101 protein-coding genes, 3 tRNA genes, 1 pseudogene and 1 riboswitch (2 of these 106 running past the window's edge) are annotated in these 115,343 nt (G+C 57.0%); of the genes and pseudogenes, 46 read left to right on the forward strand and 59 right to left on the reverse strand.

Annotated features, from left to right (window positions below; genetic code table 11):
* Both ACPOL_RS04355 and ACPOL_RS34520 read left to right on the forward strand, forming a co-directional pair.
* A pseudogene (locus ACPOL_RS04355) lies at positions 1 to 2 on the forward strand (ankyrin repeat domain-containing protein); its annotated part reaches 208 nt to the left of the window's first position; the annotation flags it as partial.
* A 5-nt stretch (positions 3 to 7) separates the two neighbouring features.
* Positions 8 to 151: an ankyrin repeat domain-containing protein gene (locus tag ACPOL_RS34520; protein WP_236657230.1), complete on the forward strand. Its 144-nt coding sequence runs from the start codon at positions 8 to 10 to the stop codon at positions 149 to 151.
* 1,148 nt (positions 152 to 1,299) lie between these two features.
* Here the strand turns inward: ACPOL_RS34520 and ACPOL_RS04360 are convergent.
* Positions 1,300 to 2,619 carry a glycosyltransferase gene (locus tag ACPOL_RS04360; protein WP_114205975.1) on the reverse strand — a complete coding sequence of 440 codons (1,320 nt, stop codon included), beginning with the start codon at positions 2,617 to 2,619 and terminating at the stop codon, positions 1,300 to 1,302.
* A 702-nt stretch (positions 2,620 to 3,321) separates the two neighbouring features.
* On the opposite strand from ACPOL_RS04360, the gene ACPOL_RS04370 reads away from it, so the two are divergent.
* The gene (locus ACPOL_RS04370; RefSeq protein ID WP_114205977.1) at positions 3,322 to 4,089 is read left to right on the forward strand and encodes an IS6 family transposase; all 768 of its coding nucleotides are present in this window, start codon (positions 3,322 to 3,324) and stop codon (positions 4,087 to 4,089) included.
* A 401-nt stretch (positions 4,090 to 4,490) separates the two neighbouring features.
* Here ACPOL_RS04370 and ACPOL_RS04375 read toward each other — a convergent pair whose 3' ends face one another.
* Together ACPOL_RS04375 and ACPOL_RS04380 are read right to left on the reverse strand one after the other, a co-directional pair.
* Entirely contained in the window at positions 4,491 to 4,973 is a 483-nt protein-coding gene (locus ACPOL_RS04375) for an Ig-like domain repeat protein (protein ID WP_236657505.1), read from the reverse strand.
* The gene (locus ACPOL_RS04380) at positions 4,865 to 7,627 is read right to left on the reverse strand and encodes a DUF7948 domain-containing protein (RefSeq protein WP_114205979.1); all 2,763 of its coding nucleotides are present in this window, start codon (positions 7,625 to 7,627) and stop codon (positions 4,865 to 4,867) included. Before ACPOL_RS04380 ends, ACPOL_RS04375 begins: the two co-directional genes overlap by 109 nt.
* A 1,062-nt stretch (positions 7,628 to 8,689) precedes the next feature.
* Here ACPOL_RS04380 and ACPOL_RS04385 point away from each other — a divergent pair.
* The 4 genes from ACPOL_RS04385 to ACPOL_RS04400 all read left to right on the forward strand — a co-directional run bounded on the left by ACPOL_RS04385 (position 8,690) and on the right by ACPOL_RS04400 (position 13,989).
* Complete coding sequence (locus ACPOL_RS04385; protein WP_150132906.1) at positions 8,690 to 11,839, forward strand: DUF7948 domain-containing protein; 3,150 nt, start codon at positions 8,690 to 8,692, stop codon at positions 11,837 to 11,839.
* 280 nt (positions 11,840 to 12,119) lie between these two features.
* Positions 12,120 to 12,488: a DUF7948 domain-containing protein gene (locus ACPOL_RS04390; RefSeq protein WP_114205981.1), complete on the forward strand. Its 369-nt coding sequence runs from the start codon at positions 12,120 to 12,122 to the stop codon at positions 12,486 to 12,488.
* Complete coding sequence (locus tag ACPOL_RS04395; protein ID WP_114205982.1) at positions 12,479 to 13,645, forward strand: DUF7948 domain-containing protein; 1,167 nt, start codon at positions 12,479 to 12,481, stop codon at positions 13,643 to 13,645. Before ACPOL_RS04390 ends, ACPOL_RS04395 begins: the two co-directional genes overlap by 10 nt.
* Positions 13,594 to 13,989: a hypothetical protein gene (locus ACPOL_RS04400; protein WP_414633357.1), complete on the forward strand. Its 396-nt coding sequence runs from the start codon at positions 13,594 to 13,596 to the stop codon at positions 13,987 to 13,989. The genes ACPOL_RS04395 and ACPOL_RS04400 overlap by 52 nt, the downstream gene beginning before the upstream one ends.
* A 390-nt stretch (positions 13,990 to 14,379) precedes the next feature.
* On the opposite strand, the gene ACPOL_RS04410 is transcribed toward ACPOL_RS04400, so the two are convergent.
* Positions 14,380 to 14,619 (reverse strand): Ig-like domain-containing protein, encoded by a 240-nt coding sequence (locus ACPOL_RS04410; RefSeq protein WP_201759094.1) that lies wholly within the window; start codon positions 14,617 to 14,619, stop codon positions 14,380 to 14,382.
* Between the two features lie 1,201 nt (positions 14,620 to 15,820).
* Between ACPOL_RS04410 and ACPOL_RS34525 the strand changes: the two genes are divergently transcribed.
* Together ACPOL_RS34525 and ACPOL_RS04430 are read left to right on the forward strand one after the other, a co-directional pair.
* Positions 15,821 to 16,105, forward strand: a complete 285-nt coding sequence (locus ACPOL_RS34525) for a hypothetical protein (protein WP_236657232.1) — start codon at positions 15,821 to 15,823, stop codon at positions 16,103 to 16,105.
* Between the two features lie 276 nt (positions 16,106 to 16,381).
* The gene (locus tag ACPOL_RS04430) at positions 16,382 to 16,957 is read left to right on the forward strand and encodes a tyrosine-type recombinase/integrase (protein WP_414633358.1); all 576 of its coding nucleotides are present in this window, start codon (positions 16,382 to 16,384) and stop codon (positions 16,955 to 16,957) included.
* 26 nt (positions 16,958 to 16,983) lie between these two features.
* On the opposite strand, the gene ACPOL_RS04435 is transcribed toward ACPOL_RS04430, so the two are convergent.
* The 5 genes from ACPOL_RS04435 to ACPOL_RS04455 all read right to left on the reverse strand — a co-directional run bounded on the left by ACPOL_RS04435 (position 16,984) and on the right by ACPOL_RS04455 (position 20,057).
* A tRNA-Cys gene (locus tag ACPOL_RS04435) sits at positions 16,984 to 17,058 on the reverse strand.
* A 113-nt stretch (positions 17,059 to 17,171) separates the two neighbouring features.
* Positions 17,172 to 17,246 (reverse strand) — tRNA-Gly (locus ACPOL_RS04440).
* 40 nt (positions 17,247 to 17,286) lie between these two features.
* Entirely contained in the window at positions 17,287 to 18,093 is an 807-nt protein-coding gene (locus tag ACPOL_RS04445) for an ABC transporter ATP-binding protein (protein ID WP_114205988.1), read from the reverse strand.
* A 26-nt stretch (positions 18,094 to 18,119) separates the two neighbouring features.
* Positions 18,120 to 18,581 carry a response regulator gene (locus ACPOL_RS04450; protein ID WP_114205989.1) on the reverse strand — a complete coding sequence of 154 codons (462 nt, stop codon included), beginning with the start codon at positions 18,579 to 18,581 and terminating at the stop codon, positions 18,120 to 18,122.
* 540 nt (positions 18,582 to 19,121) lie between these two features.
* Positions 19,122 to 20,057 (reverse strand): PhzF family phenazine biosynthesis protein, encoded by a 936-nt coding sequence (locus ACPOL_RS04455; RefSeq protein ID WP_114205990.1) that lies wholly within the window; start codon positions 20,055 to 20,057, stop codon positions 19,122 to 19,124.
* A 280-nt stretch (positions 20,058 to 20,337) separates the two neighbouring features.
* Here ACPOL_RS04455 and ACPOL_RS04460 point away from each other — a divergent pair, with 280 nt between their 5' ends.
* The 5 genes from ACPOL_RS04460 to ACPOL_RS04480 all read left to right on the forward strand — a co-directional run bounded on the left by ACPOL_RS04460 (position 20,338) and on the right by ACPOL_RS04480 (position 27,236).
* Complete coding sequence (locus ACPOL_RS04460; protein ID WP_114205991.1) at positions 20,338 to 21,036, forward strand: peroxiredoxin; 699 nt, start codon at positions 20,338 to 20,340, stop codon at positions 21,034 to 21,036.
* 72 nt (positions 21,037 to 21,108) lie between these two features.
* Positions 21,109 to 21,184: transfer RNA gene (locus ACPOL_RS04465), tRNA-Cys, on the forward strand.
* A 294-nt stretch (positions 21,185 to 21,478) separates the two neighbouring features.
* Positions 21,479 to 22,963 carry a sodium:solute symporter gene (locus ACPOL_RS04470; protein ID WP_236657233.1) on the forward strand — a complete coding sequence of 495 codons (1,485 nt, stop codon included), beginning with the start codon at positions 21,479 to 21,481 and terminating at the stop codon, positions 22,961 to 22,963.
* Between the two features lie 112 nt (positions 22,964 to 23,075).
* Positions 23,076 to 25,409: a serine hydrolase gene (locus tag ACPOL_RS04475; protein ID WP_236657234.1), complete on the forward strand. Its 2,334-nt coding sequence runs from the start codon at positions 23,076 to 23,078 to the stop codon at positions 25,407 to 25,409.
* A 36-nt stretch (positions 25,410 to 25,445) separates the two neighbouring features.
* Positions 25,446 to 27,236: a glycoside hydrolase family 3 protein gene (locus tag ACPOL_RS04480; protein WP_150132908.1), complete on the forward strand. Its 1,791-nt coding sequence runs from the start codon at positions 25,446 to 25,448 to the stop codon at positions 27,234 to 27,236.
* Between the two features lie 92 nt (positions 27,237 to 27,328).
* On the opposite strand, the gene ACPOL_RS36060 is transcribed toward ACPOL_RS04480, so the two are convergent.
* The 12 genes from ACPOL_RS36060 to ACPOL_RS04530 all read right to left on the reverse strand — a co-directional run bounded on the left by ACPOL_RS36060 (position 27,329) and on the right by ACPOL_RS04530 (position 37,412).
* Entirely contained in the window at positions 27,329 to 27,433 is a 105-nt protein-coding gene (locus ACPOL_RS36060; protein WP_414633335.1) for a DUF6893 family small protein, read from the reverse strand.
* Between the two features lie 18 nt (positions 27,434 to 27,451).
* Positions 27,452 to 27,964: a hydrogenase maturation protease gene (locus tag ACPOL_RS04485; RefSeq protein ID WP_114205994.1), complete on the reverse strand. Its 513-nt coding sequence runs from the start codon at positions 27,962 to 27,964 to the stop codon at positions 27,452 to 27,454.
* Complete coding sequence (locus ACPOL_RS04490; RefSeq protein WP_114205995.1) at positions 27,961 to 29,244, reverse strand: hypothetical protein; 1,284 nt, start codon at positions 29,242 to 29,244, stop codon at positions 27,961 to 27,963. The genes ACPOL_RS04485 and ACPOL_RS04490 overlap by 4 nt, the downstream gene beginning before the upstream one ends.
* Complete coding sequence (locus ACPOL_RS04495; protein WP_114205996.1) at positions 29,241 to 29,891, reverse strand: DUF6084 family protein; 651 nt, start codon at positions 29,889 to 29,891, stop codon at positions 29,241 to 29,243. The genes ACPOL_RS04490 and ACPOL_RS04495 overlap by 4 nt, the downstream gene beginning before the upstream one ends.
* Positions 29,884 to 30,543, reverse strand: a complete 660-nt coding sequence (locus ACPOL_RS04500) for a DUF5947 family protein (RefSeq protein WP_114205997.1) — start codon at positions 30,541 to 30,543, stop codon at positions 29,884 to 29,886. The genes ACPOL_RS04495 and ACPOL_RS04500 overlap by 8 nt, the downstream gene beginning before the upstream one ends.
* A gap of 21 nt (positions 30,544 to 30,564) precedes the next feature.
* A complete protein-coding gene (locus ACPOL_RS33425) occupies positions 30,565 to 30,705 on the reverse strand; it encodes a hypothetical protein (protein ID WP_161557209.1) in 141 nt (46 codons plus the stop codon).
* Positions 30,706 to 30,732: 27 nt separating this feature from the next.
* Complete coding sequence (locus tag ACPOL_RS04505) at positions 30,733 to 31,290, reverse strand: NifU family protein (RefSeq protein WP_161557210.1); 558 nt, start codon at positions 31,288 to 31,290, stop codon at positions 30,733 to 30,735.
* The gene (locus ACPOL_RS04510) at positions 31,287 to 33,089 is read right to left on the reverse strand and encodes a nickel-dependent hydrogenase large subunit (RefSeq protein ID WP_114205999.1); all 1,803 of its coding nucleotides are present in this window, start codon (positions 33,087 to 33,089) and stop codon (positions 31,287 to 31,289) included. The genes ACPOL_RS04505 and ACPOL_RS04510 overlap by 4 nt, the downstream gene beginning before the upstream one ends.
* A 90-nt stretch (positions 33,090 to 33,179) precedes the next feature.
* Positions 33,180 to 34,226: an NADH-quinone oxidoreductase subunit B family protein gene (locus ACPOL_RS04515; RefSeq protein ID WP_114206000.1), complete on the reverse strand. Its 1,047-nt coding sequence runs from the start codon at positions 34,224 to 34,226 to the stop codon at positions 33,180 to 33,182.
* Between the two features lie 453 nt (positions 34,227 to 34,679).
* Entirely contained in the window at positions 34,680 to 35,519 is an 840-nt protein-coding gene (sseA, locus tag ACPOL_RS04520; RefSeq protein WP_114206001.1) for a 3-mercaptopyruvate sulfurtransferase, read from the reverse strand.
* Positions 35,520 to 35,691: 172 nt separating this feature from the next.
* Positions 35,692 to 36,603, reverse strand: a complete 912-nt coding sequence (locus tag ACPOL_RS04525) for a hypothetical protein (protein WP_150132909.1) — start codon at positions 36,601 to 36,603, stop codon at positions 35,692 to 35,694.
* Positions 36,604 to 36,641: 38 nt separating this feature from the next.
* A complete protein-coding gene (locus ACPOL_RS04530) occupies positions 36,642 to 37,412 on the reverse strand; it encodes an SDR family NAD(P)-dependent oxidoreductase (RefSeq protein ID WP_114206003.1) in 771 nt (256 codons plus the stop codon).
* 312 nt (positions 37,413 to 37,724) lie between these two features.
* Between ACPOL_RS04530 and ACPOL_RS04535 the strand changes: the two genes are divergently transcribed.
* The 5 genes from ACPOL_RS04535 (at position 37,725) to ACPOL_RS04555 (ending at position 43,846) form a co-directional block, all read left to right on the forward strand.
* Positions 37,725 to 38,414, forward strand: a complete 690-nt coding sequence (locus ACPOL_RS04535) for a response regulator transcription factor (RefSeq protein ID WP_236657235.1) — start codon at positions 37,725 to 37,727, stop codon at positions 38,412 to 38,414.
* Positions 38,415 to 38,429: 15 nt separating this feature from the next.
* Positions 38,430 to 40,202: a HAMP domain-containing sensor histidine kinase gene (locus tag ACPOL_RS04540; protein WP_114206005.1), complete on the forward strand. Its 1,773-nt coding sequence runs from the start codon at positions 38,430 to 38,432 to the stop codon at positions 40,200 to 40,202.
* A 41-nt stretch (positions 40,203 to 40,243) separates the two neighbouring features.
* Positions 40,244 to 41,737 carry a hypothetical protein gene (locus tag ACPOL_RS04545; RefSeq protein ID WP_236657236.1) on the forward strand — a complete coding sequence of 498 codons (1,494 nt, stop codon included), beginning with the start codon at positions 40,244 to 40,246 and terminating at the stop codon, positions 41,735 to 41,737.
* Positions 41,738 to 41,740: 3 nt separating this feature from the next.
* Complete coding sequence (locus ACPOL_RS04550; RefSeq protein WP_114206007.1) at positions 41,741 to 42,466, forward strand: cupredoxin domain-containing protein; 726 nt, start codon at positions 41,741 to 41,743, stop codon at positions 42,464 to 42,466.
* 264 nt (positions 42,467 to 42,730) lie between these two features.
* Positions 42,731 to 43,846 (forward strand): ferritin-like domain-containing protein, encoded by a 1,116-nt coding sequence (locus ACPOL_RS04555; protein WP_114206008.1) that lies wholly within the window; start codon positions 42,731 to 42,733, stop codon positions 43,844 to 43,846.
* A gap of 179 nt (positions 43,847 to 44,025) precedes the next feature.
* Here the strand turns inward: ACPOL_RS04555 and ACPOL_RS04560 are convergent, their stop codons facing one another.
* Entirely contained in the window at positions 44,026 to 44,487 is a 462-nt protein-coding gene (locus tag ACPOL_RS04560; RefSeq protein ID WP_114206009.1) for a DUF4126 family protein, read from the reverse strand.
* Between the two features lie 719 nt (positions 44,488 to 45,206).
* Between ACPOL_RS04560 and ACPOL_RS04570 the strand changes: the two genes are divergently transcribed.
* From ACPOL_RS04570 to tyrS, 3 genes are all read left to right on the forward strand, one after another.
* Complete coding sequence (locus ACPOL_RS04570; protein WP_114206011.1) at positions 45,207 to 45,836, forward strand: response regulator transcription factor; 630 nt, start codon at positions 45,207 to 45,209, stop codon at positions 45,834 to 45,836.
* A 38-nt stretch (positions 45,837 to 45,874) separates the two neighbouring features.
* Positions 45,875 to 49,123, forward strand: coding sequence for a sensor histidine kinase (locus tag ACPOL_RS04575; RefSeq protein WP_114206012.1), 3,249 nt, complete (start codon positions 45,875 to 45,877; stop codon positions 49,121 to 49,123).
* A 95-nt stretch (positions 49,124 to 49,218) separates the two neighbouring features.
* Positions 49,219 to 50,484 carry a tyrosine--tRNA ligase gene (gene tyrS, locus ACPOL_RS04580; RefSeq protein ID WP_114206013.1) on the forward strand — a complete coding sequence of 422 codons (1,266 nt, stop codon included), beginning with the start codon at positions 49,219 to 49,221 and terminating at the stop codon, positions 50,482 to 50,484.
* Here tyrS and ACPOL_RS04585 read toward each other — a convergent pair whose 3' ends face one another.
* Positions 50,485 to 51,201, reverse strand: coding sequence for a hypothetical protein (locus tag ACPOL_RS04585; protein ID WP_236657237.1), 717 nt, complete (start codon positions 51,199 to 51,201; stop codon positions 50,485 to 50,487).
* Positions 51,202 to 51,369: 168 nt separating this feature from the next.
* On the opposite strand from ACPOL_RS04585, the gene ACPOL_RS04590 reads away from it, so the two are divergent.
* Positions 51,370 to 52,245, forward strand: a complete 876-nt coding sequence (locus tag ACPOL_RS04590; protein WP_114206014.1) for a glycosyltransferase family 2 protein — start codon at positions 51,370 to 51,372, stop codon at positions 52,243 to 52,245.
* On the opposite strand, the gene ACPOL_RS04595 is transcribed toward ACPOL_RS04590, so the two are convergent.
* Entirely contained in the window at positions 52,236 to 53,543 is a 1,308-nt protein-coding gene (locus tag ACPOL_RS04595; RefSeq protein WP_114206015.1) for a glycosyltransferase, read from the reverse strand. The genes ACPOL_RS04590 and ACPOL_RS04595 overlap by 10 nt on opposite strands.
* A gap of 242 nt (positions 53,544 to 53,785) precedes the next feature.
* The gene (locus ACPOL_RS04600) at positions 53,786 to 54,820 is read right to left on the reverse strand and encodes a LacI family DNA-binding transcriptional regulator (RefSeq protein WP_114206016.1); all 1,035 of its coding nucleotides are present in this window, start codon (positions 54,818 to 54,820) and stop codon (positions 53,786 to 53,788) included.
* 217 nt (positions 54,821 to 55,037) lie between these two features.
* Here ACPOL_RS04600 and ACPOL_RS04605 point away from each other — a divergent pair, with 217 nt between their 5' ends.
* The 3 genes from ACPOL_RS04605 to mnmA all read left to right on the forward strand — a co-directional run bounded on the left by ACPOL_RS04605 (position 55,038) and on the right by mnmA (position 58,832).
* Positions 55,038 to 56,216 (forward strand): glycoside hydrolase family 5 protein, encoded by a 1,179-nt coding sequence (locus ACPOL_RS04605; RefSeq protein ID WP_236657238.1) that lies wholly within the window; start codon positions 55,038 to 55,040, stop codon positions 56,214 to 56,216.
* 184 nt (positions 56,217 to 56,400) lie between these two features.
* Positions 56,401 to 57,561 carry a cysteine desulfurase family protein gene (locus tag ACPOL_RS04610; protein ID WP_114206017.1) on the forward strand — a complete coding sequence of 387 codons (1,161 nt, stop codon included), beginning with the start codon at positions 56,401 to 56,403 and terminating at the stop codon, positions 57,559 to 57,561.
* Positions 57,562 to 57,710: 149 nt separating this feature from the next.
* On the forward strand, positions 57,711 to 58,832 hold the full coding sequence (gene mnmA, locus ACPOL_RS04615) for a tRNA 2-thiouridine(34) synthase MnmA (protein ID WP_114206018.1): 1,122 nt from the start codon (positions 57,711 to 57,713) through the stop codon (positions 58,830 to 58,832).
* 130 nt (positions 58,833 to 58,962) lie between these two features.
* On the opposite strand, the gene ACPOL_RS04620 is transcribed toward mnmA, so the two are convergent.
* From ACPOL_RS04620 to ACPOL_RS04630, 3 genes are all read right to left on the reverse strand, one after another.
* Entirely contained in the window at positions 58,963 to 59,526 is a 564-nt protein-coding gene (locus ACPOL_RS04620) for a hypothetical protein (RefSeq protein ID WP_114206019.1), read from the reverse strand.
* Between the two features lie 112 nt (positions 59,527 to 59,638).
* Complete coding sequence (locus tag ACPOL_RS04625) at positions 59,639 to 60,043, reverse strand: YtxH domain-containing protein (protein ID WP_114210590.1); 405 nt, start codon at positions 60,041 to 60,043, stop codon at positions 59,639 to 59,641.
* 185 nt (positions 60,044 to 60,228) lie between these two features.
* Entirely contained in the window at positions 60,229 to 61,233 is a 1,005-nt protein-coding gene (locus ACPOL_RS04630) for a VWA domain-containing protein (RefSeq protein WP_114206020.1), read from the reverse strand.
* Between the two features lie 142 nt (positions 61,234 to 61,375).
* Between ACPOL_RS04630 and ACPOL_RS04640 the strand changes: the two genes are divergently transcribed.
* Positions 61,376 to 62,035: an FKBP-type peptidyl-prolyl cis-trans isomerase gene (locus tag ACPOL_RS04640; protein ID WP_201759095.1), complete on the forward strand. Its 660-nt coding sequence runs from the start codon at positions 61,376 to 61,378 to the stop codon at positions 62,033 to 62,035.
* Between the two features lie 202 nt (positions 62,036 to 62,237).
* Here ACPOL_RS04640 and ACPOL_RS33970 read toward each other — a convergent pair whose 3' ends face one another.
* Positions 62,238 to 62,561, reverse strand: a complete 324-nt coding sequence (locus ACPOL_RS33970; protein ID WP_201759351.1) for a hypothetical protein — start codon at positions 62,559 to 62,561, stop codon at positions 62,238 to 62,240.
* Between ACPOL_RS33970 and ACPOL_RS33975 the strand changes: the two genes are divergently transcribed.
* From ACPOL_RS33975 to ACPOL_RS04655, 3 genes are all read left to right on the forward strand, one after another.
* A complete protein-coding gene (locus ACPOL_RS33975) occupies positions 62,502 to 62,645 on the forward strand; it encodes a response regulator transcription factor (protein WP_201759096.1) in 144 nt (47 codons plus the stop codon). The two genes, ACPOL_RS33970 and ACPOL_RS33975, sit on opposite strands and share 60 nt — an antisense overlap.
* A gap of 125 nt (positions 62,646 to 62,770) precedes the next feature.
* Positions 62,771 to 63,319 carry a DUF4199 domain-containing protein gene (locus ACPOL_RS04650; RefSeq protein WP_114206023.1) on the forward strand — a complete coding sequence of 183 codons (549 nt, stop codon included), beginning with the start codon at positions 62,771 to 62,773 and terminating at the stop codon, positions 63,317 to 63,319.
* Positions 63,320 to 63,478: 159 nt separating this feature from the next.
* Positions 63,479 to 64,969, forward strand: coding sequence for a M20/M25/M40 family metallo-hydrolase (locus tag ACPOL_RS04655; RefSeq protein WP_114206024.1), 1,491 nt, complete (start codon positions 63,479 to 63,481; stop codon positions 64,967 to 64,969).
* 96 nt (positions 64,970 to 65,065) lie between these two features.
* On the opposite strand, the gene ACPOL_RS04660 is transcribed toward ACPOL_RS04655, so the two are convergent.
* The gene (locus ACPOL_RS04660; RefSeq protein ID WP_236657239.1) at positions 65,066 to 66,889 is read right to left on the reverse strand and encodes a beta-L-arabinofuranosidase domain-containing protein; all 1,824 of its coding nucleotides are present in this window, start codon (positions 66,887 to 66,889) and stop codon (positions 65,066 to 65,068) included.
* A 247-nt stretch (positions 66,890 to 67,136) separates the two neighbouring features.
* Between ACPOL_RS04660 and ACPOL_RS04665 the strand changes: the two genes are divergently transcribed.
* On the forward strand, positions 67,137 to 67,925 hold the full coding sequence (locus ACPOL_RS04665) for a tetratricopeptide repeat protein (RefSeq protein ID WP_114206026.1): 789 nt from the start codon (positions 67,137 to 67,139) through the stop codon (positions 67,923 to 67,925).
* A gap of 76 nt (positions 67,926 to 68,001) precedes the next feature.
* Here the strand turns inward: ACPOL_RS04665 and ACPOL_RS04670 are convergent, their stop codons facing one another.
* The 3 genes from ACPOL_RS04670 to ACPOL_RS04680 form a co-directional block, all read right to left on the reverse strand.
* Entirely contained in the window at positions 68,002 to 68,361 is a 360-nt protein-coding gene (locus ACPOL_RS04670) for a MoaD/ThiS family protein (RefSeq protein ID WP_114206027.1), read from the reverse strand.
* Positions 68,351 to 69,646: a threonine synthase gene (gene thrC, locus ACPOL_RS04675; protein WP_114206028.1), complete on the reverse strand. Its 1,296-nt coding sequence runs from the start codon at positions 69,644 to 69,646 to the stop codon at positions 68,351 to 68,353. The genes ACPOL_RS04670 and thrC overlap by 11 nt, the downstream gene beginning before the upstream one ends.
* 119 nt (positions 69,647 to 69,765) lie before the next feature.
* A riboswitch (SAM riboswitch) is annotated at positions 69,766 to 69,872 on the reverse strand.
* A gap of 235 nt (positions 69,873 to 70,107) precedes the next feature.
* A complete protein-coding gene (locus ACPOL_RS04680) occupies positions 70,108 to 70,845 on the reverse strand; it encodes a DUF4232 domain-containing protein (protein WP_150132910.1) in 738 nt (245 codons plus the stop codon).
* Positions 70,846 to 71,114: 269 nt separating this feature from the next.
* Here ACPOL_RS04680 and ACPOL_RS04685 point away from each other — a divergent pair, with 269 nt between their 5' ends.
* The 7 genes from ACPOL_RS04685 (at position 71,115) to hpnI (ending at position 77,996) form a co-directional block, all read left to right on the forward strand.
* Positions 71,115 to 71,477 carry a DoxX family protein gene (locus ACPOL_RS04685; RefSeq protein ID WP_150132911.1) on the forward strand — a complete coding sequence of 121 codons (363 nt, stop codon included), beginning with the start codon at positions 71,115 to 71,117 and terminating at the stop codon, positions 71,475 to 71,477.
* Between the two features lie 236 nt (positions 71,478 to 71,713).
* Positions 71,714 to 72,043, forward strand: coding sequence for a hypothetical protein (locus ACPOL_RS04690; protein WP_114206031.1), 330 nt, complete (start codon positions 71,714 to 71,716; stop codon positions 72,041 to 72,043).
* A gap of 433 nt (positions 72,044 to 72,476) precedes the next feature.
* On the forward strand, positions 72,477 to 74,402 hold the full coding sequence (dnaK, locus tag ACPOL_RS04695) for a molecular chaperone DnaK (protein WP_114206032.1): 1,926 nt from the start codon (positions 72,477 to 72,479) through the stop codon (positions 74,400 to 74,402).
* A gap of 109 nt (positions 74,403 to 74,511) precedes the next feature.
* Positions 74,512 to 74,685, forward strand: a complete 174-nt coding sequence (locus ACPOL_RS33430) for a hypothetical protein (RefSeq protein ID WP_161557211.1) — start codon at positions 74,512 to 74,514, stop codon at positions 74,683 to 74,685.
* Positions 74,686 to 74,832: 147 nt separating this feature from the next.
* Entirely contained in the window at positions 74,833 to 76,056 is a 1,224-nt protein-coding gene (locus ACPOL_RS04700) for a DnaJ C-terminal domain-containing protein (protein ID WP_114206033.1), read from the forward strand.
* 86 nt (positions 76,057 to 76,142) lie between these two features.
* Entirely contained in the window at positions 76,143 to 76,616 is a 474-nt protein-coding gene (locus ACPOL_RS04705) for a heat shock protein transcriptional repressor HspR (protein ID WP_114206034.1), read from the forward strand.
* 123 nt (positions 76,617 to 76,739) lie between these two features.
* Positions 76,740 to 77,996, forward strand: coding sequence for a bacteriohopanetetrol glucosamine biosynthesis glycosyltransferase HpnI (gene hpnI, locus ACPOL_RS04710; RefSeq protein ID WP_414633336.1), 1,257 nt, complete (start codon positions 76,740 to 76,742; stop codon positions 77,994 to 77,996).
* Between the two features lie 15 nt (positions 77,997 to 78,011).
* Here the strand turns inward: hpnI and ACPOL_RS04715 are convergent, their stop codons facing one another.
* Positions 78,012 to 80,003, reverse strand: coding sequence for an ArnT family glycosyltransferase (locus tag ACPOL_RS04715; protein WP_114210592.1), 1,992 nt, complete (start codon positions 80,001 to 80,003; stop codon positions 78,012 to 78,014).
* Between the two features lie 297 nt (positions 80,004 to 80,300).
* Between ACPOL_RS04715 and ACPOL_RS04720 the strand changes: the two genes are divergently transcribed.
* Entirely contained in the window at positions 80,301 to 82,745 is a 2,445-nt protein-coding gene (locus ACPOL_RS04720; protein ID WP_114210593.1) for an ABC transporter permease, read from the forward strand.
* Between the two features lie 57 nt (positions 82,746 to 82,802).
* Positions 82,803 to 83,216: a preQ(1) synthase gene (gene queF, locus ACPOL_RS04725; protein ID WP_114206035.1), complete on the forward strand. Its 414-nt coding sequence runs from the start codon at positions 82,803 to 82,805 to the stop codon at positions 83,214 to 83,216.
* Between the two features lie 57 nt (positions 83,217 to 83,273).
* Here the strand turns inward: queF and ACPOL_RS04730 are convergent, their stop codons facing one another.
* The 6 genes from ACPOL_RS04730 to ACPOL_RS04755 all read right to left on the reverse strand — a co-directional run bounded on the left by ACPOL_RS04730 (position 83,274) and on the right by ACPOL_RS04755 (position 91,374).
* A complete protein-coding gene (locus ACPOL_RS04730; RefSeq protein WP_236657241.1) occupies positions 83,274 to 84,230 on the reverse strand; it encodes a hypothetical protein in 957 nt (318 codons plus the stop codon).
* Positions 84,231 to 84,360: 130 nt separating this feature from the next.
* On the reverse strand, positions 84,361 to 85,326 hold the full coding sequence (gene ftcD / locus ACPOL_RS04735) for a glutamate formimidoyltransferase (protein ID WP_114206036.1): 966 nt from the start codon (positions 85,324 to 85,326) through the stop codon (positions 84,361 to 84,363).
* A gap of 2 nt (positions 85,327 to 85,328) precedes the next feature.
* On the reverse strand, positions 85,329 to 86,051 hold the full coding sequence (locus ACPOL_RS04740) for an acyloxyacyl hydrolase (RefSeq protein WP_114206037.1): 723 nt from the start codon (positions 86,049 to 86,051) through the stop codon (positions 85,329 to 85,331).
* A 406-nt stretch (positions 86,052 to 86,457) separates the two neighbouring features.
* Positions 86,458 to 87,204, reverse strand: coding sequence for a YebC/PmpR family DNA-binding transcriptional regulator (locus ACPOL_RS04745; protein ID WP_114206038.1), 747 nt, complete (start codon positions 87,202 to 87,204; stop codon positions 86,458 to 86,460).
* Positions 87,205 to 87,491: 287 nt separating this feature from the next.
* Positions 87,492 to 90,629, reverse strand: a complete 3,138-nt coding sequence (locus ACPOL_RS04750) for a DUF7948 domain-containing protein (RefSeq protein ID WP_114206039.1) — start codon at positions 90,627 to 90,629, stop codon at positions 87,492 to 87,494.
* 211 nt (positions 90,630 to 90,840) lie between these two features.
* Positions 90,841 to 91,374 (reverse strand): AI-2E family transporter, encoded by a 534-nt coding sequence (locus tag ACPOL_RS04755; protein WP_114206040.1) that lies wholly within the window; start codon positions 91,372 to 91,374, stop codon positions 90,841 to 90,843.
* Between the two features lie 40 nt (positions 91,375 to 91,414).
* On the opposite strand from ACPOL_RS04755, the gene ACPOL_RS04760 reads away from it, so the two are divergent.
* The 4 genes from ACPOL_RS04760 (at position 91,415) to ACPOL_RS04775 (ending at position 95,389) form a co-directional block, all read left to right on the forward strand.
* Positions 91,415 to 92,002 (forward strand): DUF1990 domain-containing protein, encoded by a 588-nt coding sequence (locus ACPOL_RS04760; RefSeq protein ID WP_161557212.1) that lies wholly within the window; start codon positions 91,415 to 91,417, stop codon positions 92,000 to 92,002.
* Positions 92,003 to 92,024: 22 nt separating this feature from the next.
* On the forward strand, positions 92,025 to 93,734 hold the full coding sequence (locus ACPOL_RS04765; RefSeq protein ID WP_114206042.1) for a SulP family inorganic anion transporter: 1,710 nt from the start codon (positions 92,025 to 92,027) through the stop codon (positions 93,732 to 93,734).
* A 152-nt stretch (positions 93,735 to 93,886) separates the two neighbouring features.
* On the forward strand, positions 93,887 to 94,585 hold the full coding sequence (gene purQ, locus ACPOL_RS04770; protein ID WP_114206043.1) for a phosphoribosylformylglycinamidine synthase subunit PurQ: 699 nt from the start codon (positions 93,887 to 93,889) through the stop codon (positions 94,583 to 94,585).
* A gap of 15 nt (positions 94,586 to 94,600) precedes the next feature.
* Positions 94,601 to 95,389, forward strand: a complete 789-nt coding sequence (locus tag ACPOL_RS04775; protein ID WP_114206044.1) for a tyrosine-protein phosphatase — start codon at positions 94,601 to 94,603, stop codon at positions 95,387 to 95,389.
* Positions 95,390 to 95,612: 223 nt separating this feature from the next.
* Here the strand turns inward: ACPOL_RS04775 and ACPOL_RS04780 are convergent, their stop codons facing one another.
* The 6 genes from ACPOL_RS04780 to ACPOL_RS04805 form a co-directional block, all read right to left on the reverse strand.
* Positions 95,613 to 96,341 carry an SDR family NAD(P)-dependent oxidoreductase gene (locus ACPOL_RS04780; protein ID WP_114206045.1) on the reverse strand — a complete coding sequence of 243 codons (729 nt, stop codon included), beginning with the start codon at positions 96,339 to 96,341 and terminating at the stop codon, positions 95,613 to 95,615.
* Positions 96,342 to 96,501: 160 nt separating this feature from the next.
* Complete coding sequence (locus ACPOL_RS04785) at positions 96,502 to 97,131, reverse strand: response regulator (RefSeq protein WP_114206046.1); 630 nt, start codon at positions 97,129 to 97,131, stop codon at positions 96,502 to 96,504.
* A 165-nt stretch (positions 97,132 to 97,296) separates the two neighbouring features.
* Entirely contained in the window at positions 97,297 to 98,463 is a 1,167-nt protein-coding gene (locus ACPOL_RS04790; protein ID WP_114206047.1) for a Gfo/Idh/MocA family protein, read from the reverse strand.
* Positions 98,464 to 98,611: 148 nt separating this feature from the next.
* On the reverse strand, positions 98,612 to 99,460 hold the full coding sequence (locus tag ACPOL_RS04795; RefSeq protein ID WP_114206048.1) for a sugar phosphate isomerase/epimerase family protein: 849 nt from the start codon (positions 99,458 to 99,460) through the stop codon (positions 98,612 to 98,614).
* 194 nt (positions 99,461 to 99,654) lie between these two features.
* Complete coding sequence (locus ACPOL_RS04800) at positions 99,655 to 100,953, reverse strand: TolC family protein (RefSeq protein ID WP_114206049.1); 1,299 nt, start codon at positions 100,951 to 100,953, stop codon at positions 99,655 to 99,657.
* 140 nt (positions 100,954 to 101,093) lie between these two features.
* Positions 101,094 to 102,488, reverse strand: coding sequence for an efflux RND transporter periplasmic adaptor subunit (locus ACPOL_RS04805; RefSeq protein WP_236657242.1), 1,395 nt, complete (start codon positions 102,486 to 102,488; stop codon positions 101,094 to 101,096).
* A 57-nt stretch (positions 102,489 to 102,545) separates the two neighbouring features.
* Between ACPOL_RS04805 and ACPOL_RS04810 the strand changes: the two genes are divergently transcribed.
* The gene (locus ACPOL_RS04810; protein WP_114206050.1) at positions 102,546 to 103,223 is read left to right on the forward strand and encodes an HAD family hydrolase; all 678 of its coding nucleotides are present in this window, start codon (positions 102,546 to 102,548) and stop codon (positions 103,221 to 103,223) included.
* 175 nt (positions 103,224 to 103,398) lie between these two features.
* Here the strand turns inward: ACPOL_RS04810 and ACPOL_RS04815 are convergent, their stop codons facing one another.
* From ACPOL_RS04815 to ACPOL_RS04865, 11 genes are all read right to left on the reverse strand, one after another.
* Complete coding sequence (locus tag ACPOL_RS04815) at positions 103,399 to 104,307, reverse strand: flagellin N-terminal helical domain-containing protein (RefSeq protein WP_114206051.1); 909 nt, start codon at positions 104,305 to 104,307, stop codon at positions 103,399 to 103,401.
* Positions 104,308 to 104,373: 66 nt separating this feature from the next.
* Entirely contained in the window at positions 104,374 to 105,837 is a 1,464-nt protein-coding gene (flgK, locus tag ACPOL_RS04820) for a flagellar hook-associated protein FlgK (protein WP_114206052.1), read from the reverse strand.
* A gap of 97 nt (positions 105,838 to 105,934) precedes the next feature.
* Positions 105,935 to 106,219 (reverse strand): hypothetical protein, encoded by a 285-nt coding sequence (locus ACPOL_RS04825; protein WP_201759098.1) that lies wholly within the window; start codon positions 106,217 to 106,219, stop codon positions 105,935 to 105,937.
* A 68-nt stretch (positions 106,220 to 106,287) separates the two neighbouring features.
* The gene (gene flgM / locus ACPOL_RS04830) at positions 106,288 to 106,590 is read right to left on the reverse strand and encodes a flagellar biosynthesis anti-sigma factor FlgM (RefSeq protein WP_114206054.1); all 303 of its coding nucleotides are present in this window, start codon (positions 106,588 to 106,590) and stop codon (positions 106,288 to 106,290) included.
* 92 nt (positions 106,591 to 106,682) lie between these two features.
* Positions 106,683 to 107,033 carry a hypothetical protein gene (locus ACPOL_RS04835; RefSeq protein WP_114206055.1) on the reverse strand — a complete coding sequence of 117 codons (351 nt, stop codon included), beginning with the start codon at positions 107,031 to 107,033 and terminating at the stop codon, positions 106,683 to 106,685.
* Entirely contained in the window at positions 107,033 to 108,064 is a 1,032-nt protein-coding gene (locus tag ACPOL_RS04840) for a flagellar basal body P-ring protein FlgI (RefSeq protein ID WP_338026749.1), read from the reverse strand. Before ACPOL_RS04840 ends, ACPOL_RS04835 begins: the two co-directional genes overlap by 1 nt.
* A 199-nt stretch (positions 108,065 to 108,263) precedes the next feature.
* Positions 108,264 to 109,109 carry a flagellar basal body L-ring protein FlgH gene (locus tag ACPOL_RS04845; protein WP_236657243.1) on the reverse strand — a complete coding sequence of 282 codons (846 nt, stop codon included), beginning with the start codon at positions 109,107 to 109,109 and terminating at the stop codon, positions 108,264 to 108,266.
* Positions 109,106 to 109,747 (reverse strand): flagella basal body P-ring formation protein FlgA, encoded by a 642-nt coding sequence (locus ACPOL_RS04850; protein ID WP_114206057.1) that lies wholly within the window; start codon positions 109,745 to 109,747, stop codon positions 109,106 to 109,108. The genes ACPOL_RS04845 and ACPOL_RS04850 overlap by 4 nt, the downstream gene beginning before the upstream one ends.
* 23 nt (positions 109,748 to 109,770) lie before the next feature.
* On the reverse strand, positions 109,771 to 110,559 hold the full coding sequence (gene flgG, locus ACPOL_RS04855) for a flagellar basal-body rod protein FlgG (protein WP_114206058.1): 789 nt from the start codon (positions 110,557 to 110,559) through the stop codon (positions 109,771 to 109,773).
* An 86-nt stretch (positions 110,560 to 110,645) separates the two neighbouring features.
* Positions 110,646 to 111,389, reverse strand: coding sequence for a flagellar hook-basal body protein (locus ACPOL_RS04860; protein ID WP_114206059.1), 744 nt, complete (start codon positions 111,387 to 111,389; stop codon positions 110,646 to 110,648).
* 375 nt (positions 111,390 to 111,764) lie between these two features.
* The gene (locus tag ACPOL_RS04865) at positions 111,765 to 112,961 is read right to left on the reverse strand and encodes a pyridoxal phosphate-dependent aminotransferase (protein ID WP_114206060.1); all 1,197 of its coding nucleotides are present in this window, start codon (positions 112,959 to 112,961) and stop codon (positions 111,765 to 111,767) included.
* Positions 112,962 to 113,196: 235 nt separating this feature from the next.
* On the opposite strand from ACPOL_RS04865, the gene ACPOL_RS04870 reads away from it, so the two are divergent.
* Complete coding sequence (locus ACPOL_RS04870) at positions 113,197 to 114,444, forward strand: cation:proton antiporter domain-containing protein (protein ID WP_114206061.1); 1,248 nt, start codon at positions 113,197 to 113,199, stop codon at positions 114,442 to 114,444.
* An 86-nt stretch (positions 114,445 to 114,530) separates the two neighbouring features.
* Here ACPOL_RS04870 and coaD read toward each other — a convergent pair whose 3' ends face one another.
* Together coaD and recA are read right to left on the reverse strand one after the other, a co-directional pair.
* A complete protein-coding gene (gene coaD / locus ACPOL_RS04875; protein ID WP_114206062.1) occupies positions 114,531 to 115,025 on the reverse strand; it encodes a pantetheine-phosphate adenylyltransferase in 495 nt (164 codons plus the stop codon).
* A gap of 51 nt (positions 115,026 to 115,076) precedes the next feature.
* Positions 115,077 to 115,343 carry the 3' end of a recombinase RecA gene (gene recA / locus ACPOL_RS04880; RefSeq protein ID WP_114206063.1) on the reverse strand. 816 nt of this gene lie beyond the right edge of the window, so the window shows 267 of its 1,083 coding nt (coding positions 817-1,083); its start codon lies off the right edge, out of view; it ends in the stop codon at positions 115,077 to 115,079.

Here is a 115,343-nt window from a genome sequence, read left to right on the forward strand (position 1 = left end):
AGCTTCGATGATGGATTATGGAAATACGGCGATGGTGCAGCAGCTACTCGCAGCTGGTGCGAAGCGCGACTTCAAGGATCCTGAAGGACATATTCCGTTGCAGATAGCGGAGAAGTTTCATTACGAGCAGTTAGCCACTGCTCTGCGTTGAGATTGGCTACTCTTCTTTTGTAGAGGAACTCGCTGGTGAAGATAATCCGAGCGCCAGTGGAAATTGATTATAAGAATCGTAGTTTAAACTTAATCACCGCGAATTGATCAATGGTGGATTCCTGCACCGCAGACGCCGGTTCGCGGAGCTCCTAGCTAGGCAGTTGTGAGTCTCCAACGGGGAATATAGGTGCGCGTGGCAGTCTCCACCGGATAAAGCGTACCAAGCCTGCACATCTTCTACTCGCTGACACCAGGAATTAGGCGCCTGCCTCCCCAATGAGCGCCAAATCTCTAGTACCGTATCTGCAGTAAGCTGTTGGCGCGGCGGTAAAAGAATGGGGATTGAATACTACTCGCGTGGGCTGTCACGGCTGATTGGGCATGAACTCGGATAGGGCTGACCTGAGTAGGTTGGTTCAGGAGGGTGCATTGGCCGGCTGCGATAGATCTCGCGGCTACGCGGAGCCCATTCGAGGCGTGAGGTCCGGGTGGGCTGAGCGAATTCGCCCGGCGCGGTGCCGCGTTGGTAATCGTCGTCCTCAGGATAAGTCGAAGTGCGCGCAGGCGAGCGGTGTGCCGGCTTCCCAAACTCGCTGAAGCTCGCCGAAAAAGCAGTGATCTCAGAGGAGCCGTCTTTCTGTCTTGCTCGAGGGGTTGTGGCCTAAACCGAATGTGGCGCACCCCGGCTCCAGCACCACACGCGGTAGCGCAGCGGAGCAGGACCGGTCTGCAAATTGTTCTGGTGGAACTATCGGAAGGAGTCTTCGTCGATCACCTCATCCCACACGTAGTTGTAGTAAGCCTATGAGTAAACGGTAAGACGATTGAGGGAACTGTGTAAGTGCGTGTCGACGGGATGCTCTTTTGCGCGGTAACGGTCATTATCGAGCAGGATAACGCGATCGAGATCGATGGTATCCCAATTGCCCTTGTACGTACGTGCGGTTCGTCGTGTTAAGCACGGCGCGAGTATGCCTCCCACGTCTTGCGGACGTTCAGGTTGGTGGTGAAGATTAAAGACCGCAAAGAGACAGCGGGAGTTCGTAGACATCTTCGTTTTCCCTCGCGCCGGGTTTCTAGCTCGCGATATAGTCAGGAGGTGAGCTGTCAGCGATTTGTGCATTAGTGAGCTGATCCTGCCCTTTCTCAGCTGGGCGCCGGGCACACACGTGAGGGATCCAGAAGACGGTTCTCCATGGCGTGTTCGAAGGCACGCTCGATCGTTTCGGCGGCGATGTCGAGCCCGTGACGCTTTGCAATCAAGCGCATGAAGTACTGTGCTTTTTCGCGATAGGCGGGCGTGTCCAAGAGTTTGCGGATCAACGCGTGGAGCCCATCGACGGTCAGGTTGTCGACTTCAAGAACCTCCCCTACTCCGTGATAGGCGATGCGGATGGCTACCCCGAATTGATCATAGCCGATGGGGATGGCCACCATGGGTACGCCAAGCGCGAGCGATTCAAGTGCGGTGTTGAGTCCGGCGTGCGTGATGCAGAGCGCGGACCGCTCAAGGAGCTCTAGCTGAGGTGCTGTGTCCACGACGATGACGTTGGGCGGGATAGAGCCGAGCTCGTGGAGTTCGATATTGTTTCCCTTGGCGAGAACCACCTGGATTTCGGAAATTGGTCCCACTGCGGCAAGGATGGTTTCGTAGATACTCACCATGCCATTAACCAAGGTCCCCAGCGATGCGTAGACAAGGGGCCTGCCATCGAGCTTCTCCCAGGGAAACGGGACGATCTCACGTCCTGCTACGTCGAAGAAGGGCCCTGCATAATGGAAATTCGAAGGCCACGGAATCCCGGGCAAGTCAAACTCCTTAGGTGTTTGCGACACAACAGCTGCAGCTTTTCTCGAGATGGTTTCAGAGGGAACACTCCACTCGAATTTCAGGCCTGCCCTCTCAGCGTATTCTGCGGCAAGATCCTGCACGATCCCGAAAAACGCGTTTTTGCTCTTTTTGAGTTCCTCGATATTGCGCGTGCGGGCATCGGAGGTATCCTCATATCGCCCTGACACAACAGAAGGAAGCGTGGTGCCCGAAAAATCGATGTTTAAAATAGCCCAGACGTGTGCATACGGGATGCCCAAACTTATGGGGACGACTTCTAGGTACATATGGATAGTGTCGAGTACCAGCGCCTCAACGCCAGTTTCGGCGATTACGCGTGGCAAGTGCTGGGACGCCAACTGGAACATCGCTCTGCCCGCCCCCTGAATGGTCCAACGGGTTGTTTCCATGCCGTGGAGCTTTGCAGCCGGAGCCAGAATACCGGCGGATGATCCAACCGGCAGCTCCTCTTCACAGTAGGAAACAAAATTCAGGCCGGCAGAGAGTACGTAGGGGCCCACATCCGGAACCCCAATAAAGACGATGTCGTGTCCTCGCGACTGCAATTTGCGGGCCAGCGCAATCATCGGATTAATGTGACCAGTGAGCGGCATACTGATAAAACCAATTTTCATTTAGGAGCTCTCCTTTTTTCTGTGCCTCGCATACGTGGAACCGACCCTTGTCCTACCAGCAAACGCGTCTTCCATCTATTACACAAAACGCGGGAAGTAGAAGTCTATTCCCAGTTTTTCACTTTATTGGTGATGACAGACTTTGCCGCGAAAGCGTCTCAGCAAGAAGCACTTTGTGATTTTCAAGATTCTGCTTGTAGGCAGAGATAATTCCCCGTGTTGAGTGCAGAGGGCATGGCCCAGAAGAACCTAACTCATTTTTGTACGCAGATCAGTTCATGAGACGGCACACCTCCTGCGCGCTTTGTTTCGCCTTCGCCCTGGGCATCATGACAAAAACTTCAATCCTTCAAAATGTGCGTCATTCGAAAGCGCTCGACACTTTGCGGAAAACGATCGATAAGAATTTATTCAACCCGACATTTCTCGGCGCGAATTGGGCCCGCGTTCTCAATAGATAGAATTCATTTGACATACCTAAGGCACGATGCGCACTCGAAAAGATAGTAAACAAAATGCTTAGTGAGCTTTCGATGTCTCCATTGCATTTCCATCCCTAATGACGGCCTTCGATAAAGCTCAGGGTGAACCATTCCGACTCCCGTATGCCGATGACTTCATCATCACCGGATGCTCGAAAGGGCTCTGTTGCAAAGTTGTGGTGGCCGCATAAGAATGGGCGGAACGCGAGCGGAGCGGGTCATGTCAGATTTCAAGTGGCGTCAATTTGAAGGCGAGATCATCCTGTGGGCGGTGCGTTGGTACTGCCGCTATGGCATCAGCTATCGTGATCTCGAGCAGATGATGGGCGAACGGGACGTGCTCGTCGATCACTCCACGATCTACCGTTGGGTTCAGAGATACGCGCCGGAGATCGAAAAGCGGCTGCGTGGGCAGTGGCGTCGCCCGCAATCGACGAGCTGGCGGGTCGATGAGACTTACGTGAAAGTTCGCGGCGAATGGGCCTATCTGTACCGGGCGCTCGACAAGCATGGAAACACGATCGATTACTATCTCTCGCCGACACGGAACGCCAAAGCGGCGAAACGCTTCCTGGGTAAGGCGTTGAATGGTTTGAAGGATTGGGAGAAGCCAGAGGTCATCAATACGGACAAAGCACCGACCTATGGAATTGCGATTTCAGAACTGAAGTCCGAAGGCAAATGTCCTGCGGAGACGATGCATCGACAGGTCAAGTATCTGAATAATGTTGTCGAGGCCGATCATGGCAAGCTGAAGCAACTGATCGGTCCGGTGCGGGGTTTCAAGACGCTGAAGACAGCCTACGCGACCATCAGAGGATTTGAGGTGATGCGTGCCCTACGAAAGGGCCAGGCGGCGATCTTCCACCTGACGGGTGGTGTGCGCGGTGAAGCTCGCATCGTCGAACGCGCTTTCGGCATCGGTGCCGGTCCGCTCGCGGAGGCCCTCGCGGTCATCGGCGAAAGGATCACACTCCAACCTGCTTGACCTCTGGGGTAGCGCAACCCCTTGAGCGCCCCCGTCAAGGCCAGAAGATTGCAACAGAGCCGTATATCGGATTCCGCGTAGCGCAAAATTTGACTAGTGCCGTCGTTTTCATGCCGGACCTCACAAAACAGGCTCCAGTCACGCGATCTTCCACGAGCCCGCAGTGAGCGCACTATCGTCAACGCGCTTATCGGGCGCACAACATAGCCGCCCCTTCCCTTCCCTGAACTTGGCGTCCCACAAAGGATAAGTTTGACCGACGACTTCCACGCTCTATCTCGAAAGACTTGCGCGGTCCATAAGTCAAGGCCATAACTGGTCCATCCATGAATACGGCGAGCCACACGGCTCACCGTAGTCATCTGTGCAATCGAGAAAGAGATCTTGAGAAGACCCAAACTCTATGGCGTCACCTCCTGGGTGAATCCCACCGCGCTCGCCCCATTGGTCGCACTGCCGGTGTAGGCGGCGGTGATGCTATGTCCGTAAGCCGTTAGACCGCTCAGCGTGAAGGTCGCCACTCCATCCACCAGTGGGGCCGTTCCTACCGGGGCGGCGCCATTCTTGAAGGTCACCGACCCCGTCGGCGTCGCACTCGATGCCGCAGTCACGGTAGCCACGAAGGTCACCGGGTCACCCAGCTTCGAAGGATTGCTCAACGACTTTACCGTGGTGGTCGTAGGGATCGCTTTCGGCACAACTTTGTATACGGCTGTGGCTACCGCGCTGGGGGTAAAGCCACTCCCACCGATATCCGCAATCGCTTTCACCGTCGTCATCGGACTGGAGACAGTGAACGGTCCGCTATAGACTGTCGAAGATGTGGTTGGCCTGGAGCCGTCGGTGGTGTAGTAGATCGTTGCATAAGGAGTCGAAGACTCGATCTGTACCGGCACCGGATATATATAAGTTCCACCAAGTCTCGGGAAGGTGGGCGTTGCCGCCTGGCCCAAATCGTGATGGTGAGGGGTCCACCGTTGCTTGATGAATACGCGGGAAGATCGCCGTAGTAACTAGCTACAATGGTGTGTTGTCCACTCGCCGGAAGGCTATCGGTCGTGTAAATAGCACGCCCGGTATTATCCAGGGAAATCTTGGCGAGACTCACTCCATCGACAAGGAAATTGACGATGCCGGTCGGGACGCTGTCTCCGCTCACCGGGGTCACCTTCGCCGTCAAGATGACATTATTCCCCGCCTGATAGCTGGCGCTACTCGAAGTCAGGGTCGTTGTAGTGGATCCATGCAGAGAGAGTTTGGTGATGTATCCGGTATCGTATATTCCTGCTGTAGGGTCGACGGTTTGGAAGGCGCCTTTGGTAACCGGGAAATCCGTCGATTCGGCCCTTCCTGCGACATAGATATTTCCTGCGATATCCGCTGTAATAGAGAGCGGGACATCCTCGGAAAGAGTGGGGGATGCTCCTGCGCCGCCAGCGAGGTACCCGCTTCCGCCGAGGTATGTGGCGTAGAGTAAGCCCGTTCCGGAGCCGTTCAGTTCTGCCACGACGCCAACAATGGGATAGCCCTCCGAGGTGCTCATTCCCGGGAAGGTCGGCTGAAAGGCATCCGGGGTCACCGGAAAGCCAGGTGAGCTGCTAAAACCGGCGACGAGCGCCTGGCCTTGTTGATCGACGGCGATTGCCTGCAAACCATTTCCCGCTCCGAAATAAACGTCGGGCGGCACGAGGTAAGTGCCGTAGATCAGTGCAGTGCCACTGGCGTTCAGCTTGCCAACCCATCCGCCGCCTTTAGATTGAAAGGCGTTGCTGGTCACTGGTCCTGCCGTTGCAATGCCGTACACATTCCCGGAGAGGTCTACCGCAATCGAAACTCCGGGGAAGTAAGTGGAATAAATCAGCTTTGAACCCTCGGCGTTAAGCTTGGTCACAAAGCCCGTGTAATTTTCGTTCGGCGGTATGTTGAGAACCGTCTCATAAGCGCCGGGAGTGGTCGGAAAAGTAGAAGAGTTCGTAAGGCCACCTATGATGGCATTCCCGGAATTATCCAAAAATACAGAGCTCGGACCAACGGAGTCTTGCTTGAGGCTGCCACTTCCGCCCAGGTATGTGGAATAGATAAGCTTTGAGCCCGTCGCATTCAATTTGGTTACAAATCCACTAGCAGGGGCAGTCTCAAAAGCGCCGGGCGTTGTTGGAAAATCAGTGGAGTTCGTACCTCCGGTGACATAAGCATTTCCCGCCGAATCCACTGCAATGCCGCCACCACCTTCCCCCTTACTCCCGCCAAGCAGAGTGGAGTATACAAGGGTAGATCCGGTAGGATCCAACTTGCTCACAAACGCTTTGCCAGCCTTATTCGCCACTCGATCGTAAGCACCCGGAGTCGTTGGGAAATCAAGTGTGTTTACCTGTCCAGTAGCGTAGACGTTTCCTGATGCATCCACTGCAATCTGACTAATATCGCCGCCGATGTAATCCGTTCCCGTCCCCCCAAAGTAAGTGGAGTAGACCAGAGCAGAGCCGGCTGGATTCAGCTTGGTGATAAAAGCCTCATGATTCGAGGGATCATCCGGATTCACGATTGAGTTTGTCTTTTGAAATGCGTCTTTTGTCACCGGGAAGTTAAGCGAACTAGCAGTTCCCGTTACGTAGGTATAACCCTCCGCATCGACCACGACCTGCCGCACTGAATCTCCGGGGGAATCTGGGAACCCGCCCTCGTCAGAGTCGTTTCCGTTCCCGCCCAGATAGGTCGAGTACGCCACCGTGGGGTCGATTACTAACTCACGGCTAGGATCGAAAGCACCTAGCTGAAAATCAACCGTATTCTTCGCCAAAAGTTGGAAACGACCGTCGATCCTCTCTCGTTCTCCATCCTTCACCTGGTAGACAACCGGCTTGTGAAAGACGACCGCGCCGTTCTTCGCTACGATGTTCAAATCTCCATCACTATCTAGCTTCAACTTGCTCGCGCCCGCGAAACGCAGCCGGACAACCTTAGGATCGGCGCCAGGCGCAACCACAAAGTCATATTCAAGCTGCCGCTGGTTTCCGTAGTACACCAGGTCCACTCCGGGGTAAACGCCGCGATACTTCACTTTCGCGAAGGTCGGAACATTGCGGTGCCAGTTGGCCGGGTCCTTGCCGATGAAGTAGTTCACTTTGCCAGGAAACGCGTCTGCGCCTTCCACCCGCAGCTGACGCGAGGCGCCCGCCAATTGCATCCGGATTACATCCGTTTTCACCGCTGCCCACGATGTCTTGAGATGGGTGGCATCGCGTTTGGTCAAGGCAAGCACCGCCTCCGAATCGGTGAGGAAGAGCGAATATCCATGACCGCGCGACGCAAATCGCACCCGCGGATCGGTCTGCCCTTGATTAGCTTCAAAGCTCAGGGGCAGCTTGCTATAGTCGGCCTTAATCACACGCGATGGGGCTTTTGCCGCAGGTATAAGCTTCGAGGGTGCTAGATTCCGGCCCGCGGTTGTCGCGGCGGCGACATCGATGCCCTGGGCCTGGGTAACCAACGGACTGACGGTCAGCAGAGAGAACACCATAGGGAGAAAAGTTTTCATTGTTGCTCCTTGGATAGTGTGACGGCAGCGCCTTAACTACTTTCGGATGCGGCTGGTTGCTTGTGTGGGGAGGGGGTGGGAGGTTAGGCAAGGAGCCCGCTCGCAATTACGCGGAGCTGTCTCAATAGACGCCACAATGTTGATCGCATCGCTTGGCGATGTCAAGTCCGAGTTTAGAACCTGTTAGGCGCACATGATAGGTTCCACAATCGAATCGGCAGAAGGCCTTCCGTTTAACTCTTGACCCTTTGCGCGAAAACCTTCACAGTGTCCGGGGGATCAATCTGCTACCTACTTGTACAACTTGTAACAACTTGCTTCAATATGAAGACAGTGCTCGGAGCGACGATCCATGAACCAGCGACACGTACAAAGTAAAGAACTTCAAGCACACGCGAACTTCTCTTCCGGTCAGCCATGATTGTGGATGCAGCAGCTGCACTGCTTTAAAGCGTTCATCGGCCTCTCGTCGCCGGATGCCCTTCCAGTTTGAACCCCGCCAATGATTTTGGAGGCCTAAGTTCTACGGCCTAAGGAATGAGCTGCTCCCGAGGCGGCGGCCAGCATTATGAGAGTTGGAGGCATTCATGAGTGAAAAAGCGTGAATGCGCCTCATGCTTTTCGATAAAGCAAGAAGCAAAAGCAGTATTGTCAGTCCGACGTCGGCCGCCTGGTTCTCTCCGTAGACACTGACCGAAACGATCTCGATCAAATCTACAACTTTGGTGGTACAGACAGGTTACCGGTTGTCGCATATAAACGTGGCCATGCGCTAACCCTTGTACTTTGCAGGGAGGAGCGTTTGTAGATACTCTAAGTGCTCCTCAGGCTCGTCATCACCGACAGCGCGACAGTTCGCTGCCAAGCCACACACGCTCTCAGTACAGCGATCTTTCGCTTGACTCCTCTTCCCAACCCGATCAACATGATGACGTCTTTTGAGACAGGGCCATAAAGGTGTCCGCCAATCCTCCTCTTCCCTCAACCCTAAACTTTAGCAAAGGCAACCAGCAGCCGTTTGCGAAAGCCGCTTCCGCGCCGCGTTCCTCTCAAGGAGCAACCATGAAGATCTTTTTGCCCGTAGTATTTTCTCTGCTGGCCATCGGTCCATTGGCCATGGATGCCCAAGGCGTCGATTCCTCGACCACCGCAACCGCCAGCCAGAAGCTCACCTCCTCGAGGCTTGTCTCGTCCGCGAAAGCCGTATCGCCCACGATCAAGGCCGACTACGGCAAACTGCCTTTAAGCTTTGAAGCCAATCAGGGTCAGAGCGATCCACAGGTGAAGTTCCTCTCCCGCGGCCAGCGCTATTCGCTCTTCATTACTGACAGCGCCGCGGTGCTGGCGCTCACCAAGGAGCTTCCATCGCAGCCGAAGCCAGCTGCGTTGGGCGGCAACGCTGGGTTTGAAAAAGCAGCAAACATCAAGTCGGATGTGGTGCGCATGGAACTCGCCGGGGCGGCGCGCGGCATGCAGGTGAGCGGGGTCGACCCGCTGCCGGGCAAAGTGAACTACTTCTTCGGCAAAGACTCGTCGAAGTGGCACTCGAACGTGCCGACTTATGCCAAGGTGAAGTACAGCAATGTTTATCCGGGCATCGACCTGGTCTACTACGGCAACCAGCAGCAGTTGGAGTATGACTTCATCGTCGCGCCACGCGCCAACCCGAAGCAAGCGCGGCTGCACTTCGCCGGCGCCAGCAAGCTGAAGCTCAACTGCGGAGGCGATCTAGAGATTATTGCTAAGGACGGCGAGATCGCCTTTCATAAACCGGTTGTCTATCAGTTGAAGGATGGACAGCGTCAGCGAATCGAAGGTGGCTTTCATCTGCTGGCGAACAATACCATCGGCTTCACGCTTGCAAATTATGACCATAGCCGGGAATTAGTGATCGATCCGGTCTTGGCTTATTCGACCTACTTGGGCGGAAGCGGAACTTCCCAAGCTACAGCGATAGCAGTGGACGCGAATGGAGAGGCGTATGTCACCGGCGATGCCTATTCATCTGACTTTCCTGTGACCGCGGCCGCGTTCCAGACTACCTTTCAATCTTCCTTCGAAGGACGCGTCGCCTTTGTCACCAAGTTCAATCCTGCCGGGACAGCTTTAATCTATTCGACTTTTATAGCGCCGGGCAGCCCTACCGGGATCAAGGTAGACAAGGAAGGAAACGCCTATTTGACCGGGATCGCTTCATCGGAATATTTCCCGGTGACCGAAGGTGCTTTTCAAACTGTCGACAAGTGTCCCTTCTCCCAAAGAGTTTTCTGCTCAATTGGATTTATCTCGAAGTTGAATCCCAAAGGGTCTGCGCTCATCTACTCCACTTACTTAGGCGGGACAGGCAATCCGAGTCCAAGCGGTTATCCGTTCGATACGCCGAACGCCATCGCCATCGACTTGGCGGGAAACGCGTACGTGACCGGTACGGCAGTCTCCTCCGATTTCCCTGTGACCAGTAACGCTTTCCAGAAAAAACAGAACTGCACGCACTCTGTTAATAGTTGTAGCAACGCATTTGTCACGCAATTGAATGCCACAGGGTCGGCGCTTGTCTATTCGACATATCTAGGCGGAAGCGGGGTGGCATCAGGCACGGCGATAGCGGTTAACGTTGCAGGCTCCGCTTTCGTCACCGGGAGCACGACGCCGGAATTTCCGGTCACTGCAGAGGCTTTCCAGAGGGTCCTGCCAGGTTCCCAGAGCTTTGTCACTAGATTAAATCCCGGTGGCTCTTCCCTGGCGTACTCCACCTTACTCGGCGACGCCGGGGGCGGAGAGACTGACGCGGCGGGAATTGCGGTTGACTCCGCGTCTAACGCCTATGTGACCGGTCTTACTTATGGCGCCGATTTCCCGGTCACTGGCCACGCTTATCAAAAAGTCAACCGAGCGCTCGCCAACTCCGGATATGACTCGTTTATTTCCAAACTCAACCCATCGGGTTCGGGCCTGGTCTACTCAACCTATCTTGGAGGAGGTGCCTTGCCCTATGACCAAATTCGATATTACGGCGATGCCGCTGCCGGAATCGTGATCGACCGCTTGGGAAATGCGTTTGTGACAGGCTGGGCGTTGTCGTCCGATTTTCCTGTTACTAGTGACGCACTAAAGAAGACCAACAGCAACAGCAGTGATTCGTTTGTTACCGTATTTAATAGCAACGGTTCGGGATTGATTTATTCGACCTATTTTGGTGGCGATCCAATTTACAACGGCCCAGACGCCACCACAAGCATTGCAGTCGATGGGCTCGGGAATGCGTACATCGCAGGTTACGAGTCCTCCTATGACTTCCCGACGACACCAGGCGCTTTTCAGGTGGTTAATCCGGCCGAAAAAGATCTTGAGGCTAGCCGAACTGCTTTTACCGCCAAGTTCGCCTTCCACGGGGCAACCACCACAACCGTCACCTCGAACCATAGCTCAGCACCCGTCGGCGAGGAGGTCGCATTCACTGCCCATGTTGAGCCGCTCGGTGAGAGCGGTATTCAGACTGGAGGCATCAGCTGGAAGGTCGACGGGCAGGTCATCGCCCATTCTCCACTGGACGGCAACGGCGACGCTACCTACTCAACCGGCAGCCTCTCCGCTGGTCCTCATTTGATCGTCGCGGCCTACCTGGGGGAGCCGGACGTGTACTCGGCAAGCAGCGGAACAATCACGGTCACGGCAAACCAAGTAGCCACCCCAACCTTCCCCAAACTGGGAGGGACTTACCCAACTGGAGAGACGATCAAGATCGAGACATCTACGGCCGGCGCCTCCATCTACTACACAACCAACGGGATCACACCAACCACTGCCTCCACGAAGTACACCGGACCCCTCCTCATTTCTGAAACGTCGACGGTAAAAGCGATCGCCGTTGCAAGTGGCTATGCGAACAGCCCGGTAGCTTCCGCCACCTACACGATCACGCCTGGCGCGATCACTACTACAACTACGCTCATATCCTCGGCAAACCCCTCGACGGCCGGAAACCCTGTGAAGTTCACGGCCACAGTCATCGCGGCTTCCGGGCCTGCTCCAACGGGAACGGTCACCTTCAAGAATGGAGGCGTCGTTCTTGGCAGCGCGCCGCTGACTGATGGCACAGCCTCCTTGACCGCTTCGAACCTAGCTCTCGACGGCAATGCTATTGCGGCCATCTACACCGGCACCGCTACCGATGCAGCCAGCGCAGCAACCCTCACTCAACAGGTGCGGTAGACCTGCCTCACACGAAGGCCACACGCAGCGTGACAATTCATGCTGCCACTGTACTTGAGACATAGCTTGACTCCTCTTCCCAACCCGATCAACATGATGACGTCTTTTGAGACAGGGCCATAAAGGTGTCCGTCAATCCTCCTCTACCCTCAACCCTAAACTTTAACGAAGGCAATCAGCAACCGTTTTCGAAAGCAGTTTTCGCGCCGCCGTTCCTCTCAAGGAGCAACCATGAAGATCTTTTCTGCCCGTAGTATTTTCCCTCCTGGCCATCAGTCCGTTGGCTACCGATGCCCAAGGCGTCGATTCCTCGACCACCTCAACCGCGGGCCAGAACCTCACGTCCTCGAAGCCTGTATCCTCGGCAAAAGCCCCATCCCCCGCAAACATGGCGACCTACGGCAAGCTGCCCCTGAGCTTTGAAGCCAATCACTGGCAGAGCCATCCGCACGTCAAGTTCTTATCGCGTGGCCAGAACTACTCGGTCTTTCTCACCGACAACGCTGCGGTACTGGCGCTGACTAAGGGCCTTCCTTCGCAGCCAAAAGCCGCTGCGATGGCCGGCAAGCCTTGGATTAAGACGGATGCCAAGGTCAAGACCGAAGTGGTGCGGATGGAACTTGCGGGCGCCGCACGTGAATGCAGGTGAGCGTGCTCGACCCGTCGCTCGGCAGTGCCAACTACTTTATCGGAAACGATTCGGCGAAGTGGCTTACGAACATACCCACTTATGCGAAGGTCAAATACAGCAACGTCTATCCCGGCATCGACCTGGTCTACTACGGCAACCAGCGGCAGTTGGAGTATGACTTCGTCGTTGCGCCGAATGCCGATCCGAAGCAGGCACGGCTTCACTTTGCCGGAGCCAGCAAGCTGAAGCTGAACGACAGCGGCGACTTGGAGATCCTTGCCAAGGACGGCGAGATCGCCTTGCACAAGCCGGTCGTCTATCAGGTGAAAGATGGACAGCGTCAGTTGGTTGAGGGCAACTTTCGGTTAATGGCCAACAATACTGTAGGATTCACGCTGGCGAGCTATGACCGCAGCCGGGAGTTGGTGGTCGATCCGGTCTTGGCGTATTCCACCTTTTTAGGTGGGAGTTACGATGATTTTCTGACCTCGATAGCCTTGGATGTACAGGGAAATGCAGTGATCGTCGGGATGAACCTTTTGACCAATTTTCCCGTCACGAGCGGCGCTTACCAGAAGACCGTGAAAGATATGTTCGTCACCAAGCTGAACACCGCGGGGGCGACCCTCATCTACTCCACTTATCTTGGCAGCACTAACTCCGAAGATCCGAGGGGTGTCGCAGTGGACGCCTCGGGCAACGCCTATATCACCGGCTCCACCTACTCCACCGACTACCCCGTCACACCCGGCGCCCTGAAGACACTCTTCCATCACGATGCGGGCGCTCCCACGGGGTTTGTGACCAAGTTGAACGCTGCCGGGTCAGGGCTTGTCTACTCCACCTATCTGGGGGGAGGCGCCACCGATTTACCTTCCGCAATCTCTGTCGATACGGACAACCGGGCATATGTGACGGGTACTACATTATCGCCTGACTATCCGATCACCGCCGGCGTTGTTCAACCAGTAAGCAATGCATTGAAGAATGGTCTTTCCAGCATTTTTGTGATGAAGCTAGGTTCGCTTGGCGGGGGCCTAATCTACTCTACCTACCTGGGGGGTAGCCAACCGACGGCGGCACGCCGACTACTGCCTCCACGCAGTACACCGGACCGATCCAGATTTCCGCAACCACGACCGTCAAAGCAATCGCCGCTGCGAGTGGAGACATAACCAGCTCCGTGGCTACGGCGACCTATACGCTCACGCCTGGCGCGATCACCACTACCACCACGCTCTCGCCCCTCGGCAAACCCGGGCGAATATTTGGTTGTCGGCACTGCTATCTCCTCGCCTATGAGGTGCAGCGCGACAAAGATCATGAGCGGGCACTTCGACGCAGACAGGCCCTCCATGAGCGTCTCCGAGGATTCAGTGGAATTGCCCACGGTCTCCCCTCCCGTCCGAAGGGTATGCATCTGACAACTTACGAAAAGCTAACCTCGCGGTGGCTTCAAGCCGATATGGAAATGAACTTTGGAGCAGCTTCGTACTCCAAAATGGGGTACTGTGGATGAGCCGTTGGAGATTTCGGGGTGCCATGTGCGCGTCCTAGATAAAACCTTCCCGCTCCACACGACTAATAGGTCGATCACTCACTAGAGGAGTACCGAAATCTCAGATGATGCAGGCCTGCAAACACATCCGCGCCACCGCCAAGGTGAGCGTTCATCGTGGGATTGATGGCGGCCCGCGCATGGCTAATGTCAAGATTCGTTGCTCCGATTGCGGCGAACCATTTGAAATTCCTTGGAGTAGAGACCGAGGGACCGACGGACCGTCCGAGCGTGGACGTTAAGGCGCAGGATCTGCGCGTGCCGATCGCGGTACGGAGCGAGGTTGAGACGAAAACAACGAAGGAGAGAATACAGTAATAGAAGTATTAGCCCTAGAACCCGTAAAGGGGCCTATTGCACCTGTTGGGTAAGGGTTGCCGCGCTGGCGGCATCGGTGGCGCTGCCGGTGTAGATGGCAGCGATGGCGTTGCCGCCGACTACCAGTTTTGAGGTGGAGAAGGTTGCCGAGCCATAGACTAGCGGTGCGCTGCCAAGAACGACGCTTCCATTCTTGAAGGTGACCGTTCCCGTTGGAACAGGCCCGGAAGCCGCGATGACTGTGGCCGTGAACTTGACAGGGTTTCCGGCCAAAATTGCACGATGTCCAATCAATACGAACTGCGTACTTCAGGGTTTCCCATTCGCCGCCCCCTTTTCGAGCCTTATAGGACAAGATCAATTCAGACCTACCCATGTAAGCGCAGATGTCGGCCCTCACCTCACCACTCCGCGACCAGGTGAAGATGCTTGAGCGTCCGGTGACCAGCATCCCCTTCCTTTGCAGCCAACGCACATCGAGATTGCGGTAGTCCGCCGCAGTATCCTTGCAACTCCACCGCTTACCACTCCCCGCTCCTCCCATAACTGATGTCCCAGGATTCTCCGAAATCATTAGGCAAACCGCGTATTTCAGCATTCAAGTTGGCACCTATTGGCCTGGGCGGGGAGCGAACTCCCCGTCCTTCAGGTAGAGCTTTCGGGTATGCATTACCTTCGCCCGGCTGAGGCGAAACTCAGAAGCTCGGAGCCGCTCGCGCCCGGTGGCCTCCTTGATGCGGTGATTGCTTGATAGGGTGACAGCATGATCTTGATCCTTGATCACATGATTCGTGATAAGAAGATTCCTGTTCACTGATTGCCCGGGCGCTCAGCGGACCAAACTCTCGTCACTCGAGAGTAGATTTCGCCCTCCGTCTTCTCTCGCGCGTCGAAGTTCTTACGGCAATCATCGACTTCGACCTGGAATACCTGGCCCTCAAGAAAAACCTGTGGGGTCATGAGCTGATTTTTGCAAGGCAGTTCGCCATGAGCGATAACCCAGGCAGAGAAGTACCGGCATTGCCGCCCGATCCGAGGCTTTGACGGGTCGTTACCTAAGTTATAAAAAGCACAAACTCTCACGGTCTCGGACTCTCCGAGCAATTCGAATTCGATCAGGATCGACCACCGTGAATATGTGCGCAATTACGAAGGCCCCCTAAATTGGGTTGTAACTGCGGCGTAGCGCCCGGGGGGCACCCGGGCGTAATCTGGGCCTTGCCACTCAAGAGCCTTCCCTGCGTCTATGTTTGCCATCTCTGCCTTGATGCTCGTCCTTTAGACTGGCACAAGCCGTTCTACTCAGGCCACGGTTGCTGCTAACGAGCGTGGCCTTTTTCCTTTGCCTGTCTCCTCACAAGGAGCGCGCGTCGCTTCTAGGCTCATCTCGGATAACCCGCTGCAGCTCCGACTCGCGGATCATGGTCCGGCTGCCCACCTTCGTCCGGCGCAACTTCCCCGAACTTAGCCATGCATGGATCGTGTATATGCTCAGACCGCCCAATTCAATGGCGAGCACGTTCAGAAGAGCACGAAGCAGGGTAATTCCCGCACGGCCAGGCAGATCGGGGCAGCGCACAAGACAGCGCTCGCTAAGGGTGAAGTTGGCATCAAGGAGCGGCGCAATGTTCCGGTCTTCAAAGCCGCAATGCGCGATTTCCTCAGCTGGTCCCAAAAGCAACATGAAGAGCATCCAGCTACCTTTCGGCGTTATCTCGTGAGCAGTGCCGCTCTGGTGAGGCACTTCGGAGACGTATAACTCGACCGCATCACTCCGGCGGATGTCGAACGGTTCAAGGCGGAGCGCGGAGCGGATAAAGGCCAGAGAACCAAGCGCCGCATTAAGCCTGCAACTGTAAACCGCGAACTCGCTTGCCTAAAGGCCCTCTTCAATCACGCGATTAAGGCTGATCTACCCTTGCTCAATCCGGTTACCCGAGTGAACCTCCTGCCGGAGCAAAATGAACGAACCCGACTACTGAGCTTCGAAGAGCTGCGACGATATTTTGCTGTTGCGACGCCCGTGCTCAGGGATGTGGCCACCCTAATGCTCGAAACGGGGATGCGCCCGGAAGAGGTCTACCGAATACGACAGGAGAATGTGAGCTTGGTCGGCAAATTTCTGATAATACCCTATGGCAAGACGAAAGCTGCCCGGCGGCGGATCCCCCTCACGTCTCCCGCGAAGAGTGTACTTGCCCGGCGGATGAGCGACCTTGACGGCCCGTTCCTGTTTCCGTGCAAGACGAATTCAGCGCGGCCCATTCCGAAGGTGAACAACGCTCACGACCGCGCGGTGCGGGAGAGCAAAGTTGCGCCGTTTCGGCTCTACGACCTACGGCACACCTGGGCCACGCAGGCGGCGGAGTCCGGCATAGATCTAGTAACGTTGGCTGCCCTATTGGGCCACTCAAAGATTCAGATGGTGCTGCGGTATGCCCACCCGACGCAAGAGCACCAAACGAGAGCCGTCGAGCGGATGGAGCGCTTTGTTGCAGCGCGCAGGGATGGATCCCCTTCTCGGTCTTTGGGTGCGACCAGAACTCCCGCAATAACAAACGACAGTGAACCGCTACAATATTCGCTACATCAACTTTTCGAAAGTCTCTAAAGAACGCTGGAATCTATTCCAAACATTGGAGGCGCGGGTCGGGATCGAACCGACGCATAAAGGTTTTGCAGACCTCTCCCTTACCACTTGGGTACCGCGCCCTATTCATAACCCTGTCGCACGGTGACGGGCAGAACGATCGGAGGGATCAGCCCGCACTGCACGGTTCCAACTCTGCCCGACTAAGCTAAGGGGTAGCGTAGGCTTCGGAGATTGGAGCGGGAGACGGGACTTGAACCCGCGACCCTCGCCTTGGCAAGGCGATGCTCTACCACTGAGCTACTCCCGCGTTATTACTCTGCGAGTATATCGGTCGGCTGCCGGGAAGGTCAACGTCGCGGCTTCGCTTCTACCTGACTCGCAACCTCTTCAACGTGAATCACGCGACCAGCCCCGGGTTCGACCCCGACCATCTCTCCATCGCGCATGTGCAGGATCCGGTCCCCGATCGACGCGGCCTCCTGATTGTGCGTGATCATCAGCACGGTCTGCTTGAACTCCCGATTTGTGTTCCGGAGCATGTCAAGGACCGCATCCGAGTTCTTGGTGTCGAGGTTTCCGGTCGGTTCGTCGGCAAGAATGATCGCGGGCCGTGTAATTAAAGCGCGCGCAATGGCAACGCGCTGCTGTTCGCCGCCGGAAAGTTCCGAAGGGCGGTGATCGAGCCTGCCCTTAATCCCCAACAAATCGGCCAGGTGGTCGAGGTAGGCGGGATCGAGCGGATCTGGCCTGCCGGCTATCTCATAGCCGATTTCAATGTTTCCTCTGCCGGTTAAAGTGGGAAGCAAGTTGAATTTTTGAAAGACGAATCCGATGCGGGACTTCCTCATGCGGGTCCGTTCGGCATCACCGAGCGTCGCAAAATCAACGCCGTCAATAATCAGCTTACCCGCGGTTGCGCGTGCCAAACCACCGAGAATGTAAAACAGCGTCGACTTACCGCTTCCCGAGGGCCCAACCACGCTCACGAACTCCCCACGCTCGATTGAAAAAGTCGCATTGCGCAGCGCGGGGACCTCGATCTTGCCTGACCGATAGGTTTTGCTGAGGTGTTCGGCGATGATAATAGGCTGCACACTCAAGATTGTAAATGCCCCGGGTGAGGTTGCGGCTGTCGGCTTTTCAGGACCATGCATGCCTTCGCTCTAGTCGCGGGCTTTGGTCAAGAGGCGTACGCCGGCATCTCGTGCCTGGCCGATTGATCACGGTGGTCCGGTGAGTTCAAAGATCCGGCAGGCACGAAGTGCGACTTCTTGGGTCCCCGCTTTCTGGCCAGCATCAGTCGTACCCGGTCCAGCACCTCTAGAGGCGAGCAAGCTCCTTTAGGAAGAAAGCAATCGGCATAGGTCGAGCGCTCATATGCCTTCACGCAGCCACTCATGAGCATGATCGGAACCTGGGGAGAGATGTCTTTCATGCGGCGGGCAAGTTCATTCCCGTCCATCCGCGGCATATTCAAATCGCACAGAACGAGATCAATTCCCCCCAGGCGGAAGAGTTCCAGGGCCTCTTCAGGCACAAGCGACGCAAGTACACGATAGCCGCGGGTTTCTAGCATAAATTTTCTTACCGACAGGGCCTGTTCGTTGTCATCGACGCAAAGGATCACTTTCTTGGGGCGCATAACTTCCTGACTGCTCCGGCGGGGACGCGGGGAGCGGAACGCAGGCACACTTCGAGCGTGCCCGCGGAGTGGGGGTAACCACGGCCAGATCCATTTGGGCCAAGGGGCGGCGTTTGCGCGGCTGCGAGTTATCTGCTAATGGGCGCAGGAATCCTCGAAAAGCCGCACATCACCGCGCTGACCGTCAGTTGACCGGACGCGGAAGGACGTAAACGCATGGCACGGGACCCGCTTTGATTTCAGGCAGCCCGAAGTGTCGCTATTCTCACAGGCGCTGAGGCCTGCTGAAAGCCGACAAAACAAGGCACCCGACGAAGCGTGATTCGGCGCGCTGTTGCTTTTATCAAGTTGTGGATCACTCGGCGAAAGTGAAGTTCCTTTTCAGGAACGCTTCGCAAGCGTACGAAGAGTTGCGCACTCTCGCAATGGAGAATAGGCAGCGAAGACTCACGGAATTTCTGCCTAGAGTTTCACGCGATTTTGTTGGTAGCTGATAAACATTGACGATAAGGGGTGCCGAGCCTGTTGAAACTATGTGAATCACTCAAGGAAAACATGGCCCTTTGCCACGAAAGTGGTGCTGCCTCCAACCTTCACTTGGTCGACGGAACCAGCGGCCCGCTCAGCGCTGACGTATAGATCACTTCGACGGCCAATCTCTGTGCCTTGAATTAAGTGCACCTGCTCTCCCGATTTGGCAAGCCCATGCCGAACCAGGTAAGAGATGGCACAACCAGCTGCTGAGCCAGTCGCCGGGTCTTCGCCGCTATAAAACTGCATGCGCGCTCGCCAGGTCGCCGTTTCGCCAGAGACCGGCGCAAGGCAATAGAAAAATCGTGCGTCCCGGCTCACGAGATACCTGCTCGCCTCTCCCTGCGGGATCTGTAAGCGGCCAAGGACCTCGAGGGAACGCAGAAGCACGACGCAATACGGGAGGCCCGTAGAGACGGTTTGCGGGCCAGGATCGATCGCCAGGTCGTCAACCTCCAGACCGAGCGCCTGTGCGGCCTCCGCGGGGTCATGCATGCCGCCGAAGATGGGTTTCGGCTGGGTCATGACCCCATAAGTGCCGGAGTTTTGGCTGCCGTCAAGCGAGAATCGCACCGGCACCTTTCCGACATTCAGATCCAGGATGACTTCTTCTGCTCCGGCATACTCGCCGAAGAATGCCCGGATTGTAGCGGCCGTCCCGAGAGTGGGGTGGCCCGCGAAAGGCAGTTCTTCCCGGGTGGTAAAAATGCGCACGCGAACTCCCTCCATGCGTTCGATCTCGTGCGCCCGGCGAAGGATGAATGTGGTCTCGGAAAGATTTGTCTCGTTCGCCAGCTTCTGCATCTCGCTGGCAGTCAAGTCTCCTGCGTCCTCGAAGACTGCCAGCTGGTTTCCCTGAAATGGAGTTGCTGTGAAGACATCGCAGAGGCGATAGGGTAGAGCCAAGCGGGCTGCTTCGAGCAATACTGGTTTCGCGATGGTCAATTGACACTCTCCTTGGCTGGCTCTATTCTGTGAAAGTCGCTGGTATCTACGGGATGTTTTCTCCTGCTACGGGATTCCGGCAGTTTTCCAATGAAATGATCTTGATCGCCTTCATTCCGGCTCGTGCCTGCTGCTGTTGTTGCAGTACGGCGAGGGCTTGTCTCCAAGGCTGATCTTAGTCTCCAGGCATTATCCCCCGCCCGCCAGTGCACACTGAAGCGGGTTTTTTTATTTCCCGCAAAGTCGCCACATCGAGCCGAACTGCAGAAAGAGAAATCACATGAGCACTGCGACCGAAAGCAGAATTCCCCGTATTAACGAGCAAGCGCCAGACTTCCAGGCGAAGAGCACTCATGGCGTCATCAAGCTCAGCGATTACACCTCTCAGGGCAGATACGTGCTGCTCTTTTCGCACCCATCAGATTTCACTCCGGTGTGCACGACTGAGTTTATCGAGTTTGCACGCCGGCATGACGATTTTGAGAGGCTGAATGTGCAGCTGATCGGCATCTCGGTGGACAGCATTTACTCGCATATCGCCTGGGTGCGTGATATCGAGGAGCATGCAGGGGTTAAGATCCACTTCCCGGTGGTCGCCGATCTCGATACCAAAGTAGCTCAGCTTTATGGGTTGATCCACGAAGGAGCATCGGACACCTCGACGGTGCGTGCCGTCTTCGCCATCGACCCCAAGCAGAACATCCGCGCAATCATCTACTATCCGATGCAGCTCGGACGCAGTGTCGATGAACTGATTCGTGTATTCGAGGGGCTGCAGACGATTGATGGCAACGCCGTTTCCGTGCCTGCGAATTGGCAGCCAGGTGAACCGGTCATTGTCCCAGCTCCCGCAACCGTCGCCGACGCCAGCAAGCGCACCAACGGTGGGGGCGCAGGACTCGATGTGCAAACCTGGTATCTCTCCAAGAAAACGCTGGGCAAGGAAGCCAGCAAAGAATTGGCAGGAGACGCGAAGTAGGTCGCCCAGTTCGCGTTTATTACAATTCAAAAGATGAAATGCTTCTTGGCCGGATGATCAGGCCAAGAATGGGCACCGGTGGCGAAGTGGCTAACGCGCTGGTCTGCAAAACCAGTATTCGCGGGTTCAATTCCCGCCCGGTGCTCCACTCAAACCTTAGAATTGCTTTTACACCTTGCGATAACCAGCTTACGTTCTTGATATTCCACTCTTCAATCCCCTTCCCTGATGTGAATGCCAGTTAACTGGCTGGCCTCCAAGGCACAATCTTCACCACACTCGCGTTTGTCCCGTGTTTCAATCAGTCTTGGCGGAGGGATGCCTCGATTGCCTTGCAGCCCGCCTTTGTCATCAGGTTTGTTATGACGGGAGTTTTATGAAGAATACTCAGGTCGTGGGAAGATAAAGATCATCCAAATCGCCATGACTAGGGAGATTGCTGTTGGGTCTGAATGCGCTCGACTTTACCGTCATCATTCTCTATCTCATCGGCGTTACCCTGTTTGGCTTGCGCTTTCGCAGTCAAAAGCAATCGCTGCGTGACTACTTTCTGGCAGGAAATACTGTCCCCTGGTGGGCGATATCATTGTCGATTGTGGCTGCGGAGACCAGCACGCTCACGATCATCAGCGTTCCCGGCTTGGCCTACGAGAAGGACTTCCGGTTTCTGCAGTTGGTCGTTGGATATCTAATTGGACGGGCCATCGTCAGTTTCCTGCTCATCCCGCAATACTTCCGCGGCGAATTAGTCACTGCCTATCAACTCATTGAACGGCGGTTTGGGGAGAAGCTGCGCTCACTTACCGCGGGGCTCTTCCTGGCCACACGAGCGGCGGCGGAAGGCGTTCGCGTCTTCGCCGTAGCGATCGTGGTGCGCGTCGCGCTCTCAAGCCTCTTCTCCGGGCTTAGCGACTTTGCCCGCGACCTGTCAGCAATCGGGCTGGTCACGTTGCTGACTCTGATCTACACCTTCGAGGGCGGGATGGCGGCAGTGATCTGGACGGACGTCGTGCAACTAGGAATCTATCTTGCAGGCACCGTGGTCGGCTTCTTCACCATTCTTCATCTCGTACCCGGCGGTTGGGAGACGGTCCGCTCTATTGCCGGAGCTGCCGGCAAATTCCATGTGCTCGATACATCTTTCCACTTATCGACAACTTACACTCTGTGGTCGGGCGTGATTGGCGGGGCATTTCTAACTACCGCCAGCCACGGCACCGACCAGCTGATCGTGCAACGACTGCTCTCCGCCCGCACCGAGCTGCAATCCAAGATCGCGCTTCTATCGAGCGGAGTTGCGATCTTATTTCAATTTTCCTTGTTCCTGCTGGTCGGCGCGATGCTCTATGTCTTTTACCGGCTTTCACCGCCTTCAATTGCCTTCGCGCGCACGGACACTATCTTTCCCACATTTATCGTGACCCGTATGCCGCATGGCGTGAGCGGACTCTTGATCTCGGCAATTCTTGCCGCCGCCATGTCGAACCTCAGCGCCGCGCTGAACGCGCTCTCTTCCACGACAATCGTCGATTTCTACGGCCGACTCCGTCCACAATCGACGGAAGAACGCAAGGTGCGTCTCTCCCGCGTCGCGACGATTGGCTGGGGGGTGGCACTCTTTGGGCTGGCATTGCTTGCCCGCCGCGGAGGCAAGGTGCTGGAGATGGGCCTTTCGATCGCTTCCGTCGCCTATGGTTCGCTGCTAGGAGTCTTTCTCCTTGGTGTGCTCACTCGCAGAGCGTCAGAACGTGGCGCGATGGCAGGAATGCTCTTTGGATTTCTGCTGAATCTCTATCTTTGGCAATTCACCAAGATCGCCTTCACCTGGTATGTGGTCTTTGGCAGCATCGCGACGTTTGTGGTCGGGTACAGCGCCAGCCTTCGGATGCCGCAGCGGGGCGCACGAAACTCCACTGCTGGGACTTAGTGGAGATGCCGGCAACACTTTTGCCGGGCGATCGCCTACACTTTTCTAAATGCACACAACTCTGTCGAAGGCGCTTCTTAGGTGGTGCATATCGTTAGCTTGTGCGCTGCTGATGAGCTGGGTTGCGCATCCCACAGTTTTTGCCGAACCGCGAGGCCCTGCGCCCTTCTCCGACATCGACTCGATGATGACCGAGGCGGTCGCTAAGGGTAACATCCCTGGCGGGGTGGTGGTGATCGGGCACAACGGGAAGATCGTCTACCGCAAGGCGTTTGGATCGCGCTCTCTCGAGCCTCTTCGCGAGCCCATGACCATCGACACGATCTTCGATTTGGCGTCGCTGACCAAATGCATCGCAACCACTACTTCAGCGATGAAGCTGCTGGAAGCGGGACGCATCCGGCTCAACGATCCGGTGGCCGCCTATCTACCGGAGTTTGCTCAGAACGGCAAGCAAGACGTAACGGTCAGGGATCTGATGACACATTATTCCGGACTTCCCCCGGACCTCGATCTGCAATCTCCGTGGCAGGGCCGCGAAGCCGCATTTCAAATGGCGATGCAGACGAAGCTGCAGGACCCGCCAGGGTCTCGCTTCGTCTATAGCGATATCAATTTCGAGACGCTTGGCTTTATCGTCGAGAAGGTTTCCGGCATGCAATTGAATGAGTTTGCCGAAGCAAATATCTTTGCCCCGCTAGGCATGGCCGAGACACGCTTCTTGCCGCCGAAGGAATGGCGGCCTCGCATTGCTCCTACAGAGTACGACGAACACGGAGACATGCTGCGCGGGATCGTTCATGATCCGACCGCTCGGCGAATGGGCGGTGTTGCCGGTCATGCGGGATTGTTCTCGACGGGGGACGACTTAGCCAAGTTTGCAGAGGAGTTGTTGAGCGGCCATCGGGTGTTAAGCCTCTCCGCAGTGGTTAAGATGTCCACCCCCCAGCAGCCGCCGAATGCGGCGAGCCTACGCGGCCTCGGTTGGGACATCGATTCGCCCTTCGCAAGCAATCGCGGCGAGTTGCTGCCAGTTGGATCCTTCGGACACACCGGCTTTACTGGAACTTCGCTATGGATCGATCCGGTCACGGATACCTATGTCATTCTGCTAACCAATGCTGTGCACCCGCATGTCGGCAAGTCGGTAGTCTCGCTGCGGGCACGATTGGCTACGGCGGTGGTGGAGTCGCTCCAACTAACGGTTGGCGAAGAGGAAAAGCTGGCGCTTGCCCGGATCACCGGTTACAACGAATCGCAGATGGCTGCGCGCCGCTTGAGCGTTCGCGATGGCGATGTGAAAACCGGCATTGATGTACTCGAGGCGCATAACTTTCGCGAATTGCAACCAGATCCGAGCCGCCCGGTACGAATCGGCCTGGTGACTAACCAGACCGCTATAGACTCTCGCGGACTCCGAACCCCGGACGTGCTTTCCCGAGTGCCGGGTTTGCAACTCACGGCGATCTTCAGCCCCGAGCATGGCATTGCGGGTAAGCTCGATACTACCGATATAAGCCAGTCACAAGATGCCGCGACCGGTGTGCCCATCTACAGCGTCTACGGGGAGAGCGATGCCAAGCGCAGGCCCTCCGATGGTGCCATGGCGAGCGTCGACACGATCGTTTACGACATCCAGGACATTGGGGTCCGGTTCTACACTTACGAGAGCACTCTTGGATACTTTCTCGAAGCGGCGGCCAAGGCGGGCAAGCAAATACTCGTGCTGGATCGCCCCAACCCGATCAATGGCGCGTTCGTACAAGGGCCGGTGGCCGACGCGGGCCGAGAATCCTTTGTCGACTACTGGCAAACACCGGTACGACATGGAATGACCATCGGCGAGTTGGCAAAGATGTTCAACGCGGAACGCTCCATTGGCGCGAGGCTGGCGGTTGTGCCGATGGAGGGTTGGATGCGAGGCGACTGGTTTGACTCGACCGGCAAGCTGTGGATCGATCCCTCCCCAAATATGCGTAGCCTGAACGAGGCGGTTTTGTACCCTGGAATTGGCATGATCGAGGCGACCAACATCTCGGTCGGCCGGGGAACCGACACGCCTTTCGAGGTTGTGGGCGCGCCGTGGATCGACGCCGTAAAACTGGCAAGTTACTTGAATGCCCGAAAAATAGCTGGAGTTCGTTTTGTGCCAGTGTCCTTCACGCCAAACGCCTCGGCCTTTGCCAATGAAAAGTGCGGGGGGGTGAACCTCATTTCGACAGATCGAGATGCCGTCGACGCGCCCGAGCTGGGATTGGAGATCGCTGCGGCGCTACTCCGGCTTTATCCGGACAACTATAAGATTGCACCGCTCGACACGCTTATGCTCAACCGAACCAGTATGAATTCGCTCGCGGCGGGTGAGGATCCGCGGCGGGTAGCTGAGGATTGGCGCGATAGCATTCAGAAGTTCCAAGAGCTGCGAGCCAAGTATCTGCTCTACTGAGAACATTTAAAACATTCAGCTCAATGAGGCCAACACTTGAAACTACAGAGTAGAACGGGGCGACTCTGGCCCTTGGTGATGCTGATTTCGATCTCTGTCTGCGCCGCGGCGCCGGTGCAGCTCGATCACAAGGGAGAGCGTTGGGCGGCGGCTACGCTTCGCAAAATGTCTCTCGAAGAGAAGATCGGCCAATTGATCATGCCCTGGGCACGAATCGAGTTCATGAATGTGAACAGCCCCGACTACCTGCTGCTGCAAGACGAGATGAGGAAGTACCACGTGGGCGGCTTCGGCGTCACCGTCTTCACCGATGGCGGTGCGTTGCTGAAGAGCGAACCACTGGAGGCGGCGGCACTCACCAATGGCTTACAGCAGGAATCGAAATACCCGCTGCTGTTCGCGGCCGATTTCGAACGCGGCCTGGCGATGCGACTTAACGGGGCGACCAGCTTCCCCGCGGCCATGGCATTTGGTGCTGCCGCCGATGTCGGCTTAGCGCGCGAACTTGGCAGGATCACTGCTGAGGAGTCGCGGGCGATCGGCGTGCAATGGAACTGGTTTCCGGTGGCTGACGTGAATTCTAATCCGGCCAACCCGATCATCAACACACGCTCGTTCGGCGAAGACCCGGAGCAGGTGGGAGCAATGGTTTCCGCTTACATCGCGGGGGCGCGCGGAGCGGGGATGCTGACCACCGTCAAACATTTTCCCGGGCATGGAGACACCGACACAGATTCTCATCTGACGTTGGCCCGCGCCAACGCCAGCCTCGATCGCCTCAACAGCGTCGAGCTCGTGCCGTTTCGTGCAGCCATCGCCGCCGGTGTGGACTCGGTGATGATTGCACACATCACCGTACCCTCCATCGAGCCCGACCCTAATCGGCCGGCAAGCATCTCGTCGAACGTCGTGACTGAACTTTTGAAACAGAAGCTCGGCTTTCAAGGCCTGGTGGTGACGGATGCATTGGACATGGGCGCGTTGACCCGGGTCTTTCCCGGCACACCCGCGCAGGTCTCGGCAGCCGAGGCCGTCCAGGCGATCCAGGCCGGCAACGATATGGTGATTATCCCCGCTGACCTCGATGGCGCCTACAACGGGTTACTGGACGCCGTGAGAAACGGAACGATAACGCAGAAGCGAATCGATGAAAGCGTTTTAAAAATTCTGCGGTTGAAGGCGTCGGTTGGCCTGGAGCGCAATCGACTGGTGGACATTGCGGCAGTGCGCAAGCAAGTCGGCCGGCCGGAAAATATCGCGATCGCACAGACGGTTGCAGATCGGGCAGTGACGCTCGTCTCCGACGCCAATCGGCTTGTGCCGCTGCGAACCGCGAGTGGAGTGGTCGCAGTCATCTTTAGCGACGAGGCGCAGGGTAGCGAAGGAGCCAGGACATTCGCGCGCCAACTGCTTCAGCGGGTGCCGGATGCAACCGTGTTTTATGTCGATAGCACGAATTCGGGTTTTGTCGCTGACGACGTCTTGGCCGCTGCTCACAAGGCAACAGCGGTCATCGCCCTAGCCGAGGCCGTGCCTAGGGCGAGGCGAACTACGAACGGACAATCAGCGGGTTCGGTAGGCCTCGATCGAAGTGCAGCCGAGTTGCTGGCGAGCATCGTGAAAGATGCGGGGAACAAAACGATTGTCGCGGCATTTGGCAATCCCTACATCGGGGTCGGAGTGCCGGGCATCGGGACTTACATCTGCACATTCTCGAATGTGCCGGCATCCGGAGTGAGTCTTGCGGCTGCCCTGTTTGGCGAAATCCCGATGCGAGGGCGCTTGCCCATCAGTCTTCCCGGCATAGCGAAACGGGGCACGCAGTGAGGTTTCCGCATCGAGCGGTCACAGACCAGGTGCTCTCGGGCAAGGTTTCGCTCTAGAGCCTTGATCTTCCACACAACCGAAACTCCTGAGAGTTACATCGAGCTGATGCGGAGATATCGCTTGATGTCCGGTGCTACGGCTGCCAAGATCAAAATCGCCATCACTCCGACCGTTATACCTACGAATTTGAATGCCATCGTTCACCTCGTTCGAATTTATGCTGGACATACTTCCACGGCTTCCGTGATACGGACGATTAGATCGTCGACCATTGCAGCGGCGCCGTCAATTGTCGACTCCACAATTTGCGAAAGGCCCATACGTCCTTCCAACTCGTCGCCGAAATCATACGGTTCACACCCGACTATATAGATCCTGGCGGTGACTTCTCCCATGGAGAACGCGAGCTGCAGTACACGCAAAGGGTCCATTCCATGCGGGTTCATCTCGACGCCCACTTGCGGAGACTTCTTCGCGTCGATCAGGTCCGGCTCAAGCAAATAGAGTGTGCCCGCCGGCCCGCCACGCTGCAGGGCGTCCACTAGAATCACAGCATCCCATGGATCGAGGAGAGCGTAGGCGAAATCGAGGCCGCGAATACCAAAATCGACGACCGTGACACCTTCCGGCAGTTTGCGCTTAGCAAGCGCGCGTACCGTCTCCACACCGAAAGCGTCGTCCCCCAGGAAGACATTTCCCACCCCGGCAACCAGGATCGAGCGCTTCACGCCGTCTCCGGCCTTTCGGTGGCGTATGGCTCGACTTCCATGGGAGCGAAGAAGAAGCGGTGCCCAGGCTGCCGCATCATCCCGAATTCACGACCGGGATCGTCGTCGAGCACGACCGCCAATTGGATGTTGTCCTCGAAATCCTGCTCGATGGCTTCCACCAGCGCGATCTTTCCCTTAAGAGCCATGTCGAGGATGTCTGCATTTTTTCGCGGCCATAGACGCACCCGATCTCCAGCTCTTACCTCGATACCCCCGATGCGAACACTCTTCACCGCGGGTCTATCAGCCAGTGGATCCCACTCGCCGAGTCCAAAGTCTCCCGGCCGGCCTTCAGAACTCGGCCGCATTCCTCGAATCGCGCCGTGAACCTTCGACAAGAAATCCTCCGGCAGAGTCTCCGTCCGCTCCAGGATCTTCCGCGCTCGATCATCGACAGTCCGCATCTCCTGCTTCTCCTCCTCAGTGAGTGTCAGGACGCGCAAAGCGAGCATTTCGTCCATTTCGGTGCCATCGAAGAAGTCTCCTTCGCTCTCCGGCGCGATTTGGGGGTAGTCGTAGAGGATGATCGGCGAGCACAGCATCATCGACCGTTGTCCTTCCTGGCCGACTAGTACTGGGAACACACCATCATTGCGACAACCGGCCACAGCCTCTTGCACGTTCTCGGGCGGGTCTAGCAGAGAGATGAATTCTCCTCTGGTCACGCCAAGCAGAAGATGGGCAGAAATGAAGGCTTGAAGCATGGCTTCGTCTCGGGAGCGCTCCGGCGAATCTTCTAAATGAGTAACGTTTGCAACTTCAAGCGACAGTTTATGTATCCTCGCCTGCACTGCTTCCGCCTTGACGATGACTTGGCCAGAAATGTGACGCGCGAGCGATGCGGCGCAAGCTTCGTCCATTGAAGCTGGGCTGGGAGCCTCGAAATGAAAACGATGATGAAGGGGTTGATCGACTAGGTCGTTTAATCGCAAATCCTTCAACTCGTAAGAACGTTCGATACCCTCATCCCACTGGCTGGCCGATTTTTTCTGCTGACGAAATAGCTGAAGAAACCGTATGCGCACATCCACGGCGGCGTTTCCGTCAGAGCGAATCAAGCACTCGGTCCGTAAGCGATACGACTCAACCGGACGCTGCGACTCGGCGTACTCGCGAGGATAGAGGGTCCCAAAGTTCCATCGCTGCACATTTTTTGTAGAAGTGGCACGGTAGGGATAGAGCATGTATCCCTCGTAGAGAACGGCTGCCGCGATTTTTTCCGCATCGGCAAAGCTCATACCGTCACCTCGTTCTTTTGCTCGCTGGCCATCAGCCTGTCGAGCACCTGCTCCCAGGTGGGGATGCCTTGACTCACTTTGAATTGATATAGACGGTCGAACACGTCTCGTTCCAGGCACAGCCATGCCGAATTTGGATAATAGAGATCCATCATCTCCTTCCAGGTTGCCGCTGAGAGACGATAATTTGCCTCGCGGTTCCAGGGCACCTGCGCGACTTGCAGGGCGCCTTCCTCCCCGCGATAGAAGACGGTCCCGCTGAACAGCACACAAAGCGGAACCTCCCCGCCTTCGAGCGCGTGAAAGTACTTCGTAGCCGCGACATTGAAATCGAAGCTGCAAGGCAACTGCAGATCGACCAGCACAGTGTCTGTAAACGCTGGAACGGAAAGGTTGACGTTCATCCAGAGCAGCGAGCGAACTGTCCTGCTCCAGCGCTCCGGCTCACCAAAGAGGTCCCGCAGCTTCTTCTGCTCTTCCCCGGCGTACCGTCGACGAGTCGGCTCTATTTGTACCTGGCAATTCAGCGAGAGCGTGTGAATGGGTTGGCTCGCGGTATCGGTGATCCGCAACTTGAGCGCAAGCGTCGGGGCCGCGGCATACGGAATTGCCTGGGCACCCTCGATCTGAAAGGCGAGGTCAGGCACGCGCTGCCTCGGGGTGGCGCTCGATGTGACTGGAGCGGGAGCGCAGGCCGCTGAAAAGCTCCTGAATGTGTCTCCACACCTCGGTTCCGCCGGAGAGGCCTTTCCAATGCATCCGTATGATGCCGACGAGGCGAAAACACTCGTCGATAGGAACAATAAAGTAGGACGGCTCTGCGCTCACGCGATCCACCAGGAGCGCCTCAACGTCAGGTTCCAGGGTTTGCAGCGCATGATTCTGGGAGCGGATCTCCTCCCATGAATCCAAGCTCAGCAGCGATTCGGTCGCACCGGCAGGGCTTGGATACATGGCGACCATTCTTCCCGAAGCGCTGTCACGGTAGAAGAAAGCCAGGTTAATGGGAATCATCAGAGCTTCCCATTCTGCGTCCGTCATCTGAAATTCCGGCAGCAGAGAAATCCTTCGCGGGATACGGAGATAGCTCGCCCCCATTTGCCCACAGAAGAGCAGTGAGCAGGCTTCGCACGCGCAAAGGATTTGTCGGCGGACCGGCTCGAGCAAGTGCGCATGCAGCGGGGCAAGTTCCGCGCTGCAAAGCTCGCATTTCTCCGTAGTCGATCTCCGCCGCGTGAACTGCCGCAGGACTGACGGGATCGCGACGCGCTCCGAGTTGAAACTGGGAAGGTCACTCATAAAGACACCAAGCGGACGAGATTAGGCAGGCGGTGCATTCGGCATACGCGGATCAATCGGGCCGCGTTGCTCAAGGTTGATTCCGGTTGCTTCCCTGGCTGGGCGGCCGCCGGTTTTGGTTGCGACTGGTAAAGGTCGCGCCTTCTCTTCTGTCGTGTGCATGGAGTTCCTCTTGAGATAGAACGCTCTTTATTTGAGGACTACAAGGTTGCTTGAATTCGCGATACTCTCACTCTTCTCGACGACTAGTTCAACGATGTCGGGGGCCGCTTCGTAGAGCGCATTTTCGACGGCATCTTTCAAGGTGATCGATGAGGAAGGACAACTCCCACAGCTTCCAAGCAGCTTGATGCGCACGATTCCGTCGACCGCGCCGAGAAACTCAACATTCCCGCCATGCGAACGCAAATAGGGCCTCACATTATCGAGCGCTCGCAGAACTCTGGTCTCAAGAGGATCAGGATGCAAGCCATGGAGAAGAAACATGCTGGAAACAAGGTTGTCTTCCACAGCCGTGTTCAGGGCCTGCTCGCCGGCGGAGGTTTGAGCAAGGCTCTCGAGGAGCCGCTCCAGGCCGGCTCCATGAAGTTCGACCACGCTCTGCACAAGCTCCAGCGCTATCGCTCTAAGTTCCGGATCGGCGCAGCGGTCGAGTTTGCTTACCAGCTTCTCGACCCGCTCGGTATGAATCTGAAACTCACGTTTTTCGGGCACTCCGAGAGTGGAGTTGACACTAGCCGCCATCATTCGTGTCCCATCACGCCGAACATCGGGGAGTGCTTTGTCTCCAAGACCTTTCCATCGCCCAGATACATATGAACGCCACACGGCAGGCATGGATCGAAGCTCCTGACTGCGCGCATGATGTCGATGCCCTTAAACTTTTCGGGCCCGTTCTCTTCAAAGATCGGCGTATTCTGCACCGCATCTTCGTACGGTCCGGGAGTTCCATAGATATCGCGAGGATTCGCGTTCCAAGGCGTCGGAGGATAAGGATGATAGTTGGCGATCTTTCCGTCCCGAATCACCATGTGATGAGAAAGGACCCCTCTCACCGCTTCATGGAAGCCGCAGCCAATCGCCTCTTCGGGAACCTTGAAGTCTGTCCACGTTTTAGTGTGGCCGCCATGCAGCTCCGCGAGCGCCTTCTCGACGAAGTAGAGCGCCGTGGCCGCGGCGTAGGCCTGGAAGTAAGTGCGGGCCCGATCGCGTTCGATGGCATTGCTCCACTGGGGAATCTTCCACTCGAATTCCGTCTCCGGCTTCATCGCGGTCTTCGGAAGATTGATCTTCACGCTATGGCCGGTCGCCTTAACATATCCGATGTCGACAATCTCCGACAGCGCTGTCGACCAGAGGCGTGCAATCGGACCGCCTCCAGTGTCGAGCGCGAGATGGTCGCCGGTGCGCTTGTCGAGCCAGCGCGGCGACATGACCCAGGTGTAATTTCCCTTGAAATCACGCTTCTGAGGACGAGGTATAGTGGTCTGATTCCAAGGGTGGTTCTTGTCGATGGGATTGCCCAGCGGGTCTTTTGAAACGAAGGTCTCCGCGCCTTGCCAATCGTCATAAAACGAGCTGCCGAGCAGAATCCGCATATTCAGGTTGATGTCGATCAGGTCGTTGGTGACCAGCTGCCCGTCTACCACAACGCCCGGCGTGACGAACATCTTCCGGCCCCAGTCACCCATGTTCTTGTAGGTGTAGTCACAATACTCGGGATCGTTGTAAGAGCCCCAGCAGCCAAGCAGAATACGACGTTGTCCCACCTTCTCGTAACCGGGCAGCGCCTCGTAGAAGAAATTGAAAAGATCGTCATGCAACGGCACTACCTTCTTCATGAACTCGACATATTTCATTAACCGGACTAGATAGTCGGTAAACAGCTGGACAGTCGGAACCGTGCCGACGCCGCCCGGGTAGAGAGTTGATGGATGAACATGCCGTCCTTCCATCAGGCAGAACATCTCCCTCATCAGCCGGCTCATCTGCAGCGTCTCACGATAGAACTCGCCGGTGAACGGGTTCAACGCCGTCATGATTTCGGAAATCTTCCGGAATCCGTGCTTGTCCGCATTGGGTGCGTCGGTGTGCTGCGCCTTATCCCACACGCCGGGGTTAGTTTCCTTCACCATCGTCTCGCAGAAGTCCACGCCGACCAGGTTGTCTTGATAGATGTTGTGGTCGAACATATATTCGGCGGCTTCGCCTAGGTTGATGATCCATTCGGCAATCGGCGGAGGCTTGATGCCGAAGGCCATGTTCTGCGCGTACACTGCACACGTCGCGTGATTGTCGCCGCAAATACCGCAGATCCGGCTGGTGATGAAGTGGGCGTCACGCGGATCCTTTCCCTTCATGAAGATGCTGTAGCCGCGAAAGATCGAGGAGGTGCTGTAGCACTCCGCAACCTCGCGATTTTCAAAATCGATCTTCGTGAAGATGCCAAGACTCCCGACGATGCGAGTGATCGGGTCCCAATTCATTTCGACCAGGTTGCGCTTCTTGCTAGGATTTTCCGGAAGAGTCTCGAGTACGGTAGCCATTGCGTTAGCGTCCCTTCTATTTCGAAGCTTTGCGTGTGCTGTTGACCGAAGCGCAGTAGTTCAGAAAACTCGTGTTCGACAAGGTCGACCTTAGTACGTGTTAGGACGATAGCCGGTGGTGAGTTCCGTCCTTGGATGTCGCCACTTCGGTTCCTTGTTGACGGTCGCATTGGTGATGCTGCGCAGCGAACGAATCATATGCCCGTAGACGGCAATGGTTTTAGTCGAGAGTTTTGCGCCTGGTGGCTCATCCATGAACGGCATGAACTTATCCGGAAAGCCGGGCATGGTGCATCCAATACAGATACCTCCGACATTTGGACAGCCTCCAATGCCGCGCATCCATCCCCGCTTAGTGACATTGCAGTCGACCACCGGCCCCCAGCAACCCAGCTTGACCAGGCATTTCGAGCTGCCATACTCTTCAGCGAACTCGCCCTGCTCGTAGTACGACCCGCGGTCGCATCCTTCATGCACCGTCTTGCCAAACAGCCAGGTTGGCCGCAGCTGTTTGTCGAGCGGGATCATCGGGGCCATCCCTGCCACCTGGTAGAGCAGATAGAGGACCGTCTCCATGAAGTTATCCGGCTGGACCGGGCAGCCCGGCACATTCACAATAGGAAGCCCTGCCTTGGACCGCCAATTCCAGCCTAGATAATCGGCCAGCCCCATGCACCCTGTGGGATTGCCCTCCATGGCATGAATTCCGCCATAGGTCGCGCAGGTTCCAATCGCTACGACGGCCAATGCTTTCGGGGAAAGGCGATCGATCCATTCGCAGGTCGTGATCGGCTGGCCGGTATCCGGATTGGTACCGACGGCCGCCCAGTAGCCTTCCTTCTTAATCTTTTCGTTCGGAATCGAGCCCTCTACCACCAGCACGAATGGATCAAGCTCGCCCTTCTCCGCCTGGTAATAGAACTTCATGAACTCGTCGCCGTTTTCATAAGCCAGCACGGGATTATGCAGATGGACCTTGGGCAGCCCGGGAATTGCCCCAAGCAGCACGTCTTCGATGCTCGGCTGCTCGGCCGCGGTGATCGAAACGCTATCTCCGTCACAGCCTAGGCCTGCCGTAATCCACACGATGTGGACATCGGTTACGGCCGACGACTTACCGTTCGAAGTCCCTGTCATAAGACCCTCCTGGGAATGCCTCCGCGCGACCGGCGTAGGCGGGTCGTGGCGGTTTTGCTCGATCGATGCTAGAGAGATTGTTGCTACGGAAGGAAACGGGCGAAATCAGACGGAGGAGAATCTCTTGCAACGGCGGACGCGAATCGAGAGCCGGCGAAGACCGAGGACACGAACCGGGATTGGGTGCGCAACAGCTCAAGAAAGCCCCCAACGCATTGCAAGATGGAAGAAGGAAACCGCTCCGCCACCAACGCGTGACAACTTACTCCGCATTCCACAACGAAGTCAAACTTTATCGTTTTTCGCCGGTTTTTCCGCGTCGTCTGCTCTACGACGGCAGGAGACCCAGAGCAGACGAGGACAGGCCAGCGGATGACGGATCAGTCGCCAGAATTCGCATAGGCAGGGAGATGCCTCGTAAACCTGTTCGAAACCGGATTCCGCCCTTTCAGCTCAGCCGGTTTTCTCAATCACTGCCTGAGGGTGTTGGGCGTACTCGGCCCAGGAGCCGTCGTATAGGGCGACATGCTTCGCCCCAGCGATCTCAAGGCCGAGCAAAACGACCGCCGCGGTAACTCCTGAGCCGCAGGTGGTGGTGATCGGCCGGCTGAGATCGACGCCCTTAGTGGCAAAGAGCTCGAGAAGCTTGTCTGCAGCCTTCAGCCGCCCGTCCTCCAGCAATTCGGTATATGGGACGCTGGTAGCCCCTGGGATGTGTCCGGAGCTTATACCGGGTCGGGGTTCAGGAGAGGCGCCATCAAAGCGACTGCGGGAGCGGGCGTCGAGAATCTGGGAACGCTCCGCAATCAAATGCTGAACCTGGCTGAAACTACGCACGGCTTCCGGATCCAAGGCAGCATTGAAAGTGGCAGCCGTCCGCTGGACCGGACCCGACTCCACCGGCAATCCAGCTTCGACCCAGGCACGCAGTCCTCCGTCAAGGATTCGGACATCTTGTGCTCCAAAAGTGCGCAGCATCCACCAGGCTCGCGGCGACGAGAAGACCCCCTCCTGCTCGTAGAGGACAATCGTCGCTCGATCTCCGATGCCAAGCGCGGACATGTCGCGGCCGAAGGAAGCGGCTGAAGGCAACATATGGGGCAACGGCGTCGAGTGGTCAGACAGTTCGTCGATATCGAAAAAGACCGCACCTGGAAGGTGCTTGTCGAGGTACCGCGCCCGAGTATCGACCTTTGGATGCACGCCGACTGGCGGCAGGGTCGCATCCACAAATATCGTCGCCGGATCCCGCATCCGGCCATTGGCCCAGGAAGGTGAGACGAAAGGATTCATCACGGACAGCCTACTACCCTCGCGTAAACGAGAGAAGCCGATCAAATCTCACACTGCAGATGAGGCAGTCTTCGCATTCGGCAGAAAAGCATTCCGGCGGCAACGAGCTCCAGATAAGACTCCGATCTCTTAGCCTTACGAGAAATCAGAACCGAGAAATCAGAACCGAAAATCAGAACAAAGATCGTATTTTCGGGGTAATCGCACGGTCGAGCGAGTCGAGATCCTTGGTCTCCCCACCAACTCCTACCCGTTCAAACAAATTCCACTTTTCCGAAAGGGTCAGCGAATCGCCTGGCGAAACGATTCGTCTCGGGCCAAGCAGCTCTACTTCCATGAAGCTGCCCTCGACGTATACCTCGTTGTTTACGTCATAGTCGGGGTAGGTTGCGGTGTCGTCATGGGAGAATCTCTTCACGAAGAGGGTGTCTTTCACCAGGTGAGCGCACCAATTCTCCTTGTTACGAAGTCCGAATTTCTGGGAGTTCGGCAAATTCGGATCGGCGCGCAGCAGGATATATTTGAGTCCAAGCGTGAACCGCGGATCCTGCAGGTCGGTGAACGCGCACAAGGCGAGCGGCTGAGTAGCAGGAACATACTCGTCATGCGTCCGGAAGGGCACCCGCGGCACGATGGCAGTACCGCTTTGCACCACCGTGATGGCCCAGGCAGCAATGTCGACAGGCCAGAGATTATGGCTGGTGATGGTGTGTACCAGCTCCACCTCAGTACCACTCGCTGCCAGCTGAATGCGCATCACTTTCTGCATGCCGGCGGCGTCGGTTGGCTGCGAGAGCACAATTCCCAGCTCCCCCTCGCGGCGGTGCTCGATCGGCCCATTATCGGGAGCATAGGTGGCAGGAAAGACCTCCGGCCACACCCAAAGGCGGTGACCTCCATAGGGCTTCCAGGTCCCCAGCGCCGTCTCTTTCGAGCTGTCCGGGAAATGGGCGAGAAGGTTCTCGCCATTAGTCGGTCCGTAGAAAAGAATTCTGGGACCGACCGCAGTGGTGACGATCACATCGACGGCGCCATTCGAGAGCCTGATGCAGTCAGGCAGTCCCATATACGAGAGTGTTTCCATGTTGAGTCACTTGCTCCCAGGTTGGATTGGCGAGTTGCCTAAACCGCAGTCCAGCCACCATCGATCAACATTGTATGTCCAGTGATGAGCGATGCGGCGGGCGATGCGAGAAAGACCACAGCTCCGGCCACCTCTCGCGGCTCTCCGATACGATGGAGCGCAGCGACCTTGTTCACTGTCTCTGCATAAAAGTCTGGAGAGGAGAGGACAGGCTCGGTTCCGGGCGTGTGGATGAAGGTTGGCGCTACGGCATTGACATTGATGTTGTACTTGCCCCATTCCACGGCTAAACACTTTGTCAGGTGGACGATTCCTGCCTTGGTCATGCAATAAATCGACTCCGTCGGCAATGCAACGAATCCTGCCTGGGAACTCATGTTGATGATGCGGCCGCCATTTTGCCGCTTCATGACCTCGCCAGCCGCCTGACATGCAAAGAACGTGCCTTTCAAGTTGATCGCAACGGTTCGATCGAAGTCGTCTTCGCGAACATCGAGCGCCAGGTTCGTCGGGGCAATGCCGGCATTGTTCACCAGGATATCGAGCCTGCCGAAATGATCGACCGCAGTCGAGATTGCACGTCGGATCTGCTCCTGATTTCCCATGTCCATTTGTAACGGAAGCGCTCGGCCGCCCAGTGCCGCGACCTCGTCTACGATGCCGCTATCCTCGGTAACATCACGCAAGCCAAGCGCCAGGGAGGCGCCCGCTTCTGCGAGCGCCAAGGAAATTGCCCTGCCCAACCCGCGAGCAGCGGCGGTAACGAGTGCAACCTGTCCATCCAGCGCGAACGACGGTAGAAATTTCACGAGACCTCAGTCTGTCATTTTCCTGGTTCAGTTCGTTGTCTGAGCTAGATTACTACTTTCCTACTCTGCCTTCTGAAGAGACCTCTTCCAAACTTGCAAATCTGCCTGGCCGCAAGAGGAGCGTCCATGGAAGTAGAAGAGAATAGCAGGCATAGAAAAAGCCACCTAAACTCTACTCTTGATTGATTTACGAGCTGCGAGCGGGAAATGTAATTCGAATGTCATTTCTCCTGAGCATGCGTCTGATTGACTCCGGAAGGGGTCACCATAGGGGTGGCGTGGTCAATGAGGTGTAAAGTGGAAAGCATTGCCGTGAGTGAGAATCAAGGTACGATCCTGATCGTCGAGGATGATCCCCGAATCCAAAAAGTGCTTTACCGTCTCTTTCACGACCAAGGATATCAGACGGAAATTGCGCCCGACGGCCAGGCCGGAGTCGAATCCTTCCAATCCTGTTCACCGGTTGCGGTCGTGCTCGACTTGATCTTGCCCCGGCTCTCCGGTCTGGAGGTGTGCAAGCACATCAAAAGAGTCTCTCCAGAGACACCGGTGCTCATGCTCAGCGCTGTCAGCGAAGTTGTGGACAAGGTTCTGCTGCTGGAACTCGGCGCGGAAGACTACGTGACTAAGCCCTTCAGTCCCCGCGAACTGCTGGCGCGTGTGCAGGCCAGCATCCGCCGCCGCCGCAAACCGGAGCCAACTCTCACTTACAAGTTCGGCGACTGCGAGATCGACTTTCTCAAAATGACCGCGAGAAAGGATGGCGGAAAGATCACTTTGACCGCCCATGAGTTCAAGCTCCTTCGGTTTTTCACCGAGAATCCAGAGAGGGTATTGAGCCGTGATGAACTGCTTAATGTGGTGTGGGGCTACAACTCATACCCCACGACTAGAACCGTGGACAACCAAATCTTGAAGCTGCGACAGAAACTCGAATCGGACCCTGCAAATCCGCGGCATCTGCAAACGATCTATGGCGCTGGCTACAAGTTCGCCCCCTGAGGGACTTGCGCGCTTATGGCGGTTTTCCGGGGTGTTCGAACTCGTGTTCTGCTGATCGCGGCACTGATTGCTGTCATTGTGACCGTGACTGGCGGCAGCCTGCTCATTGTGCGGGACCGCGTTCGCCGCCAGGTCGCGCAAGATCTTTCAGCAGACCTTACCCATTCTTTGTCTACCTTCCAGAACATCCAGCGGCAGCGCCGTGACGTTCTTATCCGCGAAAACGAATTGCTGGCGGATCTGCCAAGTCTCAAAGCGCTCATGACCACTGGCGACAAACGAACCATTGCCGACGGGGCAATCGATCTTTGGAAGGTCAGCGGCAGCGACCTCTTTGCGTTAGTCGATGCCTACGGACGAGTGCTGATCGTTTATACAAAAGGACGTCCTCCATCCGAGACCCTGGTTGAAGCGCTGCAACAAACGATGACCCGCCCGCAGGAACATTACCTGACTGCGGATGGCAGGCTCTTTGACTTCTCGATGCGCCCGCTTTACTTCGGGGGCGAGGCTCAGGGCACTCTGTTGGGGTACGTGATCAGTGGGTACCAGATCGACCGGAACGTCATAGGATTGATCGGACATGCATCAGGAGACGATGCGGCGTTTCTCGCCGGGCCCAACATCGTAGCAAGTACGCTTTCGCCCGAGTTGCAGCAGGAGTTACTGCTGAAGTTTCCCTCTTTGCTTTCCACCGTCAGCGGCCGAAATGCCGAGGTAGTCTTGGGAGGAGACCACTATCTTGGGACCGGGGCAGACCTGTCAGGCGAAGCGGAAGGCCAACTCCGACTGGTGGTGCTCAAATCCTTTGCACAGGCGAATCGATCGATCCGGGAGATCAATCGTCTGGTCTTACTGCTCGGAGCGGCCGCTCTGGTACTGGGTACGCTGCTCATGATCACTCTCTCGCGCATCGTCACCGAACCGCTCGAATTGCTGGCACAAGGGGTTCGCGCCTTCGGCTTCGGCAATCCCTCCCATGGGCTTCCCGATAACGGCACAAGAGAGGTGCGCGAACTCAGCACTGCATTCGCAAGGATGCGCGGCGAAATCATAATGACAAATCGCGCTCTTCTGGACTCTGAAAGATTAGCAACCATCGGCAGCATGGCAAGTTCCGTTTCGCACGACCTGAGGCATTACCTGGCCGCCGTCTACGCCAATGCCGAGTTCCTCTCTTCCGCGCGCCTTTCCCAGGAAGAACGGGTGGAACTCTTCGAGGACATTCAACTCGCGGTGCATGGCGCAACCGAACTTCTCGATTCATTGTTGATCTTCAGCAAGACCGGGGTGGCCTTTCATCGCGAGCGGGACTCGTTGCTAAGGATTGCCGAGAAAGCCGTTTCATTGCTGAAGGCCCATCCCGAGGCGGAAGGAGTGTCGATTAAGATGGAGTGTGACGATCCTTCGGGTGGGTACGCTCTGGTCGATCCAAAGCAGATGCAGCGGGCTATCTACAATCTACTGTTGAACGCTTGCCAGTCGACTCACCGGACTCCGCCTCCGAGAGAGGTCTCCCTCGTCATATCGAACGCGGGTGATACCGTATCGGTGACCATTACAGACTCGGGTCCGGGCGTTGCCGAGCATATTCGAAACTCGCTCTTCGAACCTTTCGTCAGCGAAGGCAAGCAAAGCGGAACTGGCTTAGGGTTGACCCTGGCCCATGCGGTCGCCAAGGAACATGGAGGCACAGTTACCCTGGTGAGCACACGACCGGGCGAGACGGTCTTCCAGCTCTCATTGCAGTTCAACTTTAGTGGTGTCGGGGCAACGACGCCATCGTGACAGCAGGACGCGAAAGAGCCGACAACGGGAGGAACAAGGCAATGAATTGGCAGCGGTCTTGTATGACGATCGCTTTGTGCCTGGTTGGCATCGGCCCGTCGCCCGCCCAGCAAATTACCGAAAAGCCGACCCTCCCCCCAGTCGCTATGCAGCAACAGATCGAAAAGCTTGCCGAGGCGGTGACACTCGAGGAGGCGGAGGTCAAGTCCTCTCAGCAGCAGATCCAGGCTCTCCGGGAGCAGGTCGCAGCCCTCCAGGAACAATTGGCGGCATCGCGAGCTTCGCCGACTGCCCCGTCCAGCCAGGCGGGGGATAACCCGGTCGGGAGGCTCAGCGCCGCAGTAGACGCACTTCATGAGCAACAAGACCTTCAACAAAGCGAGATAGCGACCCATGAGCAGACCAAGGTCGAGAGTGCGTCGAAGTTCCCGGTGAAACTCACCGGTTTGATCCTGATGAACGCCTTCACAAATTCGACTGGTGTCGACGTGATTCAATCGCCGACTCTGGCGACTGGCGGGGCCGGCACCACTGGTATTACGTTGCGACAAACCATCCTAGGTTTAGACGCGAGGGGGCCGCATCTGTTCGGCGCCAATACTTCAGCAGATGTCCGCGTGGACTTCTTCGGTGGCCTAGGTCAGGCGAACTACGCAGCGGAGGGAGGCACTGCGAGACTCCGCACCGCGCATGTCGATCTGGCCTGGAAGCAAACGCGTGCCTTCGTCGAGATGGATCGTCCTATCATTAGCCCAAACACGCCAAGCTCGCTTACAGCCGTAGCTCAACCCGCGCTCGCCTGGTCCGGCAACCTATGGAATTGGGTGCCACAAATCGGCGTAGAGCAAAGCGTGAAGCTGGACCCGAGTTCATCGATGAAGGTAGAAGCCGCAGTAGCAGATGTACCCGATCCGCCCACAATTGGCGTCAGCACCAGCGCGCCTCCGGCAGCTAGCCTTGCAGAACAGAGCCGCTGGCCAGGTAGTGAAGCCAGGATCGGCTACTCTCGTGAGAATGGCCTGGAGGTGGGGGCGGCCGGTTACTTCAGCCCACACTCGGCGGGGAAAGACTTTCGCTTTGACGCCTGGGCAGCAACCATCGATTATCGTGTGCCGCTCATCGCCCACCTGGAGGCGAGCGGCAGCCTCTACCGGGGACTGGGACTAGGAGGACTTGGCGGCGGAGCCTTTAAGGATTATGTATACAGCCAACCCGGCAATAACTACAGCTATCGCCCACTCGACGATGTCGGAGGATGGACGCAGTTGAAAGCTCGAGCGACTGAGCGGATTGAGTTCAACACGGCATTCGGCATTGATAACGCTTTCTCCAGCGAGCTAAAGCAATATACAGCTGGCGGATCGGCTAACTACCAGAACATGGCGCGCAACGCGACGCTTTTTACGAATGTCATTTTCAGCCCAACTGCTTACACTCTCTTTTCCTTCGAGTATCGTAGGATCGACACCTCTGCCGCAAGTGGATCTCACCTTCTCGCGAATATCTATGGCGTCGCTGCAGGCTATAGGTTCTAGACGATGCGGATCAATAGGAAGTTCACCGTCCGCTTCGCTAAACTGGCACTGCTCGGCCTTGCGCTCGCAACTGTGCAGCGGTTTTACGCACAGAACCTGACCGAGGTTTCGGGCCAGATCAAAGAGGCTGTCAATGAAGATCCGAAGCGCTCGGAGCCGCCAACAGCCGTCTGGCTCACCCCGCTTCGCCCCGGTCGCGCGCCAGTTCCAGCCGGGAGCCATGGCTTCACGCTTCTTCAAAAAGACAAACGTTTCACGCCGCACCTGCTGATCATTCCTGTCGGCAGCGTTGTGCACTTCCCCAATCGCGACCCGTTCTTCCACAACGTCTTCTCGCTCTTTGATGGACGTCGCTTCGACCTTGGGCTCTATGAAGCCGGATCAAGCAAGGACGTTACCTTTAACCGCGAAGGCGTTTCCTATGTCTTCTGCAATATACATTCTGAGATGAGCGCTGTAATCATCGCGCTCGCTACGCCTTTCTACACGCAACCGAATCTGGACGGGCGATTTCGCATTCGCGACGTTCCCGCAGACGATTACATGCTGCACGTGTGGGTAGAGGGCGAAGATCAGGCCGTGTTGGATAGCCTCAAACGTAAAGTGCATATCTCCGGCACTCATCTTGATCTGGGATCAATCATACTCCCGAAGCGTCCTCAGGTTCCTAACTCGCATGAGAACAAATATGGGCAGAGTTATGATAATCCAGAGCCCGCTGCCTATTAGTCAATAATAGGCAGCGTCGCCGTTGGCGATGATGCTAACCCGGGACGCTAAGTTACAGGCCAACTTATGCAAGCGAGTGATGGAGAACGACGTGTTTGTCTCGTCCGCGCGCCTCTTTTGCTAGCTGTTAGCGAGTCATTCCAGGTTCATCTAAAAACGACAATCATCTGACATGTTCATGACAATTGGCATAGCTGGCGCAACTACCTTCTGGGTCAGGGCCGAGTTATTGCCTTGTTCGAATATCGAAGTTGAGGAAACATCATGGAAGAGTCAACGAAAAGCACGAAACGTCCAGTCAATCGCCGCTCCTTGATCAAGGGCGGATTACTGGCGGGGGGCGCCGCTACTTTGGGCGTCGGGCTACTAGGAAAAACCACACCGGCGTTCGCTCAAAGCACCGGCGGTTCCTTGAACAAGGGAGACATTGCAATTCTGCGCTTCCTGGCTGCGGCAGAATTCATCGAGAGCGACCTCTGGGTCCAGTATGCTGAACTGGGCGGTATCGGCGATCAACTTCCTGTTGAAGTGAATCCAAACCAGTCGATGAATGCTTACCAGTCGGCGCTCTCGAACCTGGACTCCGATGGTCCGCAGTACATCACCAGCAACACGATCGACGAGATCAGCCATGCAGCCTTCATAAATGCATATCTCGAGTCGAAAGGCGCAGACCCGATCAACCTGGATCAATTCCGCACTCTCCAGGGCAGCACCGCTACCGGAGCCCAGAACATCGGCCGACTCACCAACCTCTTGCATCTGAATGTCGACACGAGCTGGTTCGTCCGCTATCGCAGCGCAACGAACCCCGACTTCAACGCCACTTTCCCGCAGGCAATTAACATCACAAACCGTCCTGCCATCCCCGCCACTGATGCCGACTTCGAAGGCGCCAGCCACATTCAGGCCATTGCCAACACCGCGGCCTTTCACTTTGGCTCCATCGAGCAAGGCGGTTCGAGCCTCTATGCTGCCATGAGCAAGAAAGTATCGAGCGCAGAGGTATTGGAGATCACGCTCGGGATCGGTGGCGACGAGATCGCTCACTTCCTGGAGTGGGTCGACTTCGCAGGCAACGGAGTTCAGGCGCCTGTCGCTCCCGTCACCGACAAAGGACTCACTTTCCCGAACTTCTTCACCAACCCACCCAACCCGCTCCTTCAACCCAGCTTGATCTTCCCCGTTCCCTGTTCGTTCATCCATCAGGATCTTCCTAAGGTCTCGGTAATCCGCCCTATCGCCGACAGAAACGCAGGAGCGATGGCCGCAGTGGCAGGCCTTACCGCTAGCGGGCTTTTCCTTGGACAGAGCAAGGAGTTCTTCAGCACCGTACAGGCCCTCGCCGCTGAGGCAGACGCAGCTATTCGCCAAGTCTAAATGCCTAGCCGTAGATACGAAAAACAGCTATAACTACGAACGAAATCTCCCCAGTATCTCCAGGTGCGGCTTTTCCAAGCGGAAGAGCCGCACAGCGTTTTCGGGCGCTTTTTTTAAATGGAGTTTTGAAGTTGAGTCGCCTTTGCGTAGGGCCTTCGCCAGCAAGGTCGATGTTGGCGCTAGGTTAGTTGGACGAGAAACAACACTAGTCCCACAGCGACCGCGTCTTCCGTCAGCGCGATAGGCAGATCCTTGCCTCCGATGCCTCGCACAAGCCTAGCGCGTGCAGCAGCCCCGAGCAGCGTTCCGACAATCGCTCCAAGTGCTCCAAGGGCGATCCCAGCGAGAGTCGAACCAGCCGGTATCCCGATAGCCGCGCCGCTGATAGCCCCGAGAACTATGCGGACTGCAAACTGAGGTGGCGTCTTGCGACTTGGGGTCTTCGGGAGTTTATCGTTAACGATCTCACCCAGCGCCGCTAGAGTGAGTAGCCAGGGTGTCCAGTGGTAACCTAAGAAACCGAGCCAGCTACCGGCGAGGGAGAGGCGTTCCAAACGCGCCGCCCAACTGATCGCAGCTATAGCTGTCAATGCACGCAGTCCGGAAACGAAACCAAAGCCGAACATTAGTAAGAGTGTCATTGTTATGATCCCTCCTTAAAATGCCTGCCTTATCAACGCCGGCCTGCTGCGCTGAGGCAATGTGCGGAAGCCTCAAGTGTTACAACAATCAACGGAATCGAATCGGTCGTCCCTCATGAAGAATAGTGGTCCGTGACAATAGTGGAAATTCCATATGCGGGTGAGTTAGTTGCATCTGCGATGCGAAAGGTCCAACGTTGGATCGCAACGTAGGTCAGTCAAAGAAGATGACCTAGCCAAACAGATCACGAATCAAACCTCCATCTTTCCCCCCTGTAACTTCCAGCGCAGACTCTGATTTTTGATTAAAAGCTCGGCGATCATCAGTCTGAGACGAGAGTTCTCCTGTTCTAGCTGCAGGGACGACATATCTCCATTCGTGTGATGTGGAGTAAGGGTTACCTCGGTTCGAAGCGTGTGAGCTGTCATCAGACGTACCTCACGCCTGATCTCCTCACTGAAATTCGGGAGCATCGGGCACAGTTCTCAAGGTAGGCCAACATAATTCGTTCTTACAGACCAATCTGAACCGTTTCCGAGCGCCACTTTAGTGGCGTCTACCCGTCGGTTTGTATCTCCAGCAACGGAGCAGAAGCTGCAAATGCGAGGATCCAATGGAAGCTCCGAATTTGCGAACCCCTTCGGGGTGGGGTCGAACTACCCCTTTCGAGGGGGTAAGAGAAAAGGGAGGAAGTCTATACTGGCGCTTGGGGGTGGAGATGAACCCGTCGGACCCAATCAAAATCCTCTCTGTGGACGACCATCCGCTGGTTCGCGATGGGATCAATTTTGCGATTCAATCGCAGCCGGACATGGTGGTGGTTGCCGAGGCCGCGGACGGTCAACAGGCAGTCGAGGAGTTTCGGCGGCATCGTCCAGACGTGACGTTGATGGACCTGCAAATGCCCCTGATGAACGGCATCGACGCGACAATCGAGATCAAACGCATCTCGCCCGCCGCAAGGATCCTAGTGCTGACGACTTACTCCGGTGACGTTCAGGCGACGCGGGCATTGAAGGCAGGAGCCGCCGGCTATCTGTTGAAAGGTTCGCTGCGGAAAGAGTTAGTGCAAGCCATCCGCGACGTCCATCAGGGAAGACGTCGCATCCAGCCGGAGATTGCATGCGATCTTGCCGGGCATTTCGATGCGGATATTCTTTCCGCCCGAGAGATCGAAGTCCTCCGAAGCGTCGCCGAGGGATGCTCCAATAAGGTCGTGGCAGGAAATCTTAGTATCGCGGAGGACACCGTGAAAGGTCACATGAAGAGTATTATGGCGAAGCTCCAGGCAAACGATCGCACTCATGCAGTTCTCATTGCGATGAAGCGCGGCTTCCTTGACGGTTAAATGACCATCCGGCAGAGTTGAGAGCGAAAGGGGAATGGATGGTTGGCTTGGCAGGCGAAGGACGCCTATACACGAATCCGCCCGCCCGACGTTCCGACCCTCAGTGGGTCTCGAGAGTCGCGCAGGCCGCGCGCCTCCTTCACCCTCCCCTGATTCACCATACGGAGCAACTGCCAGTCACCGCCGTTGCGACCTTACTTAGCTTTTTCTTCGCCTTTCTTCTGGCTTTTCCACCGGCGTCCGCAGGGCAGCGTTGGCACGCATCAGCGATGAGGGTGCCTCCTCCCCAGAGTGCTCAACCGCTCGATGACATGGCGCACATGAGCTGGACGCGCCGAGATGGAGCGCCCGCCGACATCGCCGCTCTGGCGCAGACTGAGGACGGATATCTCTGGATTGGCTCGCGCCGCGGGCTTTTTCGGTTTGATGGATTGCAGTTTCAGTCTTATCCATTTACCCCAGACGATCCCCAACTACCGGCGTCCGATATCGCGGCGTTAGCAGCTGATCGCGACGGCGGATTATGGATCGGGTACCGGATGGGCGGTATCACTTACCTGAGCGCAGGGAAAAAGATCGACTATGACCGCGCGAGCGGTCTGATAAGTGAATCGACAGAGCAGCTCCTATGCCGGCCAGACGGGTCAGTATGGGCAACGGCGGACGGACGGCTGATGCATCTGACCGGGCCGACCTGGGAGAACTATTCCGCTCGACATGGACTCTCGTCTGAAGGTCTTTACTCGCTCTTCTTCGACCGGGAGGGCAATCTTTGGACGGCCGACAAAGGCCATATTTACGAGTTGAAGAAAGGCGAGGATAAATTCTCGCTCATCGATATTCCAAATGGAACAGTGAACCAGTTCCTTCAACTGGAAGACGGCAGTATCTGGATTAGCGATGCATGGAAAAGTGTAAGACCGCTGCTTGACGCAAAGGGCGCGCATGCGGTGCGTATCCCCGGCGTCCCAGTTATGCTGAACGACAGCCACAATAACGTCTGGCTGGCGAATGAGTTTGGTGGACTTACCCGGATCAGGCATCCAGGCACCGATCAGCTTCAGGTGGAGAAGTATGGAGCAGCGAATGGGTTGACGGATGGGCAAACTCGGGCCATTCTCCAGGACCGTCAGGGGACTATCTGGGTAGCCACTGCTCGTGGTCTGGACCGTTTCCGCCCATCTCCACTGGTTCAGTTCCGTGGCGTTCAGCTTGACTATTATCCAGCTCTCTTGGCCGATAGGAACGATGGAATCTGGCTGCACGACATGGATAAGCCGCTCATGCGCCTACGTTCCGGCAAGCTGACGTTCATCGGCGAAGGTCACGGCAGCAGTTCGCTCTTCCAGGATACTGATGGTTCGGTCTGGATGCTCGATCAGATCACTCATGATTTCTATCGCTACAAGGAGAGTGGCGGCGCCCCGACCCGAATTCCTTCTCCCGACGTGGCGAAGCAGGTTGAAACCTGGTGTTTGGGGAAGGACCGGCAAGGGGCGCTCCTTGGTTGCTTTGAAGGTCATGGATTGTGGCGCTACTTTGATGGAGCATGGAACCCTGTGAAGGACCCTGGCTTGCCGCAGGAATCGCCCTTGTCCCTGGCCAGAGGAGAAGGTGGCCGGCTGTGGCTGGGGTATCCTCACAATCAAATTGCACTAGACGAGGGCCATGGCTACCATGCGTACGGTCGGAAAGACGGAGTGGAAGTCACCAGCGTCTTCACCTTTTACGATGCCGGAGGTCTGGTCCTGGCGGGAGGCTCGGACGGCCTGGCGTTTTTCGACGGAAAAAGCTTCCACTCACTGCACCTTCGGTCGCCCGAGTTGCTTCGCGGCATTTCCGGAATCGTCCGGGACGGGACGGGCGATCTGTGGTTGAACGCGGGTCTTGGGATCGTTCGACTGCCTTCAGCGGAGTGGAAGAGAGCCATGGAAGATCCCCGTTACGCCATGGATTTTCAGTTGATTAATGATCAGGACGGCTTAATAGGCTCGCCGACTCAAAGCAAGCCAGCGCCTTCCGCCGTCATCGACAAGACCGGAGTGTTGTGGTTTGCCACCTCAGGGCACCTTGTCGCGATCAACCCTGCCGCTGCCCGCCAGAGTGGCTCAACGCCAAATCTGCTGTTGCAGGCAATCGTCGTGAACGGCAAAGTACGCAGCTACACCAAAGGCATGCCGATCACCGAAAGTTCCCTGCGGCTGAAGACGCTCGAATTTGACTACAACGGAGTAGATTTGAACTCGCCGGAGCGGGTCGTCTATCAATACAAGCTGGTGGGGCAGGATAAGGACTGGCAGGATGTGGGCAGCCGGCGGCAGGCTTACTACACCAATCTCTCTCCAGGAAAATACCAATTTCATGTGCGCGCTGCGACTGGAACAGGGCCATGGAGCGAGTTGCAAACGCCCCTACGGTTGACGGTCACCCCGGCCTACTATCAAACACGCTGGTTCTTCGCGGTTTGCTTCTTTGTCGTCTTCGGCCTATTGTGGCTCATCTATCGTGCGCGCCTGGAGTACCTTACCTCTCAAGTGCAAGAGCGTTTAGAGGAAAGGGCCCACGAGCGTATTCGGATCGCCCGGGACCTCCACGATACTTTGCTCCAGGGGGTTCAGGGTTTGATGCTGCGGTTTCATTTCGCCACCGAGCAGCTTCCAGCTGAGGAGCCGGTGCGGGCTATTCTCAGGGACGCACTGGATCGCGCCGATGTTGTCATTCAGGAAGGCCGCGAAAAAGTGAGGGAGCTCCGTGCTGAAGCAGGATCTCAGGCCGAGTTGGAAACTCACCTGAGGAAAGCAGCAATCGCTCTCCAGGCGGACGGCATGGCTCGCATCACTGTCCTCGTTACCGGCGAACCAAGGATACTCCACCCCGCTGTCAACGACGAACTCTATTCCATTGGGCGCGAGGCGCTGACCAATGCGGTGCGCCATGCAGATGCAACTCAAGTGATCCTGGAGCTCGGGTTTGACGATAGCCAGGTGCGACTGCGGTGCCGCGACAACGGCCGCGGCGTGAGCCCGCAAATCGTCGAGGCAGGCTTCAAAGAAGGCCATTGGGGCATCATCGGGATGCGGGAACGGGCGAGAAGCCTTGGCTGCAAGTTGGAGTTTGCCAGCACGCCAGGCGCCGGAACTGAGGTGCAGGTCTGCGTCTCTGGACGGAGAGCGTATTCCAAAATCGTCAACAACGGGCGCACCACCTGGCAGATGCGTTTATCGCCGTTCCTGCGCAATTCCGTTCCTCGACGTTTCAGCCGTATTCGCAGACCATCCGAGTCCTGACCATCTTTAAACAATGGATTACCGCCAGGAAGGGCCGCTTCGATCGGCTTCGGGGCAGTGTTTTCCACCTGAAACCCCTATACTGAAGATCAGTCATGCCCGAATTTCTTCCTGTGAACGATCAGCTCGACCTGCTTCAAAAGGGAGCGGCTGAGATCATCCGCCTCTCCGATCTTCGCGAGCGCCTCGAGGCCTCGCGCCTCTCCGGCAAGCCGTTGCGCGTCAAGGCGGGATTTGACCCGACTGCGCCGGACCTGCACTTAGGCCACACCGTTCTGATTCGTAAGTTGAAACATTTTCAGGACCTCGGCCACACCGTGATCTTCCTCATCGGGGACTTCACCGGCCTGATTGGCGATCCTACCGGGCGCAACGTTACTCGCAAGCCGCTCTCGCACGAAGAAATTCTGCGCAACGCGGAGACCTATAAACAGCAGGTCTTCAAGATTCTTGATCCCGCCAAGACGGTCATCGATTTCAACTCCAAATGGCTGGCAACGCTGGGCTTTGAAGGCATCATCCGGCTGGCGGCAAAGTTCACGGTTTCGCAGATGCTCGAGCGCGACGACTTTCACAAGCGCTTTCAGGAGGAGAAGCCGATCTCCCTGCACGAACTGCTCTACCCTCTCGCCCAGGGCTACGACTCAGTGGCGCTTGAGGCCGATGTCGAACTTGGCGGCACGGACCAGAAGTTCAACCTGCTTATGGGCCGCGAGCTGCAGCGTCACTACAATCAGCTCTCGCAGATCATTCTGATGACTCCGATTTTAGAAGGTTTGGACGGCGTCCAGAAGATGTCGAAATCGCTCGGCAACGCGATCGCCATCAACGATGCGCCAGGAGAGATGTATGGCAAACTGATGTCGATCTCGGACACGTTGATGTGGAGTTATTGGACGCTCCTCACCGACCTGCGCCAATCGGAGATCGAGCAGATGCAGGCAGATGTCGCCTCCGGTGAGTTGCACCCGATGGATGCAAAGAAGCGTCTGGCGGAGATGATTACTGCAGGGTTTCACGGCGATGAGGCTGTGAGCCTTGCTGGAGAGAATTGGGCCAGGCAGTTTCAGCAGAAAGAAATGCCTGAAGACTTGGAGGAAGTGCACGTAAGCTATGCCGATCTGGTCGGACCATCGAGCGCTCCAAGCTTGCCGGGTTCACCAAGTTTGCACATACGGGTGCCGAAGCTGCTGGTGAAACTTGGACTCGCAGCGTCGGGTGCAGAGGCCTCGCGTAAACTAGCGGAGAATGCAGTGAAGATCGATGGCGGAGTGCTCACCAATGCGCTCCTCCCGATCACCACCCCGGCGCGGCTTACCGTTCGAGTCGGAAAACGATCTAAACTCGCGATTGTTACGTAATCAGGGATCTTCACCGTTCTCATCCCCATCCTCAACCAGCACTGCCGACAATCCCACCAAGCTGTAGCTCACAGGAGCGCCTGCTTTGGTAGGGGTGAAGGTCACCTGAAGCGGTTCCCGCTGCCAGCTGGCTGGGGAGCAGGCAGGAGTGGGGTGGTCGCCCAAATCCCAAGTGGCAATCTTCTTCATCAGCAGCGGCTTTTTGGCGGCGACCTGGGCAACGACCGCATAAAGCTGCTTGCCGCCTCCGGAGAGGCCACAGTAGGCGGCGTAGTCGCGAAACCAGGCTATGTTCGAAACCGTGGGGTCAAAATCGGGTAAATGCAGGGCGGTAACTTTGCCGTTGGTGCGGTCGATGAGCAGCCAAGGGCCGCGCTGCCAGACCCAGTGTTCGCTCTTATCGGTCGGCAGGGCGTCATTGAGCCGCAGCGCCCGGCGAACGGCGACGCTGCGATCGGTGACGTCGTGGGCTTCCCCGGTAGTCCACTCTTTCACCTTTTCGTCAATCAACAAGGGACGTATCTTAAGCTCTTTTTCCTCACCGTTGTTACCTGCCGGGTCCCCAGCGACAGAGTAGGGCACCCGCTTGCCGCCGCCAAAGCTGACGGTGTGGACCTTTGGTTTTGCCGCTGCGAAAGTAAAGGGCAGGAATGCTGTGACGGCAAGCAGCCACAACGCCGCACCGGCGGTCCTAATCCTCAACTTTGCGGGGTTCATGGCTGCAAGCTTAGGCGGATGATAGCGAGAGGCGCAAGCCGGTAAATCCCTAACGGCGATTGGCTGCCCATTTCGGAACTTGGCAGCGATCACGCCCGATTTGAGCCTGGGTCTTACAATTCAGCAAGACCATTTGGAGAAAGTTGAGCGATCGGTCCTCCATTCAAGATGCCAGTCAGGATTTCTGTTCCAATCGTCGCGTTCAACGAAGCGGCTAACCTGCGCAGAACGCTTGAGAGCGTCGCCTGGGCAGATGAGATTGTGGTGCTCGACTCCGGCTCATCGGACGAGACCGTGGCCATCGCGCAGGAGTTTGGCGCCCGCGTCTTTGTCGAGCCCTGGCGCGGCTATGGGCCGGGGGTGAATTCGGCGATCGATAAATGCACCGGCGACTGGATTTTCACGCTCGACGCGGACGAGGTCGCGACTCCGGAACTGAGCGCGGAGATCCAGACGCTGTTAAATCACTCCGGAAATGGAGTGGTGTCCCAGCCAATCAGGACGGCTGACCAGTCGTCGAGGCTTCGGCACTCAGAACCCCAGTACGACGCCTACTGGATTCCCCGGCTCAATCTCATCCTGGGACGATGGATGTGGCATGGCGGCGTCTATCCTGACCCCAAGCTGCGCCTCTTTCGCCGTGGGACGGCGCGGCTGCGGGAAGATACCGAGCCCCATGCGACTCCGAAATGGGATGGACCCGCAGGTCGGCTCAAGTCTCACATGCTGCACTACGCCTATCCGAACCTCGCCATGTATCTCGAGCATATGGATCGCTACAGCACGGCCAGCGTCCCGCTCATGCTTCGAAGAGGCAAGACCAGTCAGAGCCTTCCCGAGTTCGTGCTGAACATGTTCTTAAATCCGCTGGCAACGTTTCTCTACAACTACGTCTTTCGCCTCGGTTTCCTGGATGGACGTGAGGGATTTCTCTTCCACTTGAACCACTCGGTTTATGTGAACTGGAAATATGTAAAAGCGTGGCAAGCAGCGAAACAAATCGCCATAGATGCTGCTGAACCATCCAGCACAATTCAAGGTTGACTTGCTTGAAAGGACCTAGCTGGCTTGATGCTCGAGGCGAGCGCCTCGAGAGCGTCTGCTGCCGCATGGACGCCATTTTCCTTCTGCAATTGAAGACCGAGGGCGGCGGCGCGTTCACGGTACTTGGGTTCGGCGAGCATGTCGCGAATGAGATTCGCCGCTGCCTCGGCCTGGTACCGGTGACGCTGGATGACCTTGGCAACTCCGAGGCGGCGAACGCGGCGGGCATTGTCCGGTTGGTCGTGGCTGTAGGGCATAAGCAGCATCGGCTTGCCGGCGCGGAGGGCCTGGGCGGTGGTGCCGACCCCACCCTGGTGGATGATCAGCGAGGCGCGTGGAAAGAGCCGGGAATAGGGAGCATATTGCGTAACGCAGATGCTATCGGGAACTTTATGGTGTGGCAGATTGCGGGCATCGTTCCCCACCAGCAGGACCGCACGCTGATTGAGCTTTTCGGCGGCGAGAGCGCTTTGCTCGTAGAAATCTCCCGCGTCGAGCACCGCCGCCGATCCAAGGGTGAAAACCAGCGGTGGTGGACCGGCCTGGAGGAATGCTTCAAGTTCCGGAGCGAGGTCCACTTTGCCGGCGTCCCCATCGTAGTAGACAAATCCGCAGGTGCGAGTACAGGAGGGCCAATCAGGTTGAGGCTCTCCGAGTACCGATGAGAAGAGCGCGAGTACGAGCTGCGAGGAAAACTTGGCATCGAAGATGGGATCGCTGCCTGGAGACAGGCCAAGTTGCTCGCGCAGTTCATAGACCGGTTCTGACCACTCCCGTGTCACATATCGTGCAAACCGCGCGATGAGGTGGCCCATTCCAGGCACGAGCGCCTGCATCTTCGCAAGGGTAGGGTACGGCGGCAGCACTGGCGGGTCGTAGGCGGAGAAGAAAGAAAATGGAGCCAGCACATAACTGGCCCAGGGAATTCGGGTCATCTCGGCAACGATTGGGCCTGCGTAGGCAAGCTCGCCGCTAACCAGCAGGTCTGCGCCGCCATCGGCCATAACGGCAGCCATCAGGTCTTCATAGCTTTGCCGGATCGCCGGGAAGAGGAACTCACGCAGGCCGCGCTCGGTTCCCTTCTTGATGTCGTAGATCATAGCGACAAGGCGGCTATCGTGCGGATCCTGATCGGGACGGATTCGGTGGAAGCCGATGCCCAGCGGCTCGATCTTCGAGCGAAACATCTCGGGCACGGCCAGCACCGGATCATGCCCGCGGGAGCGCATCTCTAGGGCCAGCGCAATCAGCGGATTCACATCGCCGAAGGTGCCAAAAGTGGTGAAAACAATCCGCATCCGGGTGGTGGAGTCTCCACTATGACGGTAGCGTATGGCTCCATCGACGCAAAGCTTGTTGATCGAATGTTCACATTCGATCGTTGGTCGTTTCGGCTCACTTCCATGCGATCAGTTTAGGCATGGGAGCTTCTCCCGGGCGAGTCGCACCCGCCTCGAGATGCACGCAAGCGCTTGGCGATCTTCAATCGCCGCAGTTCTAGCGGGCAGAAACAAAGAAGTCAGCGATCTGTGACGTAGAGTCACGAGCCAGGCAGGACCTTCGTCGTTCGGAGCCTGCAACCACACGAGCGACGAATCACCAGTTGTACGGGAAGCATGATCTCCTTGCCGCGCTCCGGCGGTCTTGGCAGCAGGAGATTCTCGAAGAGAGCATTGGCCGCAACCCTGCCTACGTCATAGGAGGGCTGCCGGACGACGGTCAGTGTCGGATGCAGGATCTCTGCCAGTTCGAAATCGTCGAAGCCGGCAATCGCAACGTCGCCCGGAATCGAGATTCCAATTTCATTCAATGCCAGCAACGCCTGCCGCATCGTCAGATTGTTCGAGCAGAAAATTGCAGTCGGGGGGTTCGGCCGGCCAAGCAGCTTTGACAATGTCTGCGCGATCGATTCGTTACCGGAGCAGTCGATGTAGGGTTCAGCTTTGAGTTTTGCCCCGCTCAATGCCTGCCGGTAGCCTTCATAACGCATCTTCATCGTGTACAAGTCACGTCTCAATCCGAGACAGGCGATACGAGTATGGCCATGGCCGACCAGGTGATCGACCGCTAATTTGGCTCCCATTTGGTTCTGCACCAGGACTGAATCGAACCGCGCATCGGGGGCCGGCCGGTCGAGCGTCACGATCCGGCAGTTCTGAAATTCGCGCTTGTGGAGATACGACTCCTTCTGCATCGCTGGAATGATTACCATCCCCTCGACAAGACGCCGCAGCATCTGCGAAGCTTCGCGCTCCTCGATCGCCGGATCTTCTGTAGAGGTCGTGACCAGGACAGAATAGCCATGCTCTTTCGCCACCGTGGCAATGGCATGTGCGCAGGTCGCAAAAAAAGGATCGTAGAGATAAGGGACGATGACGCCGATGGTCCTGGTCTTGACGCCGCGGAGCGCTCGGGCTACTTCGTTCGGCTGGTAGTTCAGGCGTGCGATGGCCTTGTGGATTCGCTTCGCAGTGGATTCAGAGACAGTAACGGACCCGCTCAACAGACGAGATACGGTCATTGTGCCAACGCCCGCGAGCTTCGCCACGTCGGCCATCGTCGCATTCCGCTGCATAGAACTCCTAACGATTCTTGACTCTCATTCTGGACCGGTATGGAAGACAAACAGTGCGGCGCCTAGATAGTCCAATTGACATCGACATCATTGGTCTCTTATAAGCGTTGAGTGGTAGCGATATCATGCTCTTCTTCCGGCGCCATCAATCCCCAAGCCGCAGTCTGCCTGGCTAGAAGATAGAAGTAGACACACTATAAACAGTTTAGGAGACACCTTGGCACGTATTTTTTATCGCCGCACAACTCTCCTCACCTTTATCTCTCTGTTCTCCATGGGGATATCGCCCATTCCTCTGGCCACTGCGCAGTCCAGTCCTCAGGTCGCGGCGCCTCTGGATCCTGCTTTCCTCCGCGCACAGCATCTTCGCCACGGCATCAACGCCAGCATCTGGTTCGCGCAGGCTTCGGGAAATTACTCGGTCGAGCGGCTACGCACCTTCACCACCGCGGATGATATCGCGCTGATGGCGAAATTAGGTTTCGACCATGTTCGCCTAAGTATCGATGCCGATCCCCTACTCGATTGGCAGAGAGCCAGTAGTGGCGTGACTCCTTTCATGACCGAACTCGATCGTGTCGTCCATACCATCCTCGACAACCATCTTGCGGTCATTATCGATGTTCATCCGGAAAGCAAGTTCAAGGCGCCGCTAAAGCAAGGCACTGGTTCCGTTCAGCAGTTCACTTTCTTGTGGAGGGCGCTCGCCAATCACTTCGCCGGCAGCGATCCCGAGTTTGTCTTCTTCGAGATCATGAATGAACCCGAGCAGGAGGACCCCTATCGCTGGCAAGGTATCGAGAGCGTCGTCGGAGCGGCGATTCGCCAGGTCGCTCCACGCCACACCATCCTGGTAGCCGGCGCACACTGGTCGAGCCTCGAAGACCTGTTGGCGCTCGAACCCATCGCTCTGACCAATGTGATCTACACTTTTCACGACTATGAACCATTTCCCTTTACCCACCAGGGCGCAACCTGGACCAGCCCCGAGGTCCAGCCGCTCCGCGCAATTCCCTACCCCTCGACGCCGGCAGATATCGCGCCCAAGCTTGAGCAGGAACCCGACCTGAGCGGCGAATATTTTCTGAATCAATATGGTCTAGGCCGCTGGGATGCGTCGCGGGTTGAGAGTACCATCGCCTTCGCGGCGCGTTGGGCCGCGCTCCATCACGTGCCGGTTTATTGCGGCGAGTTCGGGGTCTTGCGCTACTACGCTCCGCCAGAGATGCGCGCCCAATGGCTCCATGACATGCGGGTCGCGCTTGAAAGGAACAATATCGGCTGGGCCATGTGGGACTATCAGACGAATTTCGGCATCGTGACCAAGAAGGATGGAGTAACGACGCCCGATGCGGCCATCGTCAAAGCTCTTGGCCTCTCTGCCTCAGGCAGCTAGCGGGGCATCCGATGACCGGATTTTAACAAAGTAGATTTTAACAAAGTAGATTGATGGAGAGGGTCCGGCTTGAGGATCGAAGGGACAATTTCTGGCCGCTCAAGGCGGTCATTCGGATGAGCAGTTTATCGGCAATCTGAGCAGGTTCCTCTTCAAGATAGAATGGAACAAGGAACCAATACCCATGCGACGCGTTTACATGGATGCCAATGCCACCACCCCGCTGGCGCTCGAGGTGTTTGAGGCGATGCGTCCGTACATGGTGGAGAGCTTTGGCAACGCCTCCTCAATTCACTACCATGGACGCCACGCACGCGGCGCTGTCGAACAGGCGCGCGCGTCGGTCGCTGCTTTGCTCCATTGCAGTCCCTCCGAGGTAGTCTTCACCAGCGGTGGCACGGAGGGCGACAATCTGGCACTGTTTGGCCTCGTCCAGCCTGGCGATCATGTCATTACCACCGCGATCGAGCACCACGCCGTGCTCCACGCAGCGGAGCGCCTTCAGCAGCGCGGCGTAGAGGTGACCTTCGTCCGCGTTGGCAGCGATTGCGTCGTCGATCCCGCTGACATACGCCACGCCCTCCAACCCAACACCAGGCTGATCAGTGTGATGATGGCCAACAACGAAACCGGAGCCATCCAGCCAGTTGAGGAGATTGGCTGCATCGCCGCCGAGGCCGATGCATACTTTCACTCCGACGCCGTTCAGGCCGCCGGCAAGCTTACCATCGACGTCGAGAAGATCGGCTGCGACCTGCTCACCATCGCTGGCCATAAGATGTACGGCCCGCAAGGGGCAGGCGCTCTCTTTGTACGCCGCGAGACTCGACTCGAGCCTCTTTTCTTTGGCGGCTCCCACGAACGCCAGCGCCGTGCAGGGACCGAGAATGTGGCAGGCATTGTTGGACTAGGCAAAGCCGCGCAACTGGCGCTCCATGCCATTGACCAGGGAGCTCCCGCGCACATCGCCGCTCTGCGCGATCGACTCGAAACTGGAATCCTGCAAACCATCGAAACGGCCGGCATCAACTCCGGCCACGCTCATCGTGTTCCCAACACTACGAACGTCTGGTTTGATGAGTTCGAGGGAGAATCGCTCGCCATTGCTCTCGACCTCAAAGGACTCGCCGTCTCGGGGGGCAGCGCTTGCTCTTCCGGAGCCAGCGAAGCCTCTCATGTCCTTACCGCCATGGGTCTCCCACCGAAGCGTGCGCAGGCAAGCCTTCGTTTCAGCCTCACCAAGGACACCAGCCAGAACGATGTCGATTTTGCCCTCGACCTGATAGGTTCCGTGTTCAGCCGTCTCCACGAAGTGTCCTCCGTGCCGCTGATGAACCGCGGCTGAGTGGTCGGTCCCATTGCCGACGTTAGACTTTCTGATCGCCCGCTGCTCGGCTGGCTCCTTTTCACCTTGTTAGAATAAGAGCGGGAGCTTAAAAGCTTGCGTCGGATTCTTCCGCGACTCCGATCCAGTACCCGCCGCTCACTGAACTCATGACCCCACCAGTCAACAACACGGTAGCCGTAGCCATGTCGGGCGGAGTCGATTCGTCGACCGTTGCCGCCATGCTCAAGACCGAAGGGTATGAGTTAGTCGGCCTGACGATGCAGCTCTGGAACCAGCGCCGCTTGTTGGGGCGCGAAGGCATGCCCGAACAGGTGCGTGGCCGCTGCTGCTCGATCGACGATGTCTACGACGCCCGCCGAGTCGCCGACGACCTTGGCATTCCGTATTACGTCGTCAACCATCAAGAGCGCTTTGAGCGTGATGTGGTGAAGCCCTTTGTCAAAGAGTACCTTGCCGGGCGCACCCCGATTCCCTGCTCCCTGTGCAACGATCATCTGAAGTTCGACCAGCTGCTGATCACCGCCCGGCAGATCGGCGCCGACCGCATCGCGACTGGCCATTATGCCCGCAACGAATACGATCCTGCCAGAGACCGCTGGATCCTCAAGCGTCCTGCTGACACGAGCAAGGACCAGACCTATTTTCTTTTTGGCTTAACTCAGGATCAACTATCCCGGACTCTCTTTCCGCTTGGCGGCTACACCAAGCCGCGGGTTCGTGAGATCGCGCAGGAACTCGGCATCGCGTCGGCTAATAAGCCCGATTCGCAGGAGATTTGCTTCATTCCCGGCGGGGACTACAAGAAGTTCATCGACGCCTATCTCGATGAGCAGGGCGAAGAAATGCCGAACTCTTGCGGAGAACTGGTTGCGACGACGGGAGAAGTTGTGGGCCATCATGCCGGAATTCACAACTTCACTGTGGGCCAGCGGAAGGGTCTAGGCGTCGAGTCGCCGACCGCCTTATACGTAATCCAGATCGCCGGTAACGAAAAGAATCAGGTTCGAATTGGGATCGAAGAAGAGCTGTATCAGCGAACTCTCCGCGCCCATCGACTGAATTGGATTGCGATTCCCGATCTGCTTGGAGAGATGCGGGTTCAAGTCAAAATCCGCCACCGTCACGAGCCCGCATGGGCCACAATCCGCATGGAGACTGCGGATGTGCTCCTAGCGGAATTTGACGAGCCGGCAAGGGCCATTACCCCTGGGCAGGCCGCAGTTTTCTATGACGGGGATGAAGTCGTCGGCGGCGGATGGATCTGTTGACGGAACCAAAGCCGCAACGCCGTGGCGTATGCAGCTTTCTGCCGAACCATCTTTATCTTCTGGGCGTTTCGCTAGAGGCCGAGGCAGCCGCCCTGACGTTGAGGTTCTCATCAACGGCAACGACGACAGGCTAGTCAACTTCGGCGACGGGCGACGCTTTGCTGCCGGAATACTTGGAAGCAGCATCGGAATACCTCGAAGTCTCCGCAGGCCGTGGATCGCCCGACTTACTCCGTAGCACGTCAAGGCCAGCCTTGAAGCCGGTTAGCAGTCCATTTAATTGTCTTAGTGGAACCGAAATGCCATGCTGAATCGCGGCGCTTGCATGCGTAATCCCGTCCAGAGTACCACTCACCATTTCGTCCACGCGGGCAGTCTGGGCGCGGGTTTTTTCAAGCACGTCGTCTACAGAAACTTTGATCGTTTGTGACTCATTCTTTACGGTCTCGCTAATCACCACCAAGTTGTTGCTGATTGCCTTGATCTTCGGCGCCAGATCTTCAAGCGTGACCTTTGAGGAAGCGATCATAGGCAAAGCATTTTCGGTGACGTGGTTCAGGATGACTTCAAGTTTCACCTGCAGCTTGCGGAAGGCGAGAAAAAGCCCAAGAAGGATTCCAGCCTGCATGAGCACACCGATAGCGGTCGCTGCAGTGAAGAGAAGGTAGACGTACGGCGGAATTTCCGGGCTCATGAAGCCGTTCTCCGTGAGAATCTCGTAATCGTAAGAGCGGACAGTAGGAGTCGGCCCCCGTCTTCCAGAGGCCGGCTGTCTTCAATCGCGTTCTGCCATGGGTCGTAGAGGGTTAAACACCCGCTCCATTAGGGACGGTTGGGTCGGCCGCGGTTGACTTGTAAGCCTGCTTTCCAGCATCCACTGCCGCAGCGACCTTTTCCACGTGCCCCTGAACAAAGTCCCGGCCTTGATATACCGCTTGTTCAACTTGGGCGCGTCCCTGATCCACATATTGGCGGCCCTGCTCCACGTAGTCGCTGACCTGACTCTTGCCTTTGTCCACCAGCGTCGAAACCTGCTCAGCAGTCTCGCGGGAGCGCTGCTTGAGGTATTCTGCGCCCTCACGGGCGGTGCTTGCTACATCCTCGCGAGTTTCGCGTCCCGGCTTGGGAGCATAAAGAACGCCGAGCAGGGCACCTAGCCCGAGCCCGGCTACGAACCAGCTGAATCCGCCACTCTGTTTTTCGTCTGACATTTGAACATCTCCTTGATTTCCGAAGCTTTCCGGCATTCCAACGGAATCTTCCGGCACCGAATCATTACGAGTATATATAGATGCCCCAAAGACTGCTCCCGCTGGCCGGAAACGAGAAATCTATCAATTATCGGGGAGGACCACCGGCAGCCATAGGATTTGCGCCGCTCCCCCGTGTCGCTCCTTTAGTCCTTTGTGGACCCGGGCGGCAGAGGATAATACCCGGTGCGATGGCGCAAGGCATACTCTGAACCGGGCGGCGTGCCGGTCAAGGTTACCGAGATGCTCCGGAAATCCGGAGAATCCGACCGGCGGGAGGGATAATAGCCCAGCAGATACTGAGTTCGCAGATCCTCGGACACCTGCTGAAAGGCCTTGGTCAGCTGGGTGGATTCAGCGTAATAATGCTTGCCACCGGTCTCCTGGGAAAGCGTGATGAGCGCGTGCTCCCCGCCAGTGTCTCGACCGGCATCGGCAGCAATCGGCACGTCGATGATGCTGTAGACCAGGACTTCGGAACGCAACGCCTGCTCAAGCGCGCGAGGGTAATCAACGCCTTTGACGGTATCGTCGCCATCTGAAATCAGTACCAGGACCTTACGCCCCTGATGGCTAGCCAGGCTCTGCGAAGCAAGATAGATGGTGTCGTACAAGGCCGTCGCTGGCCCCCCGCGCAACCGGTCGAGGCCGCTGTCGATCTGATGGAGATTGTTGGTAAACGGCACAACCTCGCGCACATCGGAAGAGAAATCCATCAGGTCGAGTTGGTCGACCGGGCGAATCAGGGCGTGCACGAACTCTCTCGCCGCGTGTTCCTCAATACTCATGTCCTTGTGGACGGTCCCACTGGTGTCGATGGCCAGGACGATCGAGAGAGGCACCGCGGATTCGCGGTCGAAGAGGGCTATCTTCTCAGGATGACCATCCTCGGCCAGGATGAAGTTATCTTTCGTCAACCCTGCCACCGGCGCCCCTTTGGAGTCCGTAACATTCACGAAGACATTCACCAAGTGGACATCGACTCGGATTGCCGGGGCAGAAATGGACGCTGTTTTCTGTTGCGCCTGACTATTCCCCAACGAGGTGACCACGGGACCGACGCCTATTCCTTGTGAGGAATCCTGCGCTATCGCCCGAAACGAAACCAAGGCGAGTGAAAACAATAAAACTGGAACAATCCCGATTTGCATTCAATACCCACTGCTTAGACTCCGCCGGAAAAGGATGCGTTTCAGCGGGAATGACCCCAAACGGCCCATCGTCACATCGTAGACGCGCGGCGACCTTCTTTGCTTGAGCTGCAATCGCTTCGTGCTACCATCGGCTTCGATCATGAACATATCCAGCCGCAAAACCCTCGCGCTCTTTTCGCCTCTGCTGCTTGCCGGGATATTGGTTCCCCGACTTTCCTCGCAGGCGACTAGCTCTTCTTCGACAACCGCTGCTCCAGCCAAGACTACCCATAAGCCCACGGCCGCAAGCGCCGCGACCGCAAACGCCACGACCGCCATGAAGCTGCCACCAAATATCCCGCCGGTGCGCGGGATCCCCAAGACGCTCATTGCTCTCAAGTACATCGATATATTGCCCGGGAATGGCGAATTGGCGAAGCCGGGATGGAAATACAGCGTCCACTACACCGGATGGCTGCATGACGGGACCAAGTTCGACTCCTCCGTCGATCGTGGTGCGCCGATCGACTTCATCCAGGGACAACATCGGGTCATCCCGGGGTGGGATGATGGCTTCGAGGGCATGCATGTCGGCGGCAAGCGCAGGCTTTTCATTCCCTATCAGCTCGCCTATGGCGATTCCGGGCGGGGCCCGATTCCAGCGAAGGCCGATCTGATCTTCGACATCGAGCTCGTGGCTCAGTCCGATCCTAATGCGCCTCCGCCGCCGGCTACCCCTCCCCCAACGACGCCAAGTGCACAACCGAGCTCGACAACACCGCCGGCATCAACCGCCCCGAAAGCTGCTTCCCCGCAGTAGCCCCGGCTTGGCAGCGCCTTCATTATCGACTTAGCAGGGGGTATCGCTACCCCTCTGGGGGCTTTCGCCGCCAGCGGGGTAGCTTGGAAAAGCTACTCTTGCCCGGGCGCTCCGCTCGGCATACTCTCGTGGTGAATCCTCTGCTGCCGGAAGCGTATGAAGCGCCACATACTGACTTATGGTGTCATCGGCGGAATTCTGATTACCGTGCTGCAGTGGACTGAGTATCGGTTCCTGGTAGTCGAGCATTCGCTCGAGATCTACGGCGGGCCTGATCGCGGTAACCTTTGCCGTCCTCGGTATCTGGCTGGGCCTCAAGCTGACCGGAAGTCGGCAAAAAATTGTTGTCAAGGAAGTTCAAGTTCCCGTTCCCGTTGCCGCTCCCTTCGTCCCTGACGAGAAGCGGCGGGAAAACCTCGGCATCACCCGACGCGAGTTCCAAATCCTCGAATTGATTGCGCAAGGCATGAGTAACCGCGAGATTGCGGAGAAACTCTTTGTCAGCGAAAACACGATCAAAACTCATTCCAGCCGAGTCTTCCACAAGCTAGGCGCCAGGCGCCGAACTGAGGCCGTCCAGTTCGGCAAAGAACTCGGCTTGCTCCCGTGAATGAACCGCTCATAGTGATGATTTTCTTGCTGCGCGGCCAAAATCACTCGAAAGGATGACGACAGAACGACCGCCCTCCCAGCTATGCTGCGTCAGGATTTCAAGCCTTCACACTGGAGTTACGCATGAGAAAAACAATATTGACCTTCGGACTGATCTCCGGCGCCATTTCCTCGCTCCTGATGGCACTCACCGTGCCTTTTGAACACCAGATCGGCTTTGACAATGGCTTAGTCGTCGGCTACACCATCATCGTCCTCTCATTCCTACTCGTGTACTTCGGCATCCGCTCGTACCGCGACAATCCCGGCAACGGGCAGATCACGTTCACCAAGGCGTTCACGGTGGGAATCTCGATTACACTGATCTCCTGCATTTGTTATGTCGTTACGTGGGAGATTATTTACTTCAACTTCCTCCCTGACTTCATGGACAAATACAACGCCCATATAATCGAGAACCTCAAGGCAGCGGGCACGAGCCCAGCAACCCTCCAGGCTAAGATTCAAGAGCTCCAGAAATCCAAGGAGATGTACAACAATCCTTTCATTAACGCAGCCATGACGTTCATCGAGCCCTTCCCAGTTGGACTGGTTATCACGCTCATCTCCGCGGGGATGTTAAGAAAAAGGCAAGCACCAGCCGAGCGGTCTCCACTACCAGCAGCGTATTGAACTTCTGAGGTGGGGTGGCGTGTGCGGGCGCTATGCGGAGAGCGTGCTAACGCGTTCGTCAGCGATCGCGACCTTGACTTCATCTCGCGGGAGAACGGGGCAACCGCAAACTTGCGCGATAAGAACTTAGGGCGAACGGTCATGCTATATTCGCCCTAAATGCCCTTTTCTTTTGATTTCCAAACTCGTTCGGCGCTAATCGCCTTTCTCTTGCTCCTGGCGGCAGCTTCCAGTCTCGCGCAACAACCGCAGGCCGCCTCGACGCTGCAGCAGATCACCAGTGAACTGGAGCCGTCGAACGGCGTTTGGACCGCGCAACAAATTGCGGCAATGGGCCGTCTTCGCGATGCTGCGCTCCGGGATGCTTACGCCACTACCGAGCTCCAGCACCTGACTGACAACATCGGTCCGCGATTGAGCGGGTCGCCGCAGGCCCAGCAGGCGGTCGAGTATGTAGCTGCCGAGATGCGCGCGCTTGGCGCGGAAGTTCAGATGGAAAAGACGACTGTTCCTCATTGGGTACGCGGCGTCGAGACCGGGCAGCTAGTCTCGTGGCCTGGCATGGGGCCGGACGCGACGCAGAAGATCGTTCTTACTGCGCTCGGCGGCAGCGTTGCCACGCCCGCGGAGGGCTTGACCGCTGAGGTGATTGTCGTTGATTCACTCAAGGATCTGAACGCGCTCAGCCCAGACGCTGTCAAAGGCAAGATCCTGCTGTTTAACGAGCACTTTGACAAGCGTCTAGCCGCACAGGGACTAGGATTTGAAGCCTACGGGCAGGCAGTTGCCTACAGAGCGGGCGCGCCGGCGCTCGGCGCGTCGCGTGGCGCGGCGGCCGTCCTGGTTCGTTCGGTAGGCGGGGCGGAGTATCGCCTTCCGCACACAGGAATGACAGAGTACGACCCGCAGCTGACCAAGATTCCCGCCGCTTCAGTGACCGCCGAAGATGCTGACCTGCTGGTGCACCTCACCAGCCAGGGCCACGTTCGGATGAAGCTGACGTTGACCCCTCAAACGCTTCCCCGCGCCGACAGCTACAACGTCATTGCCGATTGGAAAGGGTCTGAGCATCCCGAACAAGTCGTGATCGTCTCCGGCCATTTGGACTCCTGGGACCTGGGAACAGGAGCTATCGACGATGGCGCTGGAGTTGCAGTTGCGATGCAAGCAATCCATCTGCTCTCCCAGTCAGGCATTCATCCCCGGCGGACGATCCGGTTTGTCGCTTGGATGGCCGAAGAAGAAGGCTCCGACGGGGCACAAACCTACCTGGCCGAGCACTCCGGTGACATTGCCAACCATGTTGGTGCGATTGAATCGGATTCCGGAGCGGGTCATCCCACGGGAATTTACCTGGCCGGCAAGCCTGAGCTACAAGCCTGGCTGCACCCAATCTCGCAGGTCCTCGAGCCGATCGGCGCGACCCAGCTTGTTATCTCCAAGGAGACCGGCGCGGACATCTCGGGGCTCACCGACAAGGGGGTTCCCAGCTTCGCTCCCCTGCAGGACGGCCGCTTCTACTTTAATTATCACCATACCGCGGCCGACACCTTCGATAAGATCGATGCTCATGAACTTAACGAAAATTCGGCCGTGATGACGGTCCTGGCCTACGCGCTGGCGGATTCACCTCAACCTGCGCCGCGGTAGGGCGATCGACGCCAAGTCCCGACCGATCTTTTGGACACCCACTCATCTGTGTGGGGCTGCCGTAACTGGGTACCGGTACTTCTAACTTGAAGTAAGTCAGCTGCTTATCTCCACATACGTCGAGTAAGTCTTCTCGCCTACCTCGGTAAACGGGACAAAGGTCGCTCGTTCGCCTGCCGCTTCAACCATCCATTTGGAAGGCCCTATGGAGCGGGCCGACAAGAGCTGCTGCCGCGACAGTATACTCGTCGAAACCTCAATCGGAAAAAGCACCAGCGGCCCGCGAAGCAGAGCCACAGTCCCGGGATGCTTCGCGTCGATCGCCTCGAGCCGAAATGCCATGGGCAGACGCAGGACGATCTCGTCACCAGTCTTCCACTTGTGCTCTATCCTGAGAAACTGCCCGTTCACGATTGGACCCTGCAGTGGCCGTCCATTGATCGTTGCGGACGGGCCCTCGGCCCAGCTTGGAATCCGTAGCAGCAACGCGAACTTCTCTGCTCGAGACACAGATAATGTCAGCCGTACCGAATCGTCGAGCGGGTAATTCCCTTCCTGCACCAGGGAGAAGTCCTTTCCCTCGGACTTCCATCGAAGTGTCGACGGAAGATACAAGTTCACATAGACGTCACGGCCATTGCGAAAGTAAGTGTTGATCCGGTAATCTGCCGCAACCTGCGGTAGAGTTCCCGAGCAGCATGGCCAGCGGTGTTTGGAGTACACCCGGCTGCCCTGGGAATTGTAGTCGGCATAATAGAAGGCGTGACCGTCCGCCTGAAGCGGCTTCGCTCCCAGTACGGTGTTGTACATGACCCTTTCCATGCTGTCGCCATATCGCGAATCGCGAGTCACACGCAATAGGTAGCGGCTCAGTTTGAAGTGCGCATACGAGCCGCAGGGAGCCTCGAAGCTATTGTGGGACTTAGAAAGACTGGCGAAGAGCGCCTCGCTCTCAGGCCCACGAAGTAGTTCGTCGGGACCCCAACCTCCCGTAACGTAGCTCTGCGCAGCCAGCATGTCGAAGCCATTTCTCGCCGCAAGCAGATGCTTCTCGCTACCCATGGTGAGATAGGCCTGCATCGCCGAACTCAGCGCATTGACGTAGCTATAGGCATGTTTTCCCTCCAGGACATTCACCCCGCGGGAAAGCGGATCGAAGTAGCCGTCGTCCATCAGGTACTTGCCAGCCAACTCACGATATTGGGATCCCGCGCCGCGCTTATACGCGAGGAACAAATTTTCCGGCAGCGTGTAGGACTCGTCCCAGGTATAGGAGACATCTCTTCCCGGCTGCCAGACGCTTTCCCGTGGAACCGCCTTAGCCGGCAGATGCGCCATAGCCAGAGCAGTGGTTCGATCGAGGATTGAAAAGGCTTCGGAATCATCAACTAACTCATGGGAGTCGATCAGGCCGATCACGATCTTGTCATAGCTGTAGGCGGGGAACCGGCTCAGTTCGAAGTACTTTGCGGAAATCGCTTCGGCATACAGCTGGTTGAGCCCTCGCACCCTTTGGCGTATCTCAGGCGATCTCGTGATCGCATACGATCTTGAAAGGGCCGAGATCCACTGGCCGAAGGCATGTCCCGGGGCGAATCCGGCATCATCCGTCTTATAGTTGAAACTCGACCGGTACGAATACCATCCGCCCAGGTCGAGCCCGGGAGCACTCTTACCGGCCATCTCGCGGAATGGCTTCAAGAGCGCGTCATCGCTGATGCCCATCAGGATGTCATAGGTCTCAGCTCGTTGGTTCTCCTGAAGGCCGGGCGCCATTGAGACGTCCCAATATCCAAATTCGGTAAGCGGCGATTCTGGAGTTGCCAGGCCAAAAAAGGACTGGGGCGCCGCTGCTCCTGCGGCGAGGACGGATCCAGTTCGAAGGAATGCTCTTCGCGAGATCATGCGGGAAGCGGCCACACCCTCAGATTACAACTTAGTAGGAAAGAAGTCGCATGCTGGTAAAGACCTGGGCCGGGGTTAGTTTCCCAGTCCCACTCAGTCAGGAGTACAATTCCGCCCGGTGGCGAAAATTCGTTTCGGGCGCGGGGATTTTCCGATTCCAGCCGACCTTCTCAAGTTGCGGACTGCGGCGACGATCTGATCCCTAGATCCGAATACCTAGAGTCACCCTGAGATATTCACCTACTCAGGCGAGGAGGCGATCATGACGCTTCGCCAGCATCTCTTCCGCTGTTGTTGCAGCAGCGTAGCCGTTGTACTTGCATTTATCACCCTGCCGACTGCTCCCTGTCAGTCGCCCTCAATGGTATCGCACTTCGCTCCGCCCCCTCAGCTAGACATCCAGAAGCAGAGTTCGTCAGAACTGGAGGGCGACCTGCTTGCCGCTCGCCAACGATATCTGGACGCCATCGAAGCCTATCGGAAGGCTTCCCCAGACTCAGCGACGGTGATCAACAAAATCGGCGTCGCCTACCATCACATGTTCGATATTACGGATGCCCGCAAGTACTATCAGCGGGCGATCGAGCTGAACCCGCATTATGCCGAGGCGTGGAACAATCTTGGCGCTACCTATCACGCGGAGAAGAAATACAAAGAGGCGCAGCGATGCTATCGCAAGGCCATCAAACTCAATCCGAACTCACCCTTGTTTTACAGCAACCTCGGGACCGCATACTTCTTTCAGGGAAACTCAAAGAAAGGAGCAGAGGCTTATCGCCAGGCCTTCGCTCTGGATCCTGAAGTCTTCGAGCGGAGCAGCGCCGCCAGGATTGAGGAAAGCAGCTCAACCAAGGACTTAGCAATGGTCAATTACGTCCTGGCGAAAACCTATGCGAAAGCCGGCATGAACGAGCGGGCTCTGAGTTATCTTCGGAAAGCCCTGGGAGAAGGCTTCAACGACCGCAAGAAACTGATGACCGATAGCGAGTTAGCGTCGCTGCGGGAGACGCCGGAATTCATTCAGCTAATTGCGAGAGAACGGAACCCTTAGTAAACGCGAGACAGGCCAGTACATAGGCCAGTACATGGCAATGAGCACTGGCCTGTCTTGTAAAAGGTCCAACATTTCAGATGTCGCAGAGACAATTCTCGCGTCCACAGTAAGAACAGCAACTGCAGAGTGATGCACCCAAGGCGTTAAGGCAAGAGGAGGATCCTCCGGCGATGGAAGGGATCACCAGTACCTCATCGCCATCCTGAAACGAATACTTCTCGTTCCCTAGAAACCGGATGTCTTCGTCGTTCACATAAAAGTTGATAAACCGTCTTAATTGACCGTCGCTATCGCGAAGATGCTGTTTGAGCGCTGGGAAACTGACTTCAATCTCTTCGATCAGTTGGGGGAGATTAGCCGCCTTCGACTCGATTTCCTTGGCGCCATTCGTGTGCTTCTGAAATGCATTTGGCAGTAAAACTCTAACGGACATACTCTCCTCCAACTAATTCGCCCGACACCATATCGTCAACGACAATCCCGCGCACCTCATGCTGAGCGACAAACTCCTCAAAGTCAGCCATTCGCGGACGAATTGTGCGCTCTGCTTCATATTTGCCGGCTAGTGCGTCGGTGGTCTTCAAGCCGTTCCCGGTAATGCAGGAAACCGTTACATCGTCGGGCGAAATTCGGCCATGAGCATAGAGCCGGGCAGTTACTGCGGTGGTGACTCCGCCAGCCGTCTCGGTAAAGACGCCCTCGGTTTCCGCCAATTCTTGAATGGCGGAGACGATCTCGACATCGGAGACATCTTCCGCCCATCCGCCGCTGTCCCTGATCGCGCGCGCCGCGTAGGGCCCGTCAGCCGGATTGCCGATGGCGAGCGACCGCGCAATGGTATTGGGGCGCTGGGGCTCGATGATGTCACTGCCAGCCTTGACGGCGGTCGAGATAGGCGAACATCCGGTGGCCTGCGCGCCAAAGAAGCGCACCTGCTTCTCCGCAACTAACCCGAGTTCGACCAATTCCTTAAATGCCTTGCGAATCTTGGTGATCAGCGAGCCTCCCGCCATCGGCACGACGACATTGTCCGGTAGTCTCCAGCCAAGCTGTTCGGCGATCTCGTAACCGACGGTCTTTGATCCTTCGGCGTAGTAGGGCCGGAGATTGACATTCACGAATCCCCAATGGAAACGCTCAGCAATTTGCGAACTAAGACGGTTCACATGGTCATAATTTCCTTCAACTCTTACCAGGGTTGCGCCGTAGACCTGGGTGTTGAGGATCTTTGCCGGCTCGAGGTCGGCTGGGACGAGGATGTAGGTCTTGAATCCCATTCGCACGGCTTGAGCGGCGACGGCATTTGCCAGGTTGCCGGTCGAGGAGCAGCCTACCGTGTCGAAGCCAAAGATCTTCGCGTTCGCTAACGCCACCGACACTACCCGGTCTTTGAAGCTCAGCGTCGGCAGGCACACCGCGTCGTTCTTGATGAACAGGTTCTTGGCGCCGATTCGCTTTGCCAACCGCGGCGCTTCGAGGAGCGGAGTCCAACCTGCGGGAGTGGGAGCAGCGTAGTCTTCAGGTACGGGGAGCAGCGATTGATAGCGCCACATGCTCGCAGGACCTCCTGCGATCGACTCCCGCGTAAACGTCCGCTTGGCAGCGTCCATGTCATATACGACTTCCAGCGGCGAAAAACATTCGTCGCAGCTCGACAGCGGGTCGTTCTTGAACCGTTTGCCGCAGTCTCGACAACGCAACTCGTAAGCAACAGCCATGTCACCCTCGATATCCGAGAGCGCCAATAGACGGGCATTCGTGACGAACTCAACACGTCAAACACAAACTGGAAATAGCGAGATGCGATCTAACCTAGCACTACAGTTAGGCACCCCGAATCTCATGTTCCCCACAATTGGGAGAGAGTTGACACCGCTTCCTGAATTGCTCAGACCGGTTGTCGTGGCGTCACAGGGCCCGTCCCTCAGCCACTCTTCATGAAATTCAGGCCCGCTCACAAGGAGCAAACTTGAATGATTAAGGTTTAGCACAATCCCACTCTAAAACTCAAGTGCTGCCGCAACAGCCAACTGCCCCGGCAGAGCCGAAGACAACGCTGAGTTGATTCGAGGAGAACAGAAGTAGAGTCACCGGGCTCCGAAGACCGAGTCCGCACGTCTTCCCAGAGAAAACTCGCAGTACCTGCATTTCCGAGACATGCCTGATCTGCGCTGCTGCTCTAAACTGCGGCGCTTGCTGTCAGCGCGCTCACCTGGATCTCGCCATGACAGACGTTGATGGGGTGGTTGATGGTGAAAACCCCAGAGACATTGGGAGGAAGATCCGCGGAAGCCGTTCCATCACCTGGTGTAGGAATCTGGGGCATAGAGATGACGATTCTTGAGGCCAGCGGACACTGCTCCCCGCTCGACCACCCAATTTCGAATGTTCCTTGGGCCGCGGGAGGGAGGACAACATCTACTGGAACCTTTTTCGCAGCAGCGTCTTGAGTAGGCGCAGATATCGTCGCGCTGAGGCTGGATTCACCGGTTTGCCGGACGACAATTTGAGCGATTGAAGCTCCACTCTCGTCGACCAGCCCAATCGTCGGATAACCCTCTATCCGACAGGCAGTTGTCCCGGTATTCTTCACGGCCAGGATGACGATGCGTTGGTCGTCGTTCATCCGGGCTGCGGACTCGTACACTTGCAGAATCGAAGGCCGACATGGCGAAGCAGCAGCCTCGATCTCGGACGGGATTCCTCTGGCTTGAGACTTGGTCCGGTCGATGAGCGTAAATGGCGCGTTTGGGTCGGACACGCCACGAATATGGGCCTGCCCCTCACCACCCAGGGCGGGGGCGTTAGCGGCGGATCGTCCTCGTACGGCATTCTGTGCGCAGCCACCCACCAGCAGCGATGCTATCGCGACCGTCAAGGTACAGCGATAATGGCGGCGAATCCTGATACCGGCCAAGAAATCCACCTAAAGGCACATTGACTTGGATTCCTATGAGCGGTTTGAGGTTGCGCGCAGGAGGGCCATTCGCAGGAGAAATCCGCCTACTGGTCTGAAAGCGTCCAAGGCGACTGCCGGAACCGAAGAAACCCTCTATCTAGGGGTTCCATCCTCTACTCGAAAAGCTAACCTGAACTAGATTGCGTGATCTGTCCGCAGGGAGGCATAGAGTGCAAGGGCTCTTCTCCAGCTTCCTTGAAGGTTGGCCTGCTGTAGGCTTGATCCTTATGCGCTTAGCAGTCGCATTCGGCGCAATGATTCAGGGTTTTGGCTCGCTTACCGATCCCCGCTCCCAAATGGTGGGTTGGGCGATTGGAATAACGGAGATCATCACCGGTATGGGCCTCCTAGTCGGCTTCTTGACTCCGCTTGCAAGCGCCTCGGCAGCCATTGGCAACCTTGTACTGGGCGTCTCATGGATCTTCGCCTCCAACCCCTACGGCCGTGACAAGGCGATCCATGCCATCGATCTCGTGGCGATGTCCGTTGCCCTGATCTTGCTTGGACCAGGATCTTTCTCGCTTGACGCTCGTCTCTTCGGGCGTCGCGAAATCATAATCCCGGGCATCTCTCCACGGCGGACAAGATGACGGCTGGCGTCTGCCCATTTTCTCCGCCACCGCGCGGATTTGGCCTGTGCTCCCCTCGGCCTGTGCTCCCCTCGGCCTGTGCTCCCCTCAATAGTGGTATGCCATAGACCTCCTTCCGTATGAACTGAATTACCTCACTTTCGGGGAGGCGAAAGTCGTCCGATTCCTTCATAGTTTCTTCACTGCAAATGCGTGTGCAACCCACTTCCAGAACTCAGTGCAGGGGGAAAAATCTTATGTCGACAACAAAGGTCTCGATTTCAGGCAACGTTGTCAGTCATGCCGAGCGCGAATTAGCGGCATTCCTAGCGGCGGTGACGGAAGTTGTCGGCCCAACTGGTCTCGGTGCTGCGAGCAACGTCTGGATTCAGACAATGCAGGAACTCGATTGTTCGCAGGAGAGCCTGGGGAAGTTTTTCCGGCAAGTGACTATTCGGGCTTCCGCGCGTCTCGCTCGGAATTGTCAGCGTGAAACGAGGTTCGCTCTGGCAGGGGGCGAGAGAATGCAGCATCTGCCCCTAACCGCCAAGGCCGTGGAGCGATTCCTAGCAACCGAATCCGCCTGACAATTTGCATCTACCAATGCTGCGATTGCTGAATTCATTAGGTTTACCGAATGGTCACGCCCGCATGGCATCCATAGCCCCTCCATCCTTCGCCCCTCCCTAGACTCGCTCATAGATATCCCTTCTCCTCTTTCCCATTCATTACCCGTTCAGTTGGCGTGGCTTGTGATGTTGCGTTCCTTGCACACCTTGAGGGGAGAGCATGCGTCCCTTGCTGTAACCCATTGATCCAGAGCGGCTTGCCTGAAAGGCCTTCTATTTGCCAGGCGTAAAGAATGTCTATCCACTTCAGAAATCGGGCGCTATTGAACCATTACTGAATCCTGTCGACATCTATTGCATCAGATAAGTTGACAGCAAGTGACTCAAGTGCGAAGCTAGCAAAGAACGAAGCAGCGCCGGGCACTTAGTGATTTTGAGGAGCGGATCAGACATGGCAAAGGTAATAGGAATTGATTTGGGAACGACCAACTCAGTCGTGGCAGTAATGGAAGGCGGAGAGCCGAAAGTAATTCCGAATGAAGAAGGTGGCCGGACTACGCCGTCGGTTGTCGGGTTTACGAAGAGCGGCGAACGGCTGGTTGGCCAGGTTGCCAAGCGTCAGGCGATCACCAATCCGGAGAATACAATTTATTCGGTGAAGCGGTTCATGGGACGCCGGTTCAACGAGGTTTCCGATGAATTGAAGATGGTCCCGTATAAGGTCAAAGCGTCTGGTGACAACGTCGTGATCGTTGCCCAGGGCAAGGAGTACACCCCGCCCGAGATTTCAGCGATGATCCTGCAGAAGCTGAAAAAGGCTGCGGAGGACTATCTCGGTACCGGGGTCACTGAAGCCGTGATCACGGTCCCTGCCTACTTCAACGACGCACAGCGCCAGGCGACGAAAGATGCGGGTAAGATCGCTGGCTTGGACGTCAAGCGCATTGTGAACGAGCCGACCGCGGCCGCGCTTGCCTATGGCCTGGACAAAAAGAAGGACGAAACGATCGCTGTTTACGACTTCGGCGGCGGTACGTTCGACGTATCGATCTTGGAAGTCGGCGATGGCGTCATTGAAGTGAAATCGACCAACGGCGATACCCACCTCGGCGGCGACAACCTTGACCAGAGGATTGTCGATTGGCTGATCGATGAGTTCAAGAAGGACGAAGCTCTCGACCTGCGCGCCAAGGGTAATGAGATGGCCCTGCAGAGGCTGCGCGATGCTGCGGAGCGCGCGAAGATCGAGTTGTCGACGGCGCAAGAGACGGAGATTAACCTGCCGTTCATCACTGCCGATGCGACCGGCCCGAAGCACCTGGTGAAGAAGCTCACCCGCGCCAAGCTAGAGCAGTTGGTGGAGGACATCATTCAGCGTTCGATCGAGCCTTGCAAGAAGGCCATGGCCGATGCTGGGGTGGACGCGAGCAAGATCGACGAAGTCGTGCTGGTTGGCGGCCAAACCAGAATGCCGCGAATCCAGAAGCTTGTTCAAGACTTGTTCGGCAAAGAGCCGCACAAGGGCGTGAACCCGGATGAAGTTGTGGCAATCGGGGCGGCGATCCAGGCTGGCGTTTTGGCCGGCGAAGTGAAGGACCTGCTGTTGCTCGACGTGACCCCACTGACGCTATCGATCGAAACGCTGGGCGGAGTGGCGACCCCGATGATCCCGCGGAACACCACGATTCCGACCAAAAAGACGGAGACGTTCTCGACCGCGGCCGATAGTCAGACCGAGGTAGAAGTCCACGTCCTGCAGGGCGAACGCCCGATGGCAAGCCAGAACCGCACGCTAGGCAAGTTCAAGCTGGGGGGCATCCCGCCAGCACAGCGCGGGGTACCTCAGATTGAGGTCACGTTTGACATCGATGCCAACGGCATCCTTAATGTGACGGCCAAAGACAATGCGACCGGTAAAGATCAGAAGATCACGATTACTTCCTCTTCAGGTTTAAGCAAGGATGAGATCGACCGGATGGCCAAGGAAGCAGATGCCCACGCAAGCGAGGACAAGGAGAAGCGCGAGGAAATTGAAGCGCGGAACGGCCTCGATAATATGGTCTACAACATTGAGAAGATGTTGAAGGAGAGCGGCGATAAGGTATCTGGAAGCGATAAGAGCGATGTGGAGACGGCGCTAGCCGCAGCCAAGAAGACGCTCGAAGGCACCCCGACTTCGGCGGAGTTGAATGCCGCCAGAGAAAAGCTGACCGAGACCTCGCACAAACTGGCAGAGGCCATGTACAAGGCGAATGCATCGGGTGGATCTGCTCCGACCGATGGAGCTTCGAGCAGTGCCGGAACCACGGAGACAGCGGAGAAGAAAGATGAAGGAGTCATCGACGCTGAATACGTGGACGTTGAGGACAAGAAGTAACTAACCAATAGTTTCTGGTTACGTCAAAACGGGACTAGCTGTAAGTCTGCGGGGCGCGCGATAAACAACTTCTGTGCGCCCCGCGCCGTTTCTATGACAAAGGAGATTTATGATGACCGACACCATGTGGAAGTGCGAGCAGTTGAGGGCGGGTACGGTTTACAACCGGATCCTCTTCAACACACGGCAAGAGGCGGAGCAGTTTGCTCAGCAGATGGGCAAAGTCGAGCCTGACCTATTTTGGAATATTGAGGCGGTTCCTGCCAAAGCAGTCTGGAACTGACTTCTCTGATCGAAAATATTGGCCTGATTGACGTTCTCTGCCAGCGCGAACGCAGTGCGGGATGAACGATCATAGAGCGGCGCGGAAAAGAAATACTGTTATCCCGCGCATAAGTAACACCAATCATTCATAGATACTGAAGACACGATGCCCACAACACCACAACAGAAGGACTACTACGCGACCCTTGGAGTAAAGCGAACTGCGACTTCTGACGAGATTCGCAAGGCGTTTCGCAAGTTGGCCCGAAAGTATCATCCCGATGTCAATCCGAACAATAAAAAGGCTGAAGAGAAGTTCAAGGAGATCTCCGAGGCGAACGATGTTTTGAGCGATGAGAAGAAGCGGAAGATCTTCGACCAGTTCGGCTTCTACTCGGATAACATCGACCCTGCAGCGGCTGAGGCGGCCGCGCGGGGTGGCTATACCTCTGGCGGGACTCCTCGACCACGGGCCGGCACACAAGAAGTCCCCTTTGACTTCGGAGGGTTTGATTTCTCCGATTTCCAGACTCAGGCCGCCGGCCGAGGCAGTAGCGGAGCCGCGACCGAGGAGAGTTCGTCCTGGGGAGGCTTCCGCGACATCTTCTCCGGGATTTTCTCCCAAGGACAGAAGCAGCGTGGCCCTCAGGCGGGAACGGACCTGGAATACAAGGTGACGGTGGATTTCTGGACGGCCGTCCGCGGCGGCACGACCCGTTTGCAGATTCAGCGCCAGGAGGTCTGTCCAACCTGCAAAGGCAAGGCCTCCATGGGTTCAGCGCAAGTTTGCCCGGAATGCGGAGGGAGTGGTCAGGTCACGCAGATGGGCGGCCAGATGAAGTTCAATATTCAATGCCCTCGTTGCGGGGGGACCGGAAAATTGCAGTCGACCTGTTCCACGTGTCAGGGACAAGGAACGGTGGCTCGCTCCGAGACAATCGACTTTCGTATTAAGCCAGGGACTAGGGACGGCCAACGTATTCGTCTGGCTGGTAAAGGGAACGCAGGTACGAATGGCGGCGCTCCGGGCGACCTCTACCTGATCATTGAGGCGGGAAGCCATCCCGTCTTCGAACGTTCCGGAGACAACATTCTTGTCTCCATTCCAGTTGCCATCAATGAAGCGGCGCTGGGGGCCAAGATCGAGGTGCCGACCATTGATGGCCGGGCGCAATTGAAAATACCACCGGGAACGCAGAGCGGACAGAAGTTGCGCATGCGCGAACGCGGAGTTCCGTCGGCTGCGAATGAAGGTGTCCGCGGCGACCAGATTGTCACCGTCGAGATCGTGGTCCCGCAATTGAAGGATGAGCGATCAAAAGAGATCCTGCGCGAATTAGCAAAGCTGAATCCGGAGGATCCCCGGGCGTCGATATGGGAAAAAGTCTAGATGTCCTGGCACGGAGATGGTTTATGGTTTCCAAGGGACGGCTTCCGAAAGGAACTGAGCGGACCAGGTAGTGGTCAGGCGAAATCATGGCAACGAAACGCAAATCAAAGAGCGCGTACATGATCTCGGTCGTGGCCGAGATGTACGATATCCATCCGCAGACGCTACGCCTGTACGAGCGCGAAGGGTTGCTGAAGCCCTCTCGCACGGAAGGTAATACGCGGCTCTACACCGAGGAAGACTTGGAGCGGCTGGAGTTCATCCTGAACCTGTCGCGCGATCTGGGAGTGAACATCGCCGGCATCGCGATCATCCTGCAGATGCGTGAGCGGATGGAAGAGATGAACTGGCAGATGCAGAGTTTCGTCGATTATGTGCGAACCGAGATGCTCGAACGCATGCAGCAAGGTTTCGCTCAGGAATCGGCAATAGTGCCGCTGCGGCGAACGGTCGTCGTAGCGAAGGAGATTGTGCCAAGAGACAGTCCCCGCAATCCGGCTCACGCCCGCAATCCGAGGACGCTTGGCATTCCCGTGGTACCAGGTGAACGCAAACGTTAGCTTATCGCGTCGTAGCTGCGCCTGCGCAATGTCGATGTGACTTGTCGCAGCAATCCAGAAGATCTTTTGATTTCGAGGGCTCTCTAGATTTAGGCTAAAAGCCGACTCCGTTTCCATGCTGCCGTGCTTTCTTTGCATCCTTTGCTAATCCTCACCGCCATCTCGAAGGGGCTCTTCATCATCGCTCTGATTGGGCTGGTGAGTTCCAGTGTCTATGCCGCATTGGTGACGTTAGCGGCTTTCGGCTTCGCGCATCGGCGGCAAAGGCGGCTGCGCCAAAATATATCGTTCTCTCCCGCGCTTAGCCTGCTCAAGCCGCTCCACGGGCGAGAGCCCGACCTCGAGCAGCGATTAGAGGGCTTTTTCCGGCAAGATTATCCCAGCTACGAGATCTTGTTCTGTGCGCGAGAGGGCGACGATTTGGGCCTGCAGGTCGCGCGTCGAGTAGCGCAGAAATATCCGCACATTCCCGTTCAGTTTCTTACTACTGGAGAGCCCGCTTACACCAACGCCAAGGTCTCTTCTCTGGAGTTGATGGCCGACGCCGCTCACGCCGACATCTTGGTGATCAGCGATAGCGATGTGCGGGTGACGCCGGAGTACCTGCGCGAAGTGGCTGCGCCGTTTGCGGACAACAGAATCGGATTAGCTACATGCCTCTATCGAGGTATCGCCGACGGTAAGAGCTTCTGGTCACGCCTGGAAGCGACAGCCATGAGTATTGAAATGGCGGCTGGCGTTCTGGTGGCGGATCGGATCGAAGGTATGCAGTTCGCACTCGGGCCCACGATGGCCGTTCGCCGCGAATGTGTCCAGGAAATTGGCGGATTTGGCACCCTGGGTCGCTACTGTGCCGACGATTTCGTACTTGGAAATCGGATCGCCGCTCGCGGTCACTCAGTTGTGCTCTCCGACCACGTGATCGACCACATTGTGCTGAACGAGGGTTTTTGGCAATCGATGAAGCACCAGGTGCGCTGGATGAAGAGCACCCGCTTTTCGCGTCCAAAAGGACACTTTGGCACCGCCTTGACTTTCAGTGTTCCCTTCGGTTTCTTGATGTGCGTCGCTTGTACTGCCTTGGGCTCGCCGGTCCTTGGCCTCAGCGCCTTGATCTGGAGTATCTCTACTCGTATGTTGCTTGCTGCTGTTGTCGGCAAAACCGTAGTCAAAGAGCGGAGCCTTCTGCGAACCATGCTGCTCTATCCGATCCGCGATTTGATGGGCTTTGGCTTCTGGGCTGTCAGCTATGCGAGCAATCGGATTCTCTGGAGGGGGGAAATCTTCGAATTGCTTCGAGACGGCGTCATGCGCCGGTATCTTCCCGAGGCGAGTGCCGCACGGATCGGGGAAGAGACGCTGCTTCCGCCGCGCGCCTAGCTCTGCGGCCCGGCCCTATTGCACCAAAGGGCGGTCAGTGTAGAGTGTCTTGCCTGCTAATCTCTGTACTTCAATGGCGCGGCTCCCTAGTAGGGATTGCACGTGAAGGTTCCACTCTTCTGGCACAAAGAGGAAGTTTTGCGAACCCCGCCCCCACATTGCGATGAGATCCTCGTCGGTAAGGAAGATGTGCGGTGCGTCGGGATAGTAGGAGCCCCAAATCATAGTGCTGCGGCGTCCGTTTACCAGCAAAGCTGGACGATTCGTGTAGAAGATCACCGAGGAGCCATCCGATTGGTCGCCATAAAGTAGAAGCCGATCCTCGGGCTTCGAGAAATGATTGATGGTTTCGGCAATGGCTTTCGAAGAAAGCAGCGGCTCAAAGCGTACCAGCGCGATGTGGGCGGCGACGAGAAAGACGGCAGCCGTGAACGCGACCGAGGTCGTCGCCTCCAGATGATGACCTCGCTTGCGAAGCAGCCAGGCAATCAGCGGACCTACCAGGAAAGCAAGCATGGCGATGATCGCGGGCTCGCGCAGCGCGGCGAAGGATGCGCCGGTCAGATCGAAGAAGTGCGACATCGACAGGGAGTAGCCAGCAACATCCCGGCGGGCAAGCAATGTGCCGATATCGGGGACGTTCGCAACACTCCTGGAGAGCCATAAGCCATAGGCCAACGCCCCTGCCGCGATCGTTCCGATCAAGGCGAAGATCGCATGGCAGCGGGTGAGCCATGCCTGGGGAGTGCCCGGGTACTCCTCGGCTCGTGCCAACGCGCTCCCCGAGAGCACAAGCAGGGGAAAGTACGCCGGAAAGGTGTAGTACTCCTGGTTAGTCGATAGCGAAAAGAAAATCAGGATGAAGGCTGCATAAAATGCCAGCAGCCAGTTGGTCCGCGCCCGGAACTTGACCTGGGCAACGTGCTGAGCAGGGTCGACGAGGTGGGCCTTCTCAATATAAAAATCAACGGTCTGAGCAGTGTTCGGCTTCAGATCATGCAGCCACTGACTGCGGGTCTGCCAGGCGCGCCGCAGCAAGACCGGAAGAAAAATGCTCCATGGAGCCAGCCATACGAGATGCAAAGACCAGTAAAGATAGCCGGGCAGCTTGTTATAGTCATGCGGATAACGGGAGCCAAGAAACCGCAACCAGTGTTCATTAATGAAGTAGAAGTAGAAAAAGCCATGCACGTTCCCTTGCGTGGGAATGTTGCCGATCGGATGTCCCTGATCCGGATTGCGCAACCCCGCAAGGATGTGCCAAGGTGCAGCGATCAACAGGAAGAGCAGCACACCGGTCAGCGGCCGCAGCTCCCGCCAGCGACGCCAGGCACCGGTGAGAATCAAATAAGGGATGGCAGCTGCGGCAAAGAAAACGGGGGTGACCAACCCCTTGGTTAGCACTCCGAGCGCGAGCGCTGCCCACATCCAATAAATTCGGATGGAACTTCGATCTTCCGTTCCAGTGATCAGACAGTAAAGTGCCAGCGCGGTAAAAAAACTGAGCAGTGCTTCCGGAATATACACCCGGGTGAAGAGGAACGCTCCGATACAAGTGAGAAGGCCGAGGGCCGAGTAGAACGCAGCACGATCGCCAAAGGCTCGCCGCGCCCAGAACCAAGCAAGAACCGCGCATCCAAGCATGCCCAACGCCATCGGCAGGTGAGTGGCAAAGACGTTGTAGCCGAAGAGATGGTAGAAGATTGCGACCGTCCAGTAGGGGAGTGGCGCCTTTTCAAGGTAGCGAATGCCATCGATCTGGAAGGTTACCCAATCGCCTGACAGGGCGATGTGCCGGGCAACCTGGGCATGCGCGGCATCCGCATCGTCAAGCAGCGGAGGAGTAAATAGGGCGGCTACATAGACAGCCAGGAAGACGGCCACGAGCAGAATCCAAGCCTTCTGGGCCGATAGCTGGGGCTCTCTTTCGCCGGCAGGAGAGGCAGTTGCCGTGCGGTACACAGCTAGCCGTCCGTTGGTGAGGTGCTTGGGAGTCCGGATGTTCATCGCGAATAGGGTCAAGAGCAGAATAGCAGCCCGGGAATCATGGATTCTCTTGGATTGCGATTGACCTAAACAAGGCAAGGGCCTACGGCGACGCGAAACTGCCAAAGCCTATTAGAATCGGCGGAACCGCCTTCGCACCTTCTCATGTCCCTGTCCGCTAGCGAACAACAGGCTGCGGAATTGGACATCCCAGGTTCCGAACACCGGGTGACTCACCTTTAGAATCAACGGCTCGCCGTACTTTCATGCTGGAGATTCACATGCACTTTGTTGGGGTGGATCTCGGGGGTATGCACGGTGCAAACCTTGTTTCAGGATCTTCGCTATTCGCTTCGCCAGCTGATAAAGTCCCCTGGATTCACCCTGACCTCCGTCCTCTCACTCATGCTGGGGATTGGCGCGACTACCGCCGTCTTCTCGATTGTGTATGCGGTGCTGGTGGATCCTTACCCGTATGCGGCCCCGGAACGCATGGCGCACATGCGCCTTAAGGACAAAGCCGGCCAGGAGCGTGGTTTCGGATTAACCGGAGCGCAGTGGCAGGTGTTTCGCAAATCCCCGGTTGTCGAAGATTCATTCATCAGCGATGACTGGAGTCTTACCATCACCGGACATGATCTTCCGGAAGACGTTCAAGGCATTTATTTCAGTTCGAACGCATTTAACTACTTCGGTGTACCGGCGGCATTGGGGCGGGGATTGCAACCATCGGACGCGATCGATGGACAGGATCCGCAGCCGGTTGTGGTCTTGAGCCATCAGTTCTGGCAGCGTCATTTCAATGGCGACGCGGCGGTGCTGGGAAAGACGCTGCAGTTGGTCCGCAAGAACTACACCATCGTAGGTGTAGCGGGCCCGCGCTTCACCTGGGACGATGGCGATGTCTACCTGCCCCTCAAAGTGACCCAGGATCCGACCGTCTCTTATTACACTGGTCTGCGTCTCAAGCCGGGAGTCTCCCGTGAGCAGGCAGGCGCGGCTTTGCGCCCGCTGATCGATCAGTTCGCGAAGGAGTCGCCAAAGCATTTTCCCCGAGACAAGTTTGATTTTTATCTAGTGGGATTGAATGATGACTTCGTCAAGCAACTGGGCGGCACCCTGTATCTGCTCTTCTGCGCGGTGGCGCTCCTGCTCGCGATCGGCTGTGGCAACGTGTCGATTCTGTTGCTGGCGCGGGGCACGTCGCGGCAGCATGAATTCGCATTGCGGGCTGCGGTCGGCGCCAGCCGCAGCAGGATCATCCGGCAACTGCTGACTGAATCGCTGCTGCTTTCCCTCACCGGCGCCGGCTTGGGTGTTCTGCTGGCTTATCGCGGACTGGCAATGATCGTAAAGTTGCTGCCGGAATACTCTTTTCCGCATGAGGCGGCAATTGAGATCAATCTACCGGTTTTGCTCTTTAGCGTTGGGATTGCGTTAGTGACAGGAATCTTGTTCGGCCTTTCGCCTGCTCTTCAACTTTCGAAGCCGGAAGTTAGCCAGGTCATGCAGTCCAGCACCAGAAGGATCGCCGGCGGCGTTCGCGGCAGAACTACCAACAACATGTTGATCGCCGGCCAGATCGCGCTTACCCTGCTGATGCTTGCCGGCGCCGGGGCAGCCATGGAGGGCTTTCTCAAGATGCTGCACACGCCCCTGGGTTACGATCCGCACAATGTCATGTCGGTCGGCATTCCGGTTCACGATGGCACCTATAAGACCTGGGCACAGCGAGGCGCATATTTTGAGCTGTTGCGAAGTAAAGCCGCCTCGGTCAATGGCGTGGAGATGGCCGCGATTTCGAGCAACGCCACCCCACCTTCGAATGGATGGGCGACGAGCGTAGAAATTCTCGGACAGGCTCCGCGGGACGACCAGAAGGTAAGGGTCAACTTCGTCAGCCCCGGCTACTTCCCCGTCTTGCGCATTCCGGTCGTCCAGGGGCAGATCTGGGATGAGACACAAAACCATAACGCGGCCCACGTAGCAGCGGTCAATGAAACCTTTGCGCGTCTTTATTTCACTCATGGAGATGCTATCGGCCACTCTCTCAAGGTCCCGGAGATACGGGACGAGCCGCCCTACAATCCCGCGGGGCCGGACCCCCTAGGCTGGCTGCAGATCACGGCCGTGGTCGCAGACAAGCGAGACGATGGGCTGGAAAAGCCGATCCTGCCGGAAGTCTTTGTGCCGTTCACAATCTCGATGCGGATGTGGACCCAGATTCTAGTGCGCTCAAAGGCAGGGATCGCGCCTCTCTCGCTGTTGCACGCGGTCGGAGCGCAGGTAAACTCAGTTGATCCTGACCAGCAGATAAGCGGTCAGGTGCGCGATCTGGAGCATTGGATCACTACCCAGCAGGAATATCAGCAGGAACATCTGGTCACCTGGGTCTTTGGAGCTTTCGCGGTGCTGGCATTGGCGCTGGCCGCGGTCGGGCTGTATAGCGTCGTCGCCTACTCCGTCGCGCAGCGGACCAGCGAATTCGGCATCCGCATGGCACTCGGAGCACAACGCGGACACGTGTTGCTGATTGTCTTCACGTCGACCGTAACCAGCGTCGCCAGCGGCATCGCCGCCGGTCTCTTGCTGTCAATTGTCCTCAACAAGGTGCTCGGACGGTGGGCGGAGGGCAGCTCTCGAGATCCACACATCCTGCTCGGAGTCACTGCGCTTTTGACAATCGTTGCAAGCCTGGCCTGCGCCATTCCAGCGCGCCGGGCTTCGGCAGTCGATCCTGTGATTGCGTTGCGCTACGAATGAAACGGCCCCTACTCCTTCATCCATAGGAGCGGAGTCGGCATCCCTTACAATAGAGCTATGGCAACGCGCTACACAGATGACCACGCCAAGTCTGGCTTGGACTTTACTTTTCCTGAGATCGAAACGTGGCCCAATCAGTTCCCCGGCTATGAAATCCTCGTCGACGACCCGGAGTTTACGTCGGTTTGTCCAAAGACGGGACTTCCCGATTTTGGCATTGTCACCCTGCGATACACGCCGCGGGAGCGCTGCCTCGAGCTCAAGTCGTATAAGGAATATCTCTTTTGCTACCGCAACCTTGGTATCTTCCAGGAAAATGTTGTCAACCAGGTCCTTGAAGATGTGGTGAAGGCTTGTGATCCGGTCTGGGCGGTGGTCAAGGGCGATTTTCGTCCGCGAGGCGGAATCTCTACGACAATCGAAGCGCGTTGGCCTCGACCGAAGCTCGAAGCAGCGGAGCCAAGCAAGTAGCAGATTCTGCAGGAGGGACGCACTTACTGCGTCCCTGATTGGTGCTGAACTCGCTTACTAGTGCACCACTGCCTGGAAGAGCGGAGACTGGAGCAGGCTGACAAACTGGCTATCCGAAGCGGAGAAATTCACTTCCAGATTGTCGGCATCGGACTTCACGGTCGTATTGCCGATGGCTTGCTTTTCGGCGTCGGTGCCGCTCATCTTTTTGTAGAGCGCCGCTGCGTTCAGCAAAGACGCCATCGTTCCAGCCGTAAAAGCGTCCGGTGTCTGCACGTTCAAGTTGAACTTCACTCCATTGCTGAAATCCATCATGTACCGCGACCCAAGAAAGCGCTTCTTGACAGTATCGTAGTCGGTCACCTGCGACGCTTGCCCGAGGACGGAGTGCATCATGAACTGAGTGCCCTCCTGATCGAGCACGCTCCATACGGCCGCGGTGTCAACCGCCTGCATCGACTCCATCATGGAGTTGTTGTTTAACAGGCTTGAAGTGACGCCATCGCGGGCATCGAGTGCCGATTTAACGGCCTCTTCCGAGCCGAAAATCATGGTTGTCGGGTTGACGAAGGTCACCGACATTCCGCTCGTGCCCATCGGGTAAACACGGTTGGTGCGCACCTTGGTGTACTTAACCTTCTTCTTGAGCCAATTTGCCTTAATGGTTGGCACATCGAACTCGCCTTGTGCAATACCGACCATACGTGTGCCATCCACGCCGCTGACCCGGAAGGAGGCGAAAGCGAGTTCATCGACGTCATGATTGGCATTCAAGCCGGAGGTCTTCAGTGCTTCTTCCATCTGCTTGAGTTCGGGCGGCAGGATCCTGTTTTTTAGGTCCATCGCTGCGCTGGAATTCTGCATTGCCCGATAATCTACGGCAATCAACTGCTGAATGTCCTTCGGTATAGCGGAGCGGGCGTCGGTGCTCAGCTGTGCTGCCACCGCCGGCATAGCCAGGGCGAAAGACATCGCAAGACCGCTCAACGCCGAGATTGTTCGATTCTTTTTCAAAATTTCTCCTCTATGGCACACCTGGCACTGAGCTGCCGGGCTTGAACGAACGATCAGACAGCGCCACGTTCCTGATACGGCTACAGCTATGGTAAACCTGCTACATTCAACCCGCATTAGGGAGAAAGTCTTAGAGCGCTTTCGGCCACTCCAGCGGATGCTGCAGCTTCCGCTCCAGGATCTTCTCTTCCGGGTCGAACTCAACTAGCTGACGCACCCACTCGCTGTCCTGCTCATATGCCGCTTCTGGAACAAGCCCGATAAGTTCTCCGCGAACGACTTTGACCCGGTGCCGGCTGGCCTTCTGTTTAACTGCTGCGTAGACCTGGGCCACCGGCGTCGCGCGAAAGTCGGTAACGTTCATCGAGATCTGCGCCTGACCTTGAGCGACGACTCCCATTGCTTTGACGCCGCTGAGACCGCCTCCGGAAGCACGAATCTCGCGCGCGATGGCGCGGGCAGTCGCCACATCGCCGGTATTGAGATAAACGTTATAGGCGATCAGAAAGCGGCGAGCCCCCACTGCCGAGGCCCCTGCGGTGGGGTGTAGTTGTGGTCCACCAACATCCGGTCGCCGCGCCGCGTCGCGCTCGACGGCGTCGCGCAACCCCTCGAATTGACCGCGACGAACCTCTTCGAGAAGAGCACGGTCAGGACGAGCCGCGGCAGCCTCATAGAAGTAAACCGGCACACCATAGCGTCTCCAAATCTCAGTCCCAGCCTGCCTTGCCAAAAGCGCACACTGCTCCAGGGAAATCCCGGAAATCGGCACGAAGGGGACAACATCCGCGGCGCCGATGCGAGGATGTACCCCTTGCTGCGCAGAAAGATCGATCAATTCCGCTGCCTTGCCGACACCGCGCAGCGCGGCCTCGACGACGGCAGCGGGAGATCCGGCAATGGTCACGACAGAGCGGTTGTGGTCGGCGTCCCGCGACCAGTCCAACAGCGAGACCCCTTCCGTTCGCATTGCGGCGATGATGGCGCAAACCTTACGCTCGTCCAAGCCTTCGGAGAAATTCGGAACGCACTCGATCACCACCTGGGGTGAAGTGATGGAGCGAGTGTCTGCCGATTCAACCCCGGTTTGCCCCATGCTTATTTCCACCAGTTGTAGCCTAGCTCGAACTGAACGCTGGCATTCACGCCTGGGTTCCGGTCTCCAAGGCTGGCGCTCGAAATATGCACCGCATTCGCAGCGAAGGAGATTGAACGCTTTGGCTTCACGAAGTAGTTGAATCCTACGCCGAACTGGGGTGTGAAGTTGAACACGCTGGTCCCCCCCGACTCCCCGTGAGGAACGAGGTAGTCGGGCGGATATTTGTGATTGGTCCAGATAAGTCCACCCGCGCCTTGCACCCAAGGCGTGACCCGTCTGTGGTTGATCAAGTTCCAGCGGAGGATGATCGGCGTAATGCTCACCCCGGTAAAGGTGCCTCCACCAAAGGGGACCACGGCAGTATTACTCTGCCCATCGACGACATAGCCCACCGGCACCAGTGCCGGAGCCGGAGTGTACGACTGCCAGAGGGGAAAGAGTTCTCCAGCAAGTTCAAATTGCCCATGCAGAATGCCGGGAAGCGCTGGATTCGTGAGTACCTTGCCGAGATGAACCCCGGCGCTGAAGAACTTGAACGACGCCCGGTTACCCGTGCCAAATCCCCCTTGCACGACTGGTCCAACCTCCCAGGGAAGCCTGGATAGAACCGCTTCCGGAGCTTGATCCGGCGCAGCAGGGCCGCTTTGAGCCCGCGACTTGTATACGCTGCTGAACAACAATAGGAGCGCGCTCGCGCACGCCAAGGTTCGAAATCGTGTCATCGGGTCGTCTATTTCCTCTTAAAGAACTGCTATGAATTCGGATAATCAGGGTTGTTCTTCGCTCTTGCGAGCTTACAACGGTGTACCGGCTGGGCTTATAGGCAGGCATTCGAAAGAGAGGCCGGAATCGAAACATTGCTGTCTGAAACTCTTCAAAGCGTCGCCCATCTGCGAAGAAAGACTTCGAGCCACTGCGGGGCAGGTTCGTACTTTCCTTTCCTATATTACTTAAATCGCGCCCCGCCTTCCTGTCTGCTGGCTCTTGCAGATCTCGACCGCAGACACCGAATCGGCGTCAACGCTCCAACTCTCGCTTGTAGAAGGAATGCGCTTCGGGTAGGACTCGCAGCAGAATTGCGAAGGCCGCCACTGGGGCGGCCTTCGCGGATTGAGAGCAGAACCGAGCCTAACGAGCGACCGCTTCCATGTCGTTCGCGTCCATGTCGAAGTTTGAATAAACATGCTGGACGTCGTCCAGGTCTTCCAGTGTCTCCAGCAGGCGAATCATCTGGTTCGCCTGGGAGCCTTCGAGCTTCGTGTAGGTCGAAGCAAGCATGGTTATCTCCGCGATCTCGGTTTCGATGCCGGCCTTCTTGATCGCATCTCGGACCGCCTCAAACGCCCCCGGTTCGGTGATAATCTCCCAGCTTTCGCCTTCGTCGCTTAGGTCATCCCCTCCGGCTTCGAGCACAATGCCCATCAGCTTGTCTTCGTCGGCAGCAGACTTCGGAACCGAGATCAGCCCCTTCTTCGAGAACATGAAGCGCACCGAATTCGACTCGCCCAGGTTGCCGCCATTCTTTGAGAAGGCATGGCGAATTTCGCTCACCGCGCGATTGCGGTTGTCAGTGAGGACTTCGGCGATCAGCGCGACGCCGCCGGGGCCATAGCCCTCAAAGGTGATCTCCTCGTAGGAGAGGCCAGGGAGCTCGCCGGTGCCACGCTGAATCGCACGCTTGATATTGTCGCCGGGCATATTCTCGGCCTTGGCGGCGAGGATCGCCGTGCGCAGGCGAGGATTGCCGTCAGGGTCGCCTCCCGCCTTGGCGGCGATGGTGATTTCTTTAATCAGTTGGGTGAATATCTTGCCGCGCTTGGCGTCTGCCGCGCCCTTTTTATGCTTGATTGTTGCCCATTTTGAATGGCCGGACATGGAGACCTCTGAAGCCTTTCCCGGAACTGCCGGGAGCGATGTAGGCGGGATTCTGGCGGGCGGGAATTGCAGTCCACCACCCTCCGCAGCCTCTAAGTGTAACACGGTGAACGCAAGGGCCCACCCCGGCAAGAGGAGCACGCCTGCCGCACTAACAAGAGCAGCCAAGCAGTTCTGATTGCGGGCAGGCTAAAGGTCGACAAGCCAAGGCGGATTGCCTTGGCTTGTCTGGTTTGGAGTTCGGCACTTGTTAGGGAAATTGCTGCCGGCTCTATGGGATTTTGCGGCTACTGCACTTCTTGGGTAAGCGTCGCCGCGCTGGCTGCATCGGTGGCGCTGCCGGTGTAGATTGCCGCAATGGCATTGCGGCCAGGTATCAGCTCTGAGGTGGAGAAGGCTGCCACTCCATTGACCAACGGTGCGCTACCAAGAACGACGCTGCCTTTCTTAAAAGTGACCGTTCCTGTAGGAGCGGACCCGGAAGCGGCAGTGACGGTCGCGGTGAACTTCACCGGGTTTCCGGCCGTCGAGGGGTTTATCGAGGATTTGAGCGAAGTTTTAGTCTTGATCGCGCCAGGCTTGATCGTATAGGTGGCTGTGGCTACTGCGCTGTTCGTATCTCCACTGGCAGCGGCGATGGCTTTGACCGTGGTGGTGGCGGAAATGTGGATCGGTTCGGTGTACTTCGTAGAAGCAATGCTCGGCGTTATGCCGTTGGTCGTGTAATAAATTGTCGCACCTGGAGTCAACGTCACAATCTCGATCGTCTCTCCGGTTGGATATGTCCCTCCTAATTTTGGAAAGATCGGTGTCGCTACCCGGCCCCCGGTAATCGTCTCCGTGAATGTACCGATACTGGAAGAGTACGCGGCCGGGTCTCCTAGATAGCCGGCGACGACATTGTGGGCACCCGATGAGAGAGCGCTGGTTGAAAAAACAGCCTCTCCATTGCCGTCTAAGTCGGAATGTCCGACGACAGCTCCATCAATCTTCCAGCTGATTTCGCCGGTCGGGATTCCACTCCCGCTCACAGGCACCACATGAGCAGTGAACGTGACCTCATTGCCTAAAGCTTCCTGGTTCGCGCTCGAGCTTATCTTGGTTTCGGTCAGGCCATTGAACGCCAACTTCGTAACAACGGCTACTGCGTGACCGGGGGAGGGATCAGCCTGCTGGAAAGCTCCTCCCGTCGTGGGGTAGTCACTCGCCCAGGTACTTCCCCCCAAATAGGCGTTCCCGAGGGTGTCTGCAGCGACGCTTCCAAAGTAGCCTGGTCGAATGCCATTTGCTCCGTTAAAGTACGTCGAAAAGAGGAGAGCAGAGCCATCGCTGTTCAGCTTGGTGAAAAAAGGGAATCCGTCTCCCTCGGGGTTGGCGCCCACCTCTGTTTTCTGGAATGCGTCGCTCGTCACCGGGAAGTTGGCCGAGCATGCGTTACCGACAATGTAGGCATTTCCTGCGGTGTCAACGGCGATTTGCAGGACTCCGTCTCCCGGACAAGAATAGCGCTTGTCCGCGTCGGGTTGTCCAGAACCGCCCAAGTATGTTGAGTACACCAAAGATGAGCCTGAAGGATTGAGCTTGGTGATGAACGCATTGCCCCCGAGATTTGCAAGCGCGTTGTTGACTTTCTGATAGGCGTTGCTCGTAACGGGGAAGTTAGCGCTATTAGTCAGACCAGCGACGTAGGCGTTTCCCTCGGCGTCGACCGCAAGACCGCCAAGTAATTCAAAAGCGGAGTCGCCCCCTAGATACGTGGAATAGGCCAGAGTTGCTCCGCCAGGATTCAACTTGGTTATGAACACGCCTCCATCTGGCAACGACTTCTGAAAAGCGTTCGCAGTCACCGGATAGTTTGGACCGGCAAATCCGGCCACGTAAGCCGATCCCGCATTGTCGACGGCAAATTCTTGAGGGTTGGTCCGGTCGGGGCCCAGGTAGGTCGAAAAAGCAAGGCCAGTGCCAGCAGCATTCAGCTCGGTGACGAACCCATCAGAGCAAAAGTCGTCCCCTGCAGTGCACTGCAGGGTTTTCTGATATGCATTGTGCGTGACCGGAAAGTCGCTCGAAAAGGCCTCGCCAGTCACATAGGCGTGGCCCAAGGGGTCAACCGCGAGACCCAGAATGTCATCCGGGGTCGCGTACCCAACTTCCCCAAGACCGCTCCCCCCAAGATAGGTCGAGTAGATCAACCCGGAGCCGGCTGCGTTCAGTTTGGTGACAAACCCACTTTGGCAGGGGGTACTGGCGGTTTTACAAGTCGGCTGGAAAGCACCAGGAGTAACTGGAAAAGGAATTCCTCCCGAATCGGCAATCCCTGAGAGGTAGATATTGTCCGCGCCATCGACAACCGCGTAAAAAATATCCGCACCCCCCAGAAAGGTTGAAAATAGCAACGCTGTGCCAGCCGGATTCAGCTTGCTCACAAATGCGATGCTGTGTGAGTAAACAGTTTGAAACGCTCCGCCGGTGAGCGGGAAGTCTGCCGAATATGCAAATCCTACGAAATAAGCAGAATTGTTCGAACCGATAGCTACTTGGTATCCATCAGAGCCGCCGCTTCCGCCGAGGTAAGTCGAATACGCCAAAACCGGATCGACCACCAACTCCCGGCTATGGTCGTAGCCGCCTAGCCGGAAGCCAACAGTATTGTTCGCCAGCAACTGGAAGCTGCCTTCAACCGGCTGACGCTGTCCATCTTTCACCTGATAAACGACCGGTTTGTGGAAGGCGATCTCGCCGTCCTTGGCGATGATCTCCAGGTCGCCGCCGTCATTCAGCTTCAGCTTGCTGGCTCCGGCGAAGTGCAGCCGTGCCTGCTTTGGATCGGCATTCGGTGAGACGACGAAGTCATACTCCAACTGCCGCTGGTTGCCGTAGTAGACCAGGTCGATGCCCGGATAGACGTTGCGGTATTTTACCTTCGCGTAAGTGGGTACATCCGTATCCCACTTCGCTGAATCGCTTCCAATAAAGTAGTTGGCCTTGCCGGGCAGCGGGTCAGCCCCGCTCACCTGGATGTCCCGTGCGGCGCCGGCAAGTTCCATGCGCACCACATCAGTTTTGACTTTGGCATCCGTCTTCATCGAAGGCTTGGCGCCCATCGCGGCGGCTTTCGGCTGCGACGGACGGCCCTTGGTCAATGCCAGTACCGCGGCGTCGCCGGTGAGAAAGAGGGAATAGCCCTGACCGCGGGAAAGGAACTTTACTTGTGGATCGCTCTGACCCTGGTTGGCTTCAAAGCTAAGCGGCAACTTGCCGTAGCTGGCCTCGATTGCGGGCGATGCGGCTTTCACCTGAGAGACAAGGTTGGAGGTGGCGTGGCTCTGGCTTTCGGTTACCGATGAGGTGTGGGCGTCTTGACCGTAGATGCTGATTGGACTTACGGCCAGCAGAGAGAACATGATGGGCAAAAATGTCTTCATTGTTGCTCCTCGGGGGATCAGGCTGCAGGGCAATGTGCTTTGAGATTGCTGCTGACGGTTACTTTCGTGGGAGGTTGGGCAAGGAGTCGCTCGCGAGCGCGGCGCATTGCCTCGGAAAAGCGATACAATCCTGGGCGAATTTCACAGCAAAGTCAACGGAATATCTAAAGAGGCGGGGGTTTTGCCGGGGTTGAAGGAAAGATTAATCGCTTTAAGGTTGCTGGACTTTGTTCACGGGCGCATCCTCAGTCGCGGCAGTCGTTATGATCGATCCGGCTTTCGGCTGTTCGTGGGGTTTGCGAAAGGCATACACGATCGCCAACAGCGGCGGAGCCAACAAGACGCCCCAGAAAGGAATCACCACCCCAAGGACCAACGGCACTAATAGCGATGCCCAGATGGGCACCCTCGTCACCCGCTTCATCAGCATCGGCTGCAGCAAAAGCTGATCGATGACCACGATCACGGCGTAAAGTCCGAGAAGGTAGAGCAGCCGTTCCATGTCGCGCCCGCTGAGCAGGATGGCGAAGACCGGGCCGAGAAGCCCGATGACTGCGCCAAAGTTGGGAATAAACGTCATCAATCCGGCGATCAGCGCCCACATGGGGGCAAGCGGCACATGGATAAGCATTAATCCGATCAGCCACAGGATCGCGCAGCAGAAGGCCTCGATCGAGACCGCGCGCCACCAGTTCACGAGCGCAGTTCCGGCGGTAGCGCTGTGCGTTTTTAAATCGGACAGCATGACAGTTAGAGTCTATCTGCAGGACCGAGGATGGATTTTCATGTTTTCAATTCGACGCCCTGATCAGAATACGATCCAGCACTTCCTTGACGGCCGAGTCAACGATCGTTATTCGTATTCCGAAGTCGGCGCTTCTCGAAGCGGCGCTCCGGCGGGATACAACGTCGACCATAACCGCGTGATGTTGGGTCGCGGTGAAGGGGTTTTCGAGCAAACCAAAGTCGCGATAGGCGGGTGGAAGATGTTCCAGATCGGATGGGTGGAATTGATCCATCCTGGCCGGCCGGTCGAGGTTGGTATGAATGTAGGCATCCTTGCGCGTACCATGGGGTTGTACTCGCTAAGTTCCTCCCGAGTCGCTTATTTGCTGGATGAGCAGCAACCGGTCCGGCGATGGGGTTTCGGCTATGGCACGCTGACCGCTCATGTCGAGCGGGGCGAAGAGCGGTTCTCGGTCGAGTGGCTGGCGGACAATACGGTCTGGTATGACCTTTTTGCCTTCTCCCAGCCAAGGCACCCGCTCGCCCGGCTTGGATACCCGGCATCTCGCTTCTATCAGCAACGGTTTGCGACTGATTCCATGCGAGTCATGAAGATGGCATTGTCCAGAACGAACAACTTGCCATGAAGATGCCACTTCGGGGGAAACGATGAATCTGCAGGCGCAGTGGCTGCCCCGCTCCGTGCAGTCTCTCCGGGAATATACCCCGGACAAATTAGTACAGGACCTGATCGCGGGAATTACGGTTGGGCTCGTTGCCTTGCCTCTCGCGATGGCATTCGCTATTGCTTCCGGGGTGCCTCCGCAGGCAGGCATCTATACCGCCGTCGTCGCCGGGTTTCTGATTTCCGCCCTCGGCGGTTCACGAACGCAGATTGGAGGCCCGACTGGGGCCTTCGTCGTCATCGTTGCCGGGATCGTGGCGAAGTTCGGCACCTCGGGGCTCGCTCTGGTCGGAATGATGGCGGGCGTGCTGCTGGTCATTATGGGACTAACCGGCCTGGGAACAGCGGTCAAGTTCATCCCTCGACCCGTGATCATCGGCTTCACCAATGGCATTGCGCTGCTGATTGCCTCGACCCAGATCAAAGATTTTCTCGGGTTGAAGACGCCGCCGGTGCCGAGCGAATTCCTGGAGCGCATGACGATGCTGGCAAAGCACATCCAGACGATACGGTGGCAAACCTTTCTGCTTGGCGCATTGTCGCTGGCTATCATTCTGCTTTGGCCGCGGGTCACAAGACGATTTCCGGGGACGATCGTGGCGCTGCTGCTTGCGACCCTGGCAACGTCGCTCTTCCATCTTCAAGTTGAAACAATCGGCAGCAAATTTGGTGGTATTCCGCAAGGTTTCCCGCATTTTGAATTGCCGCAGTTCCACGCGGCCCATGTTCTGCCGCTGCTACCGTCGGTGTTCACGGTGGCGCTGCTGGCTGCGGTCGAGAGTTTGCTTTCCGCGGTCGTCGCCGATGGCATGAGTGGTGATCGGCACAACAGCAATGTTGAACTCACCGCGCAAGGGATCGCCAACATCGTTTCGCCACTCTTCGGTGGCATTCCTGCAACCGGTGCGATTGCCAGGACGGCAACCAACATACGCTCCGGCGCGCGAACTCCGGTTGCGGGGATGGTGCATGCTCTGACCTTGCTCATGGTGTTGCTGGTGGCTGCGCCGCTGGCGAAGTTCGTACCGCTCGCAACGCTGGCGTCGGTACTCTTTGTCGTCGCGTACAGTATGGGCGAATGGCGGGAGATCGGCGGTATCCTGCGTCTCTCCAAGACCGATATCGTGGTCTGGTTTTCCACTTTCGCATTGACCGTCTTCACCGATCTCACGGTCGCTGTGGGCGTTGGGATGGCGCTGGCGGCGTTGCTCTATATTCAAAGGGTCGCGGCAACCACTTCCGTCGAGGCGGTCACAGCGGACTACGTTCGCGATGGCATGCCGCACGTGCTGCAGGACAAGGAAATTCCCGACAACGTTACGATTCTGCGTATTCACGGGCCATTTTTGTTCGGCACGACCGACAAGCTCGCCGATATTGCACGGGACCTGACAATCTTTGCTCCGGTGGTGATCGTTCGTCTACGCAACATGACAGCTATCGATGCCACCGGGGTTCATGCGTTGGAGCAGTTTGCGGAGCGGCTGCGGATGGCGGACAAGACCCTGGTCTTCTGCGGCGCCCGCGATCAGCCGCGCAAACTGTTGTTGCGCACTGAGTTCTTGAAGAGCATCGGGCCCGAGAACTTCCTGCCGCATGTGCAGGCCGCGCTGGTGCGCGCCCGGGAGATCAATGAAGGCTTTGGGAGCGTGGGCCGGGAGATGGCAGTTGAGCTGGAGGCCGGCCCACTGTGATGCCGGACCACTGTGATATAGCATCCAATCTGCTCGACGCGCCTGCGCCGGAGCGACCGATCGGCATGCAGAGAAGGCCAGTTCCCTTCCCAGCCATTGCTGAAGATGGCACCGCATGGTCGGCGAAGGGGTCTTCCTGCTAGCCTATAAGTATGAAATTCGGCGTGCTTGTCTTTCCCGGTTCGAACTGCGACCACGATGCCTTTAACGTGATCGCGGAGATAGCCCGTCAGCCGGTGACTCTGCTCTGGCACGACTCCCCTGAACTAGAAAGCTGCGATGCCATTGTGGTTCCTGGCGGCTTTGCTTATGGGGATTATCTCCGTACCGGAGCCATTGCTCGATTTTCACCGGTGATGCAGTCAGTCAAGAAGTTCGCCGCCGATGGCGGCCTCGTCCTGGGCATTTGCAATGGCTTCCAAATCCTATGTGAAGCCGGGCTCCTGCCCGGCGCCCTGATGCGCAATGCCGGGCTGAAGTACATCTGCAAGCAGGTCCATCTGCGAACCGAGACGGTCGCCAGCCCATTTACCCAGAACCTGAAGAAAGGCCGGGTATTGCAGATTCCCATTGGTCACATGGAGGGGAACTACTTCTGCGATCGCGAGACGCTGGCCACGCTTAAGGATGAGGATCGCATCGCCTTTCGTTACTCCGAACCGGATGGCAAAATCACCGCGTCAGCTAACCCGAATGGTTCCCTTGAAAATATTGCCGGCATTCTCAACGAGGGACGCAATGTGCTTGGAATGATGCCGCATCCGGACCGCTCCAGCGAAAAGCTGCTTGGCTCAGCCGACGGCTATCTTCTCTTCGAATCGATGGTCAACGCTTTAGGAGTTTCCGCGTAATCGCCTACGCCAATCATGATCGACATTCATCATCACCTCCTATACGGACTCGACGATGGTCCTAGAGATCTCGAGACATCGTGCGCCATGGTCGACGCCGCCGTTGCCAACGGTTTCACTCACGTTGTAGCGACACCCCATGCCAATGACCGCTGGGCCTTTACGCCCGAGATCAACCGGGAACGTCTGGCGGAGATTGAAGCCTATGCGGCCGGCCGGCTTACCCTTGGCCTCGGCTGCGATTTCCATCTCTCCTACGATAATATCCAGGATCAGTTCAAGAACCCGGCGAAGTACACCATTAACGGCCTGCAATATCTACTGGTGGAGTTTCCCGACTATGGCATACAGCCGGGCATTGCCGAAACACTTTACGAATTTGTCGCCAGCGGTGTCATTCCGATCATTACGCATCCCGAGCGCAATGCAACTTTGCAGGCAAAGCCCGAGATGATGGCCGAATGGATTCGCACCGGCTGCATTGTCCAGGTGACGGCCGGCTCCTTGCTCGGCCGGTTTGGTCCTCGCGCCCAGGCCCTTAGTCACTCGTTGCTGAGACACAATTGGGTCACTCTTCTCGCCAGCGACGCGCACAACCTCAGTTCGCGTCCGCCGAACCTTGGCGACGGGCATGCCTCGCTGGCCAAGGATTATGGCCAGGAGATCGCCGACCGCCTTTGCATTCATAACCCTCACGCTGTCTTCTATGGGAAGACGCTGCCGCCCCAACCGGATCCGCTCGAGTTCGGTGATGAGTCGGAAGGAAGAAACAAGAGCTTGCTATCGCGAATCTTCTCGCGCTAGGGCATTCCACTTAGGCTGAACCGGCAAATACCGCTAGGGGTTTTGTGCTAGATGGAGCCCGGAGATCTCAGACTAGCCACGATCCAGGGAGAGACAATGGCTTCTCGCCATGCAACAAACCACCTCGGGCGGGGTGATCTTGCATGTTTGTACATTGTCCAGGCGTCCAAACACTGTCAAACCTGAGAGTATTTGCCAGAGAGTGTTTGGAAGATCTTCTGCTCTAGAGCCCCAGCCCTCCATCCACTCCAAGGATTTGCCCGGTGATGAAGTGGGGCCCGGTGGCGAAGAAAAGCACGGCTTCGGCCACATCCTGAGGAGTTCCGTTCCGGCGCATCGGCGTTTTATGCGCAAAGTGCTCGTATTCTGCCGAGGCTTCGCCGTTGGTGACGATCATTCCCGGAGCGACACAGTTCACGCTGATCTCGGGCGCGAAGGCCTTTGACATCGTCTCTGTCAGCATGTGCAACGCCGCCTTCGAGGTGCAATAGTGACCGTGCGTCGGCCAGGGATGCACTCCGCCGAGCGAGCCAATATTGATGATCCTGCCGTGAGTCGCCTTGAGATGAGGATAGGCTGACTGCGAAGTCAAGAATGGAGCACGGGTGTTGGTTTCGAACATGGCATCCCATTGCTCGACGCTGATCGACTCCATGGCCGCGGTTTCGAAGATGCCGGCGTTGTTTACTAGAAGATCGAGCCTACCAAAATCGTTAGCGACGGCTTGGACCGTCTCTCGGATGCTTTCCGGGGACCGCAGGTCGCACCAGTAACTCTTCGCCGCCACTCCGAAGGCGCGCAGATCGGCGACGGTGCGCTCCGCGTCGTTTTCTGACTCGCGGTAAGTTATCGCTACACTGGCCTTGGCCTCGGCCAATGAAAGGGCGAGAACTCTGCCAATTCGCTTGGCCGCGCCGGTCACCAGCGCAACGTGATCTATCAAGGATTCCATCTATCGATTCTAGAGGGTTTTCGCTTCCAGTCTGTAGAGCCAGGACCTGCGAGGTGTGGCTTTTCTCGGGGGAAGCCACGAAATGACCATGCCCTGGTTGCACCGGGATTGAAAATGCTCCAGTCGGTAAGGCTGTTTCTCTCAGAATGCTACGCCACCACTAGAGATGTATGAATCCGCGGCGAATGCCGATAGCCACTGCTTCGGTGCGATCGCTCGCTCCAAGCTTTTCCATGATGTGCTTGACATGGCCCTTGACGGTCTCTTCAGAGATGAAGAGAAGAGCCGCGATGTCTCCGTTCCGGTTTCCTCCAGCGATCTTTTGGAGAACTTCCACTTCGCGTTTGCTTAAAGTATCCTCGCCGAGATGGTCCGCGAGATGGGCTGCGATCTCCGGTGGAATGTACTTCTTGCCAGCATGAACTCTGCGGATCGTCTCCACCAGTTGTTTCCGCGGCATGGTCTTCAGCATATAGCCTTGAGCGCCGGCCTGGAGCGCACGCTGAATCTCGACATCTCCTTCAAACGTGGTCAGCATGATGATGCGCGCCTCGGAAAACTCGGTGCGAATCGCGATCATCGCATCGATGCCTCCAATGTCGGGCAGCCGGAGATCCATAAGCGTAATATCCGGCCGATGGTCCCGGTACCCCTGGATCGCCTCGCGGCCGCAGGATGCCTCTGCCACCAGCTCCATATCCGGCTCATTTCGAATGATTGCCGCAATCCCCTCTCTCATGAGAGGGTGATCATCGACACTCAAGATTCGGATATGGGCCGGATCTCTCATCCATCCTCTTGTTGACTGAGTGTTCATTCTACTTCCACGTCAGTCATGTCTGGCAAGCACGATAATGAGTCAACAGGCCATTGGCGTTTTTCCGCATCACGCGGCAGCAGTTACGCAGATCGAAGGCAGCACCGGCTCAGCAGCACCGGCTCATAGGAGAAGTGCTCAGGCCGTAACGCTCTCACCGACGCTGGTCCAAACGCCTCCGGCAGCGTTGCTTCGAAGCATGGCTTCGATAATGCAGCAAACTCGATGCCCATTCGCGAAGTCGCATACCGTTGGCGCTTTGGCTGCCGGATCGGCGCCGGCGCGGACCCAGTCGTAGGCGTCGGCAATCACGTTGCGGAAGGCGTCTGCCCAGCTTTCCTGATGGCCTCCAGGCAGGTGTGCATAGGATTTTGCCTCGCCGCTCATCAGGGCAGGATCTTTCATCAGAACGCAATTCGGGCCGTCGAAGGAGCCGATCCAGAGCTCGTTCTGGAGCTCCTGCTCCCAGCGGAGCGATTTTCTACGGCCGTTCAACTCCAATTGTAGGTCGTTTTTGTGCCCGGGAAGCACCTGACCCACCTTCAAGGTACCGCGCGCGCCATCACTGAAGCGGAGGAGCACGCTGCCGGTGTCCTCGCTGCCGATCTCGATGGCTTTCGCCTCCCCGCTGCTGGCTTTGCTGAAAGCTTCGGACGACCCGCCTGCATAGCGCGTCTTCACGACGGTGGTCAGATCGGCGAGTACAGACTCGATGCGCAGACCACTGATGTGCTCGGTCAGGTCGCACCAATGGGATCCTATATCGGCAAGCGCTGAACTTACGCCACCTTTGGCCGGATCAAGCCGCCAGGAGTAAGCGTGGTCGTCGGTGAGCCAATCCTGCAGGTATTGCCCGTGCAGATACACGATCGGGCCGAGTTCGCCGGCGGCCACCATCTGGCGAGCCTGCTGCACCAGAGGATTACCGCGATAGTTGAAGGTCACCGCATTGACGATCCCGGCGGCCTCAGCGGCATCTCGCAACGCGGCGCATTCCTGACTGGTTAACGCTAAGGGCTTATCGGAGATCACATGCTTGCCCGCCTGGATGGCTGCCATACTGACGGGAAAATGGAGGTAGCTGGGCGTTGTATTGTGAACGACTTCAATCCTTGAATCGGCGATCAACTCTTCGAAGCTGCCGTAGGCCGTATCGACCTTCAGTTCAGCCGCTTTGCGTTGGGTGGAAGCAGCGCTCGAACCGGCGATAGCGATGACCTCCACATCGCCGAGCCGGCGCACCGCATCGATGTGATGGGCCGCAATGAACCCCGGGCCGACTAGGCCCATTCCGATCTTCTTCAACGGTTATCTCCTCAACTGTGCTGTAAAGCCAGCGTTACGGCAATTTGTCTCGCGATTGCTGGAACGCTTCTTCTCAAGAAGGACGGTTGCTTCTTCTCAAGAAGAACGGCTCATGATTGGTCCTGCCAGGAAACACTCCGCCCCTTGCTTAGGAGCGAACGGCCTTCATGTAACGAGCGTCAATGGCCAACGCCTCCATCATGGGCTGCTGAAATTCCTCTTGTTCGACGAAGCAGTGGCGAATATGGCCGGTTTTTGCGGCGGCAAAGATCGGCTTGTAGTCGATGGAACCATTGCCAAGCGCGACCGATGGCGGCTTATTATCTTTGAAATCCTTGATGTGGAGCATCACGATTCGGGTGGGAAATTGCTTGAGATACTGGACGGGATCGTGTCCGGCGACGATGACCCAGCCACAGTCCATCTCGAAATTGACCTTGGCAGGATTGGTATTCTTGAGCAGAACCTCGTAGGGCAGCGCACCGCCGGTCTCGGCAAATTCGGCAACGTGATTGTGATAGGCAAAATGCATCCCAGCGGCGTTGACCTTGCCGGCGATGTCGTTGAACTGATCGGCATTCCAACGCCAGTCGTCCAGCGTCAGCTCAGCCTTCCCGGCACTTTCGTTCTGATGCATCGGGGATGAACAGACAACATACTCAACACCGACAGATTTGCAGAAGGGCAGGATCTGATCGATCTGCGGCTTGAGCGTGCCGAGAGGATAATGCGCGCTGACGCAGCGCAAACCTGCCGCCGCTAGTGCCGCTTTCACATCATCGACGGAGTGATTATAGAAACCCGCTGCCTCTACTTCTCTATACCCTAGAGATCCGACCTGCTTGAGTGTTCCGGCGAAGTCTTTCTGTAACGGTTCACGCACCGAGTAAAGCTGCAAGCCAAGGGGAAGCCCGAGGGGGGTCGCGCGACTGATGCTTGTCATCGCAACAACAGAAGCAGCAGCACCGCTTTTCACAAAGTCACGCCGGTTCATCATGGAAATTCCTCCTCAAGCAGGGTATCGTTAGTGGCTTGCCTCGATGTGTACTATCGAGGTTCAACAGTAATCATTACGATCGAAGGTGTCGCCGCCACCTTGGTGGCATGTTGAGGAACTCTTCGAGAGAACGTTGATTCGGCCGCAATTGTCTAAGCAAAGAACCTTGAATGTGCCCCGGCGAGAATACAGGCTTAAGGGTGATTCAGCGTTTGGTACCATTCCTCGATGCCGCCGGTTGCGCGAAGCAATCCTAGCTGTGCTTTGGTCATCTCGAACGTTGCGTCGAGTACCTCTTCATAACGGCGGCGTTCTTCGATACGCGCCTGTTGTTCCTCACGTGGGGTAAGCGGCGCAGCCCCCGGCGTCACGCTGGCTCCATTTAATTGCGTGAGGACCGCATCAAGTTGACTTTGTGCAAGTTCATTCTGCAGCTGCGCGACCTCCTTCTGAGCAGAAAGTTCCTCAAGACTCTTTTCAAGAAGGACGATGTTCTCACTGCTCTGATCACGGAGCTGATCGGCCTGGGCGGTTGCCCGGAAGGCCTCAGCACGTGATTGACTTTCCTTGGCGCGCTTGGTGGCATCAAATAGGGGCACCGTGATCTGCAGGCCAGCCTCGAAGTTGTTGTGCTGGAAGTGCTGGTAATATTCCTGGTAATTATTGATCTCAGAGAAGCGGCTATACTGCCCTCCGAAGCCAATCTGCGGGCGATAGTTCTGCCGGGCATCGCCAAATGCCTGATATTGATGCGACTGGGCTGTGGCATAGGCAGCTCGCACTCCGTCGGTGTTCAAGGCCTGCATTGAAGCGACCAGCGTTGAACGGCGATCACGGTCAAAGTCAGGAGATGGAGGAATGCTCGACGGGATTGTCACCAGGCTATCGGCCGGCAGTCCAGTCAAGTGCGCCAACCGCTGCCGCAGCAATTCCATGTCGTCCTGTATATGGAGCCGCTTGAGTCGAAGCTGTGCCGAGACTAATCTCGCGCCCAACACACTTTCTTTGGTGCCAACCCCAGCGTCGAGACGCTGTTGTTCGATAAATGTCAGCTTGGTGGCTGACTCGTTCTGCTGATCGAGCGCCTCTATCCTCTGTCGGTCGACGTCGAGTTGTATGTAGTCAAGCGCGGTATCAAGAACCACCTGTTGACGGACGTCGGAAAGCGCCAGTTGCGCAGATCGCCAGGCCGCCCGAGCCGACCGGATGTAATCCATCTGCGAGAACGTGAAGATCAGCGATTGCGATTGTACATTCACGATCGAAGGTTGGCCGATCGGGAAGCCGTAAGAGTAGCCAACGCTCGATCCCAGGAGGAAGCTCGGGATATACACATCCTTAGCCTCCGTCAACCCCGCCGCCGCGCGCTGCACATCTGCGGTTGCCATGCGCACTGAGGCACTGGTTCGCAGCGCCTGATCGACGGTGGTATAAAGTGACACCTGCGCGTAGGCGCCCGCGGCGGTGAAAGCGGCACCAATGGCGATGCTCATGCAACCTAGAAACTTCCATTTCACCTACAACTCACCTCGCTGCAACCTCCATCCCGAATTTTATGTTGAATCACCATCGAAGAAGAGAGGGTCGTGAGAGAGGATTGTGGTTTCCGCCGCGGAAGTCTGCCCCGGTCTGATCAACGAACAACCTTGACAGGCACTCCGTCAACAATGGGCTGTCCATTGGTCGTCCCCACCGCGACGGTCTGCCCCTCCTGAAGTCCCGAGACGATCTGGATGGCCGTCAGGTTGTTCACGCCGACCTTGACCGGGACGCGGCGAAGCTTCTCCCCGTCCAGTACATAAACAAAGTCACGACCCTCGCCAGAATGCAAGGCCTCCCGAGGAATCTCAAGGACACCCGAAATACTGCCGGTAGTCACGGTGACGGTTACGTTTGTGTCCGGCAACAGCCTGCCATCAGCATTATCGACGGTCACGATGGCTGCCCCGACGTGCCGGGTCGTATAGGTAATCACCGTCGACGGAACGCGGGAGATATGGCCCTGCCAGGAGCGACCTGGTAGAGCATCCCAAACAATCTTGATCGGCAACCCGACGGCCAACTGGCCTATTTCGGGTTCATCGAAGTAGGCGCGCACCTGAACTTTCGTCAGATCGGCTACCTCGAGGAGCCGGTCGCCCTGCTGGACAAACTCAGTCGCGCTCACCGGCAGTGAATACACGGTGCCAGCGAAAGGAGCGCGCACAGTCGTCTGCGCTAGCGTCTGCTGAGCGGCATCATAGGCAGACTGGGCGTCGGCCAGAGCCGCTTTAGCGCGCTCCAGATCCAGCGGCGAGTAGGGTGCCTGACTGCGCTGGCTCAATATGTGGAGCGAGGCATTGGCCTGATCGAGACGCTGCTGAGCGGCGGCCACTTCGTTGGGGGAGGCCGAACCTTGCGCAACCAGCTTTTTGAGCGTGGCCAACTGTTTTTCCGCCTGGTCCCGGTCGGCTTGCGTTCGATTCAGGTCGCCAGCGAAGGTATACCGCTCCTGTTGAGTGCCACCCTTGCTCACGGCATCGTAACTTGCCTGGGCCGCGCGTAACCCGCTAAGTGCCGCCGCCACCCGCGTCCGTGCCTCGGAGTCGTTCATGGCAACCAGGAGCTCGCCTGCCTTAATCTTGTCACCCTCATGGACATACACGGCCTTCACCAAGCCTGGATAGGGAGCATGCGCCTCAAAGTTCACCTGCGGCTCAACGATGCCGTTGGTCGAACTGTTGCTCACAATGTCGCCCTTCTGCACCAGGGCGACGCGGATGGGCAGCCTGGAGCGGGTCAGCATCCGAATGGAATAAAACACGCCCGCCGCAAGAAGCACAGTAGCGACCCATATCCATCGGTTGTTCGTTCGTGCCGCGATAGTCGTCCTCAGGAGAGTGGTCGAATCAAGAGCCAGACGCCAGTATATAAGAGTCCCAATGAAAGGATTCGAGTCAGAAAGATCCACCCCCCACGGCCCGGAGCGATCCAGGCAGGAGCGATTCAGGAAGGAGCGATTCAGGAAGGATCTCTGCCCCGTCGCCATGCTCCTCCCCATCTGGGGTGGCCGGTATGTGCATCTATCCGAGTAGAGGAGGAAAACATGCTGGAAGCAGTCTTATGCGACATGGATGGCACGCTGGTCGACAGCAACGCGCTCCATGCGGAAGCCTGGAGCAGGACCTTTGCGCACTTCGGGATTGTGGTGGGCTTCGACGAAGCCTTGCATCAAATCGGCAAAGGCGGGGATCAAATTATTCCAACTTTTGTCTCTCGCGAAAGTCTGCCTAGACTTGAGAAGCCGATCAAGGAGTATCGCAGTAGCTTGTTTCACCGCGAGTACTTCAACAGAATTAAGGCATTTCCTGGTTCACGCGAGTTATTGTTGAAGATGCGCGCCGTTGGCTTGCGCATAGCCGTTGCAAGCTCATCGGAAAAGGATGACCTCGAAAAACTGAAGGAGATAGCTGGGATCGCTGATCTAGTCGAGAAGGAAACTTCGAGCGATGACGCGAATCAATCAAAGCCTGAGCCCGACATCTTTCAAGCGGCTCTCGATCGACTTGGCGTGCAACCTGCGGAGGCCATCGCCTTAGGGGATACACCATGGGATATCGAAGCGGCAAGCAAGGCCGGTGTCCCTACGATTGCAGTCACCAGCGGAGGGTGGACCGAGGAGGAACTTCTGCAAGCCGGAGCCATCGAAGTCTACAAAGATGTCCACGAGATCTCTGAGATGTTCACAAAATCCAGGCTGAACCGGCGAGAGGTTGCAGCCTAAAGCCCCCAACAGGTGCCGTGGTTCGAAGTCAAACCTTCATCGCTTCGCAGGGCAAAACGAGCGGCAATCTGATCACACTTTTCAGAGCAGCACACTCAGCGGATGCCTTTCTAGTTAACCGTATTTACTTAGAACGGACGGCTGTGATGGGTGGCTGCTAGAACCGTCGTCCCTCTTAATGCCCGATATAGTCAAAGAGACTTCCCTTCTCGAGCGTCGATATCACATCATAGAGGGCAGTCTGTTGAGTCTCCGCCGCACTCAGTTGGGTCGTCACCTTACCGAAATCCGCCTGCAGAAGGGTGGTTTGCTCTGCAAGCAAACCTGCCGACTCTGCCTGTGTATAGGTCGCCGCATTTTGAAGCGCGGTTATGTTGCCGTCGAGAATCACCCGCTGATCGCTTACGTGGTTGAGGGCTGTGCTCAGCGCCTCGGTGTCCGCCACGGCGGTCGCTGAGGGAGTTCCAGTCGCAAAGTCGGCCACTAAAGCATTTAGCGTTTGAAAGACATCGGTCCCGGCAACTCCAGTAGTGAAGACCTGACTGCCGGTCAGGTTGAGCTGGATGGCCTGCCCGGTTGGCGTCTGTATGGAGGTTGTATTATTGTCCCCGTTGTAGACCACCACCGCCGGTACTCCTGAATTGTTCAGGGTAAAGGGCGTGGTGCTGCCCTGACTTCCGGCAAACAGGAAACCACCCAGATAGCTGGTATTCGCGAGTGATAAAACTTCGTCTCGAATGCCCGCGAGCTGATTCGAATAGCCGATCACATTCGTACTATTAAGCGTGCTGTTGTTCGCCGCGGTCGCGGCTGAAATTGCCGCAGTCAGTTGGCTCACGACCGAACCCAAGGCCGAGTCGCTGAGCTGCAGCCTCCCCTCGGTCGTCGAGGCCGTTTGCGTGAAAGTGTCGTTTTGTGCAACTTGCGCCGTCAACACAACGTTGTCAGCTGCAGCGCCTGGATCATCGGAGAGGCTGGTGACTCGCGAACCGCTCGACAGCTCCTGAGAAAGCGTCTGCTCGGTGGCCGAGACAGTGTCGAGCGAGTTGACCAGACTTGGTACGTAGAGTGGATCGACGCGCATCTCTTTTCTCCTTTTGTTTTAGGTCCATCGCCGGTCCGTCGCTTACCGGTGGGCAGGTCACTCGAACTAAGCGACTGTTGTCTGTTCGCCCAGATTGAGCGCCGAAGCAAAGACCGTGTCCAAGATTGTGAATACCTTCGAGGAGGCCTCGTAAGAACGCTCAAGCAGCGAGAGTGTCGATGCCTCATCGTTTGTATTGACTGCGGAAAGTGAGTCTCGCTGGGTTTGAGTTTGGGCCAGGGAAGCCTGTTGCGCAGTGCTCAGAGAGGATGTCTGCGAAACCAGACTTCCCAGAGTCGCGATAAAGTCCGCGAAGTAGTTGGTGGGAGAGACGGGGGCCGTCACTTGATAAGGGCTTCCCGGCTGAGCAGCGAAGGTCTGCGGCGAGGTTTGTACATTCGCCAGTAGCACCGCGTTTGAACCGTCGGAAGGGCCTTTCCCTGCAGTGCCTGCCGCCACCAGAGTAGGGTCGGAAATTGCCACCGTGATGCCTCCAGCGATCGACCCAGGCGATCCGCCACTCGCAGGGACAGTAAAGAGCGGGTATCCGGCAGCAGAAGCGCCGCTCGCCGTCGATCCCGATTGCTGGATCGCATTCAGCCGGTTAGCCAACCCCCCGGCTAAGGCATCGAGCGCACCTTCCACGTGGGGAATGTCCTGGTCGCGGGTGGTTAGATACCCACCCAGCTGACCGCCTCCTGAAGCGAGGGGAGTGGTAATGTCATTGCCTTGAGCGTCGAAATAGTGCGTCACTCCAGCCGAAGGACCGGAGGTCAGCGCAAAGGCGGTCCCTTCCGAGACCAGCAAGGCGCCGCTCGTAGTAGTTACGGTCAGACCATTGTTTTCGGTTTTGATTTGGCTGATTCCTACCAACTGCGACAGCTGATTGAGGTCGTACTGCCGTTGGTCCTCAAGCCCGCCAGCGTCGCTTGTCGGGTCGAGCGTCTGGATCTGTTGATTCAGCCCGGCGATCGACTTCGACAATGCATTGACCTGGGTAACGACGCTCTGGCTCTCTGCATCGAGCGAAGCCTGTTGTTGCTGGAGCTCGGTGATAGAGCCGGAAAAGCTTTCTACGAGGCTAACCGCCGCGCTTAAAACCGTCTCTCGGAGCGAAGTGTCGCTAGGGTTACCCTCGAGCGGAGTGAGTGCGGCGAAGAATTGGCTCAGCGAGGAGTTTATCCCGCCATTCGCCGCTCCCGCAGTGGTTGAGGTTGCCGCCGCAAACACTGCTTGGACATTCTGCAGCGCAGCCAGCCGGGTGGCGGTGGCCTGCTGGGTCTGGGTCTGCTGATCGACACTCTGCTCAAGCACCCGGTCGCGCTGCGACTGAATATCGATGACGCTTGCACCCGTCCCATAAGTCAATCCCGCTATCGTGACTGGAATGTTTTCGTCAAAGATCGCTTCTTTACGGGTGTAGCCAGGGGTGTTGACATTCGCAGTGTTGTTCGCACTGGCGTTCAGCGCCGCTTGATCGGCATTGAGCGAGGAGACTGCGATGTTCCATGCGGAGTTGAGTGTAGCCATAGCTTTCCTGTCTTTCTAGATCGGATCTGCCTCGCCTTGGCGCAGCTGAGAATGAATCAGCGCAGCTGATAAGTGAGGCGATCGTGTTTGCGCTCAACTAACGCCGCTCTCGGCCAACAAATGCGCCAAACTCAATCGAGGCAGTCGAGATACCACGTAGGATCGTCAATCGTTGCGCCGTCAACCCTAGTAGATGGCCTAGCGTTGAATAACTATGAGCCGCTTGTTCCCACTCGGATGCGGACGCCGGTAGCACGACACAACGGCACGCGTCGACAAGCGTTTCGATTGAATCGGCGTCCAGAGCCGTAAATGCATCCAGGGTCCGTTCGAGCAAGACAGCTAAGGGCATCGCATCAAACGTTCGATCTTCCTCACGCATTGGAGCACTCTCCATCAACGATCAACCCCTACCTCTTTGATCCCTGTTTATCAAGGCTGCGCAGCGGCTTAGCTATGTAGCAGATGATCAATCAACTTGTCCGCCACATCGGTGGAGCTCACGGAGTAGCTCCCGTTAGCAAGTGCCTCTTGAATGGACGCCACCTTTTCAGAGCGCACATCGGGGAGGGACGAAGAGGCCGACGCCAGTAGGGCGGCCGGGCTCAAATGGGCTGCGTCTCCATCTAAGCTCGGATGCGAGTTACTCGGCTCAATCGTTTCAGTCGGTTTAAAGGAAGCGCCCGCTGTCCTGATGACTGTGGTATCTTTCGGAATCGATTGCGGTGAACTTGAATTCCATTGAATACTCATAACGCCATTTCTCCTTCCACTAGCTTATCGGCAGGAAGTCACGTCACTTTAGTAATAATTGCTTGTTCCATTTCGGAGTTTTGCACGTTCCTCTAAGGTTTGCGCTCTTCGAAATGGTCGAGGATCTTGCGCGCAATTCCTAGTCCGCCCTTTTCCGAGAGACCCTTCGCCAACGCCTCTGAGCCGAAACTCATTAATGCACTCCCGCTTCCCTCGGCTGAAGAAGTCAAGCCCCCCACCTCCGCATCGCCGTCCTGGTTCTCGCCGAAGGGTTGGGTCAAATCGAGAGGTTTCAGCAGCTCCTGCATCAAACTGGCCTCGAACTGGTGGGCGGCGGCAATCAGCTTCGGATCGAGCTGCGCATCGCGAACCGACTTCGGAGTGGATACCGACCGAAATGGAGCCGATGTCGCCCTCTCGGGCAGCAACTGAGCACCGTTCATCACAATACCTCCAATTCGGCTTCAAGAGCGCCCGCTTCCTTCATCGCCTGCAGAATCGAGATGATGTCCCGCGCTGTTGCCCCGATCTGTTGCAGGTTTTGGACGAGATCGTCCACCGTGGCTCCCTTTTTCAACTCGATATGACTCACTGGGCGGTCTTGCGTCTGAAGCTGCGTTTGCTGAACAACCTGGGTCGCTCCCTGACCAAAGGAATTTGGCTGCGATACCTGAAATTCGCTGACAACGTTGACAGTCAGGCCGCCGTGAAGGATCGACACCGGCTGGAGGCGGACGTCGCCCCCAATCACTACGGTTCCGGTCCGTTCATTGACCACCACCTTGGCCCGAGGATAGACCTCGACTTCAACCGCTTCGACCTCGGCCAGCAGCGCGGGCATATCTTCCGTCGCTGCTGGCTCGAGGTCGACCCGGCGGCTGTCTACGGCGATCGCCAGTGGCCGCTTCAACTCCTGGTTGATCGCTCCGGCCATACGCTCGGCAGTGCGAAAGTCGGCCTCATTGAGGAGCAGCGAAAAGCTGTGCATTTGCTTCAGCTCAAGCGGCACCTGCCGTTCGACGATCGCTCCATCCGGAATCCGGCCGGTGGTCGGATGGTTAAACTGCTTGCTGTTCCCATTGCTCGTGATTTCATAGCCCCCCAATACGAGAGGACCTTGACCCTGCGCATAGATCAGCCCGTCCGGCCCGTAGAGCGGAGTCATCAGCAGTACGCCGCCTTCAAGACTTCGGGCGTCACCCGCCGACGAGATCGTCAGATCGAGTCGATTTCCCGGACGCAAGAAAGGTCCCATCGTTGCGGTGACAAATACTGCTGCCATATTTTGGACGCGCAGCGTCGACGCTCCTCCGGTTTGGGGCAGTGTCACCCCCATCCGTTCGAGAGTAGAAATTAGAGTTTGAACAGGAAACACTGCTTGAGTGCTGTCTCCAGTACCATGCAATCCGACCACTAAGCCGTAACCCACCAATTGATTGTCGCGGATGCCTTCAACAGTGGCTACATCTTTCACCCTGGCGAGCTTTGCAGTTTTCGCAGCCGTCGGAGGCGCCGAGTTCCGGAGAAACGGGATTTCACTCCCCGATCCTCCCGGGGGCAAGGCCGCCTGGGCAGCCCCTCGACTTGATATACATGGCAGAGAGAAGAGCAGAAGCATGGAAAGAACTAGTCCCGAACTTGAAGATATTGATTGCCGTGACAAGGGAAACCTCCTAGAACACCAGCAACCGCTGGAAGAGCCGCACGATAAAATTTGGACGATACGTGTAATCGTTGATAATGCCCTTGCCGGCTACCTCGAGCTCGAGATTAGTGATCGCAGTCGACGGTACCTGATTGAGCGCACTCACATCCTCAGGCCGCACCACGCCCCGCAAGCGAATGGTCTGAGTCTGCTGGCTGAAGGTCACCTGACGCACCGCCTGAATAACCAGCATTCCGTTCGGCAACACTTCAACCACTTCGCCGCCTAGGGTGGTTGCCAGGTTGGAGTTTGAAACGCTTTGCCCTTGCGCATTGAGGCCGGAGCTGGAGGTCTGATTGAAGAGGTTCTGAAGGCGATTATTGACTGCCAGAGAACCGAAGAGTGAGGAGATTGCGGAACTCATATTCGAGGCTCGCGAGTTCTTCACCGTACCGTCGGTGGAGGCCGAGAGGCTCTCCGACACGACGACCGAGATGACATCATGGAGATTCCTGGCCTTGAGATCGGTCGACAAGTGGGTCAGTCGGCCATTGACGATCCATAGCGATCCGGTCGTGGGGGGGTCGATGCGATAGTCTCCGCGCACCCGTTCGATATACGCAGAGAGCGCGATATCAGCCGGCGCCGGCTTGGATGGTGCGATCCTCTTCATCCATCGCCCTTGTTCTTGTGCGTAGCCAGGCGCGACGCCGGCTGGGTTAGAAACAGCCTGACCGCCGCTCGTCTGGGTTGAGGACTGCGAAAACAATCCGGCCCTCCCCCAGAGCACCAAGGCAACAATGATGACGCCTCTGCGTGTCCGAGTAGAACGCTCGAAGAGACATTGAGAGAAGTGCCGGGGCCGGATCTTCACTGGTCCTCGCGTGTAAAACCAGGCCCAGCGATTGAATTCAACTCAACTGAACCCGTGGAGCGTACGATTCCCTGCAGCACATTGCCCCCAGAAGTGAGGCGAACTTTGACAAGCGAGCCATACAGCCCGCTCTCGAGCGCGACTCCGGAGAGATCGATGCGCGCGATGGGATCCTGCCGCCATAAGCGAACGCGGCTGCCGGCCAGGACCAAGGGTAGCGCGCTGCCGGTCTTTCTTTCGTGATTGTTGTCGGCTTGCACCGACTGTGCATTCAATCCTCCTGCGCTGGAGTAAGGAGCAACAGAGCCCTGGCCGGAGTGGTCAAACGCGAGTGACTCTATGGCGACGTTCGGCATCTCGGGATGAGCGCATCGTTCCAAAACAAACCAAGACCGCCGAAGAACGAAATCTCGCATAACAGACAAGCGGCGATAGCCGCTGTGACAACCATCGGTTTGGGTTGACGAGTCCGCTCGCAGGCCAGCAGCGTCCTGGTCCCCCGGAAATGGGCGAAGGCCGATAGTGTTGCTAGCAAAACCGGTTCCGCTCGACGGTAAAGCCGCCAAGAGCAAGCCACTGATCACGATGGCTCGCATGGCTGTACCTGGACGCCACTTCCCCCCACTTATAGAACTCATTGAACTCCCCCGTTCGACACTCACTACCGTGCCATGTTATTGACCTGGCTATACATGTCGTCTGCCGCGCGAATGACCTTGGAGTTTGATTCGTAGGCGCGCTGTGCCAGCACCATCTGAACGAACTCGGTAACGACGTCCACATTCGAGTTTTCGAGATAACCTTGCTGCAACGTACCCAAACCTTCTGTCCCCCCAGGATTCGCCAGCACTGGATCGCCGGAAGACAATGTGGAGGTAAATAGATTGGAGCCCTGACTCGCCAGGCCGCCCGGATTGACAAACGTGGCCAACTGAATCTGGCCCAGCTGGCTCGGATTTTGTTGTCCGGCAAGCGTCGCATTCACAACCCCATATTGGGTGATGGTCACCGCCGTCGCGTTCGAAGGAATGGTGATGTTAGGCAGCACCGGATTGCCATCCGTCGTTACGATCGTTCCTTGATTATTGAGGTGAAAGCTGCCGGCGCGGGTGTAGGCGATGGTGCCGTCGGGCATCGATACCTGAAAAAAACCGACATTCTGAATCGCAAGGTCAAGCGGGTTATTCGTCTGATTGAGATCTCCTTGCGTCATGATGACCTCAGTGGCAGCGGACTTAGTACCGAGTCCGATCTGCAAGCCTGCCGAAACCGTTTGTTGACTCTGTGCAGCTCCGGGAGTTACTAGGTTCTGGTAAATCATGTCTTGAAACTGAAGGCGGCGCTGGCGAAAGCCGGCCGTCGAGGAATTGGCCAAGTTATTGGCGATCGTATCTAAATTCAATTGCTGGGCGCTCATACCACTCGCCGCTGTGTAGAGTGCTCGAATCATGGTGTGTCCCCTTGATTAGTAGTAACGGTCATCGAAAACTATCAAAGCCTTCTACCTACATCCACAAGAGCGGCAGCGAAGAACAGCTAGACCTTCGGCAGCTCCTCGCTTGCGGTCTTGTCAAAATCATTGTGGAAAATAGAAAGCGTCTTCTGCATCATCTCCGCTTGGCGCTGCACTAGGATCAGTTGCAGCGAGCCCTGGATGACGTCCTGATTGGACCCTTCGAGCGACCCCTGGTGAACCCTCGCTTCGCGGGAAACAAGTGCCTTAGTGGGATCGGCGACATAACGATTGACGCCCTCCGGCACCATTGGTTCGGAGGTCGGAAAGGTAAAGACGCCAAGACTGCCTACAGATGCGCCGCCGCTCGAGATTACGCCATCGGAACCGACGCTGATCTCACCCGACGGTACCAGGATCGGTTTGCCCGCTGCGTTCAAGACGGTTTCGCCAAGGCTGGTAATCAGCTGTCCGCTGCGGGAACGCTGAAAGGCCCCATCGCGGGTGTATCGAATGCCCTCCAGTCCAGGTCGGCTTTGCACCGCGAAGAAGCCGGACCCTTCAATGGCTATATCCAGCGGATTTCCGGTATGGGTGAGTGGCCCCTGACTCAAATTGATGCTGTTGCCGCCCAGAACCCCGAAGTTGTTGACCGTCTTATTCAATTGGGAGCCAAGCGCCTCCGGACCCATGATGGCGCCGCGAAAGTATTCCCTCTCGGCACGGAAGCCGGTCGTGTTGGCGTTGGCCAGATTGCTTGCCGCCGAATCCAAGGCCTCGGTCCGCGCAAGCAACCCGGAAAATGCCGCATAATAGCCGCTGTCCACTCTGACCTCCTTGTCGTCTCAGATACCCTTTTCTTTTGCAGCCCAAAACCGCGCCTTGAGGGGAGCGCTGGCTGGAAAAGCATTAAGAACGATTGACTGTGCCGCACGGGTAGAGAGCAAGTAAAGGCCCACCAAGAAGTGGGCTGGGATTAAAGTGAGTTCAGAATGGTCTGGCGGGCAGGACACCCAAGACTGAGGTAGGTAGATTTAGTGCTCGGCAAAACGGCATGAGTAGCTAGGAGGGGTAAACGCGAACTCCGACCCGTGCTCCCGCGGCCGCCGTTGCCAGTGCCGGTGCGGCCTTAAACGATGCTTCTGGAGGATCTACCGACGTCAGGGGCTTGTCCCCAGATATCGGGCGATCAGCAATCGGGACTAGCCCAGATTCGCGAAAAACTCCTTCATCCTGGCAATGCCTTCATCCACATCTCCGTGGGTGACGGCGTAAGAAAGCCGGATGTGCTCCCGAGTTCCAAAGGCCTCACCGGGGACCGTCACCACGTGCGCCTCATGCAGCAACCGGCTGGCGAGTTCGAGAGCAGTCTGCGAACCCGGCCTACCCAGGTACGCCGACACATTCGGGTATACGTAAAAGGCGCCTTCGGGGATGGTGCAAGTCAGCCCCGGAATGGTCGCCAGGCCGGCCAGCACCTGGTCACGCAGCTTCAAGTAATCGGCCCGCATCTCGGCTACGCATTCCTGGGGCCCCGTCAAAGCGGCGATTGCCGCCTTCTGCACAAACGCGGCAGTCGAGCTCGTCGACTGACTTTGAAGCTTGCTCATTGCGGCGATGATCGGCTTAGGGCCAAGCGCAAAGCCAGCGCGCCAGCCGGTCATTGCATAGCTTTTCGAGAGCGAACCGGCAACGATCACGTGCTCCTTTGTTTCAGTGAAGGACGCACCACTCACCAGCGCTCCGTTATATTGCAGGTAGATATAGCATTCATCGAGGATGAGATATACCGAACGCTGATGCGCCAGCCGCACAATCCGCTCGAGATCCGCTGGAGCAATGACCGAACCTGCAGGATTGGACGGCGAGTTCAGAATAATTGCCTTCGTCCGCGGAGTAATCAACCGCTCCACCGCCTCTGCAGAAATGCGGAAGTTCTCCGCCTCCTCAGTCCCCAGATAGACCGGCTTGCCTCCGCCATATTGAATGATGTCCTTATAGGAAACCCAGTAAGGCACCGGCAGGATTACCTCATCGCCGTGCTCGACCAGCACCTGCAATGCGTTGAAAAGCGCCAGCTTGCCGCCAGTCGTGAAGACCGCTTCATCAATGGCGAAACTCGACCCAAAATCCTGCTCGTGCCGGTCAACGATAGCTTTCCGTACTTCCGGTATTCCCGAGACCACTGTGTAGCGAGTGAAGTTGCCGTCAATTGCGGCAATAGCAGCGTCTTTGATGTGACGGGGGGTGGCGAAGTGAGGCTCTCCAGCGCCAAAGTCAACCAGTTTCGCGCCTTGAGCGCGCAGTTTGGCCGCCTCAGCGGTCACCGCCATCGTGGCCGAAACTTCAATCCGGCCGATCCGGTCGGTTAAGATCTTCTGAGCAGTCGGGGTGGTCATTGTGACTTTTATTTTTTCAGATTTCCTGTTCGAATGCGGAGTGGCGACCAGGAAATCTCAAGTTGCCGCCGGCCAGCACCAATTTGCTCTACGGAATCTGTTGATTGTCTCAGGAACTCGGTAGAATTGGCTGGTAAGTCTTGGCCGTCGATCGTTCATAATCGCGAGCCTCCCTGCAACCCTTCCTGCACGGCTCGGTTCCAAAAAAGAATTCTTCTCAGGAAAGGATCTTCCCATGACCCTCTTGCTTGTTCAGATGTCCATCGTGCTCTTGGTGGCAGTAGTCTGTGGCCGGTTAGCGCGAAAGCTTGGTCAGGCTCGCGTCGTTGGGGAGATCATCGGTGGCATCCTGATTGGGCCCTCGGTCTTTGGTCGCTTCGCGCCGCATCTCTCTGCCAACCTTTTTCCCCCGTCTTCCTTCCCCCAATTAGAGATGCTTTCTACAGTGGGTTTGGTCCTGTTCCTGTTCCTTATTGGCATGGAACTCGATTACGCGCAGCTCTATCGACAGCGCGCCACTGCAATTGCCGCCAGCGGTATGAGCATCCTGCTGCCATTTGCCATGGGCGCAATCCTGGCGCACTCTTTGAGAACTCGCTTTGCTCCGCACGGGATCGGCAACATTCCATTTGTGCTGTTCCTCGGTATCGCCATGAGCATCACCGCTTTTCCGGTGCTTGCCCGCATCCTCGAAGAACGCAATCTGCAATCATCGCCACTCGGGACGACCGCCATCCTCTGCGCGGCCGTCGATGATGTTGTGGCTTGGAGTCTGCTCGCCATTGCCCTTGCGCTGATCGGAGAGGCTGGAGGACCCGCATCGCTTCCCTCGCGTCTGATTGGCCTCGCGGCCTATCTGTTCGTTATGCTCGGGGTCATTCGACCTTTGGCCGCCAAGCTGGTGAATCGCAGGAACAATCCAGAACTCTCGCTCGAACTCCTCGGCCTGATCGTCGCCGGCGTCCTGCTCTCCGCCGCTGCTACCGATAAAATCGGCGTTCATCCCCTCTTCGGAGCCTTCCTCGCCGGCGTCTGCTTTCCACGCATTGAGCATTGGCAGATCGCCATCCGCGAACGGCTGGACATGCTCGTTTCCGTACTCTTGCTGCCGTTGTTCTTCGCCCTTACCGGAATGCGGACACGCCTTGACCTGCTGAATGGCTCCGCCATGTGGATCTGGTCGGGGATCGTGTTGGCCGCCGCCATCTTCGGCAAGATGGGAGGCGCCGTCATCGCCGCCCGGTGGACGGGCCAGTCGTGGCGCAATGCCATCGCTCTCGGCGCACTCCTCAACACCCGGGGCCTCGTCGAATTGATCGTCCTCAACATTGCCTATAACGTTGGGGCGTTCTCGCCCACGCTCTTCACCATGATGGTGGTCATGGCCCTGGTGACGACGATGTGCACTGCTCCGGTGTTGAATTTGCTGGGCATCCGGGACGGGAAAAGCAAGGCTGCTCCACTCGACCATGCCCACGCATAATGGAGTGCATGATAGCTCTTCGATGTGGAAGAGTGGAGGCTCCCGAACGATGGGCGGCTTAAGGTGGGCAGCTCGCCCACTTATTACTACGATTCTCGGCTATTCACCCGGCGCTGCAGCCGCGCGATCACGAGTTCCGGAACCAGCCCATCAACCGAACCGCCTAACTGAAAGACTTCCTTCACCAATCGCGAGCTCACAAACGAATACTTCGCCGCCGGCATGAGAAAGACGGTTTCCAATTCAGGAGCCAATCGCTGGTTCATCAATGCCATTTGCAGCTCGTACTCATAGTCACTGATGGCGCGAATGCCGCGCATGACCGCTTGCGCTTGCTGTTCACGGGCGAAGTCGACAAGCAGCCCGTCGAATGCCGCCACGGAAACGTTACCAAATCCGGCAACGCTCTCAGTCAACATCTCCACCCGTTCAGGCACACTGAAGAGCGCGTGTTTTGCGGAATTCTTCAGCACGGCAACGACCAGATGGTCGAAGATGCGAGACCCGCGCGCAATCAGGTCAAGGTGACCATGCGTCATCGGGTCGAAGCTACCGGGATAAATTGCTTTTACTTTGTCCAAAGAGAGGTTCGCTCAATCGCGATTGTACGAATGCTCTCCCCGGGACGCAATTCAGCTGCTACGACGCGCTGCCGGCCTGACGACTTCCGCAGCCGCGGCGGCTCCATTCACCGGAATTGCGGGAACCTCGCTTGCTGGCAAGTTCACCAGTCCAAGCTTCTTACGCAACTCTGTATCGATGTTGGTGAAGGTGTCGCGGTGCTCCTTCAGATATTGCCGGACGTTCTCCCGTCCCTGCCCGATGCGCTCGCCGGCGTAGCTATACCAGGCGCCGGACTTTTCGACGATATTTTGCGCCACCGCCAGGTCGAGAACATC

Origin of the sequence: Acidisarcina polymorpha (genome assembly GCF_003330725.1) — a bacterium.
GTDB lineage: Bacteria > Acidobacteriota > Terriglobia > Terriglobales > Acidobacteriaceae > Acidisarcina > Acidisarcina polymorpha.

Coding starts and splice junctions, on each gene's coding strand:
- sseA (WP_114206001.1), bottom strand. CDS start 35,519: ATGAATCCTTTCGTCTCACCTTCCTGGGCCAATGGCCGGATGCGGGAT.
- queF (WP_114206035.1), top strand. CDS start 82,803: ATGGCAACGCGCTACACAGATGACCACGCCAAGTCTGGCTTGGACTTT.
- ACPOL_RS04750 (WP_114206039.1), bottom strand. CDS start 90,629: ATGAAGACATTTTTGCCCATCATGTTCTCTCTGCTGGCCGTAAGTCCA.
- ACPOL_RS04395 (WP_114205982.1), top strand. CDS start 12,479: ATGCAGGTGAGCGTGCTCGACCCGTCGCTCGGCAGTGCCAACTACTTT.
- ACPOL_RS04475 (WP_236657234.1), top strand. CDS start 23,076: ATGAGCTGGGTTGCGCATCCCACAGTTTTTGCCGAACCGCGAGGCCCT.
- ACPOL_RS04360 (WP_114205975.1), bottom strand. CDS start 2,619: ATGAAAATTGGTTTTATCAGTATGCCGCTCACTGGTCACATTAATCCG.
- ACPOL_RS04370 (WP_114205977.1), top strand. CDS start 3,322: ATGTCAGATTTCAAGTGGCGTCAATTTGAAGGCGAGATCATCCTGTGG.
- ACPOL_RS04760 (WP_161557212.1), top strand. CDS start 91,415: ATGTTTTCAATTCGACGCCCTGATCAGAATACGATCCAGCACTTCCTT.
- ACPOL_RS33425 (WP_161557209.1), bottom strand. CDS start 30,705: ATGCACACGACAGAAGAGAAGGCGCGACCTTTACCAGTCGCAACCAAA.
- ACPOL_RS04380 (WP_114205979.1), bottom strand. CDS start 7,627: ATGAAAACTTTTCTCCCTATGGTGTTCTCTCTGCTGACCGTCAGTCCG.
- ACPOL_RS04575 (WP_114206012.1), top strand. CDS start 45,875: ATGGTTGGCTTGGCAGGCGAAGGACGCCTATACACGAATCCGCCCGCC.
- ACPOL_RS04590 (WP_114206014.1), top strand. CDS start 51,370: ATGCCAGTCAGGATTTCTGTTCCAATCGTCGCGTTCAACGAAGCGGCT.
- ACPOL_RS04625 (WP_114210590.1), bottom strand. CDS start 60,043: ATGTCAGACGAAAAACAGAGTGGCGGATTCAGCTGGTTCGTAGCCGGG.
- ACPOL_RS04510 (WP_114205999.1), bottom strand. CDS start 33,089: ATGGCTACCGTACTCGAGACTCTTCCGGAAAATCCTAGCAAGAAGCGC.
- ACPOL_RS04560 (WP_114206009.1), bottom strand. CDS start 44,487: ATGACACTCTTACTAATGTTCGGCTTTGGTTTCGTTTCCGGACTGCGT.
- ACPOL_RS04685 (WP_150132911.1), top strand. CDS start 71,115: ATGCGCTTAGCAGTCGCATTCGGCGCAATGATTCAGGGTTTTGGCTCG.
- ACPOL_RS04705 (WP_114206034.1), top strand. CDS start 76,143: ATGGCAACGAAACGCAAATCAAAGAGCGCGTACATGATCTCGGTCGTG.
- ACPOL_RS04585 (WP_236657237.1), bottom strand. CDS start 51,201: ATGAACCCCGCAAAGTTGAGGATTAGGACCGCCGGTGCGGCGTTGTGG.
- ACPOL_RS04640 (WP_201759095.1), top strand. CDS start 61,376: ATGAACATATCCAGCCGCAAAACCCTCGCGCTCTTTTCGCCTCTGCTG.
- ACPOL_RS34525 (WP_236657232.1), top strand. CDS start 15,821: ATGGATCGTGTATATGCTCAGACCGCCCAATTCAATGGCGAGCACGTT.
- ACPOL_RS04500 (WP_114205997.1), bottom strand. CDS start 30,543: ATGAGTGACCTTCCCAGTTTCAACTCGGAGCGCGTCGCGATCCCGTCA.
- ACPOL_RS04715 (WP_114210592.1), bottom strand. CDS start 80,003: ATGAACATCCGGACTCCCAAGCACCTCACCAACGGACGGCTAGCTGTG.
- ACPOL_RS04795 (WP_114206048.1), bottom strand. CDS start 99,460: ATGATGAACCGGCGTGACTTTGTGAAAAGCGGTGCTGCTGCTTCTGTT.
- ACPOL_RS33970 (WP_201759351.1), bottom strand. CDS start 62,561: ATGAGTTTTGATCGTGTTTTCGCTGACAAAGAGTTTCTCCGCAATCTC.
- ACPOL_RS04755 (WP_114206040.1), bottom strand. CDS start 91,374: ATGCTGTCCGATTTAAAAACGCACAGCGCTACCGCCGGAACTGCGCTC.
- ACPOL_RS04610 (WP_114206017.1), top strand. CDS start 56,401: ATGCGACGCGTTTACATGGATGCCAATGCCACCACCCCGCTGGCGCTC.
- ACPOL_RS33430 (WP_161557211.1), top strand. CDS start 74,512: ATGATGACCGACACCATGTGGAAGTGCGAGCAGTTGAGGGCGGGTACG.
- ACPOL_RS04870 (WP_114206061.1), top strand. CDS start 113,197: ATGACCCTCTTGCTTGTTCAGATGTCCATCGTGCTCTTGGTGGCAGTA.
- ACPOL_RS04600 (WP_114206016.1), bottom strand. CDS start 54,820: ATGCAGCGGAATGCGACGATGGCCGACGTGGCGAAGCTCGCGGGCGTT.
- ACPOL_RS04550 (WP_114206007.1), top strand. CDS start 41,741: ATGCGGATCAATAGGAAGTTCACCGTCCGCTTCGCTAAACTGGCACTG.
- ACPOL_RS34520 (WP_236657230.1), top strand. CDS start 8: ATGATGGATTATGGAAATACGGCGATGGTGCAGCAGCTACTCGCAGCT.
- ACPOL_RS04690 (WP_114206031.1), top strand. CDS start 71,714: ATGTCGACAACAAAGGTCTCGATTTCAGGCAACGTTGTCAGTCATGCC.
- flgG (WP_114206058.1), bottom strand. CDS start 110,559: ATGATTCGAGCACTCTACACAGCGGCGAGTGGTATGAGCGCCCAGCAA.
- ACPOL_RS04785 (WP_114206046.1), bottom strand. CDS start 97,131: ATGAGAGATCCGGCCCATATCCGAATCTTGAGTGTCGATGATCACCCT.
- ACPOL_RS04670 (WP_114206027.1), bottom strand. CDS start 68,361: ATGTCCGTTAGAGTTTTACTGCCAAATGCATTTCAGAAGCACACGAAT.
- ACPOL_RS04810 (WP_114206050.1), top strand. CDS start 102,546: ATGCTGGAAGCAGTCTTATGCGACATGGATGGCACGCTGGTCGACAGC.
- ACPOL_RS04835 (WP_114206055.1), bottom strand. CDS start 107,033: ATGAACGGTGCTCAGTTGCTGCCCGAGAGGGCGACATCGGCTCCATTT.
- ACPOL_RS04865 (WP_114206060.1), bottom strand. CDS start 112,961: ATGACCACCCCGACTGCTCAGAAGATCTTAACCGACCGGATCGGCCGG.
- purQ (WP_114206043.1), top strand. CDS start 93,887: ATGAAATTCGGCGTGCTTGTCTTTCCCGGTTCGAACTGCGACCACGAT.
- ACPOL_RS04825 (WP_201759098.1), bottom strand. CDS start 106,219: ATGCGTGAGGAAGATCGAACGTTTGATGCGATGCCCTTAGCTGTCTTG.
- ACPOL_RS04850 (WP_114206057.1), bottom strand. CDS start 109,747: ATGAGTTCTATAAGTGGGGGGAAGTGGCGTCCAGGTACAGCCATGCGA.
- ACPOL_RS04805 (WP_236657242.1), bottom strand. CDS start 102,488: ATGGCGACGGGGCAGAGATCCTTCCTGAATCGCTCCTTCCTGAATCGC.
- ACPOL_RS04815 (WP_114206051.1), bottom strand. CDS start 104,307: ATGCGCGTCGATCCACTCTACGTACCAAGTCTGGTCAACTCGCTCGAC.
- flgK (WP_114206052.1), bottom strand. CDS start 105,837: ATGGCTACACTCAACTCCGCATGGAACATCGCAGTCTCCTCGCTCAAT.
- ftcD (WP_114206036.1), bottom strand. CDS start 85,326: ATGGGGCAAACCGGGGTTGAATCGGCAGACACTCGCTCCATCACTTCA.
- flgM (WP_114206054.1), bottom strand. CDS start 106,590: ATGAGTATTCAATGGAATTCAAGTTCACCGCAATCGATTCCGAAAGAT.
- ACPOL_RS04525 (WP_150132909.1), bottom strand. CDS start 36,603: ATGGAAACACTCTCGTATATGGGACTGCCTGACTGCATCAGGCTCTCG.
- ACPOL_RS04385 (WP_150132906.1), top strand. CDS start 8,690: ATGAAGATCTTTTTGCCCGTAGTATTTTCTCTGCTGGCCATCGGTCCA.
- ACPOL_RS33975 (WP_201759096.1), top strand. CDS start 62,502: ATGAGTAACCGCGAGATTGCGGAGAAACTCTTTGTCAGCGAAAACACG.
- ACPOL_RS04545 (WP_236657236.1), top strand. CDS start 40,244: ATGAATTGGCAGCGGTCTTGTATGACGATCGCTTTGTGCCTGGTTGGC.
- ACPOL_RS04780 (WP_114206045.1), bottom strand. CDS start 96,341: ATGGAATCCTTGATAGATCACGTTGCGCTGGTGACCGGCGCGGCCAAG.
- ACPOL_RS04650 (WP_114206023.1), top strand. CDS start 62,771: ATGAGAAAAACAATATTGACCTTCGGACTGATCTCCGGCGCCATTTCC.
- ACPOL_RS04595 (WP_114206015.1), bottom strand. CDS start 53,543: ATGCGGATTGTTTTCACCACTTTTGGCACCTTCGGCGATGTGAATCCG.
- ACPOL_RS04800 (WP_114206049.1), bottom strand. CDS start 100,953: ATGAGCATCGCCATTGGTGCCGCTTTCACCGCCGCGGGCGCCTACGCG.
- ACPOL_RS04655 (WP_114206024.1), top strand. CDS start 63,479: ATGCCCTTTTCTTTTGATTTCCAAACTCGTTCGGCGCTAATCGCCTTT.
- ACPOL_RS04515 (WP_114206000.1), bottom strand. CDS start 34,226: ATGACAGGGACTTCGAACGGTAAGTCGTCGGCCGTAACCGATGTCCAC.
- ACPOL_RS04540 (WP_114206005.1), top strand. CDS start 38,430: ATGGCGGTTTTCCGGGGTGTTCGAACTCGTGTTCTGCTGATCGCGGCA.
- dnaK (WP_114206032.1), top strand. CDS start 72,477: ATGGCAAAGGTAATAGGAATTGATTTGGGAACGACCAACTCAGTCGTG.
- ACPOL_RS04570 (WP_114206011.1), top strand. CDS start 45,207: ATGAACCCGTCGGACCCAATCAAAATCCTCTCTGTGGACGACCATCCG.
- tyrS (WP_114206013.1), top strand. CDS start 49,219: ATGCCCGAATTTCTTCCTGTGAACGATCAGCTCGACCTGCTTCAAAAG.
- thrC (WP_114206028.1), bottom strand. CDS start 69,646: ATGGCTGTTGCTTACGAGTTGCGTTGTCGAGACTGCGGCAAACGGTTC.
- ACPOL_RS04665 (WP_114206026.1), top strand. CDS start 67,137: ATGACGCTTCGCCAGCATCTCTTCCGCTGTTGTTGCAGCAGCGTAGCC.
- ACPOL_RS04505 (WP_161557210.1), bottom strand. CDS start 31,290: ATGATGGCGGCTAGTGTCAACTCCACTCTCGGAGTGCCCGAAAAACGT.
- ACPOL_RS04765 (WP_114206042.1), top strand. CDS start 92,025: ATGAATCTGCAGGCGCAGTGGCTGCCCCGCTCCGTGCAGTCTCTCCGG.
- ACPOL_RS04740 (WP_114206037.1), bottom strand. CDS start 86,051: ATGACACGATTTCGAACCTTGGCGTGCGCGAGCGCGCTCCTATTGTTG.
- ACPOL_RS04450 (WP_114205989.1), bottom strand. CDS start 18,581: ATGCGCCCCAAGAAAGTGATCCTTTGCGTCGATGACAACGAACAGGCC.
- ACPOL_RS04620 (WP_114206019.1), bottom strand. CDS start 59,526: ATGAGCCCGGAAATTCCGCCGTACGTCTACCTTCTCTTCACTGCAGCG.
- ACPOL_RS36060 (WP_414633335.1), bottom strand. CDS start 27,433: ATGGCATTCAAATTCGTAGGTATAACGGTCGGAGTGATGGCGATTTTG.
- ACPOL_RS04745 (WP_114206038.1), bottom strand. CDS start 87,204: ATGTCCGGCCATTCAAAATGGGCAACAATCAAGCATAAAAAGGGCGCG.
- ACPOL_RS04460 (WP_114205991.1), top strand. CDS start 20,338: ATGAGCACTGCGACCGAAAGCAGAATTCCCCGTATTAACGAGCAAGCG.
- mnmA (WP_114206018.1), top strand. CDS start 57,711: ATGACCCCACCAGTCAACAACACGGTAGCCGTAGCCATGTCGGGCGGA.
- ACPOL_RS04445 (WP_114205988.1), bottom strand. CDS start 18,093: ATGCATGGTCCTGAAAAGCCGACAGCCGCAACCTCACCCGGGGCATTT.
- ACPOL_RS04700 (WP_114206033.1), top strand. CDS start 74,833: ATGCCCACAACACCACAACAGAAGGACTACTACGCGACCCTTGGAGTA.
- ACPOL_RS04775 (WP_114206044.1), top strand. CDS start 94,601: ATGATCGACATTCATCATCACCTCCTATACGGACTCGACGATGGTCCT.
- ACPOL_RS04630 (WP_114206020.1), bottom strand. CDS start 61,233: ATGCAAATCGGGATTGTTCCAGTTTTATTGTTTTCACTCGCCTTGGTT.
- ACPOL_RS04555 (WP_114206008.1), top strand. CDS start 42,731: ATGGAAGAGTCAACGAAAAGCACGAAACGTCCAGTCAATCGCCGCTCC.
- ACPOL_RS04490 (WP_114205995.1), bottom strand. CDS start 29,244: ATGAGCTTTGCCGATGCGGAAAAAATCGCGGCAGCCGTTCTCTACGAG.